The sequence below is a fragment of the Microbulbifer sp. S227A genome, assembly GCF_049800935.1.
This window is the reverse complement of record NZ_JBNAFZ010000003.1, coordinates 401,546-514,331: the sequence shown is the minus strand read 5'-3', so window position 1 is coordinate 514,331 and position 112,786 is coordinate 401,546. Positions and strand designations below refer to the sequence as shown.

107 protein-coding genes and 2 tRNA genes (2 of these 109 cut by a window edge) are annotated in these 112,786 nt (G+C 63.9%); 35 read left to right on the top strand and 74 right to left on the bottom strand.

All coding sequences use genetic code 11. The annotated features are described in order from the left end of the window. From ACP15R_RS10275 to ACP15R_RS10265, 3 genes are all read left to right on the top strand, one after another. On the top strand, nucleotides 1–201 hold the end of the coding sequence (locus ACP15R_RS10275; protein ID WP_424986310.1) for a MerR family transcriptional regulator. Its footprint begins 627 nt before the window's first position; only the last 201 of its 828 coding nucleotides appear in the window; its start codon lies beyond the left edge, outside the window; the stop codon is at nucleotides 199–201. A gap of 60 nt (nucleotides 202–261) precedes the next feature. After that, nucleotides 262–338 (top strand) — tRNA-Pro (locus ACP15R_RS10270). 40 nt (nucleotides 339–378) lie between these two features. Next, nucleotides 379–1,452, top strand: a complete 1,074-nt coding sequence (locus tag ACP15R_RS10265) for a 2'-deoxycytidine 5'-triphosphate deaminase (protein ID WP_424986309.1) — start codon at nucleotides 379–381, stop codon at nucleotides 1,450–1,452. A 25-nt stretch (nucleotides 1,453–1,477) separates the two neighbouring features. Here ACP15R_RS10265 and ACP15R_RS10260 read toward each other — a convergent pair whose 3' ends face one another. The 7 genes from ACP15R_RS10260 to ACP15R_RS10230 all read right to left on the bottom strand — a co-directional run bounded on the left by ACP15R_RS10260 (nucleotide 1,478) and on the right by ACP15R_RS10230 (nucleotide 8,315). Further along, complete coding sequence (locus ACP15R_RS10260) at nucleotides 1,478–1,717, bottom strand: hypothetical protein (protein WP_424986308.1); 240 nt, start codon at nucleotides 1,715–1,717, stop codon at nucleotides 1,478–1,480. A gap of 64 nt (nucleotides 1,718–1,781) precedes the next feature. Then, nucleotides 1,782–2,450 carry an SMC-Scp complex subunit ScpB gene (gene scpB / locus ACP15R_RS10255; protein ID WP_424986307.1) on the bottom strand — a complete coding sequence of 223 codons (669 nt, stop codon included), beginning with the start codon at nucleotides 2,448–2,450 and terminating at the stop codon, nucleotides 1,782–1,784. Beyond that, nucleotides 2,447–3,238 (bottom strand): segregation and condensation protein A, encoded by a 792-nt coding sequence (locus ACP15R_RS10250; protein WP_424986306.1) that lies wholly within the window; start codon nucleotides 3,236–3,238, stop codon nucleotides 2,447–2,449. Before ACP15R_RS10250 ends, scpB begins: the two co-directional genes overlap by 4 nt. Next, the gene (nagZ, locus tag ACP15R_RS10245) at nucleotides 3,231–4,235 is read right to left on the bottom strand and encodes a beta-N-acetylhexosaminidase (protein WP_424986305.1); all 1,005 of its coding nucleotides are present in this window, start codon (nucleotides 4,233–4,235) and stop codon (nucleotides 3,231–3,233) included. The genes ACP15R_RS10250 and nagZ overlap by 8 nt, the downstream gene beginning before the upstream one ends. Beyond that, nucleotides 4,232–5,194, bottom strand: a complete 963-nt coding sequence (locus ACP15R_RS10240) for an SPOR domain-containing protein (protein WP_424986304.1) — start codon at nucleotides 5,192–5,194, stop codon at nucleotides 4,232–4,234. Before ACP15R_RS10240 ends, nagZ begins: the two co-directional genes overlap by 4 nt. An 85-nt stretch (nucleotides 5,195–5,279) precedes the next feature. Continuing rightward, nucleotides 5,280–7,025, bottom strand: coding sequence for an arginine--tRNA ligase (gene argS / locus ACP15R_RS10235; RefSeq protein ID WP_424986303.1), 1,746 nt, complete (start codon nucleotides 7,023–7,025; stop codon nucleotides 5,280–5,282). Nucleotides 7,026–7,145: 120 nt separating this feature from the next. Further along, a complete protein-coding gene (locus ACP15R_RS10230) occupies nucleotides 7,146–8,315 on the bottom strand; it encodes a deoxyguanosinetriphosphate triphosphohydrolase (RefSeq protein ID WP_424986302.1) in 1,170 nt (389 codons plus the stop codon). An 82-nt stretch (nucleotides 8,316–8,397) separates the two neighbouring features. On the opposite strand from ACP15R_RS10230, the gene ACP15R_RS10225 reads away from it, so the two are divergent. After that, nucleotides 8,398–8,721, top strand: a complete 324-nt coding sequence (locus tag ACP15R_RS10225) for a HesB/IscA family protein (protein ID WP_424986301.1) — start codon at nucleotides 8,398–8,400, stop codon at nucleotides 8,719–8,721. Between the two features lie 9 nt (nucleotides 8,722–8,730). On the opposite strand, the gene ACP15R_RS10220 is transcribed toward ACP15R_RS10225, so the two are convergent. The 3 genes from ACP15R_RS10220 to ACP15R_RS10210 form a co-directional block, all read right to left on the bottom strand. After that, the gene (locus ACP15R_RS10220; RefSeq protein WP_424986300.1) at nucleotides 8,731–9,648 is read right to left on the bottom strand and encodes a DMT family transporter; all 918 of its coding nucleotides are present in this window, start codon (nucleotides 9,646–9,648) and stop codon (nucleotides 8,731–8,733) included. Next, on the bottom strand, nucleotides 9,645–10,721 hold the full coding sequence (locus tag ACP15R_RS10215; protein WP_424986299.1) for a DUF6902 family protein: 1,077 nt from the start codon (nucleotides 10,719–10,721) through the stop codon (nucleotides 9,645–9,647). The genes ACP15R_RS10220 and ACP15R_RS10215 overlap by 4 nt, the downstream gene beginning before the upstream one ends. A 68-nt stretch (nucleotides 10,722–10,789) precedes the next feature. Further along, nucleotides 10,790–11,272, bottom strand: a complete 483-nt coding sequence (locus tag ACP15R_RS10210; protein ID WP_424986298.1) for a hypothetical protein — start codon at nucleotides 11,270–11,272, stop codon at nucleotides 10,790–10,792. Between the two features lie 381 nt (nucleotides 11,273–11,653). On the opposite strand from ACP15R_RS10210, the gene xth reads away from it, so the two are divergent. Then, nucleotides 11,654–12,433: an exodeoxyribonuclease III gene (gene xth / locus ACP15R_RS10205; RefSeq protein ID WP_424986297.1), complete on the top strand. Its 780-nt coding sequence runs from the start codon at nucleotides 11,654–11,656 to the stop codon at nucleotides 12,431–12,433. A gap of 9 nt (nucleotides 12,434–12,442) precedes the next feature. On the opposite strand, the gene ACP15R_RS10200 is transcribed toward xth, so the two are convergent. Beyond that, nucleotides 12,443–13,597 (bottom strand): FAD-dependent monooxygenase, encoded by a 1,155-nt coding sequence (locus tag ACP15R_RS10200; protein WP_424986296.1) that lies wholly within the window; start codon nucleotides 13,595–13,597, stop codon nucleotides 12,443–12,445. A gap of 71 nt (nucleotides 13,598–13,668) precedes the next feature. After that, entirely contained in the window at nucleotides 13,669–14,091 is a 423-nt protein-coding gene (gene dksA, locus ACP15R_RS10195) for an RNA polymerase-binding protein DksA (RefSeq protein ID WP_424986295.1), read from the bottom strand. A gap of 184 nt (nucleotides 14,092–14,275) precedes the next feature. Here dksA and ACP15R_RS10190 point away from each other — a divergent pair, with 184 nt between their 5' ends. Continuing rightward, on the top strand, nucleotides 14,276–15,115 hold the full coding sequence (locus ACP15R_RS10190) for an AAA family ATPase (protein ID WP_424986294.1): 840 nt from the start codon (nucleotides 14,276–14,278) through the stop codon (nucleotides 15,113–15,115). A gap of 30 nt (nucleotides 15,116–15,145) precedes the next feature. Here ACP15R_RS10190 and ACP15R_RS10185 read toward each other — a convergent pair whose 3' ends face one another. The 4 genes from ACP15R_RS10185 to ACP15R_RS10170 all read right to left on the bottom strand — a co-directional run bounded on the left by ACP15R_RS10185 (nucleotide 15,146) and on the right by ACP15R_RS10170 (nucleotide 19,663). Beyond that, entirely contained in the window at nucleotides 15,146–17,026 is a 1,881-nt protein-coding gene (locus ACP15R_RS10185; protein WP_424986293.1) for a sigma-54-dependent Fis family transcriptional regulator, read from the bottom strand. A 63-nt stretch (nucleotides 17,027–17,089) separates the two neighbouring features. After that, on the bottom strand, nucleotides 17,090–17,878 hold the full coding sequence (locus ACP15R_RS10180) for an SDR family NAD(P)-dependent oxidoreductase (RefSeq protein ID WP_424986292.1): 789 nt from the start codon (nucleotides 17,876–17,878) through the stop codon (nucleotides 17,090–17,092). A 16-nt stretch (nucleotides 17,879–17,894) separates the two neighbouring features. Further along, a complete protein-coding gene (locus ACP15R_RS10175) occupies nucleotides 17,895–18,860 on the bottom strand; it encodes a TIGR03571 family LLM class oxidoreductase (protein WP_424986291.1) in 966 nt (321 codons plus the stop codon). 23 nt (nucleotides 18,861–18,883) lie between these two features. Further along, entirely contained in the window at nucleotides 18,884–19,663 is a 780-nt protein-coding gene (locus ACP15R_RS10170; protein ID WP_424986290.1) for a CmcJ/NvfI family oxidoreductase, read from the bottom strand. 158 nt (nucleotides 19,664–19,821) lie between these two features. Between ACP15R_RS10170 and ACP15R_RS10165 the strand changes: the two genes are divergently transcribed. Continuing rightward, complete coding sequence (locus ACP15R_RS10165) at nucleotides 19,822–20,727, top strand: LysR family transcriptional regulator (RefSeq protein WP_424986289.1); 906 nt, start codon at nucleotides 19,822–19,824, stop codon at nucleotides 20,725–20,727. Between the two features lie 8 nt (nucleotides 20,728–20,735). On the opposite strand, the gene ACP15R_RS10160 is transcribed toward ACP15R_RS10165, so the two are convergent. The 7 genes from ACP15R_RS10160 to ACP15R_RS10130 all read right to left on the bottom strand — a co-directional run bounded on the left by ACP15R_RS10160 (nucleotide 20,736) and on the right by ACP15R_RS10130 (nucleotide 29,958). Further along, nucleotides 20,736–23,171: a DUF3772 domain-containing protein gene (locus tag ACP15R_RS10160; protein ID WP_424986288.1), complete on the bottom strand. Its 2,436-nt coding sequence runs from the start codon at nucleotides 23,169–23,171 to the stop codon at nucleotides 20,736–20,738. A gap of 1 nt (nucleotide 23,172) precedes the next feature. Further along, the gene (locus ACP15R_RS10155) at nucleotides 23,173–24,207 is read right to left on the bottom strand and encodes a cysteine synthase A (RefSeq protein WP_424986287.1); all 1,035 of its coding nucleotides are present in this window, start codon (nucleotides 24,205–24,207) and stop codon (nucleotides 23,173–23,175) included. 72 nt (nucleotides 24,208–24,279) lie between these two features. Further along, complete coding sequence (locus tag ACP15R_RS10150; protein WP_424986286.1) at nucleotides 24,280–25,401, bottom strand: NUDIX domain-containing protein; 1,122 nt, start codon at nucleotides 25,399–25,401, stop codon at nucleotides 24,280–24,282. 19 nt (nucleotides 25,402–25,420) lie between these two features. After that, nucleotides 25,421–25,861 carry a TrgA family protein gene (locus ACP15R_RS10145; protein WP_424986285.1) on the bottom strand — a complete coding sequence of 147 codons (441 nt, stop codon included), beginning with the start codon at nucleotides 25,859–25,861 and terminating at the stop codon, nucleotides 25,421–25,423. Nucleotides 25,862–25,876: 15 nt separating this feature from the next. Then, entirely contained in the window at nucleotides 25,877–27,085 is a 1,209-nt protein-coding gene (locus ACP15R_RS10140; RefSeq protein ID WP_424986284.1) for a class I SAM-dependent methyltransferase, read from the bottom strand. A 178-nt stretch (nucleotides 27,086–27,263) separates the two neighbouring features. Beyond that, complete coding sequence (locus ACP15R_RS10135; protein WP_424986283.1) at nucleotides 27,264–28,685, bottom strand: cryptochrome/photolyase family protein; 1,422 nt, start codon at nucleotides 28,683–28,685, stop codon at nucleotides 27,264–27,266. Nucleotides 28,686–28,734: 49 nt separating this feature from the next. Further along, nucleotides 28,735–29,958, bottom strand: a complete 1,224-nt coding sequence (locus ACP15R_RS10130; protein ID WP_424986282.1) for an aminotransferase class V-fold PLP-dependent enzyme — start codon at nucleotides 29,956–29,958, stop codon at nucleotides 28,735–28,737. A gap of 234 nt (nucleotides 29,959–30,192) precedes the next feature. Between ACP15R_RS10130 and ACP15R_RS10125 the strand changes: the two genes are divergently transcribed. After that, nucleotides 30,193–30,567, top strand: coding sequence for a VOC family protein (locus ACP15R_RS10125; protein WP_424986281.1), 375 nt, complete (start codon nucleotides 30,193–30,195; stop codon nucleotides 30,565–30,567). Nucleotides 30,568–30,620: 53 nt separating this feature from the next. Here ACP15R_RS10125 and ACP15R_RS10120 read toward each other — a convergent pair whose 3' ends face one another. The 6 genes from ACP15R_RS10120 to ACP15R_RS10095 all read right to left on the bottom strand — a co-directional run bounded on the left by ACP15R_RS10120 (nucleotide 30,621) and on the right by ACP15R_RS10095 (nucleotide 36,858). Beyond that, nucleotides 30,621–32,255, bottom strand: coding sequence for a BCCT family transporter (locus tag ACP15R_RS10120; protein ID WP_424986280.1), 1,635 nt, complete (start codon nucleotides 32,253–32,255; stop codon nucleotides 30,621–30,623). Between the two features lie 379 nt (nucleotides 32,256–32,634). Further along, nucleotides 32,635–33,630 (bottom strand): acryloyl-CoA reductase, encoded by a 996-nt coding sequence (acuI, locus tag ACP15R_RS10115; protein WP_424986279.1) that lies wholly within the window; start codon nucleotides 33,628–33,630, stop codon nucleotides 32,635–32,637. Between the two features lie 112 nt (nucleotides 33,631–33,742). Continuing rightward, the gene (locus ACP15R_RS10110) at nucleotides 33,743–34,852 is read right to left on the bottom strand and encodes a dimethylsulfoniopropionate demethylase (RefSeq protein ID WP_424986278.1); all 1,110 of its coding nucleotides are present in this window, start codon (nucleotides 34,850–34,852) and stop codon (nucleotides 33,743–33,745) included. After that, a complete protein-coding gene (locus ACP15R_RS10105; RefSeq protein ID WP_424986277.1) occupies nucleotides 34,852–35,361 on the bottom strand; it encodes a DinB family protein in 510 nt (169 codons plus the stop codon). The genes ACP15R_RS10110 and ACP15R_RS10105 overlap by 1 nt, the downstream gene beginning before the upstream one ends. Continuing rightward, nucleotides 35,358–36,068 carry a DUF1326 domain-containing protein gene (locus ACP15R_RS10100; RefSeq protein ID WP_424986276.1) on the bottom strand — a complete coding sequence of 237 codons (711 nt, stop codon included), beginning with the start codon at nucleotides 36,066–36,068 and terminating at the stop codon, nucleotides 35,358–35,360. Before ACP15R_RS10100 ends, ACP15R_RS10105 begins: the two co-directional genes overlap by 4 nt. Nucleotides 36,069–36,072: 4 nt before the next feature. Continuing rightward, the gene (locus ACP15R_RS10095; protein WP_424986275.1) at nucleotides 36,073–36,858 is read right to left on the bottom strand and encodes a DUF2182 domain-containing protein; all 786 of its coding nucleotides are present in this window, start codon (nucleotides 36,856–36,858) and stop codon (nucleotides 36,073–36,075) included. 87 nt (nucleotides 36,859–36,945) lie between these two features. Here ACP15R_RS10095 and ACP15R_RS10090 point away from each other — a divergent pair, with 87 nt between their 5' ends. Both ACP15R_RS10090 and ACP15R_RS10085 read left to right on the top strand, forming a co-directional pair. Continuing rightward, nucleotides 36,946–37,683 carry a FadR/GntR family transcriptional regulator gene (locus tag ACP15R_RS10090; protein WP_424986274.1) on the top strand — a complete coding sequence of 246 codons (738 nt, stop codon included), beginning with the start codon at nucleotides 36,946–36,948 and terminating at the stop codon, nucleotides 37,681–37,683. Between the two features lie 644 nt (nucleotides 37,684–38,327). Further along, nucleotides 38,328–38,606: a hypothetical protein gene (locus tag ACP15R_RS10085; RefSeq protein WP_424986273.1), complete on the top strand. Its 279-nt coding sequence runs from the start codon at nucleotides 38,328–38,330 to the stop codon at nucleotides 38,604–38,606. A gap of 119 nt (nucleotides 38,607–38,725) precedes the next feature. Here ACP15R_RS10085 and ACP15R_RS10080 read toward each other — a convergent pair. Next, nucleotides 38,726–38,799 (bottom strand) — tRNA-Gly (locus ACP15R_RS10080). 201 nt (nucleotides 38,800–39,000) lie between these two features. Here ACP15R_RS10080 and ACP15R_RS10075 point away from each other — a divergent pair. Continuing rightward, nucleotides 39,001–39,192, top strand: coding sequence for a hypothetical protein (locus ACP15R_RS10075; RefSeq protein WP_424986272.1), 192 nt, complete (start codon nucleotides 39,001–39,003; stop codon nucleotides 39,190–39,192). Here ACP15R_RS10075 and ACP15R_RS10070 read toward each other — a convergent pair whose 3' ends face one another. The 3 genes from ACP15R_RS10070 to fumC are packed head-to-tail and all read right to left on the bottom strand — an operon-like array spanning nucleotide 39,193 to nucleotide 41,014. Further along, on the bottom strand, nucleotides 39,193–39,447 hold the full coding sequence (locus ACP15R_RS10070; protein WP_424986271.1) for a ribbon-helix-helix domain-containing protein: 255 nt from the start codon (nucleotides 39,445–39,447) through the stop codon (nucleotides 39,193–39,195). After that, a complete protein-coding gene (locus ACP15R_RS10065) occupies nucleotides 39,444–39,620 on the bottom strand; it encodes a DUF4169 family protein (protein ID WP_424986270.1) in 177 nt (58 codons plus the stop codon). Before ACP15R_RS10065 ends, ACP15R_RS10070 begins: the two co-directional genes overlap by 4 nt. Further along, nucleotides 39,620–41,014, bottom strand: a complete 1,395-nt coding sequence (fumC, locus tag ACP15R_RS10060; protein ID WP_424986269.1) for a class II fumarate hydratase — start codon at nucleotides 41,012–41,014, stop codon at nucleotides 39,620–39,622. The genes ACP15R_RS10065 and fumC overlap by 1 nt, the downstream gene beginning before the upstream one ends. A 175-nt stretch (nucleotides 41,015–41,189) precedes the next feature. Between fumC and ACP15R_RS10055 the strand changes: the two genes are divergently transcribed. Next, nucleotides 41,190–41,753: a hypothetical protein gene (locus ACP15R_RS10055; protein WP_424986268.1), complete on the top strand. Its 564-nt coding sequence runs from the start codon at nucleotides 41,190–41,192 to the stop codon at nucleotides 41,751–41,753. 72 nt (nucleotides 41,754–41,825) lie between these two features. Here ACP15R_RS10055 and ACP15R_RS10050 read toward each other — a convergent pair whose 3' ends face one another. The 16 genes from ACP15R_RS10050 to pyrH form a co-directional block, all read right to left on the bottom strand. Further along, entirely contained in the window at nucleotides 41,826–42,311 is a 486-nt protein-coding gene (locus ACP15R_RS10050) for an SspB family protein (protein ID WP_424986267.1), read from the bottom strand. Between the two features lie 139 nt (nucleotides 42,312–42,450). Then, nucleotides 42,451–44,070 carry a long-chain-fatty-acid--CoA ligase gene (locus tag ACP15R_RS10045; RefSeq protein WP_424986266.1) on the bottom strand — a complete coding sequence of 540 codons (1,620 nt, stop codon included), beginning with the start codon at nucleotides 44,068–44,070 and terminating at the stop codon, nucleotides 42,451–42,453. Between the two features lie 398 nt (nucleotides 44,071–44,468). Then, a complete protein-coding gene (locus ACP15R_RS10040; RefSeq protein WP_424986265.1) occupies nucleotides 44,469–45,044 on the bottom strand; it encodes a hypothetical protein in 576 nt (191 codons plus the stop codon). A gap of 7 nt (nucleotides 45,045–45,051) precedes the next feature. Continuing rightward, the gene (lpxB, locus tag ACP15R_RS10035; protein WP_424986264.1) at nucleotides 45,052–46,203 is read right to left on the bottom strand and encodes a lipid-A-disaccharide synthase; all 1,152 of its coding nucleotides are present in this window, start codon (nucleotides 46,201–46,203) and stop codon (nucleotides 45,052–45,054) included. Then, a complete protein-coding gene (locus ACP15R_RS10030; protein WP_424986263.1) occupies nucleotides 46,203–47,006 on the bottom strand; it encodes an LpxI family protein in 804 nt (267 codons plus the stop codon). Before ACP15R_RS10030 ends, lpxB begins: the two co-directional genes overlap by 1 nt. Nucleotides 47,007–47,009: 3 nt before the next feature. Next, complete coding sequence (lpxA, locus tag ACP15R_RS10025; RefSeq protein ID WP_424986262.1) at nucleotides 47,010–47,795, bottom strand: acyl-ACP--UDP-N-acetylglucosamine O-acyltransferase; 786 nt, start codon at nucleotides 47,793–47,795, stop codon at nucleotides 47,010–47,012. A gap of 4 nt (nucleotides 47,796–47,799) precedes the next feature. Then, nucleotides 47,800–48,264 carry a 3-hydroxyacyl-ACP dehydratase FabZ gene (gene fabZ, locus ACP15R_RS10020; RefSeq protein WP_424986261.1) on the bottom strand — a complete coding sequence of 155 codons (465 nt, stop codon included), beginning with the start codon at nucleotides 48,262–48,264 and terminating at the stop codon, nucleotides 47,800–47,802. A 99-nt stretch (nucleotides 48,265–48,363) separates the two neighbouring features. Beyond that, nucleotides 48,364–48,954 (bottom strand): OmpH family outer membrane protein, encoded by a 591-nt coding sequence (locus tag ACP15R_RS10015; RefSeq protein WP_424986260.1) that lies wholly within the window; start codon nucleotides 48,952–48,954, stop codon nucleotides 48,364–48,366. A 6-nt stretch (nucleotides 48,955–48,960) separates the two neighbouring features. Then, on the bottom strand, nucleotides 48,961–51,291 hold the full coding sequence (gene bamA / locus ACP15R_RS10010; RefSeq protein WP_424986259.1) for an outer membrane protein assembly factor BamA: 2,331 nt from the start codon (nucleotides 51,289–51,291) through the stop codon (nucleotides 48,961–48,963). A 184-nt stretch (nucleotides 51,292–51,475) separates the two neighbouring features. Further along, a complete protein-coding gene (locus ACP15R_RS10005; protein WP_424986258.1) occupies nucleotides 51,476–51,601 on the bottom strand; it encodes a hypothetical protein in 126 nt (41 codons plus the stop codon). A 109-nt stretch (nucleotides 51,602–51,710) separates the two neighbouring features. Further along, nucleotides 51,711–53,060 (bottom strand): RIP metalloprotease RseP, encoded by a 1,350-nt coding sequence (gene rseP / locus ACP15R_RS10000; RefSeq protein ID WP_424986257.1) that lies wholly within the window; start codon nucleotides 53,058–53,060, stop codon nucleotides 51,711–51,713. Nucleotides 53,061–53,064: 4 nt separating this feature from the next. Continuing rightward, nucleotides 53,065–54,237 carry a 1-deoxy-D-xylulose-5-phosphate reductoisomerase gene (dxr, locus tag ACP15R_RS09995; RefSeq protein ID WP_424986256.1) on the bottom strand — a complete coding sequence of 391 codons (1,173 nt, stop codon included), beginning with the start codon at nucleotides 54,235–54,237 and terminating at the stop codon, nucleotides 53,065–53,067. Continuing rightward, nucleotides 54,237–55,028, bottom strand: coding sequence for a phosphatidate cytidylyltransferase (locus ACP15R_RS09990; protein ID WP_424986255.1), 792 nt, complete (start codon nucleotides 55,026–55,028; stop codon nucleotides 54,237–54,239). Before ACP15R_RS09990 ends, dxr begins: the two co-directional genes overlap by 1 nt. Then, nucleotides 55,025–55,756 carry a polyprenyl diphosphate synthase gene (gene uppS / locus ACP15R_RS09985; protein WP_424986254.1) on the bottom strand — a complete coding sequence of 244 codons (732 nt, stop codon included), beginning with the start codon at nucleotides 55,754–55,756 and terminating at the stop codon, nucleotides 55,025–55,027. The genes ACP15R_RS09990 and uppS overlap by 4 nt, the downstream gene beginning before the upstream one ends. Before the next feature lie 11 nt (nucleotides 55,757–55,767). Further along, nucleotides 55,768–56,334 (bottom strand): ribosome recycling factor, encoded by a 567-nt coding sequence (frr, locus tag ACP15R_RS09980; RefSeq protein ID WP_424986253.1) that lies wholly within the window; start codon nucleotides 56,332–56,334, stop codon nucleotides 55,768–55,770. Nucleotides 56,335–56,487: 153 nt separating this feature from the next. Further along, nucleotides 56,488–57,240 (bottom strand): UMP kinase, encoded by a 753-nt coding sequence (pyrH, locus tag ACP15R_RS09975; protein WP_424986252.1) that lies wholly within the window; start codon nucleotides 57,238–57,240, stop codon nucleotides 56,488–56,490. A gap of 127 nt (nucleotides 57,241–57,367) precedes the next feature. On the opposite strand from pyrH, the gene miaA reads away from it, so the two are divergent. From miaA to ACP15R_RS09950, 5 genes are all read left to right on the top strand, one after another. Beyond that, nucleotides 57,368–58,243, top strand: a complete 876-nt coding sequence (gene miaA, locus ACP15R_RS09970; RefSeq protein WP_424986251.1) for a tRNA (adenosine(37)-N6)-dimethylallyltransferase MiaA — start codon at nucleotides 57,368–57,370, stop codon at nucleotides 58,241–58,243. A gap of 289 nt (nucleotides 58,244–58,532) precedes the next feature. Beyond that, the gene (locus tag ACP15R_RS09965; protein WP_424986250.1) at nucleotides 58,533–60,197 is read left to right on the top strand and encodes an ABC transporter substrate-binding protein; all 1,665 of its coding nucleotides are present in this window, start codon (nucleotides 58,533–58,535) and stop codon (nucleotides 60,195–60,197) included. Nucleotides 60,198–60,326: 129 nt separating this feature from the next. After that, nucleotides 60,327–61,379 (top strand): ABC transporter permease, encoded by a 1,053-nt coding sequence (locus ACP15R_RS09960; RefSeq protein ID WP_424986249.1) that lies wholly within the window; start codon nucleotides 60,327–60,329, stop codon nucleotides 61,377–61,379. 15 nt (nucleotides 61,380–61,394) lie between these two features. Then, on the top strand, nucleotides 61,395–62,588 hold the full coding sequence (locus ACP15R_RS09955) for an ABC transporter permease (protein WP_424986248.1): 1,194 nt from the start codon (nucleotides 61,395–61,397) through the stop codon (nucleotides 62,586–62,588). A 269-nt stretch (nucleotides 62,589–62,857) separates the two neighbouring features. Further along, nucleotides 62,858–64,942 carry a dipeptide ABC transporter ATP-binding protein gene (locus tag ACP15R_RS09950; RefSeq protein WP_424986247.1) on the top strand — a complete coding sequence of 695 codons (2,085 nt, stop codon included), beginning with the start codon at nucleotides 62,858–62,860 and terminating at the stop codon, nucleotides 64,940–64,942. Nucleotides 64,943–64,992: 50 nt separating this feature from the next. Here ACP15R_RS09950 and ACP15R_RS09945 read toward each other — a convergent pair whose 3' ends face one another. Further along, entirely contained in the window at nucleotides 64,993–65,577 is a 585-nt protein-coding gene (locus tag ACP15R_RS09945) for a lytic transglycosylase domain-containing protein (protein ID WP_424986246.1), read from the bottom strand. Between the two features lie 183 nt (nucleotides 65,578–65,760). Between ACP15R_RS09945 and ACP15R_RS09940 the strand changes: the two genes are divergently transcribed. After that, entirely contained in the window at nucleotides 65,761–66,276 is a 516-nt protein-coding gene (locus tag ACP15R_RS09940) for a single-stranded DNA-binding protein (protein WP_424986245.1), read from the top strand. Nucleotides 66,277–66,346: 70 nt separating this feature from the next. Here the strand turns inward: ACP15R_RS09940 and ACP15R_RS09935 are convergent, their stop codons facing one another. Beyond that, complete coding sequence (locus ACP15R_RS09935) at nucleotides 66,347–66,754, bottom strand: (R)-mandelonitrile lyase (protein WP_424986244.1); 408 nt, start codon at nucleotides 66,752–66,754, stop codon at nucleotides 66,347–66,349. Between the two features lie 34 nt (nucleotides 66,755–66,788). After that, nucleotides 66,789–68,342, bottom strand: a complete 1,554-nt coding sequence (locus ACP15R_RS09930; RefSeq protein WP_424986243.1) for an acetolactate synthase large subunit — start codon at nucleotides 68,340–68,342, stop codon at nucleotides 66,789–66,791. 129 nt (nucleotides 68,343–68,471) lie between these two features. On the opposite strand from ACP15R_RS09930, the gene ACP15R_RS09925 reads away from it, so the two are divergent. From ACP15R_RS09925 to ACP15R_RS09910, 4 genes are read left to right on the top strand one after another with little or no spacing between them, the layout of a single operon-like run. Continuing rightward, the gene (locus ACP15R_RS09925; RefSeq protein WP_424986242.1) at nucleotides 68,472–69,341 is read left to right on the top strand and encodes an FAD binding domain-containing protein; all 870 of its coding nucleotides are present in this window, start codon (nucleotides 68,472–68,474) and stop codon (nucleotides 69,339–69,341) included. Nucleotides 69,342–69,344: 3 nt separating this feature from the next. Beyond that, nucleotides 69,345–69,824 (top strand): (2Fe-2S)-binding protein, encoded by a 480-nt coding sequence (locus tag ACP15R_RS09920; RefSeq protein ID WP_424986241.1) that lies wholly within the window; start codon nucleotides 69,345–69,347, stop codon nucleotides 69,822–69,824. Beyond that, complete coding sequence (locus tag ACP15R_RS09915) at nucleotides 69,824–72,073, top strand: xanthine dehydrogenase family protein molybdopterin-binding subunit (protein WP_424986240.1); 2,250 nt, start codon at nucleotides 69,824–69,826, stop codon at nucleotides 72,071–72,073. The genes ACP15R_RS09920 and ACP15R_RS09915 overlap by 1 nt, the downstream gene beginning before the upstream one ends. Beyond that, entirely contained in the window at nucleotides 72,066–72,311 is a 246-nt protein-coding gene (locus ACP15R_RS09910; RefSeq protein WP_424986239.1) for a MoaD/ThiS family protein, read from the top strand. Before ACP15R_RS09915 ends, ACP15R_RS09910 begins: the two co-directional genes overlap by 8 nt. A gap of 20 nt (nucleotides 72,312–72,331) precedes the next feature. Here the strand turns inward: ACP15R_RS09910 and ACP15R_RS09905 are convergent, their stop codons facing one another. Beyond that, nucleotides 72,332–72,952 carry a glutathione S-transferase family protein gene (locus tag ACP15R_RS09905; RefSeq protein ID WP_424986238.1) on the bottom strand — a complete coding sequence of 207 codons (621 nt, stop codon included), beginning with the start codon at nucleotides 72,950–72,952 and terminating at the stop codon, nucleotides 72,332–72,334. 187 nt (nucleotides 72,953–73,139) lie between these two features. Here ACP15R_RS09905 and ACP15R_RS09900 point away from each other — a divergent pair, with 187 nt between their 5' ends. After that, nucleotides 73,140–73,349 carry an SHOCT domain-containing protein gene (locus ACP15R_RS09900; protein ID WP_424986237.1) on the top strand — a complete coding sequence of 70 codons (210 nt, stop codon included), beginning with the start codon at nucleotides 73,140–73,142 and terminating at the stop codon, nucleotides 73,347–73,349. Between the two features lie 202 nt (nucleotides 73,350–73,551). Here ACP15R_RS09900 and ACP15R_RS09895 read toward each other — a convergent pair whose 3' ends face one another. The 17 genes from ACP15R_RS09895 to ACP15R_RS09815 form a co-directional block, all read right to left on the bottom strand. Beyond that, nucleotides 73,552–74,916 carry a peptidoglycan-binding domain-containing protein gene (locus tag ACP15R_RS09895; RefSeq protein ID WP_424986236.1) on the bottom strand — a complete coding sequence of 455 codons (1,365 nt, stop codon included), beginning with the start codon at nucleotides 74,914–74,916 and terminating at the stop codon, nucleotides 73,552–73,554. Between the two features lie 193 nt (nucleotides 74,917–75,109). Continuing rightward, nucleotides 75,110–76,660 (bottom strand): formylglycine-generating enzyme family protein, encoded by a 1,551-nt coding sequence (locus tag ACP15R_RS09890; RefSeq protein ID WP_424986235.1) that lies wholly within the window; start codon nucleotides 76,658–76,660, stop codon nucleotides 75,110–75,112. A 2-nt stretch (nucleotides 76,661–76,662) separates the two neighbouring features. Beyond that, entirely contained in the window at nucleotides 76,663–77,859 is a 1,197-nt protein-coding gene (locus tag ACP15R_RS09885) for a hypothetical protein (protein ID WP_424986234.1), read from the bottom strand. Beyond that, complete coding sequence (locus ACP15R_RS09880) at nucleotides 77,853–78,566, bottom strand: ABC transporter ATP-binding protein (RefSeq protein ID WP_424986233.1); 714 nt, start codon at nucleotides 78,564–78,566, stop codon at nucleotides 77,853–77,855. Before ACP15R_RS09880 ends, ACP15R_RS09885 begins: the two co-directional genes overlap by 7 nt. Before the next feature lie 8 nt (nucleotides 78,567–78,574). Next, complete coding sequence (locus tag ACP15R_RS09875) at nucleotides 78,575–80,515, bottom strand: vWA domain-containing protein (RefSeq protein ID WP_424986232.1); 1,941 nt, start codon at nucleotides 80,513–80,515, stop codon at nucleotides 78,575–78,577. After that, nucleotides 80,499–81,527, bottom strand: a complete 1,029-nt coding sequence (locus ACP15R_RS09870; protein ID WP_424986231.1) for a hypothetical protein — start codon at nucleotides 81,525–81,527, stop codon at nucleotides 80,499–80,501. The genes ACP15R_RS09875 and ACP15R_RS09870 overlap by 17 nt, the downstream gene beginning before the upstream one ends. Then, on the bottom strand, nucleotides 81,524–84,181 hold the full coding sequence (locus ACP15R_RS09865; protein ID WP_424986230.1) for a virulence factor SrfC family protein: 2,658 nt from the start codon (nucleotides 84,179–84,181) through the stop codon (nucleotides 81,524–81,526). Before ACP15R_RS09865 ends, ACP15R_RS09870 begins: the two co-directional genes overlap by 4 nt. 12 nt (nucleotides 84,182–84,193) lie before the next feature. Continuing rightward, on the bottom strand, nucleotides 84,194–87,274 hold the full coding sequence (locus ACP15R_RS09860) for a virulence factor SrfB (RefSeq protein WP_424986229.1): 3,081 nt from the start codon (nucleotides 87,272–87,274) through the stop codon (nucleotides 84,194–84,196). A 5-nt stretch (nucleotides 87,275–87,279) separates the two neighbouring features. Next, nucleotides 87,280–88,338 (bottom strand): hypothetical protein, encoded by a 1,059-nt coding sequence (locus tag ACP15R_RS09855; RefSeq protein WP_424986228.1) that lies wholly within the window; start codon nucleotides 88,336–88,338, stop codon nucleotides 87,280–87,282. A 7-nt stretch (nucleotides 88,339–88,345) separates the two neighbouring features. Beyond that, entirely contained in the window at nucleotides 88,346–90,061 is a 1,716-nt protein-coding gene (locus ACP15R_RS09850) for a trypsin-like peptidase domain-containing protein (RefSeq protein ID WP_424986227.1), read from the bottom strand. Between the two features lie 5 nt (nucleotides 90,062–90,066). Then, nucleotides 90,067–90,768 carry a hypothetical protein gene (locus ACP15R_RS09845; protein ID WP_424986226.1) on the bottom strand — a complete coding sequence of 234 codons (702 nt, stop codon included), beginning with the start codon at nucleotides 90,766–90,768 and terminating at the stop codon, nucleotides 90,067–90,069. A 312-nt stretch (nucleotides 90,769–91,080) separates the two neighbouring features. Next, the gene (locus ACP15R_RS09840; RefSeq protein ID WP_424986225.1) at nucleotides 91,081–92,124 is read right to left on the bottom strand and encodes a diguanylate cyclase domain-containing protein; all 1,044 of its coding nucleotides are present in this window, start codon (nucleotides 92,122–92,124) and stop codon (nucleotides 91,081–91,083) included. Further along, nucleotides 92,121–92,708, bottom strand: coding sequence for a heme NO-binding domain-containing protein (locus tag ACP15R_RS09835; protein ID WP_424986224.1), 588 nt, complete (start codon nucleotides 92,706–92,708; stop codon nucleotides 92,121–92,123). The genes ACP15R_RS09840 and ACP15R_RS09835 overlap by 4 nt, the downstream gene beginning before the upstream one ends. A 132-nt stretch (nucleotides 92,709–92,840) precedes the next feature. After that, nucleotides 92,841–94,637: a hypothetical protein gene (locus ACP15R_RS09830; protein WP_424986223.1), complete on the bottom strand. Its 1,797-nt coding sequence runs from the start codon at nucleotides 94,635–94,637 to the stop codon at nucleotides 92,841–92,843. A gap of 66 nt (nucleotides 94,638–94,703) precedes the next feature. Further along, the gene (locus ACP15R_RS09825) at nucleotides 94,704–96,263 is read right to left on the bottom strand and encodes a trimethylamine methyltransferase family protein (protein ID WP_424986222.1); all 1,560 of its coding nucleotides are present in this window, start codon (nucleotides 96,261–96,263) and stop codon (nucleotides 94,704–94,706) included. A gap of 88 nt (nucleotides 96,264–96,351) precedes the next feature. Beyond that, a complete protein-coding gene (locus ACP15R_RS09820) occupies nucleotides 96,352–97,068 on the bottom strand; it encodes an HAD family hydrolase (RefSeq protein WP_424986221.1) in 717 nt (238 codons plus the stop codon). A 27-nt stretch (nucleotides 97,069–97,095) separates the two neighbouring features. Continuing rightward, nucleotides 97,096–97,380 carry a DUF3572 domain-containing protein gene (locus tag ACP15R_RS09815; RefSeq protein ID WP_424986220.1) on the bottom strand — a complete coding sequence of 95 codons (285 nt, stop codon included), beginning with the start codon at nucleotides 97,378–97,380 and terminating at the stop codon, nucleotides 97,096–97,098. A gap of 95 nt (nucleotides 97,381–97,475) precedes the next feature. On the opposite strand from ACP15R_RS09815, the gene ACP15R_RS09810 reads away from it, so the two are divergent. From ACP15R_RS09810 to ACP15R_RS09785, 6 genes are all read left to right on the top strand, one after another. Beyond that, on the top strand, nucleotides 97,476–98,876 hold the full coding sequence (locus ACP15R_RS09810) for a diguanylate cyclase (RefSeq protein WP_424986219.1): 1,401 nt from the start codon (nucleotides 97,476–97,478) through the stop codon (nucleotides 98,874–98,876). Between the two features lie 114 nt (nucleotides 98,877–98,990). Then, nucleotides 98,991–99,446, top strand: a complete 456-nt coding sequence (locus tag ACP15R_RS09805; RefSeq protein WP_424986218.1) for an N-acetyltransferase family protein — start codon at nucleotides 98,991–98,993, stop codon at nucleotides 99,444–99,446. Continuing rightward, nucleotides 99,443–100,822, top strand: coding sequence for a DUF2927 domain-containing protein (locus ACP15R_RS09800; RefSeq protein WP_424986217.1), 1,380 nt, complete (start codon nucleotides 99,443–99,445; stop codon nucleotides 100,820–100,822). The genes ACP15R_RS09805 and ACP15R_RS09800 overlap by 4 nt, the downstream gene beginning before the upstream one ends. Nucleotides 100,823–100,829: 7 nt before the next feature. Further along, complete coding sequence (locus tag ACP15R_RS09795) at nucleotides 100,830–100,997, top strand: hypothetical protein (RefSeq protein WP_424986216.1); 168 nt, start codon at nucleotides 100,830–100,832, stop codon at nucleotides 100,995–100,997. 4 nt (nucleotides 100,998–101,001) lie between these two features. Beyond that, a complete protein-coding gene (locus tag ACP15R_RS09790; RefSeq protein ID WP_424986215.1) occupies nucleotides 101,002–102,186 on the top strand; it encodes a vWA domain-containing protein in 1,185 nt (394 codons plus the stop codon). A gap of 98 nt (nucleotides 102,187–102,284) precedes the next feature. After that, on the top strand, nucleotides 102,285–103,040 hold the full coding sequence (locus tag ACP15R_RS09785; protein ID WP_424986214.1) for a M48 family metalloprotease: 756 nt from the start codon (nucleotides 102,285–102,287) through the stop codon (nucleotides 103,038–103,040). 21 nt (nucleotides 103,041–103,061) lie between these two features. Here ACP15R_RS09785 and ACP15R_RS09780 read toward each other — a convergent pair whose 3' ends face one another. The 4 genes from ACP15R_RS09780 to ACP15R_RS09765 are packed head-to-tail and all read right to left on the bottom strand — an operon-like array spanning nucleotide 103,062 to nucleotide 107,898. After that, a complete protein-coding gene (locus tag ACP15R_RS09780; RefSeq protein WP_424986213.1) occupies nucleotides 103,062–103,604 on the bottom strand; it encodes an RSP_2648 family PIN domain-containing protein in 543 nt (180 codons plus the stop codon). Further along, nucleotides 103,601–104,809, bottom strand: coding sequence for an RSP_2647 family RNA methyltransferase (locus tag ACP15R_RS09775; protein ID WP_424986212.1), 1,209 nt, complete (start codon nucleotides 104,807–104,809; stop codon nucleotides 103,601–103,603). Before ACP15R_RS09775 ends, ACP15R_RS09780 begins: the two co-directional genes overlap by 4 nt. Nucleotides 104,810–104,863: 54 nt before the next feature. Beyond that, nucleotides 104,864–105,136 carry a hypothetical protein gene (locus ACP15R_RS09770; protein ID WP_424986211.1) on the bottom strand — a complete coding sequence of 91 codons (273 nt, stop codon included), beginning with the start codon at nucleotides 105,134–105,136 and terminating at the stop codon, nucleotides 104,864–104,866. Next, complete coding sequence (locus tag ACP15R_RS09765; protein WP_424986210.1) at nucleotides 105,133–107,898, bottom strand: hypothetical protein; 2,766 nt, start codon at nucleotides 107,896–107,898, stop codon at nucleotides 105,133–105,135. The genes ACP15R_RS09770 and ACP15R_RS09765 overlap by 4 nt, the downstream gene beginning before the upstream one ends. 114 nt (nucleotides 107,899–108,012) lie before the next feature. Between ACP15R_RS09765 and ACP15R_RS09760 the strand changes: the two genes are divergently transcribed. The 6 genes from ACP15R_RS09760 to ilvN all read left to right on the top strand — a co-directional run. Beyond that, nucleotides 108,013–108,465 carry a YbaK/EbsC family protein gene (locus ACP15R_RS09760; RefSeq protein WP_424986209.1) on the top strand — a complete coding sequence of 151 codons (453 nt, stop codon included), beginning with the start codon at nucleotides 108,013–108,015 and terminating at the stop codon, nucleotides 108,463–108,465. A gap of 116 nt (nucleotides 108,466–108,581) precedes the next feature. After that, on the top strand, nucleotides 108,582–109,004 hold the full coding sequence (locus ACP15R_RS09755; RefSeq protein ID WP_424986208.1) for a DUF2852 domain-containing protein: 423 nt from the start codon (nucleotides 108,582–108,584) through the stop codon (nucleotides 109,002–109,004). Between the two features lie 67 nt (nucleotides 109,005–109,071). Continuing rightward, nucleotides 109,072–109,515 carry an RDD family protein gene (locus ACP15R_RS09750; RefSeq protein WP_424986207.1) on the top strand — a complete coding sequence of 148 codons (444 nt, stop codon included), beginning with the start codon at nucleotides 109,072–109,074 and terminating at the stop codon, nucleotides 109,513–109,515. Nucleotides 109,516–109,579: 64 nt separating this feature from the next. Further along, complete coding sequence (locus ACP15R_RS09745; RefSeq protein ID WP_424986206.1) at nucleotides 109,580–110,401, top strand: arginyltransferase; 822 nt, start codon at nucleotides 109,580–109,582, stop codon at nucleotides 110,399–110,401. Nucleotides 110,402–110,837: 436 nt separating this feature from the next. Continuing rightward, entirely contained in the window at nucleotides 110,838–112,589 is a 1,752-nt protein-coding gene (locus tag ACP15R_RS09740) for an acetolactate synthase 3 large subunit (protein WP_424986205.1), read from the top strand. Between the two features lie 72 nt (nucleotides 112,590–112,661). Continuing rightward, nucleotides 112,662–112,786, top strand: partial view of an acetolactate synthase small subunit gene (gene ilvN / locus ACP15R_RS09735; protein WP_424986204.1) — the start only. 436 nt of this gene lie beyond the right edge of the window; 125 of the gene's 561 nt are visible here — the first part of the coding sequence; its start codon is at nucleotides 112,662–112,664; the stop codon falls past the right edge of the window.

The following is a 112,786-nucleotide window of genomic DNA, read 5'->3' as shown; positions in this document are numbered from 1 at the left end:
TCTGTCACACCGGATCCCGAGATCGCGCCGCTTGTCGTCGAGGCCCCGGATCCGCCGGAAGAAAGCGACATGCCCTATTCCCCCGGCATTCTGGCCGATTTGTCGGCCTGTGACTCGCTGGATGCCAGCCAGGTTGCCGCGGCACGACCCCTGATCGGGGCGCTGGATGCGTGGCTGGGCAAAGTGTCTGGCGCAGCTTAGGGAAATTCCGGTGATTCCCTCTTGCCCCCGGTCTGAAAACCGGTATGAACGGCCCATCGTCGGGCTATGGCGCAGCCTGGTAGCGCGTCCGTCTGGGGGACGGAAGGTCGCAGGTTCGAGTCCTGCTAGCCCGACCAAATCACACCGACGATTGCCCCGATCGCCAAGGGGAACGAAATGACAGGCGTCAGTCCGAATCAGCAGATTACCGCCATGCTGGAAAGCGGCGCCATCACCGCCACCGCGCCGATTGCGCCCGGACAGGTGCAGCCCGCCAGCCTTGACCTGCGGCTGGGCGACGTTGCCTATCGCGTGCGGGCATCGTTCCTGCCCGGCCCCGAACGCAGCGTGCGCGACCGGATGACGGATTTCACCATGCATGAAATCGACCTGACCGGCGGTGCCGTGCTGGAAAAGGGCTGTGTCTATGTCGTGCCCCTGATGGAGAGCCTGGCCCTGCCCCGCGACATGTCCGGCGCGGCCAGCGCCAAATCCTCCATCGGCCGGCTTGATCTCTTGACCCGGATCATCACCGATCGCGGGCTGGAGTTCGACCGCATCGCACCCGGCTATCACGGGCAGCTCTATGTCGAGATCTGTCCCCAGAGTTTCTCGGTCATCGCGCGCACCGGCCAGATGCTGAATCAGGTGATCTTTCGCACCGGCAAGACGGTCATCGCGGATGACGAGCTGCGCCAAATCCATGCCGCTTCGCCCATCGTGTCCGGCGACGCCGTCATTTCCGACGGGCTTGGCTTTTCCGTCGACCTGCGCCCGCAGAGCGGCACGTTGGTTGGCTACCGGGCGAAACCGCACACCGGCGTGATCGATCTTGCGCGGCTGAATCACTATGCGCCCGACGACTTCTGGGAGCCCGTGCGCACCGAATCCGGTTGGATCATACTCGATCCCGGTGCGTTCTATATTCTTGTCAGCCGCGAGGCGATTGCGATCCCGCCCCATTGCGCCGCCGAAATGGCCCCATACCTGGCGATGGTCGGTGAATTCCGGGTGCATTACGCGGGCTTTTTCGACCCCGGTTTCGGCTATGCGCCGGCTGGCGGGGCCGGGTCTCGCGGGGTGCTCGAAGTGCGCTGCCACGAGGCGCCGTTTGTGCTGGAACACGGACAGATCGTCGGCAAGCTGGTCTATGAACGGATGTCAGAAGTGCCGACCCAGCTTTACGGCGCGGGAATCGCGTCGAACTATCAGGGCCAGGGGCTCAAGCTGTCCAAGCATTTCCGCGCCTGACCGCTGCCCCCGGCGGGCCGGTCCATCACATTTTGTTCATGCGCGAGGCGCGATTGGCCATCCGCGCCGCACGGCGGGCGCGGCGCTGTTGCTTGGTCAGGGCCGGCGGGGCATTGGTCTGTGCCGGCTGATCCGCGTCCGGGTTGCCCGCGTTTCGCCGTTGTGAATATCTCGATGCGGCATCGATACCGGCATTGACGCCCTTGTTGACCGCCTTGCGCATGAGAATGCGCAAAACCATGTTGATCACCTGGTTCAGGTTCATACCGATCCCCTAGCTGCTGCCCCCAATATAGGACCTATCTCGTCAATTTCAGGGCAGACGTGCATTAATCCTCAAAGAGCTCGGGCTGGCCGGCACCGATATCTTCGTCGTCATCGTCTTTCTCGCCCACCGTTGGCAGCGCACTGGGCGGCAGGCGGTTCTCAAGCAGCCCCGCCGAACGCAGTTCCTTGAGGCCGGGCAGATCCCGCGCGCTCTCCAATCCGAAATGGTCGAGAAATTGCGGCGTCACCACAAAGGTCACCGGCCGCCCCGGAGTCATCTTGCGCCGCCCGAACCGGATCCATTCCATTTCGAGCAGCTGATCCACCGTCCCGCGCGATACCGACACGCCTCGGATCTCTTCGATCTCGGCGCGGGTCACCGGTTGGTGATAGGCAATGATCGCAAGGGTTTCGATGGCCGCCCGGCTGAGCTTGCGGGTCTCGACCGTTTCCTTCTGCATCAGAAATCCAAGATCAGGCGCGGTACGGATCGCCCAGGCATCGCCCACCCTGAGCACCTGCACCCCGCGCCCTTCATAGCGCTTGCGCAACCGCACCAGAGCCTCGGCAGCGTCACAGCCATGGGGCATCCGCGATTCCAGGTCGCGCACGCTGACCGGCTCGGCACTGGCAAAGAGCACCGCTTCGACCATGCGTTCCTGCTCGCCCATGGGCGGTGCCTGAAACAGGCTCTCGGATGGCGTCTCTTGTGCGTCACTCTCTTGGGTCACGAGCGGTCGTCTTTCCTGCGCAGCTGGATCGGGGCGAATGTTTCGGTCTGGCGGATCTCCAGATGCCCCTCCTTTACCAGTTCGAGAGAGGCGGCAAAAGTCGCCGCCGTGGCCGAGCGCCGGCGCACCGGGTCATTGCTCCATCCATCCGGCATATAGGTGGTCAGATCGGTCCATGTCCCTGCAAAGCCGATCAGCGGGCGCATCCGTTCCAGCGCCTGTTCCATGGTAAAGACCGAGTCGCGATCCATCACAAAGGGGCGGAACTCGTCCCGGGTCCGGATGCGCGCATAGCCCTGCATCAGGTCCAGCAGCGTCGCGGTATAGGTCACCGTCTTGATCCGGGTGACATCCTCGGCCTGTCCGCGTGCAAAGAAATCCCGCCCCAGCCGGTCACGCCCCATCAGCCGCGCGGCGGCATCGCGCATGGCCTGGAGCCGCTCCAGTTGAAACGCCAGATGCGCCGCCAGTTCCTCGCCCGACGGGCCCTCTTCGGTCGGGTCCGGCGGCAACAGCAGGCGCGATTTGAGAAAGGCCAGCCACGCCGCCATGACCAGATAGTCGGCCGCCAGTTCCAGCCGCAGGGCCTTGGCCTTTTCCACAAATGCGAGATACTGATGGGCCAGCTGCAAGACCGAGATCTTGCGCAGGTCCACTTTTTGTGTGCGTGACAGGGTCAGCAACACGTCCAGCGGGCCCTCGAACCCATCGACATCGACGATCAGCGCCTCGGCGGCGACGCGTTCCGCCACCGACATGCCATCATCCTGAAGAGGAGTCTCAGCCATAGACCTTTCCGCTCATCAAGCGGTGAAGGTCGGCCTCGCAGGCCGGAATGTCAAGTTCGGAAGGCGCCCGGCGTGCCTCGAGCGCGGCCTCGGCGCGGCGCTGTGCGGCATCGGTCATGCGGCCCGCGGCCTCTGCCACCTCGGCCCGTTCCGCCAGCGTGCCGTTGCAATGCAGGATCACGTCGCACCCCGCCGCAATGGCCGCGCGCGACAGGTCGCCAAGCGACCCCGTCAGCGCCTTCATCGAAATGTCATCGGTCATGATCAGCCCGTCAAACCCGATCTGCTCACGGATCACCGAGATCATGCGCGGTGAAATTGTCGCCGGTTGCGGATCGATGGCATCATAGACCAGATGCGCGGTCATCCCCATCGGCAGGTCATTGAGCGCGCGAAACGGCGCGAAATCCGTGTCATCCAGCGCCTCGGCATTTACCGAGACATGCGGCAGGTCGAAATGGCTGTCCTGTGTGGCCCGGCCATGGCCCGGCACATGTTTGAGAACCGGCAGAACCCCGCCCGCCAGCATCCCGTCCGCCGCCGCGCGACCAAGCAGCGCGACCTGTTCGGGTTCTTCGCCATAGCAGCGGTTCCTGAGAAAGTCATGGGTCTGCGGCCCGGCCAGATCAACCATGGGGGCACAGTTGCTGTCGATGCCATACTCGCGCAGCTCATGGGCAATCAGCCGATAACGCAGGTACATCGCCCGCTCGGCCCCGTCACCCGCATTGGCTACGTGATCCAGCGGCGGCAACCAGTCGCGCGCCAGCGGCGGGCGCAACCGTTGTACACGCCCCCCCTCCTGATCGATGGTAATCGGTGCCTCGCGCCCGACCGCATCGCGGAAATCGCCACAGAGCGCGCGGATCTGGTCCGGTGTATCCAGGTTGCGGGCAAACAGGATAAAGCCGAACGGGTCCGCGTCGCGAAAGAACGCCTTTTCATCCGCGCTCAGCCGCAGGCCATCCGCGTCCAGGATCGTGGCACCAAAATTCATCGGGTGACGACCGGAATGCAATCCGCCTGTTCCGCGACCAGCGCCGAACAGAACCGTCGCGCATCTGCCAAGTCATCAAACCCCATGGCGCGCAGCCGGTAAAAAGTGCGCCCGCCGCTGCTGGCCTGTTGCACGACGCGTGACTTGCCATCCATGTAATCGCCGAATTTCCCGGCCAGCCGGTCCCATTCCTGTCGCGCCAGGTCGGGGCTGTCGAATGCGCCCAGCTGGGCGAGACGGGTCCCCACGGGCAGGCTGTCGGGATCGACATCCAAACCGGGTTTCGCCGCGACCTGGGTCACCACCGCGCGTGAGGCCGTGGCGTTTGCCGGACGCGGCTTCGGTCGCAACGACCGCGCGGGTCCGGGGCCGGTCACCACGGCTGGCGTGGGTTCTGCGCCGTTGATCGCCGCCTGCGCCGTTGCGAGGTCGGCAGGTTGTTCAACCCGCGCCGCCGCCTTGACAATGGTTGCCTCGGCCTGATCCTCGCCCCCCGACAACACACCGGCAAGCAGGCGATCCACCATCGAGCTCACGCTGCCCGGATCCGCTTCGCGCTCGGTCGTGCCCGCCGTCGCGGCCATCACGTCATCATCGGGTTTCGCCGGCTGATCCTCGTCCGCCAGGTCCACGGGCCGGGGCGCCAGAATGAGCCGGTCCGCCGGTGCCTCGGCGGTGCCTTGCGCGGCCACCGCGTTCACCGCCAGCCCCTGGTGATCGGCGGGCATCCCACCCGGATCCTCGGGCTGTACCCGCATCGGCCCCTCGACCGCCCGCACCACCGGAACGCCGCTGACGTCCCGCATCACCAGCTGATAGCCCCACACACCGATGCCCGCGATCAACGCCAGCGATGCCGCCGCGCCCAATAGGTTCAGAGCCGCGCCAAGCGGGGCTCCACCCGGTCCGCTGGATGACTCCTGTTCGTCCACGTCATACGTGGGATAGATCTCTGCCATGTCCGCCTCACTGCCCGTGCGCACCGTGACTGGCGGTGCAATGGGTTCTCGTTACTGCCTCGGACCGGCGTTTCGGGCGAATTTGTTACCGCATCTCCTGCGCCGGTGTGACGCCAAGAATACCAAGGCCTGCGGAAATAACAACGGAAACGGCACGGGCCAGCGCCATTTTCGACTGGCTGGTTGCATTATCGCCGTCCTGGATGAATCGCAGCCCGGGCAGATCGTTGCCCCGGTTCCACAATGCGTGGAAGTCGCCGGCCAGTTCATAAAGATAAAAGGCGACGCGATGGGGTTCGTTGGTGCGGGCGGCGATTTCAACCAGCCGCGGCCATTCCGCCAGTTTGCGCGCCACGTTCAGTTCGGCCTCGTGATCGAGCGCCCCCAGGTCCGCCGCCAGCAGCGTCGCATCATCCGTCGCGATCCCGGCCTCGGTGGCGCGGCGCATCACGCTCATCACGCGGGCATGGGCATATTGCACATAGAACACCGGGTTGTCGCGCGATTGTTCCAGCACCTTGTCAAAATCGAAATCCAGCGGCGCGTCGTTCTTGCGCGTCAGCATGACAAAGCGGGTCACGTCCGGACCAACCTGGTCAACCACATCGCGCAGGGTCACGAAATTGCCGGCGCGCTTGGACATCTTGAACGGTTCCCCGTTCTTGAACAGGCGCACCAGCTGCGCCAGCTTGATATCCAGCGGCACCTTGCCCTCGGACAATGCCGACACCGCGGCCTTCATCCGTTTGACATAACCGCCATGGTCCGCGCCGAACACATCAATAAGCGCGTCGAACCCCCTGGAAACCTTGTCATAATGATAGGCGATATCCGGCGCGAAATAGGTCCATCCGCCATCGGATTTCATGATCGGACGATCCACGTCATCACCATGTTCGGTGGATTTGAACAGGGTCTGTTCGCGCGGTTCCCAATCTTCGGGCGTCTTGCCCTTGGGCGGTTCAAGCACGCCGCGATAGATCAGCCCCTTGGCGCGCAGATCCTCGATCGCCGCCTCGATGCGCCCGGTGCCGTAGAGCGATTTCTCGGAAAAGAACACGTCCATCTCGATGCCCAGCGACGCAAGGTCCGAACGGATCAGCGCCATCATCGCATCGGTGGCATGGTCGCGCAGGGCTTCCAGCCAGACGCTCTCGGGTTGATCGACCCAGATATCGCCCCTGTCGCGCGCCAGCGCCTCGCCCACCGGGATCAGGTAGTCGCCCGGATAGGTGCCGTCCTCGAATGCAACCTCCTGCCCCAGGGCTTCGAGATACCGCAAATAGACCGACCGGGCGAGCACATCGACCTGTGCGCCGCCGTCGTTGATGTAATATTCGCGCGTGACCTGATGCCCCGAGAATTGCAACAGGCTGGCCAATGCATCGCCGAATACCGCGCCCCGCGTATGGCCCACATGCAGCGGCCCGGTCGGGTTGGCGCTGACGAATTCGACGTTGATGCTGCGCCCCTGCCCCATCTCGGAGCGGCCAAAATCCACCCCGGTTTGCAGCACCTGCCCGATCACCCCCTGCCAGACCGCTGGCGCGAGCCGCAGGTTCAGGAACCCCGGCCCCGCCACCTCGGCCGACCGCACCCGCTCATCCGCCGCGAGCTTGCCCGCCAGCGTGTCCGCGATGTCGCGCGGCTTGAGGCGCGCCGCCTTGGCAAGCACCATCGCCGCATTGGTCGCCATGTCCCCATGCGCCGCATCGCGCGGCGGCTCGACCGCGACATTCTTGAAATCCAGACCATCGGGCAGAGCGCCCTCGGCGACCATGGCGTCCAGGCTGTGCAGGACAAGCGTGCGAATATCGGCAAACAGGTTCATCTTGGCATCCTCAGGGCTTTGGCGCGGTGTATCACGCGCGCCGCGACGGTCAATGCTCCGCGCCCACACCGGATGCGGCAGGTTGCATCATTTCTCCGCGTTCAGTGGGTTGATGCGCCACTAGAGCGGTGGCCGGCGGTCCGGTCCGTCACCCGCGCCACATAACCGCGCATGTTCCTGCAACGCAAACCGGTCGGTCATGCCGGCGATATAGTCCGACACGATCCGCGCCAGCGCGGTCTCGTCCTCGGCCTCGTCCACATCCTTGCGCCATTGCTTGGGAAGCTGGTCCGGATGCGCCATGAAATACGGGAACAGGTCATTCACCACGTCCGTCACCTCGGCGCGCATGGTCACGACGCTGGGGGCGCGGTACATGCGTTGAAACAGGAACTGCCGGATGACCTTGAGGTCATCGAAAATCCCGTCCGAGAACTGCACGATGGCATGCCCCGCATGACGCACATCCATGGCACTTTGCGGGTTCAGCCCAGTCAACCGGTCACGCGCCACGGTAATCACATCTTCGACCAGAACGCCGAAAAACCGGCGCAGCGCCTCGTGGCGGCGACGGTAATAGTTCAGCCCGGGATAAAGCCGGTCAACCTCGGCAAAGTTCTGCGACAGGATGGGAAGCTCGGCAAGTTCATCGGTCGAGAACAGCTCGGCGCGCAAACCGTCATGCAGATCATGATGGTTATAGGCCACGTCATCGGCGATGGCGGCCACCTGCGCCTCGGCGCTGGCATAGGTATGCAGCTCAAGATCATGCCGGACATCGTATTCCTCAAGCGCCCAGGGGATCGGCGCGGGCACCGGCCCGTTATGCTTGGCAATCCCCTCAAGCGTTTCCCAGGTCAGGTTCAACCCGTCGAAATCCGCATAGTGTCGCTCCAGATGCGTCACGATGCGGATCGCCTGTGCATTGTGATCGAACCCGCCATAGGGTTGCATCAAAGCGTGCAGGGCATCCTCGCCGGTATGGCCAAACGGTGTATGGCCCAGGTCATGCGCCAGCGCCACCGCCTCGGTCAGTTCCGCATTCAGCCCCAGCGTGCCGGAAATGGTCCGGGCAACCTGCGCCACCTCGATGGAATGGGTCAACCGGGTACGGTAATAGTCGCCCTCGTGCTCGACGAAGACCTGGGTTTTATGCTTCAGCCGTCGAAACGCGCTGGCATGGATGATCCGGTCGCGATCGCGCTGAAAGCACGAACGAAAGCTGCTCTCCTCTTCCGCCACCAGCCGTCCCTTGCTGGCCGACGGATCCGAGGCATATGGGGCATGCATTCTCGGTTGTCCTTGTCGCCTGTCCTTGGGCTTTCTATATGATAGGCAGACGCCCATTGAAACCGCTGCGGAGTTAGCAACGATGAACCTGCCCCCAAAAGTCACGGACCGTGCCTTTGCCCGGCTCGCCGAAATCGGCGCATCGGATCAGGGTCAGGCCCTGCGCGTCGCTGTCGAGGGCGGCGGATGTTCCGGGTTCCAGTATGAAATTGCCCTGGACAGCCCGGCCGAGGACGACCTGGTGCTGGAAGGTCGGGGCCAGAAGGTCGTGGTCGACTCGGTCTCGCTTCCCTTCCTGGAAAACGCGGTCATCGATTTTACCGAGGAACTGATCGGTGCGCGGTTTGTCATCGAGAACCCCAACGCCACGTCGTCCTGCGGCTGCGGCACATCTTTCTCGATGTAAATCTGCACCTTACGGGTCTGTCTTAAAGCGTGATTGCCGCCAGGGGGCCGCGGAAAACCTGCCGCGCGCCGTGTCGGGCGTAAACTGATCCCAGACCAGGAACAGCCCGCTGCCGATCACGATGGCGACGCCCAGATAGGTTCCCGAGGCCGGGTATTCGCCAAAGATCACCGCGCCCAGCACGACCATCCAGACGAATTGCAGGTTCATCAGCGGTGTCACCGCATAGGCCGCCAGCAACCGCAGCGCCACGACCAACAACCAGCGCGCCCCGAACAGAAACGCCGCATAGGCCGCGACCAGCCCGAGATCGGTGACCGGCATCGGTTTCCAGACAAAGGGCAGCGCCACCCCCATTGTCACAAAGATCGCCAGATTCGGATAGAACACCTGTGCCAGGCTGTTGTCCTCGTACCGGCCGATATAGCGCGCCATGATCATGGAAAACGTGCCGAACAGCGCCGCGGCCATGGCAAAACCATGTCCAATCGTCACCGCGCCCAACCCGGTCGGAAACAGGCACATGACGCCGATGAATCCCGCGATCAGGGCCGCCCAGGCCGCCGGGCGCACATGTTCGCCCAGGATCGGCCCCGACATCAATCCGGCAAGGATCGGCATCAGGCCAATGAACAGGAAAACCTCGGCAAATGGCAGATAGCGGAACGCGTAAAAGAACGACACCGCCGCCAGCACCGTCGCGCCGCAACGCAGCGCCATCGCACGCGGGCAGCTGCTGTGAAATCCCCGCCGCTGTGACGGATGCCGATCCGCAAGCGCGCTGAGCGTGACCACGAACAGACCCGACAGACAAAACAGCTGCGGCGCGGCATATCCACCCGCGATCAGCTTGGTGATCGCATCCGCAGATGAAATCAGCGCCGTGTAGAGGACGACGAGACCGGCGCCAAAGGCGGCAGCCCTCACAATGCCACCCCGCGCAGGCCGGTGCGCGCAAAACCGGCAAAGAAATCCTCGAATTTCTCGCTGCTCTTTTGCGCTTGGCACAGGATTTCATGGCCCATCTCGCTCAGCGAGTCCTCGACATGGCTGCGCATGCGGTTCCAATCGGCGCTGCGGGCATCTTCCAGCCGGAACATGCACTCCGAAATCTCGCGCAGCGGAGCGGCGAAGGGCGCGGCACGGAAAAACGCCATCCGTTCATCGGGCGCACCCTTGCGGAACGCATCGCGGCCGGACACCGCCATCAGCCAGTTGCAGACGAAATAGTCATGGTAATTGTCGGCGGTGCTGACCTGTGGCCCGCTCTCGACCGTGAACTGATGGGTTTCGCGTTCCAGCCAGGTTTCCCAGACATCCGACGGCTCCTGTCCGGCATAGCGCAAGGCCACGCAGATTTCGGCCAGCAGATCGGCATTCTGATCCAGGTAGGCAAGGATACCCGCAAATTCGAGCGAGATCATCGCCGCCGTGGAAAGCTGCGGATCGCGACGACCATATTCACTCAGGTAGAATACGATATGGGTCAGCTCATAGGCCGCCTTCTTGTTCGGCATAGCAAAGGTTTCGGACCGGTCGATAAAGCTGCGCACGCGTTCCTCCAGCCCTCCGTCGCCGGGCAGCGGATCAACGCCCCGCCGCATCATCAGCCGCCGCGCCTCGAGCCGTTGCAGATCGGACAGTTCCGCCTCGGCAAGCCCTTCGCGCGCGACCCAGCGTGACAGCGCCTCGGCCTTGTTTCCCGGCAGTCCCAGATCTTCGAGATCAAGGCAGATGGACAGCAGGAAACGATAATATTGCGGGAAGAACCCCAGGCGTTTCTCGACCTGGTCATAAAATCCCTGGTGCGGGGCCAGTGCCTGATCCGGCAGGCGCAACCCCGTGCATTCCAGGATGTTCAAGAGCTCGGCATTTTCCTTGAGCCAGAACACGTCATCTCCGAACCGGCGATGCTGTGCGAAACTGGCGATCAGGGCGGCGCGCCGCGCGGCACCGGTAAGACGCTGGGACGGAACGTTCAGATGGATGACATTCGACATGGGGATACCCTTTCCAAATGGCGTCTCTCTGAACGCCCCGCTTCCAACTTCAGACGATCAAACCGGGATCAGCTGCCCGAGGAGAACATCTCGGTACGCTCGCCGAGCGATGCTTCGCTGCTGGCAACCGGGGCGGAACCGGAAGAGAACATCTGCGTGCCTTCCCCGGTGATCGCGTCACCGCTGGCAACCGGGGCGGAACCGGAAGAGAACATCTGCGTGCCTTCGCCGGTGATCGCGTCGCCGCTGGCAACGGGAGCGGAGCCGGAGGAGAACATCTGCACCAGGTCACCGGTCAACGCGGTCGATGCGGACGGGGCCGACCCGGACGAGAACATCTCGACACCTTCACCCGTGATGGTCGCACTGGCCGCAACCGGGGCGGAACCCGAGGAAAACAGGGCCGTTGCATCCCCCGTCATGGCGTCGCCCATGCAGGTCGGCGACGAGCCGGAAGAGAACATCGCTGTACCCTCTCCATCGAACAGGCTGCTTGCCTCTTCCTTGACGGTAACATCCTGAAATTCCGCGATTTTACGTTGAGCGTTCATGGCAGTGATCCTCGATGTTGGAGTTGATTGCCCCTCGACGCTTGCATCCAACAGTAGATTCTCAAAGAACTTTTTCTTGGATAGGTTGCAAAATTGGCGACTTATCCACATGAAAAATTCGGGCCAGCTTGTTGACGCTGTACAAAAACAGGTTGACGCAGAATGCGTTAAAAAAATGTTATCCACATGCCGAATTTGTGTTCGAATCGATGCGCTTACCCTACGTCAAAGCCGCCGAATCAGATCGCAATTCACCAGGTTTGACCGGCTGGCGATTCGCACTGACACAATTTGTGTCAAACTTCCGGCGGCCCGGTGGCCTTGCCCTGCCCGCGCGCATCAGCGATAGAACGACTGGATGCATCGGGCCGGGGGAACGGGATGAAAATCGCAACATTCAACATCAACGGCATCAAGGCGCGGGCCCAGGCCTTGCCTGCATGGCTGGATGATGCGCAGCCGGATGTCGTCCTGCTGCAAGAAATCAAATCCGTGGATGAGAATTTCCCCCGCGAGCTGTTTGAAGACCGTGGCTACAATGTCGAGACACATGGTCAAAAATCCTTTAACGGCGTCGCGATTCTCTCAAAATTTCCGCTCGAGGATGTGCGCCGGGGCTTGCCCGGCGACGACACGGACGACCAGGCCCGCTGGATCGAGGCCACGGTTGTCGGAACATCGGCCATTCGCCTTTGCGGCCTGTACCTGCCCAACGGCAACCCGGCACCGGGTCCGAAATATGATTACAAGCTGGCCTGGATGGAGCGCCTGCGCGCCCGTGCCGCCAAGCTGCTTGCCGAGGAACAGCCCGCATTGATGGCCGGCGACTACAACATCATCCCCCAGGCGGAAGACGCAAAGAAGCCCGAGTCATGGCGCGAAGACGCCCTGTTCCGCCCCGAGAGCCGCAATGCCTATCAGCGTATCGTCAACCTCGGCTTTACCGATGCCCTGCGTGCCCGCACCCAGGCCCCAGAAACCTACTCGTTCTGGGACTACCAGGCCGGGGCGTGGAACCGGAACAACGGCATTCGCATCGACCATTTCCTGCTGACCCCGCAGGCCGCCGACCTGTTGATCGACTGCCAGATCGACAAGGACATCCGCGGCCATGACAAGCCGTCCGACCACGTGCCCGTCTGGATCGAACTTAACGCCTGACCCCGTGTGTCAGCGGGTCACGTCATGGCCGTAGATCCATTCGTACCGGCGTGCGATGCGTGCCCCCAACAGTGACAGACCAAGCTGCGCCACCTGGCGCAGCGGCGCCTTGAAATGAAAGTTTCGCGCGTTTGCGGCAGCGGCGGCGACGACCCGCTGTGCCCGGTCGCGGCGCGTGGACTGGTAATTTGCCAGCCCATTGGCGGGATCGGTTGCCCCAGCCAGGCATTGCGCCAGAACCCAGGCATCTTCCAGCGCCATGCACGCGCCCTGTGCCATGAAGGGCAAGGTCGGGTGCGCCGCGTCCCCGAGCAGCGCCAGTTGCCCGTTCTGCCAGCGCGATGCGACCGGATGCAGGAACAGCGCCCACAGATGAACGGAGTCGATGGCGGCAAGCTGATGGGCAAGTTCGCCGCCAAAGCCCGCAAACCTGCGTCGCAAATCCTCGGGGTCGCCCCGATGCCGCCACCCGTCCTCGTGCCAGTCGTCGCGCTCTTCGACGGCAACGATGTTCAATTCCCGGCCAGCGCGGATCGGGTAGGTCACAACATGCCGCCCCGGCCCCATGGTCAGGGTCGCGCGTGCCTCTGAAACATCGTGGCGCGCGGGGATCGTCGCACGCCACGCGACCTGGCCGGTAAAGCGTGGCGCGCCCTCACCGACAAGACCACGGCGCAGCAGGCTGCGCCCCCCATCCGCCGCGATCACCAGGTCCGCATTTTGTGCTGGCCCGTCCGCCAGCCGGATGCAGGCTGCCCCCTGTTGTGCTTCATAGGACACCACCCGTTGCCCGAGAAGCAGTTCGACACCCTGCCGTTCCGCTGTCATCCGCAAGAGATCGATCAGGTCGGCGCGATGAAAATAATAGGTTGGCCCCGCCGCTGGTGCCGGCATCACGGTCACGCGCCGCCCCGCACGGCAATCCCGGATTTCCGTGCCAGCCGAGCGCAAACCCGGCCCGCCCGAGCCATGCGGCAGGATCCCGAGCGCATGCAGCACCGCCATGCCATTCGCGCTGATCTGCAGCCCCGCGCCAACTTCGCTCAGCGCGTGCGCCTGTTCGAGCACACGGACCCGCGCACCGGATCTGCGCAGCGCAATCGCCGCCGCCAGCCCGCCGATCCCCGCGCCGACCACGATGATGCTCAGATCGTTCAACGCCATCGCGCCCCCAGAAACAAGAAACGCCGGAGCAAACGCCCCGGCGTACAGATCTTAGTACCCATGTCGGGCAATCAGTCGTCGCGGTGCACCTTTTCGCGCCGCTCGTGCCGTTCCTGTGCCTCGAGGCTCATGGTGGCAATCGGCCGGGCATCCAGCCGCTTGAGCGAGATCGGTTCACCCGTCACTTCACAATAGCCGTATTCGCCTTCTTCCACCCGGCGCAGGGCGCTGTCGATCTTGGCAACCAACTTGCGCTGGCGATCCCGTGTGCGCAGTTCAAGCGCGCGATCGGTCTCTTCGCTGGCACGGTCGGCGACATCCGGGATGTTGCGTGTTCCGTCCTGCAATCCTTCGATGGTATCGCGGCTCCCCGCCAACAACTCGTTCTTCCAGTCGATCAACTTGCGGCGGAAGTACTCCAGCTGCATGTCGTTCATAAACGGCTCATCCTCGGCCGGACGATAGTCATCCGGCAGAAAAACGTCCTGCTTCATCTTTGCTCCCTCGGATTGGCCAACATCGTCTGGCAATGGTACTTCCTTAGATAACTGGCTCCTCACTGTGGCTGCATTTAGCTGACGCTATTCAGAATGTCACTACACAATCCTGCGCAGGTCGGGTTAAAAGCACGGCCAACCGGTTTCCCCCGTGGAGCTAACACCAAAGGGTTGTAAAAACATGAAATTTCAAGGTACCGAAAGTTACGTAGCGACAAGCGACCTGACCATTGCGGTCAATGCAGCGGTCACGCTGGAACGCCCGTTGCTGGTCAAGGGCGAACCCGGAACCGGCAAGACCGAGCTCGCCCGGCAGGTCGCCGAGTCCCTCGGGTTGCGGATGATCGAGTGGAATGTCAAATCCACCACCCGCGCCCAGCAGGGCCTGTATGAATATGACGCGGTAAGCCGTCTGCGCGACAGCCAGCTGGGCGAAGAGCGGGTACATGATGTCGCGAACTATATCCGCAAGGGCAAGCTCTGGCAGGCATTCGAGGCCGATGAAAAGGTGGTTCTGCTGATCGACGAAATCGACAAGGCCGATATCGAGTTTCCCAATGACCTGCTTCAGGAACTCGATAAGATGGAGTTCTTTGTTTACGAAACCGGCGAAACAATTCGCGCGGCACAGCGTCCTATCGTGATCATTACTTCGAATAATGAAAAGGAATTGCCAGATGCGTTTTTGCGCCGTTGTTTCTTTCATTACATTCGCTTTCCGGACGAAACGACCATGCGCAAGATTGTCGAAGTTCACCATCCGGGCATCAAGGAATCGCTGCTGACAACTGCGCTGACCCAGTTCTACGAACTCCGCGAACAGCCCGGGCTCAAGAAAAAACCGTCGACTTCTGAGGTGCTTGACTGGCTCAAGCTGCTTCTGGCCGAGGATCTGACCGCCGAGGATCTCAAGCGCGACGGCGCAAAAGCGCTGCCGAAACTGCACGGGGCGCTGCTCAAGAACGAACAGGATGTGCACCTGTTTGAACGGCTCGCATTCATGGCGCGCAACCAGCGATAACCGGCGAAAAAGGGATCAGGGCGGCACCGCTCAGCCGGGCCGGGAAATATCGTATTTCTTCATCTTGCGGTGAATCGTCGCCCGTCCCATTCCAAGACTGCGCGCCGCGCGGCTGACATTCCAGCGGGCACCGGCCAGCGCATCCAGCAGCAGGCTGCGTTCATCATACCCCATCGCGGTGACAACCGGCACGACCGGTTGCGCCGGGCGCTCACTTGGCGCCGGCGCGGCCATGATGCCCGTCACCCGCAGTTCGACCGGCGAGATACGGCACCCATCCCCCGCCATCAGCGCCTGTTCCAGCACGTTGCGCATTTCGCGCAGATTGCCCGGCCAGCCATGGTTGGACATCACCGCGGCGGCTTCGGGCGTGATCACGACCCGTCCCCCGGCGAGGCGCGTCGCGATGGTCTCGGCAAGCGCATCGGGTCGTTCGCGATCACGCAGCGCCGGGAGTTCGAGCCGCGTACCCGCAATTAGGTAATAGAGGTCATTGCGGAACCGGCCCTGTGCGACGGCCTCGGTCAGGGGCTTGCCGCTGATCGAGACAACGCGCGGCGGGCGGAGCATGTCCCCCCCGGCCACGGGCATCCGCTCGGTTTCGAACGCATCCAGCATCCGGCGCAGCGCCGCCTGGGCGAACCCCGGAAGCTCGTCGATATTGTCAAAGATCAGCGTCGCGCGGCCTCCGCCCTGCGCCGCGAACTCACCGATCACGCGGGTCTGGCTCAGCACCGTGTTGATATAGTTGCGGTCCTCGGGCCCCTCGCCCAGCGTCGCACAATCAACCGTCACAACGCGCCCCAACCCGTCATCCTCGGTCTGGCGCAGTGCCGCGACAAGGGCGGATTTTCCTGTCCCGGTCTCGCCTTCCAGCAGGAAGGGCATGTCATGCCGATAACAATTGGCCGCCCGCTCGCACAGCGCCGCCATGGTGTGGCTGCCGACCGCCAGTTCACGCAGCGACGGAGCCAGCCGCCGGCGTACGAGTGGGCGCGCGGCGGGCCGGGGTATTGCTTCGGATTTGTGCCATTTGCGATGATCTCCCGGCGGTTGCGCCCGGGCGCTCAGCGCCGCACCCTGGGCGCTGCGCAGGCTGAGCACGCGGTCGGGCACCTCGGCGACGGTCTGGGCCTCGGCACCGAACAGCGCCTGGAACGGTCGCCCGACGAGCTCTGCCGCATCATCCAACCCGGCCAGCCGATGCGCCCGCGCGGTACCACCCAGAACGATACCCGCGCCATCCACCGCGACCAGCTCATCGCCGCGCAGCAGGTTGTCGCGCCCGCCATCGGCAAGCGATACCAGCATCGCCTCGTGAAAGCGCCGCTGAAACAGCACCCGCTGCACCCGGTTGGCCGTCGCCCCCAGAAGCTGTTGCGCGAACAGGTAGTCGGCGGGATTTCCCTTGTCGACCGCAACCAGGTTGACCGAACCGATCACGCTGTTCCCGGCATCCAGCAGGGGCACGCCGCTACAGGCAAAGGCGCGCAGCTGTGAATAGAAATGGTCGCCCCCACGCACGGTGATCGCCGAACCGAGCGACATCGCCATCGACACGCCATTGGTGCCGGCGATGCGCTCGTCCCAGCACGAGCCAAGCGCGATCCCGTTCCAGCTTTCGGCAGCGCCCCCGCCATCCGCCGTTTCAAGACGCACCAGCACGCCTTCGGCATCGGTCACCACCAGGCATTGGCCCGCCTTGGCCGCAACCCCGGCAAGCTGACGAAAGATACCCTGCCGCCCGCCGCTGCGCTCGACCGTCTGTTCAAGCCGGGGCGCGATCTCGGACGGGCGCAGGCGCATGATCGGCTGCGCCGCATTGCGCAGCAATCGATGCTGCCGCTCGCACCGCTCCCAAGAGGCCGCGATCGCGCTTTGCAGATCGGTGCTCAACCCTGTATTCGCCATCTGATCCTCCCCTTGAAACCATGGCACATGCCGGGGGCATCACGCAAATGCCGGGGCGCGGTTCTAGGACGATGGTGCTACAATCGACTCGATGGCCGCCATGACAGCGCGTACATGCGAGGGGTCGAGCGCCGCCTGGTGCGGTTGGGCGAAGCGACCGGAATCATTGTCGAAATACTTGCCAGACGCCTCCGCGAACTCATCCGACAACGCTGCCCGACCAAGGATATCCGCGCCGATGCCAAGATCGCTTCCGGCCACGCCGAACCCTTCCTTGACCATCTTGGAGGCCAGCAGTGAACCGGGATTCACCGCGACAAAACCCGGGCCCTCGGGATGACGCCGGGCCATTTCCACGGTCCAGATGGTGAGCGCCAGCTTGCTCTGGGCATAGGCCTCCATGTCGCCGATCGGTGCCCGACCGGTCATCGCCGCCACATCGATGGCTGCCTGCGCCGCCGACGAGAGGTTCACCACGCGCCCGTCGCGCGGCAGGATCGGCAACAGCCGCAGGGTCAGCAGGTAGGGAGCGAATGTGTTGACGGCAAAGCGCGTATCCAGCCCGTCATCGGTCCGCGTCCGGGGGGTCTTGTACACGCCGGCATTGTTGATCACCACGTCCAGACGATCATGCGCCGCAAGGATCGTGTCGGCCAGCGCCTCGACATCCGCCAGCCGCGACAGGTCGGCCAGATGGGTTTCGACCCCGCCGCCAACCTCTTGTGCGGCGGCGTCCAGCTTGGCCCGGTTGCGCCCGTGCAACACCAGCCTATGGCCTTGCCGGGCCAACAATTCGGCGGTCTTCAACCCGATGCCATCGGTCGCGCCGGTGATAAGAATGGTCTTGGTCATCATGCTCATCCCTCTCTCAGTGATGATCCGGCAGCACATCCCGTGCAAGCCGGTTCAGTGTCGTTTCCATATCCGCGCCATTGAACCGCAGGTTCAGCGCGACGTGATTGACGCCCAGCGTGACGATATCATTCAGGTAGCCGCGCAAGAAATCGGTCCCCGACTGGAACCCGAGGTGAATCGGGCGCGGCGCGGCGGCCGCATCGGCCACCAGGTCGACATAGAGCGACTGCATCACCGGCTTGTCACCCTGACCCGCAGCGGCCACCCGCTGGCGGTACTCCGACACCACGCGCCCCTGCGCCGCCGCATCGCGTGGATAGGTCATCCAGCCGTCGCCATTCCGCGCCACCCAGTCCGGGGTCTGCCGGCTGCCTCCGGTGATCAGCAGCGGTATCTGCCCGCCCACCGGTTTTGGCAACATGTCCATGCCGTTGCCGACACGGCCCCGCGCGTTCTGAAACTCTGGCCGCTCCCCGGCCATCGCACGAATATAGTCGACGCTGTCGCGAAACCGGTCCCCGCGATCCGGAAAGGTCATGTTCAGCGCCGGGTATTCCTCGGGGCGATCCCCCGAGGCGACCCCCAACAACAACCGCCCCCCCGACAAGGCATCCGCCGAGGCCGCCGCCTTGGCCACATGCGCCGGGTGGCGTAGCGGCAGGACAATGCTGGCGACCCCAAGCGCGATGTTCCGGGTCGTGGCGGCAAGGGTTCCGAGATAGACAAAGGGATCATAAACCTGCCCTGCATCGCCAAAGGACGGCACGTTGAACGGCACATCCCGCAGCCATAGCGCGGCAAACCCGAGCTCATCCGCCATCCGCGCAAGCTCAAGATGACGCGCCATCGCGGGCACCGCGCTCTGGGGATAGCTTTCGAGCGGCACCACGAGGCCGATGCTCAGGCGATCGGGTTTGAACACCGCGTTATAGGCCCGGTTGATCCGGCGAAACCCGCCAGTGACGTTCTGTTCAAACATGTATGGTCTCCTGTCCGGGCACGTCAGAACCGCAGCAATGTCCGGGTTTCGATGCTCTTGCGAATGCTGTTCACACCGGGATCCTCGACAAGGTCCACGGCGCTGTGGCCGACCGACGGGTGGCCGAAACTGTCATAGATGTTGAACGCCACCACCTCGTCCGGCGTCATCCGCGACAGGTAGAGCCAGTCATGCCGCTCATTCGCCGCAAGCCCCATGATATGGCCGCGCCGGTCGGGATAGATCAGGTCGATCAGGACCCAGTCCTGCGGCGCCACGCTGGACGGTCGCACAAAACCAAGCGGGGCCGTGTTGATCGGATTGTCGATGGGTCGCCAGACATTGACAAAAGCATAACGCCCGCGCTCCCATTCCGCCGCGCGCTCATCGCCAAGAATGTCACGCAACCGCTTTTGCGCGCCTTCGCGGCTGTAATCGCTATGCACGTTGCGGGCCGGGCGGCGGGTCGATTGCGGATCGTCAATGCGCACGGTGTGGTCGAACACCACCACCTCGCTGGCCCCCAACTCGCGGATCAGGTGCGCGGTCAGTTCGCCATCGTAGGTCGCCTGCCAGTCACCCGATCCGTCAAACCGTTTCACCGCAGAGGGCAGCGGCGCATAGGAAATCCCGTCCTCTTCGAAAGTGACCCCCGCGCCGCCGTCGCGCAGGTCCCTGAGCCCGATCTCGGTCGCGATCAGTTCCGGTGCCACGATCGCCCCGGTTACGCCCCCGGCATCGATGTGAAAGGCCTGCCGTTCCGGCTTGTGGACGTGATAGTTTACCGTACCCGTTCTCGACATTGTTCCGCTCCGCTGACTTGTGCCATCTGTCCCCTGGCAAACCGCGCCCTGCATTTCCACGCTGCGCCGTTGCCTTTGTGTGAAGCGAACATATACTACGCACAACACAGATAAATGCCGAACAATCGGCATCAGAATTCCGGTTTTGGATAAAATACATGGATACAGACAGCCTTCGCCTTTTTGTTCTGGCCGCCGAAAAGCTGAACATCAGCGCGGCGGGGCGCGAACTCGGGCTGGCCCCGGCGGTGGCCAGCGCCCGGCTTGCCAAGCTCGAGAACGAGGTGGGGGCGGACCTGCTGCATCGTTCGACGCGCAAGGTGTCGTTATCACTTGAGGGCGCGGAACTGCTGCCCTTTGCCCGGGACATACTTGAACGCGCCGATGCCGGGCTTGCGGCGCTTGGCAAGGGCAACCCGATGGCCACCGGAACCCTGCGTTTTGCCGCGCCCAGCACCTTTGCCCAGCTGCACATTGCGCCGATCCTGCCGGATTTTCTCGCCCAGCATCCGGAGGTCACGCTCGACCTGCGGCTGTCTGATGTGCAATTCGACCTGATCGAAGGCAGCTTTGATCTCGTGCTGCGCAATTCGGCACTGGAGGATTCCAACCTCAAGGGGCGCAAGCTGGCCGATGACCCGCGCATTCTCTGCGCGTCCCCCGCCTATCTGGCCGAGCACGGCATCCCCAAATCCCCGCGCGACCTGCTATCGCATCAGCTGATCGCCTTTCGCGACCAAACCCCCCGCCCGCTCTCCGGCCCCGGTGATCGGGCCGCGAGTTTCGATCCGCGCGCGGCGCGGGGGCGGCTGATCCTGGACGATGGCCACAGCCAGAAAATCGCCACGCTGGCCGGGGCCGGCATATCGATCAATTCGTCCTGGAGCGTCTATCGCGAGATCACCGAAGGACAGTTGATCCGGGTCCTGCCCGATTACGAGATCGCCGACAAAACGGCGCTCTGGCTGGTCTATCCGAAATCCAACGTGCTGTCGTCCAAGGTCAGGGTGTTCATGGACTTCCTGCTCGAACGTATCGCAAAATCACCGGTCTGGCAGGGCTGACCCCGGCGTCAGTGATCGTCGCTGTCCGCCGCGCTGTCATCCATGTCGATCTCGGTCATCTCGACCGGTGCAGAAGATGGCGCGGCTTCGGGGTCGTCCGCATCATTGGTCAGAGCTTCGCCGGGCACCGCGCCAAGGGCCTCGGGATTGCGGATCCAGATGTCGCGCTGTGCAAACGGGATTTCGATCCCCTCTTCGACAAAGCGGCGGGCGATCTCGTGGTTCATGTCGGACTTGACCGACAGCATCCAGTTCACGTCGCGCAGGATCGCGCGGATTTCGAAATCGAGCGAGTCGGCCCCGAACCCCTGGAACACCACGCTGGGCGCGGGATGGGCCAGCACCATGGGATGTGCATTTGCCACCTTGGACAGGATGGTTTCGACCTTGCGGGTATCCGTACCATAGGCAACGCCAACCGGAACGATCACCCGGCCAACCGTGTTGCCCCGCGTGAAATTGGTGACCGTGCCGCTGATCAGATCCGAGTTCGGCACGATCACGTCGGTACGGTCAAAGGTCTCGATCCGTGTCGAGCGCACCGAGATGTCGCGCACATAGCCCATCTGGCCGTTGACATCGATCCAGTCATCCTTGGAGATCGGGCGCTCGATCAAAAGGATGATGCCCGAAACAAAGTTCGAGACGATGTTCTGCAGGCCGAAACCGATACCAACCGAAAGGGCACCGGCAACATAGCCAAGCGCGGTCAGGTCGATCCCCGCGCTGATGATCGCCAGCAGCGCGGTGACAAAGATGCCGATATAGCCAACCCCGGACACCACCGCGTTTTGCCCGCCGGGGTCCATCTTGGTCTTGGGCAGCAGCGAATTGCGCAACCCGCCCTGCAACAGCCGGGTCAGCGAATAGCCGATGGTAAAGACCACCGCAAAAACGATGAAGATGGTCGGCGAAATGGTGATCCCGCCCACGTCAAAGCCGCTCATCAGCATCGACCAGACTTCGGCAAGCTCGGCAGGGCGCGCGCCCCAGATCAGTGCCAGGATCGGCAGGGCCAGCACCGCCAGCACAAAGCCGACCACCACGATCAGCAGCGAATCCGCCGCGGCCTCGCCCTTGCCCGAGGTCCAGCCATAGATGTTGGCGGCAAAGCGGTGCAGAATGACAAAGGTCGCCAGCAGCGCGATCGTTTCCACCGCCGGGAACACGATCGCATCGGCGGCGGCAACATAGCCGAACGCGGCCAGCAGCGGTGACAGGATCCCGAGCATGTAGACGATGCGCTGAACCAGGTCGATGACGCTGGAAAACCCGACCTTGCGGCCCTCGTCCTCGGCTTCACCGGTGTCGGATGATGGCGGCTTGCGCAGGCGCATCATCCGCAACAGCACCAGGCCCGTCGCCAGGATCAGCGGGAAATAGATGACTGCGAGCGTCCCTTCCGACGGGTTGTCGATGCGCTCGAACAGGCGGATCAGGTCCTGCAGGATCAGGGACAGCGCCAACAGCCCCACATAGATCCGGTATTGCGTCGCTTTGGCGGCTATATGGCCTTCGGGATCGGTCTGGATCGCGTGGGTCACGATCTGCCTGCGGATCCAGTCGAGATAGAGATAGATCGCCGCGAGATAGGGTATCTGCTGAACCAACAGCGTGCCGCGCACCCCGAGAATGCCAGTAAACTGCAACGCGCCGCACAGAAAGACCACGCCGCCCCATGGGATCAGGATCCGGGTAAGCGAGATCACGAAGGTCCAGACGCCGCTCCCCGCCCCGCCCAGCGAACGCAGGTAATTGCCCAGCCGGTCCGACCACCGCTTGCCCTTGACCAACAGGACCATGCCGATGATCGTCAGGATGGCAATTGCTGGCAACCGGTCCTGTACCTGTGCCCTGACCGCGCCGATCCCGAAATTCTGGGTGGTTTCGTGATAGAGCCGCAGAATGGCCTGCCGGGTTTCACGATAGGCTTCGGGCCAGAGGGCGAAATTCAACGGCGAGGGTCCGCGCGACAGCAACTCCCGCTTGGTGCGCGACCAGATCGTCGAGTCGATCTCGCCGATCAGCCCGTTGGCGCGGCTATAGGCCTCTTCCGAAATAACTTGCGGCACGCGCAGATTGTCGAGCTGGTCATTCAGCCGCTGGCGCAGCTGCGCGATATCCGCAACCTCGGTGCCGCCATCCTCGGGGGCCGGTCCCAGGGCCTTGAGCTGGCTCTCGAGGGTTTCGATCCGGTCGCTGTTGCGGGTGCGGCTTATGTTGAAGGTGTCGCGGAATTCCACGATCTCGCTGCGCAGCTGTTCCAGCGACGCGTTTGACGCCCGCTTGGTGTTCAGCACCGCCTCTGCACGCTGTGCCGTGGCCAGCCAGCGGTCATGAAAGGCGCGTTGTTCATCGCTGAACTGCTGCGCGCCCGCAACCGTTCCGAGCCACAGCAGGGTGATCGAAAGCAGGGTCAGCAGGCAGGCACGCAGCGTGCGCATGTCAGGCGTCCTCGAACACGCCCGGTATCGACACCGGACCCCGTGTCATCCACGCTGGCACGGGCAGGTTCTTGTCCTTGAGGAAGGCCGGGTTGAACAGCTTGGACTGATAGCGCGTGCCATAGTCGCACAGCACGGTCACGATGGTGTGGCCTGGCCCCAGATCGCGCGCCATGCGCACCGCGCCGGCGATGTTGATCGCGGTCGAACCGCCCATCACCAGCCCCTCGTCACGCAGCAGGTCAAAGACATAGGGCAACGCCTCTTCGTCCGGAACCTGGTACGAGAAATCCGGCTTGAACCCTTTCAGGTTCTCGGTGATGCGCACCTGTCCGATGCCCTCGGCGATGCTGCCGCCCTCGGCGACAAGTTCGCCGGTGGTGTAATAGCTGTAGAGCGAGGCCCCCATCGGGTCGGCAAGCGCGATCTTGACGCCCTTGGGCTGCAACGCCTCGGCCACCCCCGCGAGCGTGCCGCCCGAGCCGACCGCGCTGACAAAGCCGTCGACCCGACCCTCGGTCTGCGCCCAGATCTCGGGACCCGTGGTTTCGACATGGGCCTGACGGTTGGCGACATTGTCAAACTGGTTGGCCCAGATGGCACCGTTGGGTTCGGTCTTGGCCAATTCCCTGGCCAGCCGTTCGGAATAGCGCACGAAGTTGTTGGGGTTGCGGTATGGTGCCGCGGGCACCTGGACCAGCTCTGCCCCGGCAAGGCGCAGCATGTCCTTTTTCTCTTCGCTCTGGGTTTCCGGGATCACGATGACGGTCTTGAACCCCATCGACGCCCCAACCAGCGCAAGCCCGATCCCGGTATTGCCCGCCGTGCCTTCGACAATGGTGCCGCCCGGCTGCAATTCACCGCGCGCGATGGCATCGCGGATGATGAACAGCGCCGCGCGGTCCTTGACCGACTGGCCCGGGTTCATGAACTCGGCCTTGCCCAGAATTTCACAGCCGGTTTCCTCGCTGACGCGGCGCAGCCGGATCAACGGCGTGTTTCCTACGGCCTCGGCCAGATCACGTGCGATATGCATGATGCCCTCAAAAGTTGTTCCCGCCCCATGTATCGCCGGACCTTGCCGACCTCAAGCGTTGACACGCCACTGTTACGCGGTTCCGCGCAGCCGGCCGCGGTGCCGTGCCAGCCAGAGCGCCGTGGTGACCAGAGGCATGTCCTTGTATGCGCCCGCGTCGATCCCTTGCATCAGCGCGTCATAAGAGATCACCTTGCTGCGAATATCCTCGCCCTCGTCGGTGCCGCCGGTCCCGGTGACATTGCCAGCCAGATCCGCGAGACCGACAAACAGGTGCAGGTATTCCGTCGACGAGCCGGTACTGGAGTACATCCCGCCCACCGGTTCGAGCCGCCCGAACGCCAGGCCCGCCTCTTCCAGCGCCTCGCGACGGGCCGCCACCTCTGGCGGTTCTCCCGGCTCAAGCAGCCCGGCGACTGGCTCCCAGACCCAGGGCGCGGGATCGCCGGTCATGAATACCGGCGCGCGGAACTGTTCGATCAGCAACACACAGTCGCGCCGGGGATCATAGGGCAGCACCACCGCCGCCTCGCCCACCAGGATCGCTGCACGGTTCAACACATCGCTCATGCCGCCATCATACTGGCGCACCTGCACGTCGATTTCCTGCATGGAAAAGAACTTGGTATAGGGATGGTGATGCGCCGCCACGCGCACATCGCGCGACAGGTCGCGATCCGGGTCCGCCTGCCGTTTGCGCCCGGCGACCAGCGCCGAGGCCCGCCGGCGCATGCCGGGAAAGGCCAGGGTCATCTCTTCGGCGCTCTTGCGGCCATACCACGCCATGGCCTCGGCGGCGGCACACAGGCTGATCTCGGCCCAGTCGCGTTCCCAATCCGGCAGCGACCACGCTCGCTCCGTCGCCTGATCGACAGTGTCGGGATAGAACACCAGCGCAGGAACCATGTCGCCCGTTTCCGCACGCACCGAAACCTCGCGCAGCCGATAGGCAAACCCGCCCTCGTAAAAGCGCAGCCGGTTTGCCTCGTCCTCCGAGACATCGTGCAGCAGGATGCCGGTGGCAACGGCACCGGGCACCGACGCGAAATGGGGAAACGGTTCGTCTCCGAGCCGAAACACGCCGTGATCGGCCAGCGTGGCGGCGCTGACCGTCAGCGCCCCCTGCGCCCGACCCAGCACAAGCTGCAACAGCGGCACATGGCGCAGCGTGCCATAGAAAAAGAAATCGGCCAATCTATCCAAGCTCCCGTGATCAGCGCCAGCGGCGCCATGTCCATTCGGTCGCCAGCCCCGACACCGCCCCGCCCAACAGTGCGGTCCCGATGACCGTCGGCACCAGCAACATGCGGGCATAGTCGGTTGCAATTCCGAAGATGGCGACAATCGCTTCCAGCGGGCCGTCATAGCGGTTGTTCATCGCCTGATCGACCATCTCATAGCAGGACTGCACGAACAGCCCCCAGAATATCAACGCGGCGGCCCCGGTCAGCCCGTTGTTGATCGCCGTCGTGGTGCCCCGCCCCGCGCGGCTTCCCACGATGATCCAACCGACAAGCAGGCCGATCCCCATGTTGACATGGGTGAAATAGCCGAAATTCATGCCCTCGGGCATCAGCGGCATGATCTGGCGGGACAGCACGAACGCCAGAAGCGCCAGGCACAGGCCGGCAACAAGGCGTGAGGAAGTGGGCATTGGGCGGTTCAGCTCCTAGGTCGGTCGTGTCACCGTTATCTGTGTCACGTCCACATTGGAACTGTCAAAAGCCGCCGCACAGGAGGTGAGGTAGAAATTCCACATCCGCCGGAACCGATCGTCAAAACCGAGCCGGGCAATGTCATCCCATTTCTCGTTGAAGGTCTGGTGCCAGCGGCGCAGGGTCAGATCATAGCTTGGGCCGAACTCGATCGAGCGCGCCACGGTCAGGTCGGCCTGTTCGATCTGCTGCCGCAGGATCGAGGGGGCAGGCAACATGCCGCCGGGAAAGATGTATTTCTGGATGAAATCGACCCCGCGCTTGTAGACCTCCCACCGGCGGTCGGCGACGGTGATGATCTGCAAGGTCGCATTGCGCCCGGGTTTCAACCGGTCGCGCAGGCTCTGAAAGAACACCGGCCAGTATTTTTCGCCCACGGCTTCGAACATCTCGATACTGGCTATGCCATCATAGGTGCCGGTTTCGTCGCGATAATCCTGCATCTTGAAGGTCACGCGTTCGCCCAGCCCGGCCCGGTTGATCCGTTCGCGCGCGAATTTCAACTGTTCCTCGCTGATCGTCAGCCCGGTCACCCGCATCCCGCGTTCCCGCGCCGCATATTCCGCAAAGCCGCCCCAGCCACAGCCGATTTCCAGGATGTGATCGCCGGGCCGCGCCTGCATCTGGTCGAGCATGGAGGCGTATTTCGCGGTCTGTGCCGCTTCGAGACTTTCCTGCCCGGTGGTGAACAGCGCGCTGGAATAGGTCATCGTGTCATCCAGCCACAGACCATAGAATTCGTTTCCAAGGTCATAGTGGTACGAAATATTCCTGCGGGCCTGTTCACGATGGTTGCGGCGCAGCCAGAACCGCAGTCGTTCATAGGCGCGCACCAGCGACATGCCCGGAAAGCCATCATAGATCATGTCGTTGCCCAGATGCACGAGGTCCATGAAGGCCTGTAGATCGGGCGTGCTCCACCAGTTTTCCAGATAGGCGTCGCAGAACCCCAGGTCGCCCTCGCGCACCAGCCGCGCGAAGAGGTCGGGATGATGCACATGCAGTTCGGCCACCGGACCGGGCCGCCGCCCCTCGGCACGAAACACCCGCCCGTCATCCAGGTGGATGTCCAGCCGCCCGCATTGCAGCCGCTGCACCGTGTCCATCGCCTGCGCGAAATACCGGGGCAGGTTCTGCTGCCCCTCTGTTGTTGTCAGGATCATCGGCTCATCCCCTGCCACTTCCCTGCCAAAAGGTTAAATCCTCACAGGATTTCAGGCAAGGGAACTGGCCATGTGCGCCAGATCGGTTCAGGTTTCGTCAGAACCAGAAACACGCTGCCTCTCCCCTGGGCTGGGCGCGTATTTCGATATGCCCGTTTCCACGAAATCCTGAACCGCCTCAGAACCCGCGGTTTTCATAGGCCGAGAGCGCGCGTTTGCGTCCCTCGTCCACGGCCACCACGGCGCGCGGATAGGTGTCTGCCGCAGACAGCCCCCACCGGCACGGCACCGCGTCGAAATAGGCAAGCGCGTCCCGGTTCGGGCTGCCCTGCCCTTCGGCGATCCAGCGTCGCGCATAGCTGCGGTCCCGGTCGAACCTGTCAAGCTGGGTCTGCGGGTTGAACACCCTGAAATAGGGCGATGCATCCGGCCCGCAGCCCGCCGCCCATTGCCAGCCCATCGCGTTGCTGGCCGGGTCCCAGTCGGTCAGGCAATCGGCAAACCAGTCCATGCCGGTTTTCCAGTGACACATCAGATGCTTGGTCAGATAGCTGGCCGCGATCATCCGGCCGCGATTGTGCATCCGCCCGGTCACATACATTTCGCGCATCGCCGCATCGACGAATTCAATACCGGTCCGCCCCTGTTTCCAGGCAACCGCATGGGGATGATCGGGGTCGGTATCCCATGGAAAGGCCGCCCATTCCTCGCGCCAGCTTGTGCGCAGGATATGTGGGGTGTGATGCATCAGGTGATAGGCAAATTCCCGCCACGCCAGCTCTTTGAGAAAGGTCTCGGCCCCCGGTTTACCCTCGTGCCGCGCACGCAGCCCCGCATGCCAGCAGCGATGTGGGCTGATCTCGCCCAGGCTCAGGTATTCCGACAGGCCCGAGGTGCCGTCGACGCCGGGGATGTCCCGGCGCTCGGCATAGGTGTCGACACCATCGGCGATGAAGGCATCGAGCCGCGCAATCGCCGCATCCTCGCCCGGCCGCGCATGGCCGCGAACAACCTGCGCGCCACGATTCATCCGCGCCTCCAGCCGCCACCCCGCGAGGCAGTCCGACCCCGGCCAGTCCACCGGCGTGACAAGCCGCGAGGGGCCTGCCAGCGGTGGTTCGACATCGCGCTGCTTGACCGTTTTCCAGAACGGCGTGAACACCTTGTAATAGCCGCCGGTGCCGGTCTGCACGGTCCAAGGCTCAAACAGCAGATGCCCGCCAAAGGACTGTGCCCTGACCCCCTGCGCCCTGAGCTCCGCCTTGATCCGCGTGTCGCGCTCAACAGAGTCCGGGTCATAGAGGCGTGACCAATACACCGCGCCGGCCCCGGTCTCGCGGATCAGGTCCTGCAGCACCTCCAGCGCGTCGCCGCGACGCAGGATCAGGCGGCTATTCCGCGCCCCGAGCGCGCGCGCCAGACGTTCCAATCCCAGCCCCAGCCGAAACCGGGGGGCCGCGCCCAACGCGTCGGTCGGCGGATCGAGAATGAACACCGGAATGACAGGCCGCCCGCTCTGGGCCGCGGCACAGAGCGCGGCGTGATCGGACAGACGCAGATCGCGGCGGAACCACATCAGGATCGCGGAAGGATGGCTCATGCGCATTCAACCTCTTTTCAGAGTATTACGCATCACGTCCGGTTTCGGATCAAAGAACCTCGTCCAGCGCCGTCAGAAGCCGTTCCAGCTCGGCCTGCGACGTGTAATGCGTAAAGCTGAGCCGCAAGACCCCGTCCTCGGGCCTGACCCCGACCGCATCAAGCACACGGCCGGCGTAGAAATCGCCGCCCCCGGCCATGATCCCGTGCGCCGCGAGCTCGGCGGCGACCGCTTCGGCATCGCGGTTCAGCGCCAGGGCCACCGTCGGTGCCCGCCGTGTCGCATCGGACGGCCCGATCAGCCGCACCGCGTTGCGATCCTTGACCGCATCCAGCAAGGGCTGCAACAAAGCGATTTCATGTGCCCGCATCAGGTCATGCACGTGGCTGCCCCGCTCGGACGGCTTGCCCGACGGGCCATCGTGATGGGCGCTCAGCATGTCGACGTAATCGGCCATCCCGGCACAGGCCGCGACCTGCGCGTGATCCGGCCCCGCCGGGGTGAACCGCTTGTAGAGCGAGTCGCCGTTGAACACATGCCCCTGGTTTGGCAGCATCTGGCCCAGCGTCCGGCGGATCACCATCAGCCCCTGATGCGGGCCATAGGTCTTGTAGGCCGAGAACAGGTAGATATCCGGCCCCAGCCGCCCGACATTGGCAAAGCCATGCGGCGCATAAGACACCCCGTCCACACAGACAAAGGCCCCCGCCGCATGGGCAATGGCGGTGATCTCGGTCACCGGGTTGATTTCGCCGACCACGTTCGAGCAATGGGGAAAACAAACCAGCCGCACGGATTCGTCCAGCAGGTTTTCAAGCGCTGCCGGGTCCAGATGGCCGGTCTCGGGATCGACCTTCCATTCCCGGATCTCGATGCCGCGATCCGCCAGCCGCCGCCATGGCCCGGAATTGGCCTCGTGATCCTGGTTGGTGACAACGATGGCCTCGCCCGGCTGCATCCACGCCCCAAAGGCCTGGGCCAGCACATAGGTGTTTTGCGTGGTGCTCGGGCCAAAGCTCAGCTCGTCGGTTTCAACACCAAGGATCGCCGCCATTCGCGCGCGCGCCTCGTCCATCTCGGCCCCCGCCAGGCGGCTGGCCTCGTAAGGGGCATAGGGCTGTACCTTGCGCTGTGTGTAAAATCGCGTCAGCCGATCGATCACCGGCGCGCAGGTATATGAACCGCCAGCATTTTCAAAGAACGCATGCCCCTGCAAGGATGGCTCGTCAAAGGCCGGAAACTGCCCACGCACGAATTCTGTGTCCAACGCCATACCAATTCTCCACCTTTGCTGACGGGGAATGGATGCCGCTCCTGAGAGCCAAGGTCAAGCGCCACAGCCAAAGCCATTCGCGTCAAACCGGTATCCCCTGACTCGGCCCGACATCAGCGATTTCAAGGTATTGGGTGATGCCCCATGGTCCGGATGCCGGCGCGCCGCCGTAATGACAGAAACTGTCAACATGCCCTGCTAGGGATGGGATATCCAAACCGCAAAGGACACATCATGAACATGCCATCCCAACACGCCATTGTCTGGGCCGAATTGCCGGTCCGGGATCTGGACAAGGCCACCGCGTTCTATGCCGCGACCACCGGCGGCACGCTGGTCCGCGAGGAAGACGGCCCCAACCCGATCGCGATGTTTCAGACCCCTGACAACGGCGTCTCGCTGCATCTCTACCCGGGCGAGCCCGCCGAGGACGGGCGCGGCCCGACACTGCACCTGTCCAGCGCCGGAACGCTGGAAGAAACGCTCGAACGGGTCAAACAGGCCGGCGGCGAGGTGATTTCACCGATCATCGACATTCCGCCCGGGCGGTTTTTCTACATCAAGGACCCGGACGGAAATTCCATCGGTTTCTTTGAAACCCGGTCCTGAATCCACGACGCCCCGACCGTTTGGCCGGGGCGTCGCACGTCGTGTTTCGGTGGTCAGCGGGCCTCGGTCGACAGGCCCTTCATGATCGCCCAGCACATCAACAACAGAACCACCGTAAAAGGCAGCCCGGTCGAGATCACCATCGCCTGAAGCGCGGCAAGCCCGCCACCCAGCAACAGCACGATGGCCACCGCGCCTTCGAACACGCACCAGAAAACCCGCTGCGGCACCGGCGCATCCACCTTGCCGCCCGCGGTGATCGTGTCGATCACCAGCGAACCGGAATCCGACGAGGTGACAAAGAACACCACCACCAGCACGATGCCGACAAAAGAGGTAATCGACGCCAGAGGAAGTTGCCCGAGCATTTCAAACAGTTTCAGCTCAAGCGCCGCATCCTGCGCCCCGGTGAACCCGTCGGCAACCACCTGGTGAATGGCGGTGCCGCCGAACACGCTCATCCACAAGACACAGACGAGGCTCGGGATCAGCAAAACGCAGATCACGAATTCGCGCACCGTCCGTCCCCGGCTGACCCGCGCGATGAACATGCCGACAAAAGGCGACCAGCTGATCCACCAGGCCCAGTAGAACGCGGTCCAGCCCTGGCTGAAATTCACGTCCTCGCGCCCGAACGGATTGGCCAGCGCCGGCAGGTATTCGAAATAGGCCAGCAGGCTGTCGGCAAAACCGGTCAGGATCGCCGCCGTCGGCCCCACGATCAGCACAAAGATCAGCAGCAGGAAAGCCAGCCCCATGTTGATCTCGGAGAGCACCTTGACCCCGCCATCCAGACCGCGCACCACCGACACCAGCGCAACGGCGGTGATCGCGGTGATCAGCACTACCTCGGTTGTCGGACCGACCGGAATACCAAACAGCGCATTCAGCCCCGCATTGGCCTGTGTCGCCCCGAACCCAAGCGACGTGGCAAGCCCGAACAGCGTGGCGAACACCGCCAGCGTATCGATGATATGACCGGTCCAGCCCCAGACCCGTTCGCCAAAGATCGGGTAAAAGGCCGAGCGGATCGTCAGCGGCAGCCCCTTGTTATAGGTAAACAAGGCCAGCGACAGCGCGACGATCGCATAGATCGCCCAGGGGTGCAGCCCCCAGTGGTAGATCGTCGCCGCCATACCCAGCCGGATCGACGCCGCCTCGTCCCCCGCCGTGGCCCCCAGCGGTGCCCAGTCGGTGCGCACGCCGCCCTCGGACGTCACACCGCCAAACGCGGTCGAATAATGGCTCATCGGTTCGCTGACGCCATAGAACATCAGGCCGATCCCCATCCCGGCGGCAAACAGCATCGCGAACCAGCCGAGATAAGAATAATCCGGCTGCGCTTCTGCCCCGCCAAGCCGTACCCGCCCCCAGGGCGAAACGATCAGGAACAGGCAAAACAGCACGAAAATATCCGCCGCCGCCATGAAGAACCAGTCAAACGACGCCGTCACCGCCGGGCGCAGCCACCCGAACAACGCGGCCGATTGCTCCGGCAGCACCAGCGCGTAAAACACAAAGGCCACGATCGCCAGCCCCGACACCATGAAAACCGGGTTGTGAATATCAAACCCGATCGGGCCGACGCTGCCCTCGACATTATCCTGACCGATCTCGTAATCGGTATCGATGACATCGGCCGCCCCTTCGGGTTCCGGTATGCCCTGGTTGGTTAACTCATCGCTCATGATGACCCCCGTTTCTCATTGCGTTTCCTCGATGGATGACGCGCCGGGCAGTGTGACGATGGCAGGCACGCCACCGACACGCACAAGCGTACCGTCCGGGCCGGATCAACCGGCGCCATGATCCTGACAAACACGTGATACCCCTTTTTCGATCGCTGCAACGTCCACGGGGTTGGCGTGAAAACCGCAGGCTTCCCCGGAGCGCATCCGGGATTTTCCGGCCCAACCGGGCCAGCGCGTCGCGTTCAGGGTAAAACCTTCTGCGGGGTAGACGCAACCAATCGCGACCCTACAGCCTCCGGTTGCGACCCGGTTGCATCACCCCGGCGGTTCCTGCCCGCCGGGGTGATGCCATGCTCAATCGCTCCGTCGCAACGGATCAGGCGTTCACGTCCACCACGACCCGGCCCTTGACCTGGCCCTTGAGAATATCGGCGCCCAGCTGCGGCAGATCACTCAGCGTCGCGGGCTGTACCATGGCCTCAAGCTTGTCCATCGGCAGGTCGGCGGCAATGCGCTGCCAGGCCCGCAGACGGTTGTCATAGGGCTGCATCACGCTGTCGATCCCCAACAGGTTCACGCCGCGCAGGATGAACGGCGTAATCAGCGCGCCATCGATCGCCGCCCCGCCCGCAAGGCCGATGGCCGCAACCGATGTGCCGTATTTCATCTGCTTGAGCACCCGGCCCAGCATGGCGCCGGCCACCGCGTCGACGCACCCCGCCCACATCTCGCTCTCCAGCGGCTTGCGGGTCACCTCGGTCAGCTCATCACGGGCGACGATCTGTGACGCCCCCAGCTCACGCAAATAGGCCTCCTGCTCCGGACGCCCGGTCACCGCGGCAACCTCATGGCCCAGATTGGCCAGGATCGCGGTTGCAACCGAACCGACACCGCCCGCGGCCCCGGTCACCAGCACCGGACCATGCCCCGGCTGCAAACCGTGATCCTCCAGCGCCATGACCGCCAGCATCGCGGTCAGCCCCGCCGTGCCCACCGCCATCGCGGCGCGGGCATCCAACCCCTCGGGCAGCGGCACCAGCCAATCGGCCTTCACCCGCGCCTTCTGGGAATAGCCGCCCCAATGGGCCTCGCCCACGCGCCACCCGGTCAGCACCACCTTGTCGCCAGGCTTGTAACGCGCATCCGCCGACTCCTCGACGGTCCCGGCAAAATCGATCCCCGGCACATGCGGGTACTTGCGCACCAGCCCGGCCCCCGGCCCGATGCACAGCCCATCCTTGTAGTTCACCGTGGAATAGGCCACCGACACGGTGACCTCGCCCTGCGGCAGCGCATCCAGACCGATCTGCGTCACCGCCGCGCTGGTCTTGCCGCTCTCGTCGTCCTTGCTGACGACCAATGCATTGAACATTTGAATCTCCATCCTTGTTCCGGCCACGCGACATGCGCGGCGCTTGTTATCCCTGTTGAATTCAGCTTTGTCCAAATACTCCCGCTGGAGGCATCCGACCGCGCCAAAGGCGCTAGAGCCAGAAGGACTCCCGCACATTGGCCTGCCGTGGCCCCTCCGGCGTTTCGACCTCAAGCAGCGTGCCCGGGTCCCAATGGGTCATGCGCACCATGCCGATGGCAACATTGGTCCCGAAATCCGGACTCCACGCGGTCGAACTTACCCGCCCGACGGGCGTTCCATTTGCACGCAACGGCCACCACCGGTCACAGCGTGGCACGGCGGGGCCTTCGATGGCCAGGGGCCGGATCTGTTGCAGCGGGCCTTCCTTGGCCACCCGCAACAGCGCGTCCCGCCCGATACAACCAATGGCGGTATGGGTGTCGCAGAACTTGCCAAGTCCGCATTCATGCGGCGTGTTGTCGTCGGTCATGTCGTTGCCATAGCTCAGCAATCCGGCCTCGATCCGCTCGATCGCATTGGGACAGCCCGCGCGGACATCGAGCGTCTTGCCGGCCTCCATCAACGCGTTCCAGAGTGGCATCCCGATGTCACCGCCCTCGACATAGATCTCGAACCCGCCCTGCTTGGAATAGCCCGAGCGCGCGATCACCATGTCGCGCCCCTGGAAATCGAAAACACCAAAGCGAAAGAACCGGATGTCGCGCACCCCGTCGCCAAAGACCCGCGCCATCAGCTCATCGGCTTTCGGTCCCTGCACCGCCAGCGGCGAAACATCCGGCTCGTCCACCAGCACGTCAAGCCGCCAGCCAAGCGCCGTGGCCTTGACCCAATAGAGCAAATCGCTGTCGGCGATGGAAATCCACCACCGGTCCTCGGCCAGCTTGACCGCCACAGGATCGTTGAGCATGCCGCCGGTCTCGTCGACGATGGGCACATAGTAACATTGCCCCGGCGTCATTCCGCGCAGGTCGCGCGGGGTCAGCATCTGCATCAGCCGCGCCGCATCCGGTCCGCGCAGTTCGACCTGCCGCTCGCAGGACACATCCCAGACCTGCACCGCCTCCTTGAGGTGGCGGTAATCTTCCTCGACACTGCGGAAAACCGTCGGCAACAACATGCGGTTATATACCGAATAGGCCTTGACCCCGGCGGCCTCGACGCCTTCGGAAAAAGGCGTTCGCCGCAGCCTGTTCGACGGTGACAACAACGGAGCAGCCATCAGTTTTCCTCCTCTGGCATGAAAACGATATCGCTGACGGGCGCGGCCAGTCCCGCCCCCGTCATCATCGCGTGGACCTGACCGCGATGATGGGTCTGGTGATTGAACATATGCGCGATGCACAGCCCGTGCGGCCGTGTCACCTCGCGCCCGCTGGCACCGGAAAACCAGGTCAGTTCCCCGGCCAGTTCGACATCGTCCAGCGCCGCCGCCCAGAGCCGTATCCTCCCGTCCATGGGACCGCGCCCGGCCTCCCACGCCGCCAGCGTCGGCACCAGCCGCGGGCTGTCAACGATGCCGCCATCCGGGGCCGAGCCGCCGTCAAAGCGCGACATCCACATGTGATCGCCCCACAGCAGGTGACTGAGCGTGCCCAGAATCGACCCGAAGAACGCCCCCCTCTCGCGCGTCAGTTCCGCCGGGTCCGCATCGCGCAGAACGTCAAGAACCTGCCGGTTCTGCCAGGCGTTGTAGCGCGCCATCATCCGCACGTAACCCGCGTCGATCATGTGCGCCCCGGACCGGTCCAGTGGATCGGGATGATGTCACCGGACTTGCCTTCGAAATCCCAGACGCGGCCATAGTCGCGCACTTTGGATTTCAGACCGATGGCCGGATAGATCGTAGGACCCATCCAGTATTGCGTGTTTTCCATCGACACCGGCGTGTCGGGATCCTTGCCCGGGATCATCTCGATCTCGCCCTGGATCTTGCGCCCGACGATGATCCGACGCCGGCGGCCATCCTTTTCGATGATGACTTTCTCGCGTTCGGCCCCCAAGATCTCCGAGACCAGAAAGTGGAACACGCCGGTATTGCCACCGGCGGCACCGGACAGGATCTTCAACAACCCGGAATAGGCCTTTTCGCTCGCCGCTTCGTCGACATAGGCGGCAACCTTCCAGTTCCCCTCGGCCATGCGGCCGGGAATGTCGATCAACAGCGCCACGTTCAGCCCGTCAAGGCGCTCGCCCTCGAAATGCCCCTCGTCGATCTGCATGGCGAACCAGGTCTGGCAATAGCCATAGGTGGGCGGATGCTGGCCCAGCGAAATCCCGCAAGGGCACACCACTTCGCAAGAGCAGTTCATGAACAGCTCGCCCTTGATTTCCCACTCGGTCGGCGACATCCTGCGCCGTCTGGGATTGGGCAATCGGCTGTCGATCCGCTGGCTGATCGGCAACCTGTCGGCTGCCGGGCGTTCCTGTGTCGCCATGACTCTATCCTCCCGTTGTCAGGGGCCAGATCATCACCGCGATCCCCGCGATGACGAGCACACACCCCATTGGCCTGGTTACATATTGTCCAACTTGCGGCAGCTTTTCCACGACCATGAATAGCGTCGCCAATCCCATCCAGAGCAGGCTCATCACCCCGCCCACAAAGCCGAGCGCCATGAATCCCCAGCAGCACCCCACACAATAGGCACCCAGCCCCAGCCCCATGCGCAGGCCACCGGAAAACCCGGTGCGCCAATGCCCCAGGAAATAGCCCATCGGGCTGAGGCAGACGCCGTGGCAAATCTCTTTGCCGCGGGTGAACTGGTACAGGCCGACCACCAGCAGCAATCCCCCCGCCGCCAAAGGCGACGTCGCGATTCCCAGCATGTCGATGACCCCGCCAAAGAGCAGCGCCAGCTGTACCCCCGCAATCACCGCCGCAAAGACCAGCCAGATGATCAGGTAGCCAAGCACGATCCCGACCCAGCCTGCCCGGCTGCCATCGGCGCTGATGATCAGGTCTTCATAGCTCTGCAAGGTCGGAACCAGCGTCGGCAGCATCATCGCCGCCATCATGAGAGCCCACATCCAGAACAGCGGCAGAAACTCGGCCATCGGCATGTACATGTCCATGCGCGGGTCCATCCGGCGCATCGCCTCTCCCATCGGTCCGGGACGCCCGATCAGGTCGAGATCCATCCCCACCGCCATCGAGTAAAGCACCCACCATGCCCACAACACGGCGGCAAAGAACCCCAGCCAAAGAACGTTGCGAAGCCGTGCCACAGGCACAACACCTCCCTTGTTTGCCGACTCACCCCTTGCTTTTTAAATGTCAGACTTTTAAATGTCAGACAAATGAAAAATGCACCGATGCAAATTGACCCGAACAGCAATGTGGACCTGTCCGCGCAGATCGCACAGGCCATTCGCGATGCCATCATGGCCGGCGAACTGATCGTCGACGAACGGCTTCCTTCTGAATCCGAACTCTCCGATCACTTCGCCGTGTCCCGTCCCACGGTGCGCGAGGCGCTCAAACGGCTGGCGGCGCAATCGCTGATCCGCACGCAACGGGGCGCGTCTGGCGGCGCCTTTGTCAACCGGCTGAGTTACCTGGACGCCTATTCGCAGCATATCACCACCTCGACCCTGCTGCTGTCGATGAACGCGGTCAGCTTTGAAATCGCCTGCGAGGCCCGCTATGCAATGGAGCGCGCCTGTGCCGCGCTGTCCGCCAGCCGCCGCACCGCCGACCACCTGGCCACCATGCGTGCCGAAATCTTCCGCCAGGGACAGCCCGGACTGACCGACGAAGCGTTCTGCGCCTCGGATGTGGCGTTTCACCGGGCGCTGGTGGATGGGGCCGGCAACCCGGTTCTGTCCTATCAACTCGCCGGCGCGGTCGAGGCGATGCAGCCGCTGATGAACATGATCACCTTCACGGCCCGCTCTCGCGAGGCCATTGTGGCGCTGCATACCGACATCGCCAACGCCATCGAAGCCCGGGACGGCCCCGCCGCAAGCAACGCCCTCAGCGCGCTCGAGACCGAAACCCTCGCGCTGGCCCAAAGCGTCTTTGCCGCACGCGCAAAGACTGCCAAACCATAACGGGCATTTATCCCGCAGATCTCGCCCGCGGACAAGTTTGTACCGCCTATCGGCCAAGGCCGATTGCATCCCCGCACGACCCTGCCTATATTGTTTCTGTCCCTCGGGACTATGGACATAAACGCGCTCGTAATAAGCGGATCGGACCCGGGGGCGGTACCCGGCGGCTCCACCAACATCCTTCATTTGGGGATCATGGGGCCGAAACAGGATCGACGAACGTCTAAAGGGGTTAGCTTTGTCTCGGCGGTCTGCCACCGTTACCGGCGAAAACAGTACAATTGCAAATGACAATCGTGCTCCGGTTGCCGTTGCTGCGTAAGCAGTAACCACACCGAAACTTAAGCCCTTGCGCCTAGCCGCGTAAGGCGGGGTCCGCAGGCACCTGGCAACAGAAGCCTGCACTTTTCCAGACCTTGCCCGACATGAACCATGCCTCGCCGCTTGGGCAGTTCCCCTTGCCTTGATGGACCGCCTGCAGGGCGATCAGATCGCGAAAAACCTGGCCGGCCCCTGCCCCATTCCAAGCGCACTGACGCAAGGTTGACGCTGCATTGACGGGGACCCCTCATAACTGAATTTGGCATTACCGCCAAAACAAGCGCACCAGAGATTTGTGCGACAACTCATTTTGGAGAAACAAAATGTTGAAGGAAAACCGCATATTCGAAGAGGTGGTCAAACTGGAGCTTCGCAAAGCCGTCACCGCCGCCTGGGAGGCCGGATATGACGCTGCAAGGAATGGCGAATCCAAGGACTGCGAACCCATCATCATGGAGAGCATCATCGGTGACGCATGGGACAGGATCAAGAAGGCCGTCGGCGATTTCGTGGACGCGATCGGTGACTGGGTGAAAGACAAATGGAAAGAAGTAAAGAAGACGTTGGATGACCTGTTTGGAGATCCGAACCCGTTCAACTGACGAGCCCGCATGAGCCTTCCGCGCGAGCCGATCTCATATCCGCATGATAGGCCAACCCGGCGCGAATTGCGTCGGGCGGGCATGGGGAAATTCACCTTGTCACGCGGGGGATGTCGGCTTGGAGCGGGTGAAGGGAATCGAACCCTCGTCGTCAGCTTGGGAAGCTGCTGCTCTACCATTGAGCTACACCCGCAACGCGGTTTGAGATAGCCCAAGCGTCTTTGCCGCGCAAGATCAAAAGCCTGCGGCAGGGCGCTCCTTTGCCCAGGCCCGCCGTCTCGGGTTTTGGCTGCGGGCGACGGTGAGGGAACTCTGTCGGGATTTTCCCCGTTCCTGGCGCGGCGCACTGCGATAGCGTGGTTGCAACGACATCAAACCCGGATAGGAGACCGACATGACAGTGTTCCTGACCAACGCCGCCCGGCTCTTTCTGAATCTCGGCCCTGTCGCGGACAGCCAGGCCTTTTGCGCGCAAGAGGTGAGCCGCGAAAACACCCGGGCGCAGGGCCGGTTGCAGGCGGAATATGCGGAACTGTTCAAGTCGGACCTGCGGCAGTCGTGCTCTGCGATGCTGGCAAGGCGCTGATCAGGCGGGGTTTTCCAGCCTGGCCTCGAGCGCTTCCAGACGTGTCTGGTAATGCGCCAGAACAAACACGCGGATGGCCGTTGCCAGCCCCGCATCGGTGCCCCGTTCCTCGTCGATCCGGGCGGCCAGCACGTTGATCGCGATCGATTGTTCCTCGGCAATCTGCCGGAACGCCGACCAGAATTCGTCTTCGAGCGACACCGACGTGCGATGCCCGCGCAGGGTCAGCGAGTGTTTCCTTGGCCGTGCGCTCATTCCTCGGCCTTGTGACCGTCCAGATCGCGCCGGGCCTTGTCGGCGCGGGCGCGATCCAGTTGTTTTTCCTCCTTGGTCTGCCCGAACCGGATCGCGTTTTGATCGGCGCGGGAGCGTTTGTCGGCCCGCGCCTTCTGTTTGCGATACTGGTTCAGGTTGACCGGTTTGGACATCAGTCGCGCGGGCCGATCATCTGTTCCGGCCGCACGACTTTTTCAAAGGTCTCCTCATCGACAAAGCCAAGCGCAATCGCCTCTTCCTTGAGGGTGGTGCCGTTCTTGTGCGCGGTCTTGGCGACCTTGGTGGCATTGTCATAGCCAATGGTCGGCGCCAGCGCCGTCACCAGCATCAGGCTCTCTTTCATCAGCTTGTCGATGCGCGGTTCGTTGGCCTCGATGCCGTTCAGCATCCGCTCGGTAAAGCTGTCGGCGACATCGCCGATCAACTGGATCGATTGCAGCAGGTTGTAGCTCATCATCGGGTTATAGACGTTGAGCTCAAAATGCCCCTGGCTGCCGGCGAACTTGATCGCGGCGTCATTACCCATCACATGCGCGGCCACCTGCGTCATCGCTTCGGCCTGGGTCGGGTTGACCTTGCCCGGCATGATCGAACTGCCCGGTTCGTTCTCAGGGAGGATCAGTTCGCCCAGCCCCGAACGCGGACCCGAGCCGAGAAAGCGGATATCGTTGGCGATCTTGTACATCGCCCCGGCCACCGTGGCGAGCGCGCCCGACATGAACACCATCGCGTCATGGGCGGCCAGCGCCTCGAACTTGTTCGGCGCGGTCACAAATGGCAGGCCGGTGATCTCGGCCATGTTGGCGGCCACGGTTTCGCCCCAGCCCGTCTTGGTGTTCAGCCCGGTTCCGACGGCGGTGCCACCCTGCGCAAGCTCGTAAATCCCCGGCAGCGCCGCCTTGATGCGCGCGATGCCTTGGCGGATCTGATGGGCATAGCCCGAGAATTCCTGGCCCAGCGTCAGCGGCGTTGCATCCTGTGTATGGGTGCGGCCGATCTTGATGATGTCCTTGAACTGCGCGGCCTTGGCCTCAAGCCCCGCGGCGAGTTTTTCAAGACCCGGCAGCAGCACGTCACGGACGCTCATGGCGGTGGCGATATGCATGGCAGTCGGGAAGGTATCGTTGGACGATTGCCCCATGTTGCAGTGGTCGTTGGGATGTACCGGATCCTTGGACCCGATCTCGCCACCGAGAATCTCGATCGCGCGGTTGGCGATCACCTCGTTCGAGTTCATGTTCGACTGGGTGCCGGACCCGGTCTGCCAGACCACCAGCGGGAAATTGTCGTCGAACCTGCCCTCGATCACCTCGCCGGCGGCCTCGATGATGGCATCGGCCAGTTTCGCATCCAGCGCGCCCGAAGCCTTGTTGGCCTGCGCACAGGCCTTCTTGATCACGCCAAGCGCGCGCACGATGGCCACCGGCTGCTTTTCCCAACCGATGGGAAAGTTCTGGATCGATCGCTGGGTCTGGGCCCCCCAGTACTTGTCGGAGGGAACCTCGAGCGGTCCAAAGCTGTCGGTTTCGGTGCGTGTCCGGGACATATTGGGTCTCCATTTGGTATGCGGTTGCATGCCGTTTATCCGCCGAGGGGAATCGGCGCAATCCGCCATCTGGGCGCAGGCTGCACCGTGATAGCTCAAGGTTGCAACACTTGCATCATTGAGATTGCCCCGCGACCGGTTAAGGTAGAGAGGTGAGAGGAGACGACAACCACAGATGCCGATACTGACCCAGACCCGCCCCGGCCCGGTCCGCGCATGGCGGCTCATCTTGGCGCTGGCCCTGTTCTGCCTTGCGGCCACCGGCGCATGGGCGGATGTCGGGCGATTTGTCGGGCATTACACCGGCTCGGCGGACGTGATCGACACCGATGGCAGCAAAGAGCCCCGTGACATGAGCGTCACGATCAGCAAGACCAAGAAAGGCTTTTCGGTCAGGTGGACCACCACCACCTACAAATCGCAAAACCGCATCAAGGATGCCACGTTCGAGGTCAATTTCCTGCCCACCGACCGCCAGGGCGTCTTTGCGGCGGCGATGAAACGCAACGTCTTTGGCCATGAAACCCAGCTCGACCCGATGCATGGCGAGCCCTATGTCTGGGCACGCATCCAGGGCGACACGCTGACGGTTTTCTCGCTCTTCGTGAATGACAGCGGCGGCTACGAGATGCAGCAATTCGACCGCACGCTGACGCAGGGCGGTCTTGATCTGAGATTCACCCGAACCGCGAATGGCAGGGAAACCCGAACCACAGAGGTGTTTCTGAAACGCGACTGAACCGGGCAACCGCCGCCAACCCGCCAGCCCCGTCGCAGGGATCGGGCCGGCGGGTGAAACGCCCTGCCCCGGCTATTTCCGAAAACTGTCAAGCGACACGATCTCGGCATCCGATCTGGCTGCAGTGGCCTCGTCCTCCTGCACGTGATCGGTATTGATCGCCGCGGGAACCAGCGCCTCGACCTCGCCCTCTTCCTCGTCTTCTTCGGCATTCTCAAAGCGTAGGCCGAATTCGACAGAGGGGTCCACAAAGGTCTTGATCGCGTCATAAGGGATGTACAACGGCTCGGGCGCGTCGCCGAAATTCAGGGTAACGGCAAAGCCGTCATCCCCCACGTCAAGATTGTCGAACCAATGCTGCATCACCACGGTCATCTCGCCCGGATAACGGTCGCTCAGCCAATCGGCCAGTTCGACACCGGGATGCGAGGTGTCAAAGGTGATGAAAAAGTGATGCGCCCCCGGCAGGCCGTTCTCGGCCACATCCAGCAGGACGGACTTGATCAGTCCGCGCATCGCCGTGTGCATCAGGTTTCCATAGTCGATATCTCGGGGCATTCATTCTTCCAAGCTAGGAGACAGCGTCAGGCATAAGGGATTCGAGCATAAACAACACCCTGCGACAACCCCAATTTGTGGTCAGCCCCGGCGCAAGGCCCCCCGCCCACTGGTTCCGCCTGCCCCGCGCAATCTCCGATCAGCCGGTCAGCGCATCCGCAAACTGTTCGCGCAGGGTCCGCTTGAGAACCTTGCCGGTGGCATTGAGCGGCAGTTCATCAAGAAACACCACCTTGTCCGGCACCTGCCAGCTTGCGATCTTGCCCTCGTAATAGGCCAGCAACTCCGCTTCGCTCGGATTCTCACCGGCCGCCGCAACCGCGACCAGCAGCGGGCGTTCGTCCCATTTTGCATGGCGCACCCCGATGACCGCAGCATTGGCCAGCTTGGGATGGGCGATGGCGATATTCTCGAGTTCGACCGAGCTGATCCATTCCCCGCCGGACTTGATGATATCCTTGGAGCGGTCGCGGATCGTCATGAACCCGTCCGGATCAAGCGTCGCCACATCCCCCGTCGCGAACCAGCCATCGTCAAGAATGACCTGGTCTTCCATGCGAAAATAGCTGTCGATCACCCAATGCCCGCGCACCAGCAGATCGCCCTGCGTCTCGCCGTCATTGGGCAGCGTGTTGCCATCGTCGTCGACGATCTTGAGTTCGACCCCAAAGGGCGGACGCCCCTGGCTCTCGCGGACCCTGTGCTGCGCCGCTTCGGGCAGGTCGCGATGCTTGGCCAGCGGGATGTTGACCGAACCCAGCGGGCTCATCTCGGACATGCCCCAGGCGTGGATCGTATCGACGCCGAATTCCTCGCGGAACTGCGTCATCATCGACGGCGGACAGGCCGACCCGCCAACAACCGTGCGCTTGAGGCTCTCCAGGCTGCTGCCCATGGCCTTGGCCTGCGTCAGCAAACCCAGCCAGATGGTCGGCACCCCAAGGGCCAGCGTCACCTTCTCCCCATCGATCAACCGGACCAGGCTCTCCCCGTCCAGCCCCGGTCCCGGCATCACCAGCCGGCTCCCCGCCATGGCCGCGCAATAGGGAACACCCCAGGCATTGACATGGAACATCGGCACCACCGGCATCACCACGTCCATCGCCGTCAGGCCCAGCGTATCCGCCAGGTTCGCCGCATAGCTGTGCAACAGCGTGGAGCGATGCGAATACAGAACCCCCTTGGGATTGCCCGTGGTCCCCGAGGTGTAACACAGGCTCGAAGCGGTGTTCTCGTCCAGATCCGGCCAGTCATACGCGTCATCGCCGGTTTCGATGAACTCGTCATAGAACATCAAACCCGGCACCTGCGCCGCCAGTTCCTCGTCGCGCCCACCCATCAATACAACGTGCCTGAGATTGGGCAAATGCTCGCCCAGCCTGGCTACAATCGGCAGGAAGGTGGCATCAACGAACAGAACCTGGTCCTCCGCATGGTTGATGATATAGATCAACTGCTCCGGAAACAGCCGCGGGTTGATCGTGTGACAGACGAACCCGGCCCCCGACACACCGAAATAGATCTCCAGGTGCCGCCGGTTGTTCCACGCGATCGTGCCACAGCGCGCCTGGCTTCCCAGGCCCAGCTTGTGCAGCGCCGACCCCAATTTGCGGGCATTGCGCGCCACGGCGCGCCAATTGCTATGGGTCACGCCACCCGATGTTTCGACCGACACGATCTCGGTATCGCCATGATAGGTCGCGGCGTGATCGATCAGCGACGAAATCAGCAGGGGTGCGGTCATCATCTGGCCCAGCATGAAAGGCTCCTCGTACAATGGTTCTTGCCGGGCAGGCGCCCGTACATGTTCTGGCTATCTGAGGCGTCGCCGCAGGGCGGACCATATCGGCCCCCTGTCCGGTTCGTCTCCTCCCGCGCGCAGCCTGCCAAGCTTGCCCCGCGTTGGCAATATCGGGTGCCCCCCGAAATCGCGCCTGGCCAGCCGTTTCGCCCGTGACCTTGCGTTACACGCCCGGTCGACACTGCCGGGCCGGACCCGAACCCTGCCGGTCAGGCCGCTTGGCACATTCTGCTCGCCCCCCCCTTCGGCAGCCGGCCGCCCGTTCTGCGGGAACCTGTTCCTTCATCTTTGGACAAATACTCAAATCAAGACGGTCCAGGATCACACAGCGCCCGAGCTGACGCGGTCCGCATCCCCTAAATCAGGTCAGTGGCGCTGTCACTGAGCACATAGAGCCCGGCAAGGATCATCACATAGGGGCCAAGCCTCTCGGCGCGGATCGTCCATGCCGGGGCCGGACCGCCGCGACGGAACGGAACATAGGCGGCGAGCGCCATCGCTCCGATTGCCGCCAGGGCACCGGCCACGCCCCAGAGACGGAATCCCGGCAGGCTGTCGGTCAGGATCGGCACCAACACGCCGAACGTGTCCGCCGACATGCCCAGGAACATCAGGATCAGCGCCATCACCCCGCCCCCGGTTGCGACCGGCCCGACCTCTTCACGGGTCGCGCGCCGCGCCAGGTAAAGCCCGCGCAATCCCATCGCCAGCGGCACCACCCCCAGATAGCCCGATTGCCCGGAGAGCAGGTCGCTGGCCCCGAGCGACACCGCCACCGACAGGCCAAGCACCAGCAGTTGCGCCGCGACATAGCCGGTCAATGCCCGCATCGGGCCCAGCGGGATCAGGACCGCCAACAGGACCAGCAGGTTGTCGATATTGGTCAGGGCCAGCGCCATCCCGGTACTGGCGGCAAATGCAAGCGCCTCCATGCCGACCTCAGAGCCGCGCCAACACGGCCCGTGCGGCGCGCAGACCCGGTGCCTCTCCCCCCCGACCCAGCCGCTGCATCGTCAGCTCCATTGCCTCGATCTGTGTGCCGGGTTCGGCCAGAACCTTGTCCAGCGCCCGCGCGATCGGTTCGGGCAGACATTCGGGACCAAGGCATTCGGGAACCACACGAGTGTCGCTCACGAGATTGACCAGCGTCACCGTATCAATCAGCGCCATCCGGCTGATGATCTGCCAGCTCAGCCAGTTGAACCTATAGGCCACGACCATCGGGGTCCGCGCCGCCGCCAGTTCCAGCGAAACCGTGCCCGACGCGGCAAGGGCCACCTGCGCCGCGCGAAACGCTGCCCGTTTGTGCGCCTGCGCCTCATCGACAGAGAAATTGCGCGGATCGACAACCACCGTGCCCACGGGCCAATCCGCCACGCGTTCGCGCACGAGATCGGCCACCGGCGCGGCGGCCGGCACCACGATCCGCAGGTCCGGGTGCGATTGCGCCAGCCGTGACAGGGCCCGCCCGAACACCGGGGTCAGCCGCGACACCTCGCCCCGGCGCGACCCCGGCAGGACCAGCGCGAATTTCTCGTCGCCAAGATCGAACGCGGCACGAAATGCGCTGACCTCTTCCGCAGTTGCCTCTGCCTCGGCCACAACCGGGTGCCCGACGAAATCACAGTCCATTCCCGCCGCTTCCATATAGGGCGGCTCGAACGGGAACAGCGCCAGAACCTGATCGATCATGCGCGCCATCTTGACCGCCCGCTTGGGCCGCCACGCCCAGACCGTCGGCGCGACATAATGCACGGTGCGGATCGATGCCGCCGCCTTGACCAGCCTGGCAACCCGCAGGCAGAAATCCGGGCTGTCGATGGTGATCAATACATCCGGACGTTCGGCGATCACCGCCTGTGCGGTCTCGGAGATGCGGCGTTTGAGATGGGCGTATTTCGGCAGAACCTCGGCGATGCCCATGACGCTGAGCTCATCCATGGGAAACCGGCTTTCAAGCCCCTGCGCCTGCATAAGGGCACCGCCAACACCCAGAAACTGAACATCGGGCACGAGGCTGCGCAGGCCCTGCATCAACGCGCCGCCAAGACGGTCGCCCGAAGGTTCTCCGGCGATCAGAAAGACCCGCATCAGCCGCCCCGGTTCCGCACCCAGAGGAACAGGCCCGCGTCATCGCAGGCCCGCGTCACCGCGTCCTGATCCAGAACCATCACCCCGCCCGCCTGAATCACCGCGCCCTGCACACCGGCGGCGGCGGCGGCGGCAATCGTGTCGACGCCAATGGTCGGCATGTCGGCGCGCCGGTCCTGGTCGCGCTTGGGTGCCTTGAACAGCACGCCCCCCTGGGCGGCGCGCGGAGGCCGGGCCGCCAGCCGCTGCAACATCCAGTCGGTTCCGTATACGGTTTCGATGGCCAGCGCCTGCCCCGCCTGCACGACACAGCATTGCCCGACATCCACCGCCGACATCGCGTCAACGATTTCCTCGGCGCGCCGGGCATCGTCACGCGCGGTGTCATCCGGTTGGCATTGCGTGAGGCAACCCGCCGGCGGCAAAAGGCCGGGCGCGATCTCGTGCGCCGGACGCAGCGCGAAACCCGCCTGTTCGAACACCGACATCACGGCCCGCAAAGCGCCATCATCCCCCTGCATCAGCGCCTGTTGCAGCACCGGGATCAGCGGCATGGTGGCCGCGTCGATCGCCGCCGGATCAATCACCGGGCGGCGGATCGATCCGGCGAGACAAATCTCGTCCACCCCCCCGGCCCGAAGCCCGGCGAGCAGCGTGCCAAGGGTTTCCAGCCGGAATATCTCGTCCACCTTGACCCGGTCCGGCATGAACCCGGCCAGCGCACAGATGATCGGCGGGGTTTCAAGCTGCTGTACGAGGGCATGCGGCAACCCGCCGGCCCCGGCAATGATCGCCAGCCCCATGACCTAGCGCCCCGGCACCAGGAAAGACCGGTCGGTGTGGCCGAGCACAAAACTCACCATCTCCTGAACCTGCTGGCTGTCGGTTTCCTTGCCCAGCCGCTCGACACGTTCGTGAAACGTCCCCTCGCCCTGTGCCAGCATCTGGAACGCCGCGCGCAGGGCGGTGATGTCGGACCGCGCCACGCCGCGCCGCTTCAGCCCGACCAGGTTCAGCCCGTGCAATTCGCCGCGCGGGGCCTGCACAAGCCCATAGGGGATCACGTCATTGGTCACCATCGTCACCGCGCCGATGATCGCGCCGCGCCCGATCCGCACCCATTGGTGAATCCCCGCGAGACCGCCGATGATGACATCATCCTCGAGCACGCAATGCCCCGCCACGGCGGCCGAGTTGACGACGATCACCCGGTCTCCGACCTGGGCGTCATGGGCAATATGGCAACCGGCCATGAACAAGCCGTCATCGCCTACGCGGGTCACGCCGCCACCGCCATCGGTGCCGGCGTTCATCGTCACATGTTCCCGGATGCGGTTGCGGGCCCCGACGATCAGCCGGCTGTCCTCGCCCTTGAACTTGAGATCTTGCGGGATTTCGCCGATCACCGCAAAGGGAAAGATCACCGTATCGTCGCCAATCCGGGTATTGCCGGTGACGACAACGTGGCTCTTGAGGACCACACGGTCGCCGAGCACCACGTCCGCGCCAACGACGCAGAGCGGACCGATGACACAATCCTCGCCAAATTGCGCGCCGTCCTCGATCACCGCGGTGGGATGCACCTGCGCCATGCCGTCAGCCCTTGGGGAATTCGATCATCGCGGAAAACTCCGCCTCGGCAGCCAGCTCGCCGTCAACCGTGGCCTTGCCGCCGAACTTCCAGACCTTGCCGCCGGGCTTGCCCCGCAAGGTCTCGAGTTCCATGACCAGCACATCACCCGGAATCACCTTGCGGCGGAATTTGCATTTGTCGATCGACATGAAATAGATCAGCAGGTCCTGATCGACCACGTCGGCCCCCACGCCGATCATCACGCCGGCGGTCTGTGCCATCGCCTCGACAATGGTGACACCGGGCATCACCGGCGCGCCCGGAAAGTGGCCCTGGAAATGCGGCTCGTTCATGGTGACGTTCTTGTATCCCCGCGCCGAGGCCGTGCCGTTGATCTCTTCCACCTTGTCCACCAACAGGAAGGGATAGCGATGCGGCAGGATTCGTTGAATCAAATGAATGTCTGCGCGTTTCAAGTCGTCGGTCATCAAGCATGTTCCTGAAATTGGGGCTGCAAATCCCTGAGTACCAACCCGCTCAGGCTTGGGCAAGTTGCGCCGTCGAATTTGCGGCAAACCGGTGCCGGTCTACTGTTGCTTGTCCGGGGTCTCGGGCAATGCCGCGCCATTCCGGCCATCCTGGATCGTCGCGTTCAGCCGGTTGATCGCCACCTCGGTCACGTCAATCGCCGTGACGCTCAGGAACACGCTGGAACGTTCGAGCACCACCCCGGCCCCGGCCTCGCGCATCAGGTCGGTCAGGATCGGGCGTGCCGCCTGGATGAACTTGACCTGTTCCTCTTCGTTCTTCTGAACCAGCGCGCGCGCCTTGGCATCCTGCGTGCGGCGAAACTCCTTGACCTTGGCGTCAAAGGCATCCGCCAGTTCGCGAAACGCCGCCGGGTCCATCTCGGGGCGACGCTCGGTCAGATCCTGCTCTTCCTCGGTCAGCTCCTGCTCGATCCGCCGGTTTTCGCGGGCCAAATCGCCGCTCGCGGCCTCGAATTCGCGGGCCACGCGCTGGCCAAAGGCGGAATCGTTGAACAGGCGGTCCGACGAGATCGTCAGGATCACGCTGTCCGGCAAGCCAAGTTGCTGCGCCGTGGCGACCACAGGAATGGCCGTGGCCAGGACAGCCCCCCGGATCAGCATGACCAGCGCGCGCCGCAAACGTCGCATTTGCCCTTAGAACCGCGCCTGGATGGTCAGATCAAAACTCTGTTCCTTGTCGAAAATCTCTTTTTGCAGGGCCTTGCTGAAGTTGAAACGCAAGGGACCAAATCCGGTCGTCCACAGCAGCGACACACCGATCGCCGAGCGCCACGAGCCATCCGCACCGCAAACGCCCGCCGCACCGCCACAGGTCGCCCCGGTGGTGTCGACATTGCCGGTGCCCCAGAGATTGCCGATGTCATAGAACACGCCGCCCCGCAGACCGAGCTCTTCGGGCAGGCCCAGAGGGAATTCCGCTTCGAACCGGGCAACCGCATAATAGTTGCCGCCAATTGCATCGTCGAACCCGTTGGACTGATCGCGCGGACCGATGCCCGCCGGTTCGAACCCGCGCATGATCGCCGGGGTCAGCACAAAACGGTCAATCGACCGGCTGGGCGTGTCCGATTGCCAGCGCAGCGCCCCCGCCTCGAGCGACGCCCGAAGCACCACTTCCTCGTTCAGGATGCGTTTCTGCGCGACGATCTTGGCGGTCGACTTGATGTATTTGTTGTCGCCGCCAAGCCCGCCGAAATCGGCCCCGATCTGCACCAGCACACCGGCATTCGGATTGAGACCGGTCAGGCGGCTGTCATAGATATAGCTCAGCCCGAACGCGCTGCTCGAACGGCGGCCTTGCGCGATCTCGCGCTGGATGACCTCGCCGCTGAAATCGGATGCCGGCTCGCCGCGGGCTTCCATCTCGCTGTCGTCAAAACGATAGCGGGCCTGGATGCGGGCGTTTTCGCTGATCGGGAAAGTCAGAGCCGGAGAGAAAAAGCCCCGGTCGATGTCATAGCTGGCAAAGCTGGACGAGCGCGTCGCCACCCCCAGTTCGAGATCGAACTTGAGATCCCGCCCCAGAAGGTAGGGTTCGGAGAAGCCAAAGACATAGGATTCCGATTCCTGCGCCGTCGAGATGTTGAAGGACAGCCGCTGGCCCCGCCCGAGGAAGTTGTTCTCGGTCAGGCCGATGGCGATCCCGAACCCATCAACCACCGAGTAGGACCCCCCGAGGTTGAGCGATCCGGTCGGCTGTTCCTCGACATCCACATCGACGATCACCTGCGACGGGCTCGACCCTTCGCGCGTGTCGACCTCGGCAGTGGCAAAGAACCCGAGCGCCCGGATACGTTCGGCGCTTTCGCGGATTTCGCGCGGGTTGAACGGGTCGCCCTCGACGATGCGGAATTGCTGGCGCACCACCCGGTCGAGCGTGGTTGTGTTGCCTTCGACATCGATCCGTTCGACAAAGATGCGCGGCCCCTTGACCAGGGCAAACTCAACATCCAGCGTCAGGTCGCGGTCATTGCGGGTGATGCGCGGTTCGACGCGAAGGAAATCGACGCTCTGCTTGATGCCATGACGCTCCATCCGTGCGATCGAATTCTCGACCAGGGTCGGCGAATACACCACGCCCGGACGCACCTTGAGCACGTTCTGGAACTCTTCGGCGCTCACCCCGTTGATCTCGCTGACGGTGGTGATCTGGCCGAACTTGAACTGCTGCCCTTCCTGCACGTTGATCACCAGGAAATACCCGTCGCGCTCCTTAGTCAGTTCCACATTGGTCCCGAGAATGCGGAAATCCACATAGCCACGGGACAGGTAGAAATCGCGCAGCACCTGTTTGTCGAACTCGATCCGGTCCTCGATCAGCGTGTCGCTGCGGATGAAGGCCCGCAAGAGCCCGGCCTGCTTGGTTTCCAGAACCCGGCGCAGGCGGCGGTCGGAATAGACCCGGTTGCCGACAAAGCTGATGCGCTCGACCTCGATGGTGTCGCCCTCGGCGATTTCAAAGATCAGGTCTACGCGGTTGTCGCTGCGCCGGATGATGCGCGGGGTGACGGTGGCGGCGATACGGCCCTGTTGCGAATAGGCTTCGGCGATAATCGCGGCGTCGCTCTCGGCAATGGCCGGATTGAAGACCTGGCGGGATTGCGACTCGATGAACTCGACCAGGTTCTCATCCTTGATCCGCCGGTTGCCCTCGATGCTGATCCGGTTGATCGTCGGGCGTTCGGTGACATTGATCTGCAAGGTGCGCCCACGCGGCTCCAGATCGACGCTCTCGAACACCCCGCTATCGACGATTCTCTGGTAGGCGGCGTTCAATTCGCCGGCACTGACCGGTTCACCGGGGTTGATTCCCGTGTAGGCGGCAATGGTCGAAGTCGGGATCCGCTTGTTTCCCTCGACCTGGATCGAGTTGAACGTATAGCTCTGCGCCGAAGCGAGCCCGGCGGAAAGCAGCGAAACCGTTGCAAAGACAAGGAAAAACGGGATCAGCCGTCGATACAACATATTGACACGGTTGCACGTGCGATCACGAGATATACCCACAGCCCAGCCCAAACCCATCTGTCCTAACCCCGTTTATCACAGCTTTGGAGACGTGATTATCGGGATTGCAGGATGATGTCAAAACCACATGCTACGCCATGGCATTGGGCCCGCGACACGGCACTGGCTATCCGGCATGCGTGGTTCAGAGGCTGACCAGGACACCCCCGGCAAGCAGCGCGGTCACGATGGCCAAGAGGAACAGGAGACGGTCCGCGTTCAGCTCAACCACGAGGCTGAGACCGCGATATGTTTTATGCAATGCGTGCACGACCCTGTTCTCCAAATCACCGCCACTATTGGCGGACGCCCATACAACTAGCGGCAGAATGTGGCAATACTGGGGCGCGCGCCGCTCGGCCCGGCCCAACAGAACTGGCCTAGCAGAAGATGTCATTCCCCAGGGCAAACACCATCAGCGACAGGATCAGGCCCAGCCCGACCGCCATCAGGATCCGCAGGGCCCCGTCGCTGGGTGGTTTGCCCGCAACCGCCTCGTAGGCATAGAACACCAGGTGCCCGCCATCGAGCGCCGGTATCGGGAACAGGTTCAGCAGGCCAACCGCCGTGGACAGCACCGCGATGAACCAGATGAAGCTTTGCGCACCCTGCGACGCCATCGCGCCAGAGGTTTCGGCGATCCCGATCGGGCCGGACATGTTGCAGGTGCTGATTGCGCCGGTAACCATGTGCCAGAGGCCCGAGAGCGAACTGGAAATGATCGCCATGGTCTGCACCGCGCCGCCGGCGACCGCCTCGCCCAGCCCTGCAGCCTCGGTCGCCGGAACAAAGGCCATGCCCCCGGCGATACCAATGCGCCAATGGGTGACAAAGCCCCCATCCGTCTGCGGTTCGTCGGTACGACGCGGTGCAAGGGCGAATTCCAGCGTCTGCCCCTGACGCCAGACATCAAGCAGAAGAACCCGACCATCGGATGCCTCGACCGCCGATTTCAACTGGTCAAAGGCAAAGATCGGGTCGCCATCAATCGCGGTGATCACGTCTCCCGACTGAATCCCGATATCCATCGCCGCGCTGCGCGGTGCGACCTGCGACACGTAGGGCGGGAACAGGTACGGCCCCTGCACGTCGCGCTCCTGGCCATTCCGCAATACCGTATAATCCAGCACCGGTTCCGCCGGAATGTTCGCGGTAAAGGCGGACCAGGCCACGTCATTGTCAAAGGACGGCGCAACCGCTCCGGAAATGGCCACGATTTCATCGCCTTGCGCCAATTGGTGGAAACCCGATGGAAGCTCCTGGATCTCGCCCACGGTCAGCGGTTCGCTGACCACGCCGCGGGTCAGCGCAATGGCCGAGAACACGATGATCGACATGACAAAGTTGAACGCCGGACCGGCGGCAACCGTTGCGGTGCGCGCCCAGAGCGGCGCCCCATGCATCGTGCGCCGCAGGGCCGCCGGATCCTGTCCGGCCTGCTGCATAGCCGCTTCATCCTTGCCCGAGGCGGCGTTGGCATCGCCCAGGAACTTGACATAGCCACCAAAGGGCAGCGCGGCGATCTGCCAGCGGGTGCCGCGCCGGTCGACACGGCTGTAGAGCACCGGCCCAAAGCCAAGCGAAAACACCTCGGCGTGAATCCCCGACCAACGGCCCACGATGTAGTGGCCATACTCATGCACCGCCACGATGACCGACAGCGCCACGACGAACGCAAGCAAAGTGTATAGCAGCCCGCCAAATTGCGGAATCAGCGAAACGAAATCCAAACTCTTATCCTGCTCGTTCTTGCATTGCGGTATCGGCCCACTCCCTCGCGAGATGGTCCGTCTGCATCACGTTTTCAAGGGTCATGTCACCATCCAGCAGGCCCGGATCGGCTTCGAACCGGTTCAGCACATCCTCGACGATCCCCGCCATGTCCACGAAGCCGATGCGCCCGGCCAGAAACCCGTCGAGCGCGCGCTCCTTGGCGCCGTTGAACACCGCCCCCGACAGCCCGCCGCGCCGCATCACCGCCCGCCCCAGGCGCAGGGCCGGATACCGTGCGTCTTCGGGTTCGCGAAAACTCAGGCGGGCCACGCTGGCAAGGTCGAGCCGCTCGACCGGCAGCTTGCGCCGCTCGGGCCAATGCAGCGCAAAGCCGATGGCATGGCGCATGTCCGGCGGCCCCACATGCGCCATCAACGCGCCGTCATTGAACCCGACCAGCGCATGGATCAGCGATTCCGGGTGGACGATGACTTCGATCATCTCGGGCGGAACCTGGAAAAACTCTTTGGTTTCGATCAGTTCCAGCGCCTTGTTGAACATCGATGCGCTGTCGATCGTGATGCGTTGGCCCATGTCCCAATTGGGGTGGCGCGATGCCTGCGCCAAGGTGGCCTCGGGCAGTTTCTCCAGCGGCCAGTCACGAAACGCGCCGCCGCTGGCGGTGATGATGACCCGCTCCACGCTCGCCAGTTCCTCACCGATCAAAGCCTGGAACACCGCCGAATGCTCGCTGTCCACCGGCAGAATCCGCCCGCCCCCCTTGCGCGCGGTCTCCAGCACCAGCGGGCCGGCACATACCAGCGATTCCTTGTTGGCCAGCGCCAGCGTCGCCCCCTGCCCGAGCGCGGCCAGTCCGGGTTGCAGCCCGGCGGCCCCGACGATCGCCGACATCACCCAGTCGGCAGGGCGCGATGCCGCCTCGATCAGCGCGTCCGGCCCGGCGGCGGCCTGCACGTCGCTGCCCGTCAGGGCGGCGCGCAATTCGTCAAGCCGCTCGGGAAAGGCGGTAACCGCCACCTCGGCCCTCAGCGTCCGCGCGTCCTGCGCCAACTGCGCGATATTGCGTCCACCCGACAGGGCCACCACGTCATAGGCTTCCGGTGCCCGGCGCAGCAGGTCAATCGTGTTCTGACCGATCGAGCCGGTCGCTCCGAAAATCGAAACCCGCCGCATCACACGGCCCCGGCTGGCAATCCGAAGAGCCCGGTAACGGCGAGCACAAAGAAGGACGCCCCGAGCATCCCGTCAAACCGGTCAAGGAAACCGCCATGTCCGGGAATCAGGTTGCTGGAATCCTTGACGCCAACCAACCGCTTGACCGCGCTCTCGGCAATGTCGCCCATCTGGGCGGCAAAAGCGACCAGCATGGAATAGGGCACAAGCAACAGGCTGCTCTCGAGCTGTGTCGCAAACACCGCTCCGACCACCGCCGCGCCCAGCCATCCGGCCACGGTGCCGGACCAGGTCTTTTTCGGGCTCACCCGCGGCCAGAATTTCGGCCCGCCGAGCAAGCGCCCGGCGAAATACCCCGCCACGTCCGACACCACCACGATCAGGATCAGCCAGATGATCCAGACAAGCCCCGGCCCATCCCGAAGCAATGTCATCTCGAACCCCGCCAGCAGGATCAGCGCCATGAACGCCGCGCAAACGGGTCGATATTGGCGCGCGGCCAGCACCGCGAGGGCGACCGGCGCTGCAAACACCGGCAAGGTGTAGATCGCTGGCAGGTGAATTGCCGCAAGCAACGCCACCGCAGCCACCCCGCCAAGGATCAGCGGCATCACCCCGGATTGCCCGTTCAACATCCGCAGCAATTCCCACGTCATCGCGCCGCATAGCAGGGCGACAAAGACATGGAACACACCCGACCCGGCCCAGAGCGCCAGAACGCCGACCGCCACCATGACCACGGCAGAACCGATACGCGGCGCAAGGTCCGTCCAGCGTCCGCTGCCGCTCATGCGGGAACGGCGCCGAATCTGCGGTCGCGCGTGCCGTAGCTGGTGCAGAGCCGGCGCAGCTCCTGGGCCGAGAAATCCGGCCAGAGCGTGTCGATGAACTCGTATTCCGAATAGGCCGACTGCCACAGCAGAAAGTTGGAAATCCGCGCCTCGCCGCTGGTGCGGATCACCAGGTCCGGATCGGGCAGCACATGGGTATCAAGATAGCGCGGCAGGGTTTCCTCGTCGACATCGTCCGGGCTCAGGCGACCGGCGGCCACATCCTGCGCCAGCCGTCTTGTCGCACGGGCCACCTCGTCGCGGCCGCCGTAATTCAGCGCGATCGTCAGGTGCACCAGGTCATTGCTGGCGGTCATTTCCTCGAGCTGGTCCATCAGCATGACCAGCTTTTCATCCAGCCGCAGCCGGTCGCCGATAAAGCGCACGCGCACACCGCGTTCCTTGAGCGCCCGCGCCTCGCGGGTGATATAGCGGCGAAACAGGCTCATCAGCCCGGCGACCTCGACCTGGGTCCGCTTCCAGTTCTCGGTCGAAAAGGCGAATATCGTCAGATACTTGATGCCCAGTTCGGGGCAGGCCTCGACCACGTCGCGCACCCGGCGCGCCCCGGCGTGATGCCCGAACAGGCGTGGCCGCCCCCGGGCCTGCGCCCAACGGCCATTGCCATCCATGATGATGGCCACATGACGCGGACCGCCCGGGGGCGCCGTGTCGGGAACCGCTGTCATGCCGTCCTGTTTCAAACCTGCATAATTTCCGCTTGTTTCGCTTCCAGCGCCGCATCGACGCCGGCAATATGCTTGTTGGTCAGCTCCTGAACCGTCTCTTCCCAGAATTTCTGATCGTCTTCCGACATCGAGCCGTCCGACTTGGCCTTCTTGATCTGGTCCATGCCATCGCGCCGGACGTTGCGGATCGAAACCCGCGCGCTTTCGGCGTATTGGCCGGCCACCTTGCCAAGCTCGCGGCGGCGTTCCTCGTTCAGTTCGGGGATCGGCAGCATGATGATCGTGCCATTCAACTGGGGATTGATGCCCAGACCGCTTTCGCGGATTGCCTTTTCGACCTTGCCCACAAGCCCCTTGTCCCAGACATTGATCGTAACCATGCGCGGCTCGGGCACGTTGACGGTGCCGACCTGGTTGATCGGTGTCGGCGCGCCATAGGCATCGACCATCACGGGTTCGAGCATCGATGCGCTGGCCCGTCCGGTCCGCAGCGACGCAAATTCCGTACGCAGGTTGGCCATCGCGCCATCCATTCGCCGCTCAAGATCATCCGTGTCCAGCATGAAGTCGTCAGACATGTCGCTCTATTCTCCCGAAATGCGCGTTCCGTTTGGTGCCGTTCAGTATCACTGCTGGCCTAACGTCACGTTATTAGCAGAAGAACCGGGAAAGGCCAGCGGCACTTGCGTGCCACCCGCATGAGGCAAGTGCCCGCCCTGCCCGGTCCGGTCCTAGCCCTGAACCCTGGTATAGGTGCCCTGGCCCGCGAGAATTCCGCGGAACCCGCCCGGCTCGTCCAGCGAGAACACGATGATGGGCAGGTTGTTGTCGCGCGCCAGGGCAATGGCGCTGGCATCCATCACGCCCAGCCGCTTGGCCAGAACATCGTCATAGGACACGGTGTCATAGCGTTTGGCGTCATCATGCTTGGCCGGGTCCTTGTCATACACCCCGTCGACCTTGGTGCCCTTGAAAATCGCCTCGCATTTCATCTCGTTGGCACGCAGGGTGGCGGCCGTGTCGGTGGTGAAATACGGGTTGCCGGTTCCGGCGGCAAAGATGCAGACGCGCTTCTTTTCCAGGTGCCGCACCGCACGGCGGCGGATATAGGGCTCGGCCACCTCGTTCATGGTGATTGCGCTGATCACCCGCGTGTGGATATTCAGCGCCTCGAGCGCGGATTGCATGGCCAGCGCGTTCATCACCGTTGCCAGCATCCCCATGTAGTCGGCGGTGGTGCGTTCCATCCCCTGCGCCGACCCCTGCAAACCGCGAAAGATGTTGCCCCCGCCGATGACCATGCAGATCTCGACCCCCAGGTCGTGCACCGATTTCACTTCCTTGGCGATCCGCTCGACAGTGGGCGGGTGCAGGCCGAACCCCTGGTCCCCCATCAGCGCTTCGCCCGAGATCTTGAGCATCACCCGGCCAAAGGCCGTTGCGTCTTGGGCGGTTGCGGTTTCGGATGGTGAGGACGTGGTCATGTTGCGCTCCGCGGCAGGACGGGTTTATTTGCGGGCAAAATGAAGGAATTTGCGTCCGGGTACAATCCGCCATCCCGCTGTCGCAGGCAAAGCACCGCAGAAAAATCGCGGGCGGCGGCGAAGGGACATGAAGAAACAGATGCAACTCCCTGATATTCCACGCGACAAACCCGTCCTGATCGCGGGGCCGACCGCATCGGGGAAATCCGCGCTGGCGCTCGAAATCGCCGAACGGCATGGCGGCATCATCGTCAACGCCGATGCCAGCCAGGTTTATGGCTGCTGGCGCGTCGTGACGGCCCGCCCCCCGGCCGGAGAAGAAGCCCGCGCGCCGCACCGGCTGTATGGCCATATCGCCCACGACACGCCGTATTCCGCAGGCCATTGGCTGCGCGAGGTCATTCCGTTGCTTGGGGCGGCGGAACGTCCGATCATCGTTGGTGGCACCGGGCTCTATTTTTCCACGCTGACCCAGGGCATCGCTGATATTCCTCCGACCCCGCCCGAGATTCGCGCCGCCGCCGACAGGATGAGCCACGACGCCCTGATCGCCGCGGTTGATGCGCGCACGCTTGCCGGGCTCGACATCCGCAACCGCGTGCGAGTGCAGCGCGCCTATGAGGTGCTGGCCACCACCGGGCGTCCCCTTGCCGACTGGAAGGCCGAGACCCCGCCGCCGGTGCTGCCCCTGAGCGAAACCACGCCGCTGGTCTTTGATGCGCCAAAGGATTGGCTGAACCACCGAATCGCGCGCCGCTTTGATCAGATGCTGGAGATGGGGGCGCTTGAAGAGGTGCGGGCGATGCTACCGCATCACGATCCGACCCTGCCCGCCTTTCGCGCCATCGGCGTGCCCGAGCTGGTCGCACATCTGCGCGGCGAACTGACCCTGGAGCAGGCCCGCGAACGCGCCACCATCGCCACCCGTCAGTTCGCGAAACGCCAGCGCACATGGTTCCGCGCCCGGATGCAGGGCTGGAGTCCGGTCAGCCCTGCAATCTGAGCGGGAAAACCCCGGTTGCGGTCGCGCCCGTGTTCGGACATGCGCCCCGGCAACTTATCCGCATGCCGCCAATTCACGACACCAGATGTCGCTTTTCCACATCGAAGATGTCGCAAATATTACCAGAATGTCGAAAGCGATCATTGACCCAAGGCCAATTCTCATGCCGAATGCCAACAGGGAATGTTGTCACAAGCACTCATAAGCCTCGCATGGGTCCGCAAAAAACGCGCGGGACATGACGGGTGTGCCATTCCGAGATCATCATCACATCAACAGGGAGAACTAGATGACCCAGCAGACAATCAACGGCAAACCGATCCATTGGGCTGCCGAGATGCATGCAGAGGAGTATCGCGCGGGCAAGATTACCCGCCGCGATTTCCTGGCGCGCGCGTCGACATTTGGCGTCACCACCGCCGCCGCCTATGCCATGGCCGGGCTGCCGATGCCGGCGCAGGCCCAGGGCGAGCCGCAGGCGGGTGGCACCATCAGGGTCCAGACCAGCGTGCGCCCGCTCAAGGATCCGCGCACCTATGACTGGAGCGAAATGGGCAACCAGACGCGCGGCACGCTGGAGTACCTGGTCGAGTACAATTCGGACGGCACCTTCCGCGGCATGTTGCTCGACAGTTGGGAAATCAACGAGGACGCGACACAATATACGCTGAACCTGCGGCAGGGCGTGACCTGGAACAATGGCGACGCCTTTACTGCCGAGGACGTTGCGCGCAACATCGCCGGCTGGTGCGACAAGGGAGTCGAAGGCAATTCGATGGCTGGTCGCTTTGCCACGCTGATCGATGAAGAGTCGGGCAAGGCCGTCGAAGGCGGCATCGAGGTGGTTGACGATCACACCGTTCGCCTGAACCTGCCGAAACCCGATATCTCGCTGATCGCTGGCATGTCCGATTACCCGTCTGCGATCACCCATTCGACCTATCAGACCGAGGATTTCACCGCCAATGTCGGCACCGGGCCATTCCTCATGGAAGAGCTCGAAGTCGGCGTCAAATGCACCCTGGTGCGCAACACGGATCATGCCTGGTGGGGCACCGATGTCTATGGCGGCCCCTATCTCGATCGGGTCGAATATATCGACTATGGCACCGATCCCGCGGCGTGGCTGGCGGCAATCGAATCCGAAGAGGTCGATATGCTGCATGAAAGCGTTGGCGAGTTCATCGACGTTCTGGACGGGCTGGGCCTGGTGAAATCCGAAGTGGTCACCATGGCCACCGTGGTGATCCGCCCCAACCAGCTTGCCGAGGTCGATGGCAAACAGCCCTATGCGGACAAGCGGGTTCGCCAGGCGCTGGCGATGGCGGTCGACAACTCGGTCCTGCTCGAGCTTGGCTATGGTGGGCGCGGCGAGGTTGCGGCAAACACCCATCTTGGCCCCAAGCACCCGGAATATTTCGATGTGGGCGCGGCCAAGCATGACCCGGCCGCCGCCAAGGCGCTGCTGGAAGAGGCCGGGATGCTCGATTTCGAGCACGAACTGCTGTCCATCGACGACGACTGGCGCAAGAATACCACCGATGCCGTGGCCGCGCAGCTGCGGGACGCCGGTATCCAGGTCAAGCGTTCGGTGCTGCCGGGATCGACCTTCTGGAACGACTGGACGAAATATCCCTACAGCTCGACCAACTGGAACCACCGTCCGCTGGGCGTGCAGATCTGGGCGCTGGCCTATCGCTCGGGCGAGGCGTGGAACGAGTTCGGCTGGGCAAACGCCGAATTCGACGGGCTGCTCGAAGAGGCCCTGTCGATTGCCGATGCCGACAAACGCCGCGAGATTGCCGGCAAGGCGGCGGCGGTCATCCAGGAAGAGGGCGTGACGATCCAGCCCTACTGGCGCGCGCTCTATCGCCACATGCGCGAGGGTCTGGTCAACTGTGACCAGCACATCTCGTTCGAGCACCACCAGTACAAATGGGGGCTGGCCTCCTAGGCCGCCCTGTTTTCCCCGCCCCGCATCGACGGGGCGGGCACCTTTCGGGACCGGGGCCACAATCGCCCCCCGCAAGACAGACACCGGACTCAATCCGGGCCATCCCGCACCTGACCGACAGGGGACATCATGGGACTCTTCATTCTGCGCCGGACGGGCGTGATGATACTGACGGCGATCTGCCTCACCTTCATCGTGTTCTTTCTGACCAATCTCTACCCGAACCTCGAAAAACTCGCCAAGACCCAGGGCAATTTCCGCATGTCCGACGAGGCGGTCGAAAGCTGGCTGACCAAGGGCGGCTACATGCAGCCCCTGCCGGTGAAATACGGCCAGTGGCTGGGCGTGTTGCCGGGCTGGACGCTGGAGGGTGAAGAGGGTGTGACCGGACGTTGTATCCGTGGAACCGCAACCGCCGAGGAAGCCGCCGACGCGCCGCGGTTCTGTGGCATTCTGCAAGGCGACTGGGGCGTTTCCACGGTGTTCAAGGACGAGGTGTCGGGCATCATCTCGACCCGTCTGGGGCTGACCGGCAAGCTGATGTTCTGGGTTCTGGTCCTCATGGTGCCAAGCGCGCTGCTGGTCGGGGTGCTCGCGGGCATGCGCGAAGGCTCGGCCACCGACCGGTCGTTGTCGACCTTTTCGATCATCACCACCGCGACGCCGGAATATGTGTCGGGCGTGATCTTCATCGCGGTGTTCGCCTCTTCGGCGGTCGGGCTGAAATGGTTCAAGGGCACCGCCACATCCGCCATGGAGAATGCGACATTCGAGAATTTCTTCCTGCCGGTGCTGACGATCTCGCTTTATGGTATGGGCTATATCGCCCGCATGACCCGCGCCAGCATGACCGAGGTGATGACCGCGCAATATATCCGCACCGCGCGGCTGAAAGGTGTGAAATTCCGCGATATCGTTCTGAAACACGCCCTGCGCAACGCTTTGATCGCGCCGTTCACGGTGATCATGCTGCAATTCCCGTGGCTGCTGAACGGCGTCGTCATTGTCGAGACCCTGTTCAACTACAAGGGCTTTGGCTGGGTTCTGGTTCAGGCCGCCGGGAATAACGACATCGAGCTACTGCTGGCGGTGTCGGTGGTCTCTGTCATCGTGGTGCTGGTGACCCAGCTGATATCGGATATCGGCTATGTCTACCTCAACCCGCGCATCCGCATTTCTTAAGGGAGGGCAGAGAACATGGAACCTCTCGGCACATTCGACATCATCATCCGCGTCCTCTATCAGTTCACCTCGGTCTGGATCGCACTCATCATCCTGTTCGCGGTCTCGGTTGCGTTCAAACGCAAGCTCGGGCTTTACGGAAAGCTCTTTGACAGCCCAATCGGCATGGTCGGTTTTGCGCTGGTGATGTTCTGGGTGTTTACCGGCATTTTCGGGGCGCTCGACCTGATCGTGACCCATGATCCGCTGGCACAGATTTCCGGCATGAAGAACAAGGTGCCCGGCACCCCGCTCGGCGATCCCCAGGACGGCCAGTATGCCTGGTATCTTCTGGGCGGAGACAACCTGGCGCGCGATGTCTTCAGCCGCATGGTCAAGGGCGCGTGGGTGGTGGTGCAGATCGCGCCGCTGGCCACGCTCTTTGCCTTCATGGTGGGTATCACGCTGGGGCTGCCGGCGGGATATTACGGCGGGCGGCTGGACACGTTGCTGTCTTTCCTGGCCAACCTGATCCTCGCCTTCCCGGTGATCCTGCTCTTTTACCTGCTGGTGACCCCGGAGATCGTCGCGACGGGCGTGCCCAGCTACATGGCCACCGTGCTCTTCATCTTCCCCATCGTGTTTGTCGGCGTGCTGCTGAATTCGCGCTATTACACGCAACCCCGGTTCCGCACGCCGTTGCTGATCGGGGTGTTGGGGGTGATGCTCTGGCTTTACCTGTCGCTGATCTCCGAGGCGGGCACCAAGGTTGCGATCCTGCCCGGCGTGCTCGACATCTTTGACATTCCCGGCGGCATCCTCGTGGTGTTCGTCTCGGTGGTCTTCGTCAATTCGCCCACGGTGTTCCGCATCGTGCGCGGGCTGGCCATGGACATCAAGACGCGCGATTACGTGGCGGCGGCGCAGACCCGCGGCGAAGGGCCGTGGTACATCATGCTGTGGGAAATCCTGCCCAATGCGCGCGGGCCGCTGATCGTCGATTTCTGCCTGCGTATCGGCTATACCACGATCCTGCTCGGCACTCTCGGCTTCTTTGGCCTTGGCCTGCCGCCGGAAAGCCCGGACTGGGGCAGCACCATCAACGAGGGGCGCAAGCTCTTGTCGATCTACCTGCACCCCGCCCTGCCCCCGGCCTTTGCATTGCTGAGCCTCGTTCTGGGGCTCAACCTGCTGGCCGATGGGCTGCGTGAAGAGAGTCTAAAAGACTAATGCTGGGCCTTACTGCAAACATCATTGCGATCTGCGCTGCATTGGTTGCCTCAATATTTTGGTTCCTAAGTGCTAGCACCGAACCACCAGCTACATACGGCTACGGCACCTACGCGCCAGATGATTCGGAAGCCAACCCTTCGCCAGCTCTTCTGTGGGCGCAAGGTAATGCTAAGAAAAGTAGATATGCCGCAATTGCTTCAGGCATATCTGCGTTGTTTTTCGCGCTCGCTACGCTACTCGACCTCTTTGGAAAGGGGAGTTGATCAATGGCAAAATGGGACTTTGACGGACCGATCCTGGAAATCGACAAGCTGTCGATTTCGTTCTTTACACGGCTGCGGGAAATCCCGGCGGTCATGGATTTCTCGGTCGCGGTGCAACCGGGCGAAGCGGTCGGGCTGGTCGGGGAATCCGGATGCGGCAAATCCACGGTCGCGCTTGGGGTGATGCAGGATCTGGGCAAGAATGGCCGCATCGTCGGTGGTTCCATCAAGTTCAAGGGCCGCGACCTCTCCGAGATGAGCGAAGAGGAATTGCGCGACATCCGGGGCAGCGAAATCGCCATGATCTATCAGGAGCCGATGGCCTCGCTGAACCCGGCGATGAAAATCGGCAAGCAACTGATGGAAGTGCCGATGATCCATCAGGGCGCATCGGAAAAAGAGGCCTATGACCGGGCGTTGCAGGTGGTCACGGATGTCAAGCTGCCCGATCCGAAACGCATCCTCAATTCCTTCCCGCACCAGTTGTCCGGCGGCCAGCAGCAGCGCATCGTGATCGCCATGGCGCTGATGTCGGAACCGGCGCTGCTGATCCTTGACGAACCGACCACCGCGCTGGATGTGACGGTCGAGGCGGCGATTGTCGAACTGGTCAAGGATCTGGGCCGCAAATACGGCACATCCATGCTGTTCATTTCGCACAACCTGGGGCTGGTGCTGGAAACCTGCGACCGGATCTGCGTGATGTATTCCGGCGAAGCGGTCGAGCGCGGCAGCATCGAGGACGTGTTCGACGAAATGCAGCACCCCTATACGCAGGCGCTGTTCCGCTCGATCCCCCTGCCCGGTGCCGACAAGAACAGCCGCCCGCTGGTGGCGATCCCCGGCAACTTCCCGCTGCCCCATGAACGGCCCAGGGGCTGCAATTTCGGCCCGCGCTGCGACTATTTCGAGGCCGGGCGCTGTGACCAGGGCGACATCATGATGGAGCCCGTGCCCGGCAATGATCGCCATCACACCCGCTGTCTCAAGTTCCGCGAGATCGACTGGAACGCGCCGGTGGAAATGGGCGAGACCAAGGAAAAGGGCGAAATCGGCAAGGTTGTCCTCAAGATGGACAAGCTCAAGAAATACTACGAAGTCGCCGCCAACGCGATGTTCGGCGGCGGCAGCAAGAAGGTGGTCAAGGCCAACGAGACCCTGAGTTTCGAGGCGCGGGAATCCGAAACGCTTGCCATTGTCGGCGAATCCGGCTGCGGCAAATCCACCTTTGCCAAGGTGCTGATGGGGCTGGAAACCGCCACCGAGGGGCAGATCCTGCTGGACAACCGCAATATCGAGCAGGTGCCCATCGAAAAGCGCGATACCAGGACGGTCAGCGATGTACAGATGGTGTTCCAGAACCCGTTCGACACGCTGAACCCGTCGATGACCGTGGGTCGCCAGATCATCCGGGCGCTGGAGATATTCGGCATCGGCGACAACGAGGCGGCGCGCAAGGCGCGGATGCTGGAACTGCTCGATCTGGTCAAGCTGCCCCGCGCCTTTGCCGACCGGATGCCACGGCAGCTGTCGGGTGGTCAGAAACAGCGTGTCGGCATTGCCCGTGCCTTTGCCGGCGGCGCGCGGATCGTGGTTGCCGACGAACCGGTTTCCGCGCTTGACGTGTCGGTACAGGCGGCGGTGACCGATCTGTTGATGGAGATCCAGCGCAACGAAAAGACCACCCTGCTGTTCATCAGCCATGATCTGTCGATCGTGCGATACCTGTCCGACCGGGTGATGGTGATGTATCTGGGCCATGTGGTCGAGCTCGGCACTACCGACCAGGTATTTGCACCGCCCTATCACCCCTATACCGAGGCGCTGCTCTCGGCGGTTCCCATCGCCGACACCTCGGTTGAAAAGAAACATATCGTGCTTGAGGGAGACATCCCCTCGGCGATGAACCCGCCCAGCGGCTGCCCGTTCCAGACCCGTTGTCGATGGAAATCGGAAGTGCCCGGCAATCTCTGCGAAAATGAGGTGCCGCCGGTGCGGATGCTGGCGGGCGAACATCAGGTCAAATGCCACCTGAGCGACGAGAAATTCGCCGAGATGGAACCGGTCATCAAGATCGCCGCCGAATAGCGATCGCCAACGCCGGCCCGTCCGCCAGAGGATGGGCCGCGAGCCGGGTGTCAGCTGCCCCAGATCACCTTGACGTAATTCTTGGTTTCCTTGTAGGGTGGCACCCCACCGTGTTTCTTGACCGCCTGCGGACCGGCGTTATACGCGGCAAGCGCCAGCCGCCAGGATCCGAATTCGCGGAATTGCCGCGCCAGGTAGCGCGCGCCGCCATCGAGGTTTTCATAGGGATCCTTGGGGTTGACCCCCAGGGCACGGGCGGTGGCCGGCATCAGCTGCGCCAGCCCGAGCGCCCCCTTGTGCGAGCGGGCATCGGGATTCCAGCCGGATTCCTGCTGCACCAGCCGTGCAAACAATTCCTCGGGCACATTGTGGCGTCGCGCCGCGTCCTTGGCCATGTCGAGGTACTTGCCGCGATACTTGCCGCGATAGGCCTGTGTGCCCCCCTTGCTGGGCGTATGGATCGTCGGCGGCTTCAGCCGGGCAGAGTTTGCGTATTGCTTGGATGCGCGGCCATCAAGCACCCGCGTCTGAGCCGCAAAGAGATCCCGCTTGCCCCGGGTCGAGAACATGTCCGCCTGTGCGGCATGGGTCATTCCGATGCCGGCAATCGCAATCGTCAACGCCAACCTGCGCATCCGGTTCACTTCCTGCTCACTGTTCCTCGGCGCGCAATATACCCAATTCGTCCGGAAAGACCAGACATCGGCGTGATGGCGGGTTTTCCAATGTTTTATCCTTGGCGATGGGCGTATAGGCTGGCGCAAACCGGATCGTCAGGATTCGGATGCAGTCTACAACTCACAGGAACAGGAAGCGCCATGGCCGGCTCAGTCAACAAAGTCATTCTCATCGGAAACCTCGGCCGCGATCCCGAAGTGCGCACGTTTCAGAACGGCGGCAAGGTCTGCAACCTGCGGATCGCCACCTCCGAAACATGGAAAGACCGCAATACCGGCGAACGGCGCGAACGGACCGAGTGGCATTCGGTCGCGATCTTCAACGAAGGGCTCGTGCGGGTGGCGGAACAATACCTGCGCAAAGGCTCCAAGGTTTATCTCGAGGGCCAGCTGCAAACTCGCAAATGGCAGGATCAGTCGGGGCAGGATCGCTATTCCACCGAGGTCGTTCTGCAAGGGTTCGGCAGCACGCTGACCATGCTGGACGGTCGCGAAGGCGGTGGCGGCGGCGGCGGTGGTTACGGCGGTGGCCAGGGCGGCGGCTATGGTGGGGGCCAGGGTGGCTATGACAGCGGCCCGCAGGACAACCAGTATGGCGGCGGCGGCGGCCAGAGCGCCCCGTCCTCGCGCGACATGGATGACGAAATCCCGTTCTAGGGCGCGAAACGGTCGCGATCTCGGCGCCGCGGCCCGGCTGCGGCACCTGCATCGACCGGCAGGAACAGCGTCACGCCTGCGGCGGGGCGCTGTAATCTTTTTCAGAGACATGTTCCAGCCAGTTGGCGACCGAGCCGTCCAGCGCCTCCTGCATGGCGATATGGGTCATGCCGGTGTCTGGCGCGGCACCGTGCCAATGCTCTTCATGCGGCGGAATCCACACCGTATCGCCGGCACGGATCACACGCGGCGCGGCCCCCCTCAGCGCGACCAGCCCGACGCCATCGGTGACATAGAGCGTCTGACCCAATGGATGCGTATGCCAGGCGGTGCGCGAAGCCGGTTCAAAACGCACCTGCAAGGCGCGCAGGCGGGCGGGCTCCGGGGCCTCGACAACCGGGTCCTGCCACACGGTTCCGGTGAACCATTCGGCGGGGGCACGCCGTGAGGGGCGCTGGCCTGCGGGAAAAATCTCCATGTTCATCTCCTGTGTTTCCTGCGGGATTGGCGGCTCAGCAGTCCAGCTCGATCAGGTAGGGACCGGATGTTGCCAGCCCGGCCCTGATTGCCGCCTCAAGCCCCGGTGCGTCCCCCGCACGGCAGCCATCAACGCCCATGCCGCGCGCCATCTCGACCCAGCCCAGATCGGGACGGCTCAGCGACAGCATGTCAACCGCGCGCGGACCGGGGTTCTGCACCCCCACATTGGTCAACTCGCCGCGCAGGATTTCATAGCTGCGATTGGCAAGGATCACGATGGTCACGTCCAGCTGTTCGCGTGCCATCGTCCACAGGGCCTGAGGTGTGTACATCGCGCTGCCATCCCCGATCAGCGCAAGGACCTTGCGCTCGGGACTGGCAACCGCCGCCCCGATGGCCACCGGCAGGCCATAGCCGATGGATCCGCCGCAATTGTTCAGCCAGGTATGCGGCGCGGCCCCGGTGGTGGCGGCAAAAAACGCCCGCCCGGTGGTGATCGACTCGTCCACCACGATGCCATCGTCCGGGATCATGCGCGCCAGAACAGCGGCAATCGCTTCCGGTGTCGCCGCCCCTTGCGGCAGCGCAATGTCATGGCGTGTGCCCACACCCGCCGCGGCCACCCCGACCCCGCCCACCGCATCCGACAACGCATCGAGCGTACCGGTCAGGTCATCCCCGGCCCCGGCCAGCGCGATGATCTCGGCATCGTCGCGGCTCAGGATCGCGGGTTTGCCCGGATAGGCAAAAAAGCCGATCGGCGCGCGCGCCCCGACCAGAACGATGCGGCGGAACCCCGCAAGCGCTTGCAGCGCAAGGTCGATCGGGTACGGCACCTTGCCGACCGCAACCCGGCCCGCGCCCCGCTCCATGCGGGCGTTGGACCATTCCGACAAGAGCGCGCACCCGGTGCGCGCGGCGATCCGGCCCGCCGCGTCCAGCCCCGCATCACTTAGCGCGCCGCCGCCCAGCAGGAGCAGGCTGTCTGGCCCGTCCAGCGCCGCGATGGCCCGCTCAAGCGCACCGGTATCCAGATGCCCGCGCCCGGGCACCGCACAGGGGTCTGCCACCTGCCCGCCCGCTGTCCAGGCCGTGTCGCTGGGCAGGATCAGCGTCGCCACCTGACCGGGCGGGGTGCGCGCCGCCTGTACCGCGCGCGCGGCATCGGCACCGACATCGGCGGCGCTGGCCGAGGCATGAACCCAATGCGACACCGGGCGCGCGATGCCGGCGATATCCGAGGTCAGCGGCGCGTCCAGTTCGATATGGCTGGCCGCGTGTTCGCCCACGATGTTGACCACCCCGGACCCGGCCTTTTTCGCGTTGTGCAGATTGGCCAGCCCGTTTGCCAGACCGGGCCCCAGATGCAGCAGGGTACAGGCCGGCTTCCCCGCCATCCGGAAATAGCCATCCGCCGCCCCGGTCGCGACGCCCTCGAACAGGGCCAGCACCGAGCGCATCCCCGGCACCTTGTCCAGCGCCGCCACGAAATGCATCTCGGATGTGCCCGGATTGGTGAAACAGGTCTCTACATCGCTTGCGATCAGCGACCGCACAAGGCTCTCTGCACCGTTCATCTCTGTCATTCCCCGCCCCTGCCGATTTTGCCCGATCCTAAGCGCAGGTCAAAGAGTGATGCAAACGGTCTGGCGGGTGTTGCCGTTGCCCGCGCGATCTGAAACAGTTGCCGCCGAAGTCCAGCGGGAGCCCGACACATGCAGTACCACACGCCGACCAGTTTTGATGACGCCATCGCCATCGCGGCTCAGGCCACCGGCACGACACGCTTTCTCGCCGGGGGCACCGATGTGCTCGTCCAGATGCGGGCCGACATCCTGACCCCCGACACCCTGATCAACGTCAAGGGAATCAATGGCGTAAACCAGATCACCCGCACCGCCGACGGCGGCTGGCAGATCGGCATTGCCGTGTCCGGCGCGGAAATGAGCGAGCATCCCGACCTGGGCGGCGACTGGCCCGGCGTGGTCGAGGCAACCGACCTGATCGGCTCGACCCAGGTGCAGGGACGCTGCACCATGGTAGGCAATCTCTGCAACGCCTCGCCCGCCGCCGACGCGGTGCCGGCAATGGTTGCCGCCGGCATCACCGTAACCGTGACCGGCCCGGACGGCGCCCGCGAGGTTGCCGTCGAAGACATTCCCACCGGCCCCGGCAAGACCAGCCTCGCGACCGGCGAAATGATCACCGCGGTCACGATTCCACCGCGCGGGGACAATGGCGGCGACGCCTATCTGCGGTTCATCCCGCGCACCGAAATGGACATCGCGGTTGTCGGTTGCGGCGTCAACCTGCGCCTTGACGGCGACACCATCACCGAGGCCCGCGTTGCCCTTGGCGCGGTTGCGCCAACCGTGCGGCTGGTCGCTGACGCGGCCCGGGCGATCATCGGCACCACGTTGGATGACGCAGCCCTCGCCGCCCTCGCCGAGGCCGCCAGCGCGGCCTGCTCTCCGATTGATGACAAGCGCGGCACCATCAAGTTCCGCACCCATGTTGCAGGCGTTCTTGCGCAGCGCGCCGCCAAGATCGCCTATGCCCGCGCCAAGGGCCAGAAGGACACCTGAACCATGAGCAAGATACACGTCACCACCACGATCAACGGCGACGAGGTCGAATACCTGTGCGACCCGCGCGAAACCATGCTGGACGTTCTGCGCGACCGGCTGGGCCTGACCGGTGCCAAGGAAGGCTGTGGCACCGGCGATTGCGGGGCCTGTTCGGTCACGCTGGACGGACGCCTGGTCTGTTCCTGCCTGATGCTGGGCGCCGAGGCCGAGGGACGCGAGCTTACCACCATCGAAGGCATGGCCACCGGCGAGGACTTGCATCCGCTGCAACAGAAATTCATCGAATACGCTGCCCTGCAATGCGGGATCTGCACCCCCGGCATCCTGGTCGCGACCAAGGCGTTGCTGGAAAAGAACCCGGATCCGACGGAAACCGAGGTGCGCTATTGGCTGGCGGGCAACCTGTGCCGCTGTACCGGCTATGACAAGATCATTCGCGCCGTGATGGATACGGCGGCAGACATGCGGGAGGCGTCGTAATGGCACTGGATGCACAAAAAAACACCGGATTCACCCAGGTCGGCACCCGGCCAAACCGGCCTGACGGTCTGGACAAGGTCACGGGCCGCGCGCGGTTCGGGGCCGATGTCACCGCGCCGGGGATGCTGTTTGCCACCATCGTGCGCAGCCCCCACGCCCATGCCCGCATCAAGAAGATCGACACCAGCAAGGCCGAGGCGCTTGCCGGGGTCAAGGGTGTGGTTACACGCGCCGATTTTGCCAGCGGCCTGACGGGCGAAAACTGGAACGTTCTCGAAAACGTCATGGCCGACGATACCGCGCTTTATGACGGGCATGCGGTTGCGGCGGTGGCGGCAACCAGCGCGCTGATCGCCCGCGACGCGGCCAAGCTGGTCGAAGTGGAATACGAGATCCTGCCCCATGTCACCGATGTCGACGCGGCCATGGCCGAAGACGCGCCGGTGATCCGTGCGGGCACCGCCGACAAATCGGTGCCCGAGGGGCTGCATCCCAATGTGGTGCGCTATCACGAGAGCGGCCATGGCGACGTGGATGCCGGCTTTGCCGAGGCGGACCTGGTGATCGAAGATCATTTCCGCACCGAGGCGACCCACCAGGGCTATATCGAACCCCATGCCTGTCTCGCCACGTTGGGCGGTGACGGCAAGGGCGAGCTGTGGTGCTGTACCCAGGGTCATTGGAACGTGCAGAAAATCTGTGCTGCGCTGCTGGGTATCGAAACCGCCAACCTGCGTGTCACGGCCAGCGAGATCGGCGGCGGATTTGGCGGCAAGACCGCTGTATTCATCGAACCGGTCGCCCTAGCGCTCGCGCGCAAGACCAACAAGCCGGTCAAGCTGGTGATGCCGCGCGCGGACGTGTTCAAGGCCACCGGCCCCACCGCGTCGACCTCGATGGACATCAAGATCGGCATGAAAAAGGACGGCACCATCACCGCCGCCAAGGGGGTGTTCCGCCTGCAGGGCGGCGCGTTCCCCGGTGCGCCGATGGAATTCACCGCCATGTGCGCCTTTGCGCCCTATGCGCTCAAGAACGTGCATCAGGTAGGCTATGATGTCATTGCCAACCGCCCGAAACAGGCCGCCTATCGCGCGCCCGGTTCGCCCATGGCGGCCTTTGCCGTGGAATCGGTGATTGACGAACTGTGCAACCAACTTGGGCTCGACCCGATTGAAACCCGGCTCAAGAACGCCTCCAAGAAAGGCACCAAGGCAAGCTTTGGTCCGATGTTCGACCAGATCGGGCTGGTGGAGACGCTCGAAGCAGCCAAGGCGCACCCGCATTATTCCGCCCCGCTGAAACCCGGTCAGGGGCGCGGGATCTCTTGTGGGTTCTGGTTCAACCATGGCGGTGAAACCGCTGTTACCCTTGCCCTTTCCGAAGACGGCACCGCACAGCTTGCCGTCGGCACCCCGGATATCGGCGGCAGCCGCGCGTCAATGGCGCTGATGGCCGCCGAAGAGCTGGGCATTCCTTACGAGAACATCCGCGTGACCATCGCCGACACCGCGACGCTTGGCTATAACGAGGTCAGCCATGGCAGCCGCGTCACCTATGCCAGCGGTCTTGCAACGATCCAGGCGGCGCGCGATGCGGTCAGGAAACTCTGCGCCCGTGCCGCCGCGAAATGGGGTATTCCCGAGGACGCGGTGAAATGGGAAAACGGCTGTGCCGTGCCCTCCGGCCCCAACGCCGGTGATTTCGACCCGCTGCCGATCGACCAGATCACCAGGCGCATGGGCGCAACCGGCGGCCCGATCGTCGGCCATTTCGAGGCCACGCCCGAAGGCGCGGGCGTCAGCTTTGCCACCCATATCGTCGATGCCGAGGTCGATCCCGACACCGGCAAGACCAGCGTCGTGCGCTATACCGTGGTGCAGGATGCCGGCAAGGCGATCCACCCCACCTATGTCGAGGGCCAGTACCAGGGCGGCGCGGCACAGGGCATCGGCTGGGCGCTGAACGAGGAATATATCTATGGCGCGGATGGCCGCCTGCAAAACGCCGTGTTCCTTGACTATCGCATCCCCGTCGCCAGCGATTTGCCGATGATCGACACCGTCATTGTCGAGGTTCCCAATCCCGGCCACCCCTATGGGGTGCGCGGCGTGGGCGAAACCTCGATCTGTCCGCCGCTGGCCGCCATCGCCAACGCGGTATCGGCCGCGGCCGGCGTGCGCCTGCGCGAATTGCCGATGTCGCCGCCGCGCATTCTCGCCGCGCTGGACCGGCAACGGGATGGTTGAGGTCAACCTCTGGTCCGGCCTGCGTGCCTTTGCCGATGGCAAGGACAAGGTCGAGGTCGAAGCAAAAACAGTTGGCGAGGTCCTTGAGGGCCTCGTCACAGCGCATCCAGGGCTTCAGGATGCCATTGATGCGGGGGTCTCGGTTGCGGTGGATGGCCGGGTCATCGCCAGCAGCCTGACCGAACCGGTGCAACCGGATAGCGAAGTGTTCCTGATGCAGAGGCTCAAGGGCGGATAGGACCGCCCCCGCCGCGGGCCTTATGCAAAGGCATAGCTGCCACCGCGCTCCAATGCGCGAACAAAGCCGGGGCGCGCGTGGATGCTTTCGACAAACTCCGCCAGCTTGGGATGCGCATCCCCCCGTCCCTGCCGCACCGCGACTTCGGCGGGAAAGCTCATCATGATGTCCACCGCCGACAGATCGTCGAACACAAAATGCCCCGAGGGGCGCAGAACCGCCTCCATATAGTTGAAATGCACCGCGAGCTGCTGCTCGATCCGGGGGCCAAGGGGGGCACCCGCAGCCCCGAGTTTCCCGACATAGAGCGCCAGCAGGATCGGGGTCATCGCCGACCCTTCGGCGAAATGCATCAATTCCTGGTGCGTGATCCAGGCGTCGCTGGCCACCGGCGGCACCATGTGTTTGCCATAACGGGCGCAGAGATATTCGACAATGGCCCCGCTCTCGGCGATCAGGCGGCCATCATCCTCGATCATCGGCGACTTGCCAAGTTGATGAATATCAAGCAATTCCGGCGGCGCGAGGTTGGTTTCCGGATCCCGTTGATAGGTCTTGATCTCATAGTCGAGCCCCAATTCCTCAAGCAGCCAGAGGATCCGCTGCGACCGCGAGTTGTTGAGGTGATGAACGATGATCATGCCGGGTCTCCGAATATGCCTTGGGCTCAGGCTGACCGGTTTGCCACGGAAATTCCAGCCCTGCCTTGCGTCAATGCTCGCAATTTTTCACAGCCGGTGGCCCGCGTTAACCGTGGCATTAACCTTGCCGGTATAGAGCGAAGAGTACGCCCATGCAGAACACGCCACAGAGCAGCAAGGAACCCTCATGCAACGCATCGCGATCAGCGGTATTCTCATCCTGTCACTTGCCACGGTTTCGGCCTGTGGCGGCGGCGGCGCGCGCAACACCACGAACATGACCACCGCAACCACGGGGCAAGAATTGACCGACCTGAAAGCCGCGCTGGATGCCGGCGCCCTGTCGCCGGAAGAATATGAAAAGAAGCGCCAGGAAATCCTCAGAAGGAAAATCTGAGCCGCGCGCACAGCATGCACCGGTAATTTAAACCATTCCGCATCCCGATGGGGCCGCAGGCGGTGCCGCGCCGCAAGGCCGCTTGCCAATGAAAACCCCGGCGCGCCTGACACGTGCCGGGGTTGTTATTTGGCTTGCCATTCAGCTCCGCGCTATCGGCCCGAACGCGTATTCCGTCCAACCGATTGATGGGCGGGACGCGTTAGTTATTCGACGGAACCCCAAAAACTGGCAGGGCCGCCGCCGCGCTTGAGGGCGAGCTGCCGCCCTGCATCGCTTCCTTGAGAACCGCGACACGATCCGAAGACTGACCCAGAACGGTCGAACCGCCACCGGCCAGCGAATCCACAGCGAGGTTCATCCACGCGCCCGATTGCTGCGCCGAGGTTTTCGCGGTGCCAAAGCCTTCGCGCATTTGGTGGCTGACCATTTCGCCGTATCCAAGCTGTCCGGCAGAGGCCAGAAGCACCGACGAGGCCAGCGCCATCGACGCGTTGTCGGTGCGATAGCCAACCCCAAGGCACACCTTGCCCGCCGAGACCAGCTGATCCATCGGACGCCCGGACCCTTGCAGGAAGCCCGCCGTATCCCCGATCACCTTGTCAGGCCGTGCGGTTTCAAGCGCGACCATATGCGGCGCGATAGCCTGGGACAGGCCTTCGCATTGTTGCAGGATCTGGGCGTCGGTCATGTTCGGGATCGTCGACACGATTGACGTGCTTTCCGCCATCGCATGGGTCCGCGCCAGACAGAATTGCTCGTTCAGCGCGAATTCCGCGTCCGTCACCCGGCCCGCCGTGGTGATACCCCCGTTTGCCGCCGTCAACACGTTGATCTCGTTGCAATATTCGTTCACCGACTTTGCCACCTGGCCAAAGGTGAAATCCGGCAGCGCACCGGTGTCGGCCCGCGCGGTGACCGGCTCGGGCTGTGTCGCCACGGGGGCCGGGGCGGGCGCTGGTGCCGGAGCCGGAGCGGCCACCGGAACCGGGGCCGGCGCGACCGCCATCGGAACCGGCGCGGGTGCCGGGGCCGGCGCGGCAACTGCGGCGCTCTGGATATTCGGGTTGGGGGTCTGGATGCCCAGCTGCTCGTTCCGATAGGTGCGCAACAGGCCGCCATAGCCCTGGGTCGCGACGACCTGATTGTAGGGCGGCACCGACGAACTCGCCAGCGCGCGCTGGTAGCTGCTCAGCAGGAAGTCCTTTTCATAGGTGTCCAGGTAACCGTCCGGCTGGAACCCCATATCGGCCTGATAGCGGGAAATCCCGGCGCGGCTCTTGCGTCCGAGCGAGCCGTCGACCGTGCCCACATGATACCCAAAGTAGTTCAGAGATGTTTGCACCTGGCGGTTCTCGGCGCGCTGCGCGGACGAGATACCGCTCCTATAGGTGCGCCGTGTCGTGGTGCGCTGTCGCTGCTTGTTCTGCTGAACCCCGTGCATGATCGCGGCGCCCAACAGGGCACCGCCCAGAATCTTGCCGGCGTCGCCAGCCACGGCACGCTGCGCCGGGACGGCGATCAGGCTGGCGATCACGAAGGACGTCATCAATTTCTTGCTAAACATATTTTTAACCTCACGCTTTTAAGGGCGGAACCAATGACGGGATCGACCCCGACCAAAGCGCCCTTTGCGGTTGAAATACCAATTCCACTCACCCAGCGGACCATTCATGGCCCTTTTTGTCAAGATTCGCGGCCTGAAATGCCATTCTAGCAGCGGTTTCTGGCAGCAATGTGAAGAGTTCGGGGCCGACCCGTCAGTCCAGCGCAACCTCGAGCAATTGCGCCGGGCTGATGTCCGGGCGGGTCTCGTAAACCGCCAGATCCCGCCAGAACCGCTCGAGCGTACGCAACGTGTTCACACGATCAGAGAGCGCCAGCTCCTCGCGCAGCACACCATAGGCGGCTTGGCGGTCGTCCGGGTCGATATCCGTTGTCAGCGTGTCCAGGGCGGCGCGAAATGACAGAAGATAGGTCGATTGTACCTGCCGCATCTGCTTGATTTCCGAGACATGTTTCTCGACCTGGCGGCCATAGACCGCGCTGTTGTCGCCGGCGCGCTGAAGGTCGACCAGCATCCTGATGTTTCCCGCCTTGTTGGCAATGTCGTCGGCATTCTCGTCGAGGGATTCTACAAACACCGCGCCCGCCAGCAGCGTGGCGCGCGCCGATTGTTGCAATGCGGTCTGGGTACGGTCGCGGGCCCGCCGGAATTCGAGCTTGAGATCGTCAAGCGCGTCGCGGCGTCCGGGGTCGATCTCGGCCTCGATCAGCGTGGTGATCCGGGCCACCGGGTCGGCATCGGTGTTGACATGCGCGGCATTGGCCAATTCCATCCAGCGCGCGCGAATCCCGGCCAGCCGCCGATCGCTGGTGGTGATCGGTGCTGCCAGAACCAGGCGCAGGCCAAATGTCTCGCCCCGCAACGGAGTGCCCCTGGCGACATCATAGGGCGGGTATTCGGTCCGCTGGGCGCTATAGAGCTGCTGGGCGGTGGACAGCACCGATCCCCCGCGCGTCACGATGCCCCCGACCTGCCCACCGGAGCGGCCCACCGCGTTCAGGCGGAAGGGTTCGAGCATGAGCTCCTCGGCATTGCCGTAGACGTCGAACAGGCCCAGCGGGTTCGGCTTGCGCAGCCCCACCGGCCCCAGCGTGCCACGCGATGCACCGCCGCCCTGAAACAGTGCATATTCCCGCAGGTCGCCCGTGCCAAAGAACAGCGGCGCGGGAAACAAGGTGGCATCCACCCGCGCGCCGCCGCGTGTCGCGTATTCCCACTCTGCCTCGGTCGGCAGGCGCAGGAACGCGGGAACCCCATCGGCGCGGGGCAATGTCTCGGCGGCGGTCTGCAACAGCCATTCGTTGTAGCGTTGCGCCAGCGCCGCCGCATCCAGCCAGCCCAGCCCCCCCTGCGCCAGCCGGTCGGCGCGGCTCGGCGGCGCGCAATCCCCCATCAGGGCCCGGTGCTGGCCACGGGTGAGTTCATAGCGCGCGATGAAGTAATGCGTGGTCCCGGTGGCTTCATCCAGAAACGGGCCGCGCAGGTAGGCGGGCAGCAGGTAATCGGAATAGCCGGTCTGATCCCCCGACTGGCCCAGCCTGACACGGCGGTCGGCCAGCGGGTCATTTGCCTCGACCGGAACATTGACCCGCTGAAACGCCATCGCCGCGCCGCAGGGCATCGGCAGCAGCAGGTCGGCCGGCGCGGTTTCATGCGCCGGATCGGTCAGCTCGGGCGGCCAGGCCTCTTGCGCCGCGAGCGGGACGGCAAGCAGGGTCAGACAGGCAATCAACCACCGGCGCATGATCAGGCCCCCTCGCGCAAAACACTTGCCGGATCGAGCCGCTGCGCCGACCAGGCGGCAACCGCCGCCGCCCCGAGCACCAGCACCAGCACCCCGGCACATATCGCAACCCCCTGCCCCGGCGGGATCACGGTCAGCGCCGCCCCGCCCGGCAGCCCCTGTCCGAACATCGCCGCCGCGATGCGCCCGGCCCCGAGATAGAGCAGGAAAGAAACCGCCAGGCCGGCGACCGAGGTGATCAACGCTTGCACCACCGGAAACAGCGCCAGCACATGCCCCGGCACCCCCAGCAACGCGATCCCGGCCAGAACCACCCTCTTACGGCTGACATCCGACCAGAAGCCGAGCACCAGCGCCGCCCCGAGACCCAAAGCCGCAAGCGCCGCGGTCAGCCCAAGCGCCAGGTTCAACTTGCGCCCCAGCCCCAGCAGGCTCTCGATCTCGCGGGTGCGGGCGGTGGTCCCGATCGACAATTGCCGCTCGATCCGGGCCTGCAACCCCGCGACATCCGCAAGGGTCCGGGCATAAACCCGCACCCCCTCATAAGACGGGACGCGTTCGGTCAGGTCACGGGTGCCAGTGATGCCATGCTCCGGCAGGCTGTAGGAATCGTAAAACGCCTCGATCAGGTCCAGCATGTGAAACGGCGCCAGAACCGCGCGACCGGAAACCGCGCCCTCGGGCAGAACCGCCGCCACCGTGGCCGACAAGACCAGTTGCCGTGGCCGCCCCTCGGCCTGGCTGATCAATTGCAGGGCACTGCCGGTTTGCAGCTCAAGCTGCGCGGCCAGTTGCGCGCTGACGGCCACCGCGTTGCCGCTGATCTCTGCCCCCTCTGGCAAAGTCGGATCCCCCGCCCCCGAAGGCACCACCAGCGCCGGGCGCATTCGACGCCCGCCCTTGGCACGCACATTCATGAAATCGAACTGGCTGCGCACCTTGGGGGTCATAAAGGCGATCTCAGGCCATTCGCGCAGCGGGGCCAGATCGCCGTCGACAAGGGCGGCGTTGCCCTGCGTGTCGATCTGCAGGGTCGCGGGATCCGCCATCATCTCTCCGATCAGCGCCGAATAGACGCCGTTCTTGACCCCCAACAGCACCAGCAACGGCACCAGTATGCCAACCATGATCGCCACGTTGCAGAACAGGAAAAACCGATCCCGCATCAGGTCGCGCCACGCGAGCCGCGCAATCAGCATGGCACCGGGTCCAGTCTGCTGCTCACCAGCCGGTCCTCGGCGCTTGTGGTCAGGGTCAGACGCGGCATGGCAAATCGCGCGATGCGCCCGGTGTCGTGGCTTGACAGGATCACCCCGCTGCCCTGTTCAGACGCCGTGGAGAGCAGCAGTTCAAGAACCGCATCCGCCGTGTCGCTGTCCAGCGCCGCCGTCGGCTCATCGGCGATGACAAAGGGCGGACGATGCGCCAGCGCGCGGGCGATGGCGACACGCTGGCGCTGGCCGATCGACAGGGCACCGGGCATCAGCGCGGCAACATCCGCAAGTCCGAGCCGGTCTTGCAGGGCCCCGCACCAATCCGTATCGATGCGCCCCGTCACCCGCTGAGGCAGGGCAATGTTGTCGGCAACGGACAGGAACGGCATCAATCCACCGGCCTGGGGCACAAAGCCGAACATCCGTCCACGCATCCGCGCGAGGTCGGGGTTGCGCGCGCCCCGGTGCCAAAGACCGGCCAGATCGACGTTGTCGCAGGTATAGCCGGTTCCCGTGCCCGGCGCGCGCAACAGGCCGAGCATTTCCAGCAGCAGGGTCTTGCCCGACCCGCTGGCCCCGGTCAGCGCCACCGCCTGGCCCGGATCCAGCGCCAGCCGTTCCACGCACAACCGGAACGCACGGTCCCCGTCGCGCAGTTCGATCCGGCCATTGGTAACGATCAACCCACGCACCATCGCCCCTATGGCAACACGTCAAAGGGCATCGCAAAGACATATTCGCCATCCGGCGCGCCGGCATAGAGCGCGGTCCAGACCTCGGGATCGAGCAGCCATTTGCGATACTGAACCAGCTTTTGCCGCATCCCGTCCAGGATCGCCCGCCGGTTCATCGCGCTCTGCGCCCAGCGGTCCTCGGTGGTCAGCATAAGCTGGCTTTCATAGGGCAGATCATCGAGAAATTCGAGCGCCCCGCCCAGCGTGTCGCTCTCGGTGTTGATCAACCGGTCCGGGTTCTGCGCCATGCGCGCGACCACATCGCGCACCTGGGTGAAAAAGCTGGCCGCATCCTCGGCATCGCGGCTCTGCTCGCCCAGGGTCAGAAGCTGCGACAGCAGGTCCGCCATGGTCGCCATTTCATTCTTGGTCACCAGCAGCCGCGGCTCGATGGCCAGCTTGGTGGGCTCTTCGACCGCCTTTTCCGAAACCCATCCCTCGATCACATCCGGCGCCTGGGTGTCGCGCAAACGCCCGAGATAGGCCAGTTGCAGCGCCAACCCCAGATTGACCAGCTCCTGCCCGGAATCCTCGGGAGACAGAACCGGCCGGTCATTGCGCGCCACCCGGATCACGTCGGTTATGCCGGTGACAAGCCGCGTCACCGATTGCTGGAATGCCTGCGGCGATCCGTCCTCGATCCCGTAATAGAACGTGTCATCATGGAACCGCGACAGGTCGCGATACTGCGCCGCCGCATAGGCATGTTGCGCCCCACCCCCGGCGGGGGTTTGCAGGTGAAGGGTCATGATCGCCACGCCCTTGTCCTGCGCATCGCGCTGCAACTCGCGCACGCCGATCTGGGACCGGGCGTTCGGATCGCGCACATCCTTGGGGCCGGCATCGGTGATCAGGATCACGATGCGCGCATCAAAGGGGTCTTGCCCGCCGCCGTTCCAATCGGTCAGATCGACCGCATCCTCGACCCCCGCAAGGCTGTCTTCGTTGAACCCCGGGGAATTGACCTGCGCCACCCGCGTGGCGGCGCGGATGGTGGCAACAACCGGGGTCTGGTCCTGGCGCCGTTGCAGCGGCAGCAAGGTGCGGGTGCGATATTCCAGCCCCGGAGCCGCCCCGGTATTGTCGCGAAACGCCACGACGCCAAATTGTACGCGCTCGCCGATCTCGGTGCCCTGCAACTCGTCGACAACCTGCTCTACCGCCGCTTGGGTGCGCTGGATATAGGGGTCCATCGACTGGGTGGTGTCAAAGACAAAGACGATACCGGCATCGAAACTGTCCGCCTGGGCCTGCGCCGGTTCCGCCGCGCTGCGCAACGGCACCGAGGCAACCTTCATCAGCAGGTTTTCCTCGTAGTTCAGCGGATGCAAATCCTGCACGAAATCCAGGATCGGCATCAGGTAGAGCCGGTCGACGATATTGACATATTCCGCCGGCTCGACGGCAACCACGCCGCGCGTTTCGGGCAGCGCGTCATCGGCCAGTTCGGCCAGCATCTGCGCCTGCGTCTCGCGCAGGGCTTCATGTTCCATCAACCCGCGAAGCCGGTCTTCGCTGTCAAAGAGAAATTGCCGCTCGCGCCCCGCGCGATTGGTAAAGGCCGCGACAATGTTCTGTTTCCACGGCACCACTGCACCGGTCTGAACCCATGCCTCCGCCCCGCCGTTGATCGTGGGGCCGACCCGCAACCATCCCGGCTCGGCGTCATAGACATAAAGCGGCTGAAACGCCGGGTAATCGCGCGACGCCTCTGCATCCGGTGCGCCATGGCCACGCGCTCCGGGACGGGTCAGCACCCGTTGGTAGACCGTCTTGCGCCCCTCGACCAGCAAGGGCCGCTCGCCGCCCTGCGCCAGCCCCTTGCCGGGGCCGATCCAGGGCGCAAGCAGGATCAGGCATCCCGCGATGACGGCACGCACGCGAACCCGGTTACGAACAGAAATCATCATAAGCCCCCCTGGCCAAGGTTGCGTTGTCATCGGCCAGCCGCGCGCAGGCCTTGGCAAGCGGTTCGCGCGCCGCGCCGGACCCGGCATTGACGGCACGCGCATAATACTCGACCGCCTGTGCCGGATCATCCGCAAAGGTCAGACCGGTCAGGTTCTCGATACGCGGATCGAGCGCCTCGCCATCATAGAGCGTTCCGAACAGCAACAGCGCATCGGCATCATCCTGTGCCGCGGCCTCTTCCACAAGGCTCAGCGCGGTGTCGGGCTGTACATCCGAACCGCAGGCACGAATGGCCTCGGCAATGCCGACAAACCCGCCCTCGGTCGCCGCCAGCGTCTCGCGGCTGCAGGGCGCGGTTGGATCGACAAAGACCTGTACCGGTTCCGGTTGCGGTTTCGCCCCGCGCGCGGGTTCGGGCCAAAAATGCCAGGCCAGCGCGGCCAGGATCAGCCCCGCCAGCAGCAGCACGATCCATATCCAACCGCGCCGCGCGTCCTGCTCCTCTTGCGGTTCACCGATCTCGGGCTCCGGCGCTTGCAGCGGTTCCGCGATTTCGTCCGGTTCCTCGTCGGGTTCATTCACTGCGGGCGGCGCGACATGGCGCTCGATTGTCTCGACCTGTTTGCGCCCCACCGGTTGCAGGCTCCCCAGCAAGGCGGCACCAGCGCGCGGCGGCACGTCGTCGGGCCAGATCACCTCATGGTTCTGGCCCGCCAGTGCAAATCGCAACGGCGCGTATTCGCCAAGCTGATCGACGATCTCCGGCCCGATCCGCACCCAGTCCGCGCCGTCATGGCGATAGACCTCGTAAGGGCCGAATTCGTGGCGCTCGCTCTGCCAATGGGCGTCCTGCCCCCCGCGCGCCTCTGGCGGAGCCAGCCATCGTTCGCCATAGGCGTCAAACACCGCAACCCGCACCGGCCCATCCGCAAGGCTGTCGGCCTCCAGTTCAAGGAACGCATAGCCGCCGGCCGGTTCCTGCGGATCCGGATGAACCCTTATGCTCATGCGGCGCGCGCCCCGGTGAGCGATGCGAGGATCTCGCCAAGGCGCAGGTTCTGCTCGATGTTGATCTCGCCGCCCACGCCGTCCTTGGCGTTGGCAAGGGCCACCGCATCCAGCGCAAACACCCAATCGGTCCACATCTGCTCGGCCGTGGCGCGCGGCGTCGCCGGCAGGGTATCGACACTGTCCGCCGCCGGTGGGGCGCTAAAGATTGCCCGGTTGCCGCCGTCCGGCGTTTGCACCTGCGGGCGTTCGCGCTCGGGCAGGTCCAGCATCCCGAGGGTGGAGACAAAGCGGTTGATGCTCTCGGCGCCGAGGATCGAGGCCGGCTGTGCCTGTTTCTCGACCGTCAGGCCAAAGTTGATCTCCTTGAGCCCCGCCGCCGTCTCCCGTCCCAGCCCGGTCCGCCGTGCCGCGTGAATCAGCTCGGCCACCAGGTCTCCGGCTGTGGCATCGCCCAGCCCATAGGCGCTGCGACGGGCGCGGTCATCGCGGAATTGTTTCATCCGATCGATCCAGAGTTCGATGGCGGTTTCCGACTGGAACTGTTCCAGCGTCATGGTGCGCACATCCGAGGGCTCGACCGCATCGGCCGGCTCGCGCGGGGCGGCGGGGGCCGGTCGGGCCGGCCGTCCGGGGCGTTGCAGCACCGGAGCGCTTGCGGCGGCGGGCCCCTTGCCCGCACCCGCCGCGCTGACCGCGCTGGAAATCCGGATCGAGCTTGGCACCCGCGCGATCCGCCCTTCGATCTCGTCCTGGTCCACCATCAGCGAGGCAAGCACCGCGCCAAACCGATGCCGCGACAGGGCGTCTTCGAGGTCATCGATGATCCGGCTCACCACCTGTTTCTTTTCCTCGATACGGGTTTCCACGTCATCGGCAACATGGAACGGGCTGATCGCCTGTTTAAGCTCTTGCCGCGCCTGGTCGAGCTGCGCGGTGATCTGGCGCAGCTTGCTGTCCGGCTTGCAGACCTGTTCGAGCGCCGCAATCAGATAGCCGACTCCGCCATCATTCAGGGCCAGCGCCGCATCCCAGGCGGCGGCGGGGTCGGCGAAATGGCGCTGTACCGACGGGGCCGCGAGGCAACCGGCGCGCAGCTCGGCCATCCGCGACTGCTTGTCCGGACGGATGCCGGTTTCGCGCTTGGCGGTGTCATATTCCATCAACCCGTCGACATAGTAGTTCGGGTTTCGCAGCCAGAAACAGTTTGAAAACGGCTGATCCGGTGTCCATTCCCCGACCCAGTTGTCACTGCCCCGGCCGAATTTCTCGAGCAGCGATGCCGCCATGCGCCGTTCGAACCGGGTCTCATCCCCACCCTGCGCCGCCGAGTCGCCCAGGTGCTTGTCAAACTTGGTCAGCACCACGAACAACACGCAATCGGTTCCCATCCGCAAATGCGGTGTCGCGCCGTGGGTGGTGCCGATCCAGTTCTGCACCAATCCGGGCAGGTCCACGGTTTCCATGTTGCTGTCGGGCACGCAGAGCAGCATCGAGGTGATTTCCTGGTTCTGCACGTACCGATCGAACAGATAGGCGACCTTGCCACGCAGCAGCAGTTCGGGGAGAATTTTCCCGCCGCCCCCGGCAAAAGCCTTGCCCAGATCCTGTTCAAAGCGATTGCGGGCGCCGGGAAAGTCCAGCAGGTCGGTCTCGGCGAACATCGCCGAGGGCAAGCTCTGCATCGGCAGCACCAGTTCCGCCGCCAGTCCGCAAAGCACCGAGCGGGGCAAGCTTACCGGCGCGCGCCCCTCGGCGACCACCGCCAACGGCGTTTCATCGGCATTGCCCGACAAGGTCTTGACATCGATGATCGAGCTTTCGCGCGGGATGAGCGCGTCGCGCCCGGCAAAGACCTCTTCCGCGTGGCCAAGCTGCGCCAGCGCATCCGAGAGGCGCGCGTAGAGCTCGGAAAACGCCGCGTGATTGCCCCAGACAGGGGCGAGGAACGCGGCGCGGTCGGCAACGCTCAGGTTCGGGACAATGAGTGCCGCCTCTTCCCAGAATGGCCGCAGCGCCACCGCATAGGCCTCGCGCCCAAAGGCGGTTTCGACATATTCACCGATTTCATGCACATCATCGCTGCTCATTCCCGGACAGGGCGCGGCGGCCCGTGCCTTGAACCGGTCCAGATGCGCGGCGATTTCCGCCGGCTCGGGGCTTTGTTCCGAGCGATCGCCATCCATGAAAAAACTGTTGAGCAATGTGCGCACGATGTCGGCCTCGCTCAGCAGAGTCAGCCGCACCGGATAGCCCTCGGGCGTCGGCGTCCGGTCCATCGTGAAGCGGGTGACCAGCCCGGTGCTCTCGCCCTCGCCCTCGGGGTTGATCTCGCGGATGTAGTCCAGCGGCCCGCCGGGACCATCGAAATCCGCGATCAACGGGCCGGTTTCCGGGCGCGCCAGCACCGACACGAGAAACGACTTTCCCGCCTGGCTGGGGCCAAACACGCTGACCGACATGCGGGTGCCGGCAGCACGCGCAAGACGGCGCGCACGGCGCGCATTGCGGCGCATCATCTGCACCAGGGACTTGGTTTCAACCCCGACCAGTTCGGCGTTCTCCGGGTCTTCGATCCAGCCCTGGGCCCGCGCGGTCAAATCCGCGAACGCGGTGCAATCCGCCGCCAACTGCTGTTGCTCTCGTGCCGTCATGCTCGTCACCCCTTACAACCGGAACAGGCCCGTATCGATCCAGTAATCATCCTGAAAACCCAGCGTGTGCAGCCGCAATTCGACCTCGCTCACCTTCATGCCGGTGCCCTCATCGTCTTCCAGCTCGGTCACGGCGAACGCCTCGCGCATCGCTTCGCGGCGCAGGGCGGTTTCACTGGTCTCGCGCTCCGGGTCCTCGTCGAATTCGCTGCGCTCGAACGTCACCGCCAGCGGCGCGCGCGATTGCGCGGATTGTGTCGCAAAATCCAGCCGGTAAAGCGGCGTGGTAGTCCAGCGCTCCAAGGGCAATTGCCGCGAACCCAGATAGATCGGCGTGTACATGGTGATCCGCGCCACCAGGTCGCTCTCGGTCTTGCGCGCATCCAGGTCGACATCCGCGAACAGCACCCGCTCGGTCATGATCTGTCCGGAACTGTCCATCTCGCCGATGTAACGCGCGGTCGATTGCATGCGGAACGCGCTGGTGGTCACCTTGAAATTCGGGATGCGCCCGTCGCTGAGCGCGATCAGCATCCCCCCCACCGCAACGGTCGATTTCGGATCGCCAATCCGTTGGGTCACCGGATCGCGGAACGGATACCAGCGCCCGGTTTTGTAGTCATGCATGGAAATCAAACGGTTGGGCGGAACGACCAGCATCTCTTCGAGAATCGCGCGCACCGCCGGCAGCCGCGATGGCCGCCCGGTCAGCAACACCACATCCACGCCGAGATGGTCGATCACCTCGGCCAGGTTGCTCAGGGCTTTCTGGAACACCTCACGCGCGATGGCATCCACGTCTTCGCGGCTGAAGGTCAGCTGGACATCGGCCAGACGGAAATCCGCCGCCCCGAGATCCCGCGCCGCGTCCTCGATATAGGCGATGAGCGCCGCGGGCATATGCTGGTCGTCCTCGGACACTTCATCCAGCGGCAGGACCTCGCGAACCCCGATCGACAGGGGCGCGAATTCAACCGCCGTTTCACAGGTCTTGAGGATCGCCACCGCCAGCGGCATCAGCGCGCGCAAGGCAAACTGGCGACGTTTCTGCACGCTCTGCTGGTCCATGCCGCCAATGTCGCCGGTGAACAATTCCCGCAGCTTTTCGCCGACAAACCGCCCGCCCGCCTGTTCGATCGCCAGCTGCAATCCCGGCAGGATGATCGCGGCGATGACCCGTTGCAGCATGTCATCGCCGGCAACCCGGAACCCTTCGCGAAAGGTCTGGCGCGGATGCAGAACGCGCCCGGCCTCGCCCCAATAGGTCGTGACCATCAGGTCGGTTGTGCCGCCGCCGATATCGATACAGGCCAGTCGCAGAGATGGGGCCGCCGCCTGTCCCGTCAGCTGCGCCCGGGGCTGGCCCTTGAGCTCAAGGAACCGGTCGATGCGGCCATCGAATTTCTGGGTCAGCTCGGAATAGAGATAGACCATCTGCGTGGCGCTGGCCTCGTCCCATTCGACGATCAGCTCGGGCATCCGGCTGATCGAACTGTCGCCATCGCGCAGGCCCATCATCGCCCAGACCAGCGCCAGTGCGCCCTTGGCCTTGGAGCGGATGATCGCCTGTTCCTGCGCCGTGGTGGCGGTCGGCAGGGTCAGGATGATCCGGTCGAGCCGGCGTGGCAGTTCCGATTGCGGACGGCGGGCGCGACTGGCCGGTGCGTTCACCTGGATCAGCGCATGGGAAATGATTTCGGCCAACATGAAACCGAACAGCGAAGCGCGCGAGAAACGGGGCCGGATCGCCGGGGTCTTGGGGGTCTTGCCACGCGGCCGCAGCCGGGCCTTTTCATCCACCTCGATCTGTTCCAGCACATCGCCCGCCTCGTTCAGATGGCGCATGGCGGCGCGCAGCCCCTTGGGCAGGTTGTTGGGATCGGAGTGATGATGAAACCGCCAGTCCTGCGACACCGGCTTGTCATCCCAGAGGTATCGCTTGGGGCTGGACAGGCCCGAGGCGGTTTCCGTGCCCTCTTCTGTGGCCACCAGCCGCAGGGCTTCGGGCCCCATCCGCACGAAACTTGGCCACAGGAATGCGTTGCGACGGCCCGAACGACTGGCATGGCGTTCGTCTCCCATGCGGTGCTCGGCAAACTCCACCCGGCTTTCGAACAGGCCGGAATAATGGAATTCCGGCCGCGACAGGTCACGCACCTCGAGCGGGAAGGACCGCGCAAGATCGAGCCGCGATTCACCGGGGAACCGTTCGATCAGGATGCCGCAGGTGCGCGAATTGCCCACGTCGAGCACCAGCTCCACCTCGACCGGCGCGGTGCTGTCATAGGCGCTGACCGTGTTGGCAAAGCGCAGTTTCGGCACCTGCACGGCGTGATCGATCAGCCGCAGATAGGCCAGGTAGCGCGCCCAATGTTCGAACTTGTGCGGCAGGTCGTCATGGGTGATACGCCGCCCCGGACGTTCGGCCCGTTTGAAGGCCATGAACAGATCATCCAGCCAGTCCGACACCCATTTCTGCAGATCCAGCATCTGCCCGTCATTGGCCTGGTCGAGCCGCCGCAGGAACCAGTCCATCCTGGCGGGGTCGGATACGAACCGGAAATCGCGGGATTTCTCGGCATCGGCGCGTTCTGGCGCAAGATACTGAAAGCTCTGCTCGGCCTCCATCAACGCGGTATCCAGCGCCAGCTGTACCCGGTGCGTATCGCCGGTCATCGGATCCGGTTCGTCCAGCTCAACCGTCCGCATCCGCGCCCAGCTGGACGGGCCGGGATCGAACCGTTCCTCACCCCCGGCACCGCGATCGGTCTTGACCCGCAGCACCGGCACCGGAACCCATTTGGACAGGAACGGCTCAAGTGCCGCGACACCGCGCACCGAATATTCGTCGTCATCCGGGGTTGCCGCCTCTTCCACGACCGCGTCGCTCTCGGCGTCACCGGTCAGCGGCAGCAGCGCCCATTCCTCGGCGGTGTCGGTGCCACCGACCACCCGCTCGACGAAACGTGCGTTGCGCAGGTCGACCGCGTCCAGACGAAACCCGAAATCGAGTATCTGGGTGCCCGAATAGGGCACGAGCGTCACCTCGTCCCGCCACTCGACCAACTGCGCCAGGTCTTCAGATTGCTGCATCCTGCCTACCTCGAAACACTTGTATTCAATGGCCACTCGGGGGCCTTGGCACCAACTCTAGCAGAGTTTGCCGCGCCTGGGCCATCCCGTCCAGACACCAGCGATGCCAAGGTTTCCCACCCGCGCGCGGTATCCTGCGCGGCCCGGATGATGTGCCCCTCGGGCGCGCCAGCGTCATGTTCGGTCTTGTCCTGCGGAACCGGTTCAGGGGCCGGTTCAGGGGTCGGTTTCGGGGCCGCGGGCTTTGGCGCATTTGGCACCTCCGCGCCCGGAACCACCGGGATCGTCGGCTGGCAGGCCCGGTCCACCTGCACGATTTCATGCTCAAGCGCCGCGATCTCTGCTTCCAGGCCCTGCCGCACGCGCGGGATATCCGGGGCCTCGGCCCCCGGTGCGGGGCAGAACACCAAACGCCCCCCCTTCAGCCCGCATGGCGCAATCAGCAGGTAGAGGATATAGCCGAGCATGACCGCCAGCAACAGCCACCCCAGCAACAGCAGCCACCACCAAGGCCGCGCGCCGCGAGGCTCATTCGTGGCCATCCCTACCGGTCCGGACGCCGCCACAAGCGGTTGCGCACGTGGCACCATCGCGGTCAGGATGCCGCGCACCGCCTGCCGCTCCGCCCCCAGCCAGGCCCAATGCACCAGCACTGGCTGTACCATGCCATCCGGTTGGTGGACCGCATGGATCATCGCTTCGGACGGGATTTCGATTGCATTTTTCAACGCTTCGGCCAGGCGCTGGTCCTGTACGTCGCCGCTCTCGCCAAGGGTCTCGGACTCGCGCCGGATATCGTCGATCAACCCGCCCAGCCGCGCCCGCAGCCTGGCGGCGGTCGGCGCGTCCAGCGCGGCGATCGGCTGGGCCTTCCCGGCGACCGGCGCATACCAGTCGATCATGTCGCCATGCTCGGTTGCCACGGGCTCGGCAAACAGGTTGGCATGGTCCGGGGACAACCGGCTGCGGACCGTATCGCTCACCAGCTCATAAGATCGCTGTGCCGCGGATCCCAGCGGTTGCAACCCTTCGGACGAGGTGGTGGCCAACAGCGTTTCGTACATGCCGCGCCTACTCTGCCACGGCCTTGCGCGCCCCGGCTTCGGCGCGTTGCACCACTGGCGCGCAGGGGGCGCTGTCGACCTCTGGCACCGCCCCTGTCCCTTGCAGGAACGCCATCATGTCAGCCGTGGTCAGGGCAAAGCCGCGATTCTGCAACCGCCCCGCGCGCACGAATGTGTTGACGCCCACCAGCCTGCCGCACATGTCCACCAGCGGCCCGCCGGAATTGCCGCTCGACAGCGCCGCCGAATGCATCAACACATGGGTTTGTGGCCCGATCTGCTGTTCCGTATTGACGATCCCCTCGGTCACGGTCAGCCCCGGAACCGCATCGAGATCGCCTGCCTTCAACGCCGCGAAATTGACATCGCTCGCCAGGACGTCGCCCGGATACCCCGCCGCCACCACGCCACTCAGCTTGAGCGATGCTTGCGGCACATGCACGCCAAACCCCGACACCCCGGCATCGGCGATCTGCAACAGCGCGAAATCCCCGCCGGTCTGCATCAACGGCCCCTGGCTCTTGACCACGGTGGCGCTCTGTGGCTCGTCCAGGCTGCCCCCGGTCACCAGCACCTGTCCGCCCTCGGCCAACGCATGTTCGATCACATGCTGGTTCGTCATGATCAGCCCCGACCCGATCACGAACCCGGACCCGGTTGCGCCCCGACCGTCGCCCGAACTGGCCAGAACCAGCACGGTGCGCGCCTCGATCACCGCCAGCAGATCGGTTTCCGCCCCCGGTTCGGACCCATCGGGCACCACCACCCGCGCGGGGCTGCTCGGCAGCAGCGCCGCGGGCGCGACATCCGCGCGGGGCGCGGGTTTGACGCCGGGCGCGGGCGGGGTCAAACCCTCGGGGGTCAGGCCATCGGGCAATACCAGCATCCCATCGGCCCGGCACATCGCCCCGTCCAGCGCCGCCTGCAACGTGGCGCGACGCTCTCTGAGGCTGTCATTCAGGGCGCGCGCGGCCTGCAACGTGGCCTCTTCCGTCACCACGGGTGCCTCGGCCTGATGGAACAGCCGCGTGCCGGGAACCAGCAGCCAGGCCAGGAACCCGCCCGCCAACAGCAACAGGACCAAAAGCGGCACCCAGGCCAGCCGCGACATCCGATGATGCACCGGCGCGGTGGAGGCCACCGGGGCGGCAACCGCCGGGGTCGCCGCCGCAAGACCCGCGGCGGGCGGCGGCACAGCCGCTGACGATGGCGGGGCGCCCGGCCCGGTTGGGGCCAACGTCAGATACTGCCCCAGGGTCGCCGCGAAATGATCGGGCCGGGACGAGACATTGGCCCCCGCGCAACCGGGCATCAGGCCCCAGTTCACGATCACCGGACGTTCGCCCACCATCAGCACATCGTCCCGCCCCAGAGTGCTGAGCGCGCCGAGGGCAAGTTCGGCCGTCTCGGGTTGATCGGCCAGGGTGCGCAGCGGTCGCAGATGGTCCGACAGATAGGCTTCGGCGCGCATCCGTTCCGCCGGTGACAGGCTCGCCAATGGCCGCGCATCGCCCGCCGCTTCCGCGTACCAGGACACCGTTGGCGGCGCGGTATCGTTGCCATGGCTGATCAACGGCTCGGCGAACAGCGCCGCGACCTCGGGCCCGGCGCGCTCTTGCAGCACTGTCCGCAGGGCATCGTATCGCTCCAGCACCGGCGCGCCGTTCGCCGCGACGAAATCTTCCGGGGTCACGCGCGTCTTGGACAGGTATTGATCGGCCATCGCAGTTATCTCCCGGCCCGGCGCAAGGTTGCCGCGCCGCGTCCATTGGTTTCGGGTTGGTAAGTGTCGCAATTCGCATTGCCGCGCGAATCCAGCTTGCAGGTCACGTCCCGCCGAAAGATCGACGAGCCGTTGCCGCATCGCAGGTTGCCCGGCTCGCGCATGGTCAGCGTGCCATTGCCGCGCATCCGCCCGGTCAACCGCCCCTCGCATTGCACGCCATCGGTCGAGCGCATGATCTCGGTGCCGTTGCCGTCCTTGTCAAAACAGATGCGCCAGTATTTGAACCTTGTGATCCGGCCGGTGTTGATGTCGCGCACCGCATAGTTAGAGGACAGCTGCCAGCAGCCCTCCATCACGGAAATATCGTTGCCGTCAAAGGCATCGGGGGCCAGGCCGCTGGGAGTCTGGGGCTTGGCCGGCGGCTTGGGCGGCGGCGGTGGTGGTGGTGGCTCGGGCGGGTCGGCCTTGCAGACCAGCAACCCAAGTTCGCGCTCCAGCGCATTGACGCGGATCGCCAGGTCCGCGTTCGAGCGGTCGACCAGCGCAAGATCCGCCCGCGTCTGCAGGCGTTCGGGCGGGTCGCAAAAGCTGATTGTCCTGCCCGTGAACGGCAAGGTCAGGCCGCAGGATTGCAGCAACAGATAGGTCGATGCCCCGATCACGGCGACCAGCGCAATCGCCATCAGGGTCACGGCAAGTCGCATGCCACCTGTTCTTCCAATACACCTGTCTCCCGCGACCTCCCGGGATGCGTCCGCCACGCGGTGGCGGGATCAGGACCCGGCTCTCATCAGCCCGAGCCTATGCCGGGGGGCTTGGCCGCTGCAAGGGCCGTCTTGCGATACCCCGGAAACCCGGTTCGGGGCGCAAGATACGACCGGCGATGGCGCATATATGATGTTTGTCGCGAAAATTTCCCCTTTTCGCGCCCTGCCTCTTGCGTCCTTGGCCTTGTGTGTGTCACCGGCGCGCGTTTTGCGCTCGGGGACATCGCTCCAACAGAGGATTTCCCGCACTCAGGCGGCGCTGCCGCGTGGCAGGGCCGGGCTTTCGGCATCGACGCAATGGGTCGCCGCCGGACCGTCTCCCAAACTGTCCTCGTAAAAGCTGTGACGTCCCCGCCCCGCCCGCTTGGAGGCATAGAGCGCGAGGTCCGCCTTGTGCAGCAGATCCCCCGGATCGCGTCCCCGCGATTGTCCGGACAGCACGGTCCCGATACTCGCCGATATGTTGCAGCGCTGACCTTCGAAAGGGACCGTTTCCTGAAGCCGCGCGATGAGACGGCGGGCTATGCCGCCCAAGCGGCGCTTGTCGCGCAGCCCGCCGAACATCAACACGAACTCGTCACCGCCAACCCGGGCCACCATGTCCTGATCGCGGGTTTCTTCGACCATGATGCGGGCGGCGATCTGCAAGACATGGTCGCCCGCCGCATGGCCCATCGTGTCGTTCACCGTCTTGAAGAAGTCGAGATCGAGATTCATCAGCGCAAAGGGTTCGGAACCGGCAGCCATGCGCGACAGCACATGCTCCATCGCGCGCCGGTTCTTCAACCCGGTCAGGGTGTCGGTGAACGCCTGTTCTTCGGCCGCGATCTTGGCCCCCTGCAAACGCTGGTTCAGCGTGCGCGAGGCCTCCATCGCGGCGCTCTTGGCTTCGACCAGGTAAAGCAGTTCGATGGTCAGGTCGGTGGCGGCGAAATCCGAGTTGGTCAGCGCATAGTCCCGCACCGCGTCCAGCACCGAAATGCCAAATGACAGGTTCACGATTGCCCCCTGCCCGGTGGCGACCGCCACCCCCTTGAGCGACGTGCGCGGCGTGTCGCGCAATTGCAGATGCAGCTTGGCCCCCGCATGGCCCAGCAGGTCGGCCATGTTGGTGACCGCCCGCGGCCGCGTCAGTTCGAAGAGCTCCAGGAACCGCTGACCGACCATAGCCACCCCCGGTCGCAGCTTTTGCAGGGTCGGCCCCACGGCGGTCACATGGCCCGTAGCGTCCAGCAACACGTGCATCGGACATAGGGTATCAAGCCATTGGGTAAGTTGATGTTGTGCAGTCATTGTGCCACCGCCCCCAGGTCAAAGCTCCGTCCCTTGGCAAAGGCCTGTTCGATCAGGGTGATGCTGATGACATCCCGCCCGTCGCCGCCGCCGGAATGTTCCAGGATCGCCAGCGCGCCATAGTCATCGGCCATGGCCCGCAGAACCCCGACCAGCACATTGCCGAACCCCGGCAACCCCGGCCCGCAGGTCAGGCTGAACTGGCCCGCCGCGTGTTCGCGCAGTTCCAGCGCCGGCAGGTGCAGGTCGGACACCGCGAGCCTTGCCCGGTCGGGCAGATCATCCAGCGAGTGCAGGAAATCAAGATAGCTCTCGCCGCAAAACCGCAGCAGGCGGCGCAGCGACTCGGTCTGCGGATTGGAGACGAGGAAGGTTCCGATATCCTCGAGCACCCCGTTCAGCGGACGATCCAGTTCAAGCGCCATGACATCGAGCAGGCGGTGCGACTGTGCCTTGTCATAGATCAGCATGGCCTCGAAATCCGGACTCTCGAATCCCGCAGCCTCGGTCACGCGCCCCCATCGCGCGGTGCCATAGGTGGCGCAAAAGAACGATTGAAGCGACTTGTTGATAAGCCCGTGCATATCAGACCTGCTAGTTGACCGGGAAAAGTGTCCCCCCACGGCCCTTAAGAAAGACCCAACAAATCAAATGCGAACTAGTTTTGCCCCGTTTCAACCGCGTCTGTAGCGCGTGACGGCCCCGCGATGGTGCCATCACTGCGCCGGGGCCAGCAGCCTGCCGCCCACCGCCAGCGCATTCATGCCGCTTGGTTGCAGCGAGAACTGGCCATCCTGCACCTGCGAGATCGTCGCCGCCGGCAGGGTCGGCCAGGCGCGGGTCGCCGGATCGAACACATCGCGCATCACAAACCCCTGGCCCGGGCGCAGGACCACGTGGCTGATGCGGGTATCGGCATTGGCATCGAGATAGAGGATCATCGCCTGCTCGGCGGCACCGGCCGATGGCACAAACGCGCCCTTGACCAGCACACATCCGGGGCGGCCATCGGCAGTCTTGCGGCGGCAGCCATCAAGCCAGGCATTCAGCGCAAAGGCCGGCAGGTTGCCCAGCGTTTCCGCCCCCAGCGTTGCGCCGTCGGGGCGCACCGGCAGCAGGTCGAGCAATTCGGCGGTGCGCCCGGGCAGGTCGCGAATTTGCAGCTCCTGTTCGAATTGATAGCGATTGGTGGCGGCGCGGGCATCGGCGATCCGCGCGGTCAACAGGTGATTGCCAGAAGCCTCGGCCGTTGCCTGCAAGGCCGCAAGCCCCGATTGCCCCGCCCGGCCCCATTCATGCGCCAGCGGCCAGAGCGCGAGCTGTGCCAGCGTGGCCTGGCCGGATTGATAGCGCTTGACCTGGCTGGCAGTTGAAATCCGATAGATGTCCAGAACCGGCGTCATCCACGCCACCGCCACCGCGATCGCCAACAGCGCGATCCAGACATTGATCTGCCGCACCCGTGCCATCCAGCTACGCCCCAGCAGGACCGCGCCGCCGTATCCCAGGCCATAGATCAGCAGAAACACCGCCGCTGTCATCGCCAGGAGGCGATCCGGCGTCCAGCCATATTGGCGCACCCGCAGCACTACCGCCCAGACCGCAAGCGCCGCCAGCAGCGGCAACAACAGCGCCAGCCCACGGGTTGCCATTTGCAACCCGCGCGTTCGGATCGCCATGGCGTCGTCGCGATCGAGCGCCATGCTGACCAGCGACACCGCAACCGCCGCCGCACCCAGCAGCGTTCCACCCGACGAAAACTCGCCAAACAGCCGGTCCAGCCCGCGCAGGGGCACCGCCGCCAGGAACACAGCAACCACCGCCAGCACCAATGGCACCAACAGGCGCAGCAGGCGCAAGAGCGGATAAGGCGACAGGGTGTGCCGCAGCTCCTGCATGACCGCAAGCCCAAGGCCAAGCACCGCGCCGCTCAGGCCAAACCGCACCCAGCCGGGCCGCAGCAGCGTGTCGATCACCGTGATATCGACCAGTTCGAGCAATGCATCGCTCAGAAAGGCCACCAGCCAGAAAGCCGCAACGAAAACACATGCCAACCCATAGCGCGCCATCAGCATCCAAGCCGCATCAAACAGCCGGTCATAGCGCAGCACGGATGCGCGGTCCTGAAGCCAGACCAGCAGGAAAGGCGTGGCAAAGAGCACCAGCACCGCCGAGACGCTGATCATGACCGGTTCGTTGAACAGGTCCGTTGCCCTGTCATAGCGCAGGCCCGCGACGCTGGTCAGCAGGGTGATCGCCACCGCCAGGGCAAGCCCACCCAGCATGGCGCGGGCAATCGCGACCGGCCCGCACAGGGCCAGCGCCACAACCGCATAGCTCGCCACAAAGGCAAACAGCGCGAGAAACAGCCCGGGCGGCACCGCGGGATCGCCCCAGCGTTCGCCCAGCCCCCAAAGCGCCAGACCGGCAACACAGCCCAGCCCGGCCATGACCAGCCGATGCCGGACCGCCTGCCCCGGCGGCGACCTGTCTTGCAAATTGCTGCTCTTCATCGCGACAAGCCTACTGTGCCGCCCCGATACTGGCCAGCGGCAATGATGCCCCGGGAACCTGCCGGGTCAGAAATCGGTAGGCGCGCCGCCCTCCTGTTTGCGCCGGGCCACAAAGGCGGCGAGCTCTTCGTGGATGGCGGCATCCATGGGCGGTGCCTCGAACTCGCCAATGATCTGCTTGAACATGTGATGGGCGCGCTCCGGGGTCCAGATGGCCCCGGCGGCCTCCCACCCCTCGAAATTCTTCCAATCGCTCAGAAAGGGCTGGTAGAACGCGGTGGTATAGCGGTCCTGGGTATGTTGAATACCAAAGAAATGCCCGTCATTGCCCACCGCGCAGATCGCCTCCAGCGCGATTTCATCCGGCCCCGTCGCGGTCAGTGCCGGGTCCATGTAACGTTGGATCTGCTGCAAAACCTCGCAATCCATGATGAATTTCTCGGGGCTGGCGATCAATCCGCCCTCAAGCCAGCCTGCCGCGTGATACACCATGTTGGTGCCCGACTGCACAGCGGCCCACAGGCTGTTTGAGGTTTCCCACATCGCCTGCCCGTCGGGCACGTTGGCGGCGCAAACCCCGCTCGAGCGCATCGGCAGCCCGTAGAACCGCGCGAGCTGGCCGGTCATCTGGGTGGCCCGCATGTATTCCGGCGTACCAAAGGCCGGCGCGCCGGATTTCATGTCGACATTGCTGGTAAAGGTGCCGATGGCACAGGGCGCGCCGGGGCGGATATACTGCGCCAGCGCAATCGCGATCAGCCCCTCGGCCAGGGATTGCGCCACCGCACCGGCCATCGTCACCGGTGCCATCGCCCCGGCCAGCGTGAACGGTGTCACCACCAGCCCCTGCCCGCGCCGTGCCAGCCGCATCCAGCCATCCAGCATCGGATGGTCATGTTTCAACGGAGAGGTCGAGTTGATATTCGTGTACATTCGCGGGCTTGCGTCGAATTCCTCATGGGTCAGCCCGCCCGCGATGCGGACCATCTCCATCACATCCTCGACCCGCTCCTTGCCGAGCGAATAGGCATGCATGACCTTGTCCGTCAGCGTCAGCTTGTCATAGAGAACATCCAGATGCCGCACGCTGGCATGCACATCCACCGGTTCGACAGGATAGCCGCCCGCGAAATGGATACAGTTGAAATACTGTGTCAGTTTCAACAGGTTGCGGCACATTTCTCGCGTACCGGGAACCTTTTTGCCGATCTCCATATCCCAGTAATTGGGCGGGGATGAGACATTGCCGAACAGCATCGTCTTGCCACCGACCGTGATTTTCCGCTCTGGATTGCGCGGGGTCAGGGTGAATTCCGACGGGGCCTTGCCGATCATTTCCATGATGAACTCGCGCCCGATGCGCACCACCTCGCCATCAATGCGCGCGCCGGCCTCGCGGAAGATCTCCAGCGCTTCGGGATTGAGAATGGCAATGCCGATATCTTCGAGGATCTCCATCGCGCCGGCGTGAATGGCGGCAACCCCGTCCTGCGTCAGGGGCTCTACCGGCCGGTCGATGTTGATGGGCGGGTTCCAGGGCATCTGGTCGATGGCCACGCCCCCGCGCCTTGCCGCGTTGCCGGCCCGCCCACCACCGCGCCGCTTGCGTCCAGTACCATCCGCCATGTTCAGACCTCCGATCGCCAGGACCATTCAGCAGCAGGCGGCGGCGGGTTGCCGGTCTGAACGCGACAGGTCGTGTCGCTTTCCTATTTTATGCGTCGCTTTCGTTGCGCGTCGGCTCATGTCCGAGCCAGACGGGCAAATGGCCGATATCCGGCAGCACCACATCGGCGTATGGGCCAAGCTCGTTAGCATCCGCCATCCCGGTCAACACGCCGACGGTTGTCATGCCCGCGCTGCGCCCGGCGATCAGGTCATGGGTGCTGTCCCCGACCATCGCCACCTGTTCAGCCGGCACCCCAACCGCGCGGGCAAAGGCGATCAACTGGCCCGGATCGGGCTTGGCCCCGAATCCGCTGTCAAACCCGGCAACAAAGTCGAAACACCCGGCAACGCCCGCCGTGTTCAGATGCGCCAGCGCCGGGGTTTCCCCGTCATTCGTCGCCACGCCCAGCCGCATCCCGCGCGCGCGCAGCCCGTCGAGATAGGGCCGCAAGGGCACGGCCTCGGCCTGCGGTGCGGTTTCGGCCTCCTGGTTGAGCATCGCGATCACCTCATGCCGGGACATATGCGGCAAATGCACGGCCAGCGCCTCGGCAACCTCGGCGGGGGTTCCGGCAATGACAATGCTGTCGGGGTGAAAGCGACCGGTGACCACATCGAACCCGATGGCGTTTCCCAGGCGGGCCGCCTGCCCGCTGTCGCCGCCCGTTACCCGGTTCAGAAAAGCGCTCGCCCAGGCCTCCCAGGTGGCACCGAAGTGAAACAGGGTTCCGTCCTTGTCAAACAGGATCGCCGCAATTGTCATGCAATGCCCTTTCAGAGCCGGGAAACATCAGGTCCAATGCATCTGCGCCCCGCCGGGCAAGGCGGCGCGGGCCAGCATCGGGTGTTCATAGGGAATCGCTGCGGACTGGCAGAACTGCACCACCCAGGCATCGTCCATCATCAGGAAATCGAGCACCGAGCCGAGAAATTCCGGTTCGCCCGCGCGGGTTCTCAGGTCTTGTTCGGAGGCACCGCTGGCCCCGAGAAACACCGGCAGCAGTTCATCCTGGCCCAGCAGCCAGGTCAGCGCCCTGAGCGCGAGGGTTTCGGCGGCGTCGGCGGAATACTGCATGGTGCGATCGCTTTTCCCCAGTCGGAAACAGTTTGTTAAGGACTCTCATAAACACTTTGAAACAATATTAACGCAAGACATGAAAGGCGCCACGCGTGCAAGGCACCATTCTGATCGTAGACGGCGTATCCACGAACCGCATCATGCTGAAAGTACAGCTGTCGGCGGCGTATTATCATGTAGTCCAGAGCGACGGGATCGACGGGCTTGAGGCGCTGATTCGGCGCACCCGGCCCGAGCTGATCGTGACCGCGATGGCCCTGCCGGACGGCACTGCGCATGATGTGCGCGCGGTGCTGGATCGCGACGACAGCATGCGCAACACCCCGGTCATCGCCATCGCCGCGATCAACGACCGGGCGGCGCAGTTCGCGGCGCTCAAGGCCGGGATCGATGACGTGTTGTTGCAGCCGATCGACGATCTGATCCTGCAGGCGCGCATCCGCAGCCTGATCCGCGCCCGCAGCAGTTCCGATGAGTTGCATTGGCACGAGCGCCCGCAACCCGTGGCATTGGGCTTTGCCGAACCGGCCGCGGGTTTTGCGCCGCCCTCCAACATCGCCCTGCTGACGCATCAGGCCAGCACCGGCGCGGTCTGGCGGGCGCGGCTCAAGGAACGCAGCAGCCACAAGCTGCAATGCCACCGTATCGACGACATTCACGACATGATGACCGGGCAACCGCCAGAGGCCATCATCGTCGACCTGACCGACAAGGAAAGCGAACCCGCCCTGCGTTTGCTGGTCGATCTCAGGTCACGGGCCTTTACCAGCCATGCCGCGCTGATTGCCGTGGTGCCGGAAACCGCGCGCCATCTTGGGGCCGAGGCGCTGGATCGCGGCGCGCATGACATCCTGCAGAGCGGTTTCTGCGCCGAAGAGCTTGCGATACGCATCGATACGCAATTGCGCCACAAGAAACAGTCCGACCGATTCCGCGCCTCGGTGCGTGACGGGCTGCGCGCGGCGGTGCGCGACCCGATGACCGGCCTGTTCAACCGCCGCTATGCGCTGCCTCACCTGGCCGCCACTGCCAGCGAAGCCGCGAAAACCGGGAGCAGTTTTGCCGTCATGCTTGCCGATCTCGACCATTTTAAGCAAATCAACGACTGTTTCGGCCATCCGGCGGGCGATGCCGTCCTGATCGAGGCCGCACGGCGTCTGCAAAGCCAGGTCCGCGCCTGTGACATGGTGGCCCGCGTCGGCGGCGAGGAGTTCATGATCGTGATACCGGATGCCGACCAGGATGCCGCGACGCTGGCCGCCGAGCGGATGTGCCGCCAGATCAATGCGTTGCCGTTTCATTGTGCCGGCGTGGATCATCCGGTCAAGGTTACCACCAGCATCGGTGTCGTCGTCGGCTCTCCCTCATGCGCGATGGCCCAGATGCAGCCCGAACAGCATGCCGAACTGCTGATCAGCCAGGCCGACCGCGCGCTGTACGGGGCCAAACATGCCGGGCGCAACCAGGTGTCGCTGATCGGCGTGGCCGCCTGAGCCCGCCCTGCGCGCAACCGGATTGCCTGCCCGATCCGCGCGTGGAAAGCTCCTGCTAACCGGTTGCCGTTTTTTGTCTTGAATGGTGCGCCCGGGTTGGTCAGACTTCGAGGCATGAGCCAAACGATTGCCCCCACCGTCCGCCCGCTGCGCGCCGACGACCTGCCGCAATGGTCCGAAATGTGGACGGCCTATCTGGCATTCTATGAAACCAGCCTCCCGCCCGAGGTCTATGACAGCACCTTTGCGCGGCTGCTTGGCGATGACCCGCGCGATTTCAACGCCCTGGTTGCGGAACAGGACGGCAAGCTGGTCGGGCTGACCCATTACCTGTTTCACCGGCATGCCTGGAAGATCGAAGAGGTCTGCTACCTGCAAGACCTCTATGCCCGCCCCGAACATCGCGGCACCGGGATCGGCCGCGCCCTGATCGAAGCGGTCTATGCCGCCGCCGATGCACGGGGCACGCCGGCGGTGTACTGGCTGACGCAGGATTTCAACGAAACCGCGCGCAAACTCTATGATCGCATCGCCAATGTAACGCCCTTCATCCGCTATCAGCGCCCATGATCCGTATCGCGCCCATCCTGCTTGCCGCCGCCATCGCCGGATGCACCGCCAGCCCACGGGCCGACACCCCCACCCGCGCCGCGATTGCCGAGTCCAGCCTGTCGCCGATGAAGGGCTTTGCCTCGTCACGGCCAAGCGCCCCGTCGCAATCCAACTCCAACATCGCGGCGGACTTCCTGTCGCTGCATTTCGAACTGGAGAGCGGCCGCCGCCTGCCAGTCTTCACCCGGTTCGAGACACCGATTACCGTGCGGGTCACGGGGCGGCCGCCCGACAGCCTGGAACCCGACCTGCGCCGCCTGCTCGACCGGCTGCGCAAGGAGGCGATGATCGACATCCGCCAGGCGCAGGGCCAAACCGCCAGCATCACCATCGAAGCCGTGAGCCGGGCGGAGATTCGCCGCGCCCTGCCCCATGCCGCCTGTTTCGTGGTGCCCAACGTGTCGAGCCTGGCCGAATACCGCCGCAAACGCCGCAGCCCCGATACCAATTGGTCAACGCTGAGGCGGCGCGACAAGATGGCAATCTTTCTGCCCCATGATTCGACCCCGCAGGAGATCCGCGACTGTTTGCACGAGGAACTTGCCCAGGCGCTTGGCCCGCTGAACGATCTCTATCGCCTGCCCAACTCGGTCTTTAACGACGACAACGTGCACACGGTGCTGACCGGGTTCGACATGTTGATCCTGCGCGCGACCTATGCCCCGGAAATCTACAGCGGCATGACCAAGTCCGAGGTGGCGACCGAGCTGCCCGACATTCTGACCCGCATCAATCCGCGCGGCGACCGGCTGGCGGCCCGGGCCATCGCGCCCACACCGCGGTCGTGGATTGACGAGGTGCAGAACGTGCTTGGCCCCGGCGCGGACACCGATGAACGGCGCAAGGCGGCGCAATCGGCGGCGGCAACGGCACAGAAACTCGGCTGGCGGGACCATCGGCGCGCCTTTGGTTATTACATGCTCGGACGGATGACCCAGCTCGACGATGCCGAGCTGGCGCAGCAATATTATGCCAGCGCGCTCGGCTATCTGCGCGGCACCCCCGACACCCGCCTGCACCAGGCCTATGTCATCACCCAGACCGCCGCCTATGCGGTGTCTCGCGGTGACGGGGCCGGGGCCCTGCGCCAGATCGACCCCTATCTGGACGTGGCCGCGCGCTCGGAAAACGCCGCCCTGCTCGCCACCCTGATGCTGCTCAAGGCCGAGGCGCTGGATCAGACCGGCCAGAAGGACGCCGCGCGCGCGGTCAGGCTGGACAGCGTGGGATGGGCAAGATACGGCTTTGGCACGGATTGGGCGGTGCGGGCCAAGATGCAGGAAATTGCATCCCTGAACCCCCAGAACAAGCGCAACAGCCAATCGAACGGGTAAACGGGCCATGATCGTGATCGCAGGTGTTCTGCTGGGAGCCGTATTCGGTGTCGTCCTGGCGAAAAAGGGCGGCGGGAAACCCGCCGACATGATGCAATACGCGGCGGCCTCGGCATTGGCATTCGGGGTTGTTGCAATGATTGCAACGGTGCTGATCGACCGGCTGGCGGGCTGAGCGGATGTTTCTGCCTTTCTTTGAAAACCTGCGGAAATCCGGCGTGCCGGTATCGCTGCGGGAATATCTGAGCTTTCTCGAAGGCATGAAGGCCGGGCTTGCGACCTATGATGTCGAGGCGTTCTATTACCTGGCCCGCGTGTCGATGGTGAAGGACGAGCGCAATATCGACAAGTTCGACCGGGCCTTTGCCACCAGTTTCAAGGGGCTGGAAGAGATCGGCTTTCAGCAGGTGATGGAGGCCGTCGACATCCCCGGTGACTGGCTGCGCAAGATGGCGGAAAAACACCTGAGCGACGAAGAAAAGGCCGAGATCGAGGCGCTTGGCGGGTTTGACAAGCTGATGGAGACCTTGCAGGAGCGCCTGAAAGACCAGCAGGGCCGGCACCAGGGCGGCAACAAATGGATCGGCACCGCCGGCACCAGCCCCTTTGGCGCCTATGGCTACAACCCCGAAGGCGTGCGGATCGGCCAGAAGGAAAGCCGGCACCAGCGCGCGGTCAAGGTCTGGGACAAGCGCGAGTTCAGGAATCTCGACGACACGGTGGAACTGGGCACGCGCAACATCAAGGTGGCGCTGAAACGGCTGCGCAACTGGGCCCGCGAGGGGGCCGCCGAAGAGCTTGACCTTGATGGCACGATCCGCGCCACCGCCGAGCATGGCTATCTCGATGTGAAAACCCGCCCCGAACGGCATAACGCGGTCAAGGTCGTGCTGTTCCTGGATATCGGCGGCTCGATGGACCCGCATGTCAAGGTGGTGGAAGAGCTGTTCTCTGCCGCGCGCAGCGAATTCAAGCACCTGGAATATTACTATTTCCACAATTGCCTGTACGAAGGCGTCTGGCGCGACAACCGCCGCCGCTGGGATGCCCAGACCCCGACCCACGAGGTGCTGCGCACCTACGGATCGGATTACAAATGCATCTTTGTCGGCGATGCATCGATGAGCCCTTATGAAATCGCCTATCCCGGCGGTGCTAACGAACATTGGAATGCCGAGGCCGGGAGCGTCTGGCTCGGGCGTGCGCGGGAACAGTGGAGCAGCAATCTCTGGATCAACCCGGTGCCGGAAAAATACTGGTCCTACACCCATTCGATCCAGATGATCCGCGAGATTTTCGACGACCAGATGGTGCCCATGACCCTTGATGGGCTGAGCCGGGGAATGAAGGCGCTGACCCGCTAGGGCCATTCACGCAAAACCGGTCTCATCCGGTGCCGCCAGACATCCGAGTTTTGGGCGTACGGGATGACCACCGATGGCACATAACTACGCGTAGCACGATGGAACCGGCCTGGCAGAGCGGCACGCCACTTGCCGACGGCCCGCGCCGGGGCCATATCATGTGCATGATCAAGTTCACCCCCATCCTGCTCGCCATTCTATATGCGCTGGCGATGTACCGGTTCTCGGTTTGGAGGACCGGCAGGGAGCTTGACCAGAAATCCACCGAACTGGCCGATCCGCATCTCAAGCGGCTGACCGATCGTCTGGCCGCGTCGCTCGATCTGCATCGCATCCCGGTCTATGTCTATGAAATCGACCCGGTGAATGGCCTCGCCGCGCCGGACGGCCGCATCTTCATCACCCGGGGATTTTACCGCAAGTTCCAGAACGGCGACGTGACCGGCGAGGAAATGGCCAGCGTCATCGCCCATGAGTTGGGCCATGTCGCATTGGGCCATGCGCGGCGGCGGATGATCGATTTCTCGGGTCAGAACGCCCTGCGCACCGCATTGATCATGGTGCTTGGCCGCTTCATCCCTTTTGTCGGGGTCTGGATCGCCAATATCCTGACCAGCCTGTTATCGGCGCGGCTGTCGCGCGCCGATGAATACGAGGCCGACGCTTATGCGGCGGCGCTCCTGACCAAGGCCGGCATTGGCATCGCGCCGCAGATTTCGCTGTTTCGCAAGCTGGACGCGCTGACCGAGCAACGGGCCGGCATGGCACCGGCCTGGTTGCTGAGCCATCCCAAGACCGGGGAACGCATCGACGCCCTGCATGAGCTTGAGCGCAGGTGGCAGGCCCAGACCTGACACCCCGACCTGACATCCGGATCAGTCGCCGAGCGCCTTGGCCAGCCGCGGCAAGCGGGCCTTCTTCAGCAGCGGGCGCAGTTCCCAGTTCTCGCCCGACAATCGCCTGGCATCGTCAAGAACGCGCCGCGCCACCGCGCCGATCGCGTCCGGATCGCGTTGCCACAGGCCATGCAGATAGCCGTCCGGGTCCAGCCGAAGCAGCCCCTCTTCCTGTAGCGCGCGGCGCGGAAAATCCTTGGCGTTCAGGGTCATGATCGCATCCGCGGAGCGCGCCACCGCAACGGCCAGTACGTGGATATCGGCGGCATCAGGCAGCCATAAGCGTTGCTCAAGCCCCGGTGCCGGGGGGCATTCGGCATCAGGCCATGCCCCGCGCAGCAAGGCGATTTCGGCGCGGGCCTGCGCCTCGCCCTGTGGCCCAAGCTTGATCGCCGCGCGCGCCCATTCTTCGAGTATCCGTGCCGACCAGAGCGGCGTGAAATGCCCTGCCCGCGCTGCCCCAAGCACCATTTCGCGCATCACCGTCGGGTAGAGCACGCAGGTATCGATGACGATCCTCACAGGCGGAAAAACAGGGATTTGAGATAGCCGCTTTCGGCCAGTTGCGGCAGCTGCGGATGGTCCGGGCCGGCAAATCCCGTATGGATCAGCTGCGCCTGTCGTCCGCCGCGCCCGATGCCCCGGGCGCTGGCCGCGTGAAATCGCCCGAGATCGGCGGCATGGGAACAGGAGCACAGGCACAGGTAGCCGTCGCTGGCAACCAGCGGCGCGGCCAGCCGGGCAATCCGTTCATAGGCCCGCAACCCTGGCTCGAGCGCGGATTTCGACGGGGCAAAGGCCGGAGGATCGCAGATGACCACATCAAAGCGCGCGCCCTCGGTGCCAAGGGCGCTCAGAACGTCGAACGCATCCCCCTGGCGGGTCGTGAAACGCGCCGCCATGCCGCCCGCGGCCGCGCCTTGTTCCGCCAGCGCCAAGGCCGGGGCCGAGCCATCCACCGACAGCGCCGAGGCCGCCCCCCCCGCCAGCGCCGCGAGTGCAAAGCCACCGACATGGGAAAACACGTCCAGCACCCGCGCACCGGCGGCCAGCCGGGCGGCAAAGGCGTGGTTGGGGCGCTGGTCAAAGAACAGGCCGGTTTTCTGACCGCCGGTCAAATCGGCCATGTAGGTCGCACCGTTCATCGGCACCGGGATTGGGGCCGACGGGACCGTTCCACGCAGCACCCCCGAGAGATCGTCCAACCCTTCGAGCGCCCGCGTGCGGCCGCCGGCATTTTTCAGAACCGTCGTGACACCGGTGACGGCGACCAGCGCATCGGTCAGCGGCCCGAGATGCCGTTCGGCCCATGCGGCGTTGGGTTGCACAACGCAGGTCTCTCCGAACCGGTCGATGATGAGACCGGGCAATCCGTCCGCCTCGGCATGGACCAGCCGGTAGAACGGATCGGGAAACAGCCGTTGGCGCAGCGCCAGCGCCCTGGCGAGACGCGTCTGGAACCACCCGGTATCAAGCCGGGCGGACGGATCGCGATCAAGCATGCGGCAGATGATTTTGGAGCCGGGATTGACGGCAACAAGCCCTAGCGAGCTGCGCTTGTCGTCTTCGAGCACGGCAATCGTGCCCGCTTCCATCGCACGGGTGCGGCGGTCGGTCACGAGGTCATTGGCATAGACCCACGGAAATCCGTGGCGGATACCGCGTGCATTGGCCTTGGGTTTGAGGCGCACGCGTGGCAGGTCGGTGAGGGGAACAGAGTCGATCATGCCGCCCTCTTAGCGAGATCGTTGGGATGATAACAGCCTTGGCGGTACAGCGGCTCAGTTTCTCGGCCGCGATCGCCAACCGCCCCGCCGCCGGGGCGCGACAACAGATGCCATCCCGTCGCGCAGCACCGCCGACATCGGGTGATCGGGTTCGGCATCGGCATATCGCGCGATCAGGTGGCGCAGGGCATCCGCGGTCTCGCCGCCTTCGGGCAGGCTCAGCGCCCAGTCGAGAAAGATCGAGCGGCACTCGGCCGGTCCGATGTCCTCGATCTGGTAGGCTTCGTAGATCAGGCCCTTGGGGTCCATGGCGTCCGTCGGCTTCATGGCTCATCCTCTTGCGGCAACAACCCCGCGATTACGGCGGCGGCGTCGCCATAGGCGGTCTCCAATGCCGCGCCAAGCGCATCCGGGGTTTCGTAACCGGTGCTTCGGCACAGGAACGCGGCCCCGCCCTCGCCCATACCGGCCAGCGTCAGCGTCTGCCCCGACAACAACCGCGCCGAGGTCTGGACCGACCAGCAGAGATCATAACATTCGGTCAGCCGTGCCGCATCCGCGTCACCCATCCAGCCACAGGCAACCGCCGCCTGCAAACCCGAACGCACGTCGCGCGCATCCGAACCGGCCAGCAAGGCTCCGGTCTGGGCCACCAGCTCGATATCCTGCATCCGGCCCGCGCCGATCTTGGCATCCCATATGCCGTCGGGCGATTTGGCCCCGGCGATCTTGGCCCGCATCTCGGCGACCTGTTGCAGAACCTGCGCACGATCGCGGGGAGAGGACAGAACCTGCTGGCGGAACCCTTCGATATCCGTGGCCAGCCCCTCGACCCCGGCAATCACCCGCGCCCGGGTCAGCGCGAGATGTTCCCAGACCCAGGCTTCGTCTTTCTGATAATTCTGAAAACTCGACCAGCTGGTGGCCACCGGACCCTGGTTGCCCGACGGGCGCAGGCGCATATCGACCTCGTATAGCCGCCCCTGCGACATTTGCGCGGTGATCGCGGTGATCAGAGCCTGTGTCATCCGGGCGTAATAGGTGCGCGTGGCCAGCGGGCGCTTGCCGTCCGAGGCATCCGCCTCCAGCGGGTCATAGATGACGATCAGATCGAGATCCGACATCGCGTTCAGCCGCCCCGCTCCCAGCGATCCCATGCCCAGAACTGCCGCGCCCCGCCCCGGTGGATCGCCATGCCTGAGCGCAAACTGGCGCACCACCAGCGGGCAGATGGCGGCGATCACGGCACTGGCCAGGTCGGCATATTGGCCGCCCGCCGTCTCGGCATCGGCAAGCCCGCGCAAGTGATGGACACCAATGCGAAAATGCCATTCCTTGGTCCAGCGCCGGGCGGTGTCGAGCTGGGTTTCATAGTCGGTTTCCCGGCGCAACAGCCGGGACAGCTCGGCCTGCAGGGCATCGACACCGGGCCAGTCGGAAAAGAAATCGCCGCCGATCACCGCATCGAAAACCCCGGCATTGCGCGACAGGTGCCCGGCCAGCGCCGGAGAGGTGCCGACAATATCCACCAGCAGGTCGATCAGCTGGGTATTGGCCTCGAACAGCGAAAACAACTGCACCCCCGCCGGCAGCCCCGACAGGAACCCGTCCAGCGCAATCAGCGCCTCTTCGGGTTTCGAAGTGCGCCCCAGCCGCGCCAAAAGTTCCGGGCGGAGCCGGTCGAAAATCTGCTGTGCCCGCTGCGAGCGCAGCGCCGGATAGGTCGGCCAGCGGGCGAGGATGCCGGCATCGAAATCCACCGGCCGTTCGGCGTTGTTCGGCGTCTGGTCGGGGGCAAAGAAATCCTCGGTCAGCGCATGCACCTCGCCCAGCCGGTCGGCGATCTTTCCGAGCAATTCCGCCGGTTCCATATCCATCAGGCAGGCAATCCGCGCGATCCCCTCTTCGGATTGCGGCACCTTGTGGGTCTGGGCGTCATTGACCATCTGGATGCGGTGTTCCACCTCGCGGTGGGCGCGGTAGTGATCGCTGAGCTGGTCGGCGACCTCGGGCGGTATCCAGCCCTTTTCCGCCAGCGCCGCCAGCCCGGCCACGGTTTCGCGCTGCCGCAGCCCGGCATCGCGCCCGCCGGCGATCAATTGCCGGGTCTGGGTAAAGAACTCGATCTCGCGGATGCCGCCACGCCCGAGCTTCATGTCATGCCCCGGAATGGTAAGTGCGCCGCCCGTTCCCTTGGTCTCGCGGATCCGCAACCGCATGTCGTGGGCGTCCTGAATGGCCGCGAAATCCAGGTGACGTCGCCAGACAAACGGGGTCAGGGTTTTCAGAAACCGCTCACCGGCGGCAATGTCGCCCGCTGCCGGGCGGGCCTTGATATAGGCGGCGCGTTCCCAGGTGCGGCCAAGGCTCTCGTAATACCGTTCCGCCGCCTCTGCCGCCATGCAGACCGGGGTCACCGCCGGATCCGGGCGCAGGCGCAGGTCGGTGCGGAAAACATAGCCATCCGCCGTGCGCTCGCTCAGCAGGCTGCACATATTGCGTGTCGCCCGCACCATGCCCTGCCGGGCTTCGTAGAAATCGTCGGGATCGAACCGGGTTTCGTCGAACAGACAGATCAGGTCGATATCCGATGAGTAGTTCAGCTCATGCGCGCCCATCTTGCCCATCGCCAGAACAAACAGCCCGCCCGCCGTGGCCACGTCATCCCCGGTCATCCCCGGCAGCTTCTTGCGACGGATCAGCGTCGCGATCTCGGATTTCAGCACCGCGTCACAGGCCCGCCCGCCCAACTCGGTCAGGCTGCCGGTCACCCGTTCCAGTGGCCATGCACCGGCGAGATCGGCCAGGGCGGTCATCAGCGCCACCCGGCGCTTGGCCTGCCGCAGCCCCGCCTTGAGCCGGTCCGGGGCAAGCTCGGCAAGGCCGTCGATACAGGCGGCAACGGCGGTGCCGGGATCATCCGCCGCTTCGATCAACCAATCGGCCTCGGCCTCGATCAGGGCGCGCAGATAGGGGCTGCTGCCCGCCGCCCCCTCGACAAGCTGCGCCAGTTCCGCGGACGCGCCCGGAACCGCGGCCCGCGCCTCGGCACCAAGGTCACGATCATAGCTGCGCGGCATGCGGGTCATGTTCTTGCATAGCGACATGGGCGCAGAGTGGAGCCGCGCCGCGGGCGCGTCAATGCAGGAACCGCTTGCGATATCGATCTCTTTCGGGTCAGGCTGCGCGCCATGAGCAAGAGCATGAAACGTGTCCGCGCCGCGCTCGAAGCCGCCGGACTTGACCCCGTGATACAGGAAACCAGCCTCGCCCGCACGGCGCAGGATGCCGCCGATGCGGTGGGATGCGCGCTGGACCAGATCGCCAAATCCATCATCTTTCTCGGCGAAGAAAGCGGCCAGGCCATCCTGTTCCTGACAGCCGGCGGCAATCGCGTCGACGAAACCAGGGCCGCACTGGCGGCGGGTGAACCGCTTGGCAAGGCCGATGCGGCGCTGATCCGCAGGCAGACCGGGTTTGCCATCGGCGGCGTCGCCCCGGTGGGCCATCTCGTGCCGATCCGCGCATTTCTCGACCCCCGGCTGCTGGAATTTGATGACATCTGGGCCGCAGCGGGCACGCCGCACCATGTTTTCCGTATCGCGCCGGTCATTTTGAAGCAAATATCAAACGCACAAGCATTTGATTTCACGTAACAATAAAAGTAAATGTAAAAAACATTCACATAAAGCCTTGCAACTGACGCCCTCACCCCCGATCTAGATGATGTGAAAGGCATTCACATTGACACACCTTCAGGAGAGAGACGACCATGACCATGATGACCGAACCCGTTCCCGCCACGTCCCATCCGGGCTGGTTTTCCCGCGCCGAAGCCTGGCTTGACAGCAAGGGCAAAGGGGCCTGGATCGCCGCTATGGTCCTTGGCTTCGTGTTTTTCTGGCCAGTTGGCCTCGCCCTTCTCTTCTACATGATCTGGAGCAAACGCATGTTCAGCAAATCCTGCAGCCGCCGCAATTCGTGGAAACAGCACCGCATGACGATGTCCTCCTCGACCGGCAACCGCGCGTTTGACGCTTACAAGGCCGAAACCCTGCGCCGTCTGGAAGAAGAACAGAACAACTTTGAATCCTTCCTCGAACGCCTGCGCGAAGCCAAGGACAAGGCCGAGTTCGACCAGTTCATGGACGAGCGCGCCAAACAAGCGGGTCGTGACGAAGACGAAGCGGCCTGATACCAATTGACCTGTCCCCGCCTTTGCCGGGACAGGTCGCCTTTGCATGCCAACTCGGGGTAACTTGATGTACAACCTGCCGGATCCGGACCGCCAGCCGGAATTCTATTCCTCCGTCCCGCTCAAACGCCTGATGGCCTGGGTCATCGACACGATCCTTGTCATGCTGCTGTGCATGGCCGGGGTGCTGCTGACCGCCTTTGTCGGGGCTTTCTTTCTGGGCTTCATGTGGATCATCCTCAGCTTCTGCTATCGCGTCGTGACCATTGCCAACGGATCCGCCACCTGGGGCATGCGTTTTGTCGGCATCGAGCTCAGAAAGGCGGATGGCAACCGTTTTGACATGCCGATGGCGCTGGCGCACACGGCCGGCTACACGATCAGCATCACGCTCCCAATCCTGCAGATCATCTCGATCGTGATGATGCTGACCGGAGCGCGGGGTCAGGGCCTGACCGATGCATTCCTGGGCACTGTCGCGCTCAACCGAAGGTCCGAATTGCGCGCCTGAATCGACACTTGGCGACTTGCAGATCGGTTGCTATCATTTTCGTGAAAGCAACAGCGGACGGTTCATGCGACATACTCTACCCATTGCACCACAATTCTATGTGACGGCCCCGCAACCCTGCCCTTATCTCGAGGGCAGGATGGAGCGCAAGCTGTTCACATCGCTACAGGGTGACAATGCCGATCGCCTGAACAACGGCCTGAGCCAGCAGGGATTTCGCCGCTCGCAGAACGTGCTCTACCGCCCGTCCTGCGCCGAATGTTCGGCCTGTCTGTCGGCACGCATCGATGTCGACCGCTTCAAGCCGACCAAGAGCCAGAAACGCGCCGCGCGCCGCAATGCCGACATCGCCCGGCAAGCCACCTCGCCCTGGGCGACCGAAGACCAGTATGACCTGTTCCGCCGCTATCTCGATGCGCGCCACGCCGATGGCGGCATGGCGGACATGGATGTTTTCGAATTCTCGGCGATGATCGAGGAAACCCCCATTCGCAGCCGGGTCATCGAATACAGCGATCCGCGCGGCGACGAACTGGTGGGGGTCAGCCTGACCGATGTGCTCGAAGACGGGCTGAGCATGGTCTATTCCTTCTACGCGCCCGACCGGCTGCAACACAGCCTGGGCACCTACATGATCATGGATCATATCGAGATCGCCCGGAGCGCCGGCCTGCCCTATGTCTATCTGGGCTACTGGGTTCCCGGCAGCCGCAAGATGGGCTACAAGGCCAAGTTCTCTGGGCTTGAAGTCTATGTGGGCGGTGAATGGGTGCCGGTATCTGACCCCGACGATTTCGGTGCCGAAACCCATCCGCTCTCGACCGATCCCATCGCCGAACAGGTCGCCAATATCAGCCTGCCGGACGGACGCCCGACCCGGCTCTGATCCCCGCCGCCACCCGCCCCTGGCAAACCGGCGCACATTGCGCGGTCCGGCATGTCCCTGCATGGCCGCGCGACGGGCAACCGGACGGGCGCGCAGACCGCCCGCCGATTATCAGAAATGATCGCCGCCGGTCATGAAATCACAGCTTTCTTTCGCCACAAAACCCACGGGCGCAACAAAACGTCGCAGAACGGGCATCATTGCCGGTCATTTTCACGACGATTGACGGTTGACGCCCCCGGTTTGCGCCCATAATGTCGCCCGGGCATGAAGAGGAGCGGTGAATATGTCTCGCCTAGTCGTAATCGTAGGAACCACGCGCATGGGCCGGTAACGGTTAGCCATATTGCGACCCATGCGCCCCCGCCAAGAACGGGGGTTTTTTTATGCGCAGAACTTTATGCGCAGAACGTTGTCTCGGATGGAGCAAAAACAGATGACACGTGAAATGACCGGAGCAAAGATGTTGGTGCAGGCGCTGAAGGATCAGGGCGTCGACACGGTATTCGGATATCCCGGCGGCGCAGTCCTACCCATCTATGACGAGATTTTTCAGCAGAACGACGTGCGGCACGTGCTGGTGCGGCACGAACAGGGCGCGGTTCACGCCGCCGAAGGGTATGCCCGCGCGACCGGCAAGCCCGGGGTTGTGCTCGTGACATCGGGTCCGGGTGCCACCAACGCGGTGACCGGGCTGACCGATGCGCTGATGGACAGTATCCCGATCGTGGTCTTTACCGGACAGGTGCCGACCTTCATGATCGGCTCGGACGCCTTTCAAGAGGCCGACACGGTGGGCATCACCCGCCCCTGCACCAAGCATAACTGGCTGGTCAAGGACACCGACACCCTGTCGGGCGTCATCCACGAAGCGTTTCACGTGGCCACCTCAGGGCGGCCGGGGCCGGTGCTGGTCGACATTCCAAAGGATGTGCAATTCGCCACCGGCACCTACACCAAACCCTCGCCCACCGCGTCGCATTATCAACCGCGCGTCAAGGGCGACCTGGAAGAGATCACCGAACTGGTCGCGGCGATGGAAAAGGCCAAGCGCCCGGTGTTCTATACCGGCGGCGGGGTGATCAATTCCGGCCCGGCGGCCAGCCAGCTGCTGCGCGAACTGGTCGACGCGACCGGCTTTCCGATCACCTCGACCCTGATGGGTCTGGGTGCCTATCCGGCCTCGGGCAAGAACTGGCTCGGGATGCTGGGGATGCACGGGCTGTACGAAGCCAACCTGGCGATGCATGACTGCGACCTGCTGATCAATATCGGCGCGCGCTTTGACGACCGGATCACCGGCCGCATCGACGCGTTCAGCCCCAAGTCGATCAAGGCGCATATCGATATCGACCCGAGCTCGATCAACAAGGTGATCAAGACCGACATCCCCATTGTCGGGGACGTGGCGCATGTGCTCGAAGACATGCTCAAGGTCTGGAAATCACGCGGCCGCAAGACCAATGCCGAGGCGGTTGCCAAGTGGCACATGAAGATCGACGAATGGCGCAAGGTCGATTGCCTTGCCTATACGGCGGGCGACAAGACCATCAAACCCCAGCAGGCGCTGGCGCGGCTCGAGGCGCTGACCAAGGGGCATGATCGCTATATCACGACCGAGGTTGGCCAGCATCAGATGTGGGCGGCGCAATACCTGACCTTTGAAGACCCCAACCGCTGGATGACGTCCGGTGGCCTGGGCACGATGGGCTATGGCTTCCCGGCGTCGATCGGCGTGCAGATGGCGCATCCCGACAGCCTGGTGATCAACGTCGCGGGCGAGGCGAGCTGGCTGATGAACATGCAGGAGATGGGCACCGCCGTGCAGTATCGCCTGCCGGTGAAACAGTTCATCCTGAACAACGAACGTCTTGGCATGGTGCGCCAGTGGCAGGAACTGTTGCATGGCGAACGCTATTCGCACAGCTGGTCCGAGGCGCTGCCCGACTTCGTGAAACTCGCCGAAGCCTTTGGGGCCAAGGGCATCATCTGCAAGGATCCGGCCGATCTCGACGATGCGATCATGGAGATGATCAACCATGATGGCCCGGTGATCTTTGACTGCCTCGTGGAAAAGCACGAAAACTGCTTCCCGATGATCCCCTCGGGCAAGGCGCATAACGAGATGCTGCTGGGCGAAGCGGAAACCCAGGGCGTGATCCAGGCCGGCGGCGCGGTTCTGGTCTAGGACACAATCCAGAAATCGGTGAACGGGCACCCCGGTGCCCGGCATTCGGAACATCTCAGGAGTATGGACATCATGTCTGCCCTACACATCAAAAAAGGCACAACCAAGCATTCGGCCTATAACCTGCGCCCCAGCTTTTCGGACGTTCAGGAGCGGCACACGATCGCGGTGCTGGTGGAAAACGAACCCGGCGTCCT

Excerpts from the sequence above, each read along its gene's own strand:
- ACP15R_RS09765 (WP_424986210.1), bottom strand. The coding sequence starts at position 107,898 with ATGACCCGCATGCCGCGCAGCTATGATCGTGACCTTGGTGCCGAGGCG.
- lpxB (WP_424986264.1), bottom strand. The coding sequence starts at position 46,203 with ATGCGGGTCTTTCTGATCGCCGGAGAACCTTCGGGCGACCGTCTTGGC.
- ACP15R_RS10175 (WP_424986291.1), bottom strand. The coding sequence starts at position 18,860 with ATGTTTGAACAGAACGTCACTGGCGGGTTTCGCCGGATCAACCGGGCC.
- ACP15R_RS09960 (WP_424986249.1), top strand. The coding sequence starts at position 60,327 with ATGGGACTCTTCATTCTGCGCCGGACGGGCGTGATGATACTGACGGCG.
- ACP15R_RS09990 (WP_424986255.1), bottom strand. The coding sequence starts at position 55,028 with ATGAGCGGCAGCGGACGCTGGACGGACCTTGCGCCGCGTATCGGTTCT.
- ACP15R_RS10155 (WP_424986287.1), bottom strand. The coding sequence starts at position 24,207 with ATGCATATCGCACGTGATCTGGCCGAGGCCGTAGGAAACACGCCGTTG.
- acuI (WP_424986279.1), bottom strand. The coding sequence starts at position 33,630 with ATGTTCAATGCATTGGTCGTCAGCAAGGACGACGAGAGCGGCAAGACC.
- ACP15R_RS10230 (WP_424986302.1), bottom strand. The coding sequence starts at position 8,315 with ATGCATGCCCCATATGCCTCGGATCCGTCGGCCAGCAAGGGACGGCTG.
- frr (WP_424986253.1), bottom strand. The coding sequence starts at position 56,334 with ATGTCTGACGACTTCATGCTGGACACGGATGATCTTGAGCGGCGAATG.
- lpxA (WP_424986262.1), bottom strand. The coding sequence starts at position 47,795 with ATGGCGCAGGTGCATCCCACCGCGGTGATCGAGGACGGCGCGCAATTT.
- ACP15R_RS09950 (WP_424986247.1), top strand. The coding sequence starts at position 62,858 with ATGGCAAAATGGGACTTTGACGGACCGATCCTGGAAATCGACAAGCTG.
- ACP15R_RS09885 (WP_424986234.1), bottom strand. The coding sequence starts at position 77,859 with ATGCTGATTGCGCGGCTCGCGTGGCGCGACCTGATGCGGGATCGGTTT.
- ACP15R_RS09910 (WP_424986239.1), top strand. The coding sequence starts at position 72,066 with ATGGTTGAGGTCAACCTCTGGTCCGGCCTGCGTGCCTTTGCCGATGGC.
- ACP15R_RS09795 (WP_424986216.1), top strand. The coding sequence starts at position 100,830 with ATGATCGTGATCGCAGGTGTTCTGCTGGGAGCCGTATTCGGTGTCGTC.
- ACP15R_RS10055 (WP_424986268.1), top strand. The coding sequence starts at position 41,190 with ATGCCGATACTGACCCAGACCCGCCCCGGCCCGGTCCGCGCATGGCGG.
- ACP15R_RS10215 (WP_424986299.1), bottom strand. The coding sequence starts at position 10,721 with ATGTCGAATGTCATCCATCTGAACGTTCCGTCCCAGCGTCTTACCGGT.
- ACP15R_RS09805 (WP_424986218.1), top strand. The coding sequence starts at position 98,991 with ATGAGCCAAACGATTGCCCCCACCGTCCGCCCGCTGCGCGCCGACGAC.
- ACP15R_RS09845 (WP_424986226.1), bottom strand. The coding sequence starts at position 90,768 with ATGCGACTTGCCGTGACCCTGATGGCGATTGCGCTGGTCGCCGTGATC.
- ACP15R_RS10070 (WP_424986271.1), bottom strand. The coding sequence starts at position 39,447 with ATGAGCGCACGGCCAAGGAAACACTCGCTGACCCTGCGCGGGCATCGC.
- pyrH (WP_424986252.1), bottom strand. The coding sequence starts at position 57,240 with ATGACCACGTCCTCACCATCCGAAACCGCAACCGCCCAAGACGCAACG.
- ACP15R_RS10165 (WP_424986289.1), top strand. The coding sequence starts at position 19,822 with ATGGATACAGACAGCCTTCGCCTTTTTGTTCTGGCCGCCGAAAAGCTG.
- ACP15R_RS09740 (WP_424986205.1), top strand. The coding sequence starts at position 110,838 with ATGACACGTGAAATGACCGGAGCAAAGATGTTGGTGCAGGCGCTGAAG.
- ACP15R_RS10265 (WP_424986309.1), top strand. The coding sequence starts at position 379 with ATGACAGGCGTCAGTCCGAATCAGCAGATTACCGCCATGCTGGAAAGC.
- miaA (WP_424986251.1), top strand. The coding sequence starts at position 57,368 with ATGAAGAAACAGATGCAACTCCCTGATATTCCACGCGACAAACCCGTC.
- ACP15R_RS09815 (WP_424986220.1), bottom strand. The coding sequence starts at position 97,380 with ATGCAGTATTCCGCCGACGCCGCCGAAACCCTCGCGCTCAGGGCGCTG.
- ACP15R_RS10040 (WP_424986265.1), bottom strand. The coding sequence starts at position 45,044 with ATGGAGGCGCTTGCATTTGCCGCCAGTACCGGGATGGCGCTGGCCCTG.
- ACP15R_RS10180 (WP_424986292.1), bottom strand. The coding sequence starts at position 17,878 with ATGACCAAGACCATTCTTATCACCGGCGCGACCGATGGCATCGGGTTG.
- ACP15R_RS10125 (WP_424986281.1), top strand. The coding sequence starts at position 30,193 with ATGAACATGCCATCCCAACACGCCATTGTCTGGGCCGAATTGCCGGTC.
- ACP15R_RS09745 (WP_424986206.1), top strand. The coding sequence starts at position 109,580 with ATGCGACATACTCTACCCATTGCACCACAATTCTATGTGACGGCCCCG.
- ACP15R_RS09905 (WP_424986238.1), bottom strand. The coding sequence starts at position 72,952 with ATGATCATCGTTCATCACCTCAACAACTCGCGGTCGCAGCGGATCCTC.
- ACP15R_RS10185 (WP_424986293.1), bottom strand. The coding sequence starts at position 17,026 with ATGGCGAATACAGGGTTGAGCACCGATCTGCAAAGCGCGATCGCGGCC.
- ACP15R_RS09800 (WP_424986217.1), top strand. The coding sequence starts at position 99,443 with ATGATCCGTATCGCGCCCATCCTGCTTGCCGCCGCCATCGCCGGATGC.
- ACP15R_RS09920 (WP_424986241.1), top strand. The coding sequence starts at position 69,345 with ATGAGCAAGATACACGTCACCACCACGATCAACGGCGACGAGGTCGAA.
- ACP15R_RS09945 (WP_424986246.1), bottom strand. The coding sequence starts at position 65,577 with ATGCGCAGGTTGGCGTTGACGATTGCGATTGCCGGCATCGGAATGACC.
- ACP15R_RS09870 (WP_424986231.1), bottom strand. The coding sequence starts at position 81,527 with ATGAGCATAAGGGTTCATCCGGATCCGCAGGAACCGGCCGGCGGCTAT.
- ACP15R_RS10050 (WP_424986267.1), bottom strand. The coding sequence starts at position 42,311 with ATGCCCCGAGATATCGACTATGGAAACCTGATGCACACGGCGATGCGC.
- ACP15R_RS10145 (WP_424986285.1), bottom strand. The coding sequence starts at position 25,861 with ATGCCCACTTCCTCACGCCTTGTTGCCGGCCTGTGCCTGGCGCTTCTG.
- nagZ (WP_424986305.1), bottom strand. The coding sequence starts at position 4,235 with ATGAATTTTGGTGCCACGATCCTGGACGCGGATGGCCTGCGGCTGAGC.
- ACP15R_RS10130 (WP_424986282.1), bottom strand. The coding sequence starts at position 29,958 with ATGGCGTTGGACACAGAATTCGTGCGTGGGCAGTTTCCGGCCTTTGAC.
- ACP15R_RS09755 (WP_424986208.1), top strand. The coding sequence starts at position 108,582 with ATGACCATGATGACCGAACCCGTTCCCGCCACGTCCCATCCGGGCTGG.
- ACP15R_RS09775 (WP_424986212.1), bottom strand. The coding sequence starts at position 104,809 with ATGATCGACTCTGTTCCCCTCACCGACCTGCCACGCGTGCGCCTCAAA.
- ACP15R_RS10135 (WP_424986283.1), bottom strand. The coding sequence starts at position 28,685 with ATGAGCCATCCTTCCGCGATCCTGATGTGGTTCCGCCGCGATCTGCGT.
- ACP15R_RS10190 (WP_424986294.1), top strand. The coding sequence starts at position 14,276 with ATGAAATTTCAAGGTACCGAAAGTTACGTAGCGACAAGCGACCTGACC.
- xth (WP_424986297.1), top strand. The coding sequence starts at position 11,654 with ATGAAAATCGCAACATTCAACATCAACGGCATCAAGGCGCGGGCCCAG.
- ACP15R_RS09770 (WP_424986211.1), bottom strand. The coding sequence starts at position 105,136 with ATGAAGCCGACGGACGCCATGGACCCCAAGGGCCTGATCTACGAAGCC.
- dksA (WP_424986295.1), bottom strand. The coding sequence starts at position 14,091 with ATGAAGCAGGACGTTTTTCTGCCGGATGACTATCGTCCGGCCGAGGAT.
- ACP15R_RS10090 (WP_424986274.1), top strand. The coding sequence starts at position 36,946 with ATGCAAATTGACCCGAACAGCAATGTGGACCTGTCCGCGCAGATCGCA.
- ACP15R_RS09785 (WP_424986214.1), top strand. The coding sequence starts at position 102,285 with ATGGAACCGGCCTGGCAGAGCGGCACGCCACTTGCCGACGGCCCGCGC.
- ACP15R_RS09935 (WP_424986244.1), bottom strand. The coding sequence starts at position 66,754 with ATGGAGATTTTTCCCGCAGGCCAGCGCCCCTCACGGCGTGCCCCCGCC.
- ACP15R_RS09760 (WP_424986209.1), top strand. The coding sequence starts at position 108,013 with ATGAAACGTGTCCGCGCCGCGCTCGAAGCCGCCGGACTTGACCCCGTG.
- ACP15R_RS10030 (WP_424986263.1), bottom strand. The coding sequence starts at position 47,006 with ATGGGGCTGGCGATCATTGCCGGGGCCGGCGGGTTGCCGCATGCCCTC.
- ACP15R_RS10260 (WP_424986308.1), bottom strand. The coding sequence starts at position 1,717 with ATGAACCTGAACCAGGTGATCAACATGGTTTTGCGCATTCTCATGCGC.
- ACP15R_RS09865 (WP_424986230.1), bottom strand. The coding sequence starts at position 84,181 with ATGACGGCACGAGAGCAACAGCAGTTGGCGGCGGATTGCACCGCGTTC.
- ACP15R_RS10225 (WP_424986301.1), top strand. The coding sequence starts at position 8,398 with ATGAACCTGCCCCCAAAAGTCACGGACCGTGCCTTTGCCCGGCTCGCC.
- ACP15R_RS09830 (WP_424986223.1), bottom strand. The coding sequence starts at position 94,637 with ATGAAGAGCAGCAATTTGCAAGACAGGTCGCCGCCGGGGCAGGCGGTC.
- ACP15R_RS10045 (WP_424986266.1), bottom strand. The coding sequence starts at position 44,070 with ATGCTGGGCCAGATGATGACCGCACCCCTGCTGATTTCGTCGCTGATC.
- ACP15R_RS09835 (WP_424986224.1), bottom strand. The coding sequence starts at position 92,708 with ATGCACGGGCTTATCAACAAGTCGCTTCAATCGTTCTTTTGCGCCACC.
- ACP15R_RS10075 (WP_424986272.1), top strand. The coding sequence starts at position 39,001 with ATGACAGTGTTCCTGACCAACGCCGCCCGGCTCTTTCTGAATCTCGGC.
- dxr (WP_424986256.1), bottom strand. The coding sequence starts at position 54,237 with ATGCGGCGGGTTTCGATTTTCGGAGCGACCGGCTCGATCGGTCAGAAC.
- ACP15R_RS09850 (WP_424986227.1), bottom strand. The coding sequence starts at position 90,061 with ATGGCCGATCAATACCTGTCCAAGACGCGCGTGACCCCGGAAGATTTC.
- ACP15R_RS10140 (WP_424986284.1), bottom strand. The coding sequence starts at position 27,085 with ATGATCCTGACAACAACAGAGGGGCAGCAGAACCTGCCCCGGTATTTC.
- ACP15R_RS09825 (WP_424986222.1), bottom strand. The coding sequence starts at position 96,263 with ATGGCGGATGGTACTGGACGCAAGCGGCGCGGTGGTGGGCGGGCCGGC.
- ACP15R_RS09840 (WP_424986225.1), bottom strand. The coding sequence starts at position 92,124 with ATGACTGCACAACATCAACTTACCCAATGGCTTGATACCCTATGTCCG.
- ACP15R_RS10200 (WP_424986296.1), bottom strand. The coding sequence starts at position 13,597 with ATGGCGTTGAACGATCTGAGCATCATCGTGGTCGGCGCGGGGATCGGC.
- ACP15R_RS09820 (WP_424986221.1), bottom strand. The coding sequence starts at position 97,068 with ATGACAATTGCGGCGATCCTGTTTGACAAGGACGGAACCCTGTTTCAC.
- fabZ (WP_424986261.1), bottom strand. The coding sequence starts at position 48,264 with ATGACCGACGACTTGAAACGCGCAGACATTCATTTGATTCAACGAATC.
- ACP15R_RS10100 (WP_424986276.1), bottom strand. The coding sequence starts at position 36,068 with ATGGCGACACAGGAACGCCCGGCAGCCGACAGGTTGCCGATCAGCCAG.
- ACP15R_RS09790 (WP_424986215.1), top strand. The coding sequence starts at position 101,002 with ATGTTTCTGCCTTTCTTTGAAAACCTGCGGAAATCCGGCGTGCCGGTA.
- ACP15R_RS09875 (WP_424986232.1), bottom strand. The coding sequence starts at position 80,515 with ATGATTTCTGTTCGTAACCGGGTTCGCGTGCGTGCCGTCATCGCGGGA.
- ACP15R_RS10110 (WP_424986278.1), bottom strand. The coding sequence starts at position 34,852 with ATGGCTGCTCCGTTGTTGTCACCGTCGAACAGGCTGCGGCGAACGCCT.
- ACP15R_RS09925 (WP_424986242.1), top strand. The coding sequence starts at position 68,472 with ATGCAGTACCACACGCCGACCAGTTTTGATGACGCCATCGCCATCGCG.
- bamA (WP_424986259.1), bottom strand. The coding sequence starts at position 51,291 with ATGTTGTATCGACGGCTGATCCCGTTTTTCCTTGTCTTTGCAACGGTT.
- ACP15R_RS09940 (WP_424986245.1), top strand. The coding sequence starts at position 65,761 with ATGGCCGGCTCAGTCAACAAAGTCATTCTCATCGGAAACCTCGGCCGC.
- ACP15R_RS09860 (WP_424986229.1), bottom strand. The coding sequence starts at position 87,274 with ATGCAGCAATCTGAAGACCTGGCGCAGTTGGTCGAGTGGCGGGACGAG.
- uppS (WP_424986254.1), bottom strand. The coding sequence starts at position 55,756 with ATGACAGCGGTTCCCGACACGGCGCCCCCGGGCGGTCCGCGTCATGTG.
- ACP15R_RS10240 (WP_424986304.1), bottom strand. The coding sequence starts at position 5,194 with ATGGCAGAGATCTATCCCACGTATGACGTGGACGAACAGGAGTCATCC.
- ACP15R_RS09965 (WP_424986250.1), top strand. The coding sequence starts at position 58,533 with ATGACCCAGCAGACAATCAACGGCAAACCGATCCATTGGGCTGCCGAG.
- ACP15R_RS10015 (WP_424986260.1), bottom strand. The coding sequence starts at position 48,954 with ATGCGACGTTTGCGGCGCGCGCTGGTCATGCTGATCCGGGGGGCTGTC.
- ACP15R_RS09930 (WP_424986243.1), bottom strand. The coding sequence starts at position 68,342 with ATGACAGAGATGAACGGTGCAGAGAGCCTTGTGCGGTCGCTGATCGCA.
- ACP15R_RS10160 (WP_424986288.1), bottom strand. The coding sequence starts at position 23,171 with ATGCGCACGCTGCGTGCCTGCCTGCTGACCCTGCTTTCGATCACCCTG.
- ACP15R_RS10210 (WP_424986298.1), bottom strand. The coding sequence starts at position 11,272 with ATGAACGCTCAACGTAAAATCGCGGAATTTCAGGATGTTACCGTCAAG.
- ACP15R_RS09890 (WP_424986235.1), bottom strand. The coding sequence starts at position 76,660 with ATGCGCCGGTGGTTGATTGCCTGTCTGACCCTGCTTGCCGTCCCGCTC.
- argS (WP_424986303.1), bottom strand. The coding sequence starts at position 7,025 with ATGAACCTGTTTGCCGATATTCGCACGCTTGTCCTGCACAGCCTGGAC.
- ACP15R_RS09900 (WP_424986237.1), top strand. The coding sequence starts at position 73,140 with ATGCAACGCATCGCGATCAGCGGTATTCTCATCCTGTCACTTGCCACG.
- ACP15R_RS09750 (WP_424986207.1), top strand. The coding sequence starts at position 109,072 with ATGTACAACCTGCCGGATCCGGACCGCCAGCCGGAATTCTATTCCTCC.
- ACP15R_RS10065 (WP_424986270.1), bottom strand. The coding sequence starts at position 39,620 with ATGTCCAAACCGGTCAACCTGAACCAGTATCGCAAACAGAAGGCGCGG.
- ACP15R_RS09895 (WP_424986236.1), bottom strand. The coding sequence starts at position 74,916 with ATGTTTAGCAAGAAATTGATGACGTCCTTCGTGATCGCCAGCCTGATC.
- ACP15R_RS10250 (WP_424986306.1), bottom strand. The coding sequence starts at position 3,238 with ATGGCTGAGACTCCTCTTCAGGATGATGGCATGTCGGTGGCGGAACGC.
- ACP15R_RS10120 (WP_424986280.1), bottom strand. The coding sequence starts at position 32,255 with ATGAGCGATGAGTTAACCAACCAGGGCATACCGGAACCCGAAGGGGCG.
- ACP15R_RS10085 (WP_424986273.1), top strand. The coding sequence starts at position 38,328 with ATGTTGAAGGAAAACCGCATATTCGAAGAGGTGGTCAAACTGGAGCTT.
- ACP15R_RS09855 (WP_424986228.1), bottom strand. The coding sequence starts at position 88,338 with ATGTACGAAACGCTGTTGGCCACCACCTCGTCCGAAGGGTTGCAACCG.
- ACP15R_RS09915 (WP_424986240.1), top strand. The coding sequence starts at position 69,824 with ATGGCACTGGATGCACAAAAAAACACCGGATTCACCCAGGTCGGCACC.
- ACP15R_RS10170 (WP_424986290.1), bottom strand. The coding sequence starts at position 19,663 with ATGTCGAGAACGGGTACGGTAAACTATCACGTCCACAAGCCGGAACGG.
- fumC (WP_424986269.1), bottom strand. The coding sequence starts at position 41,014 with ATGTCCCGGACACGCACCGAAACCGACAGCTTTGGACCGCTCGAGGTT.
- ACP15R_RS10105 (WP_424986277.1), bottom strand. The coding sequence starts at position 35,361 with ATGATCGACGCGGGTTACGTGCGGATGATGGCGCGCTACAACGCCTGG.
- ACP15R_RS09955 (WP_424986248.1), top strand. The coding sequence starts at position 61,395 with ATGGAACCTCTCGGCACATTCGACATCATCATCCGCGTCCTCTATCAG.